95 protein-coding genes, 8 tRNA genes, 1 other RNA gene and 4 pseudogenes (1 of these 108 running past the window's edge) are annotated in these 113,934 nt (G+C 71.6%); 54 read left to right on the top strand and 54 right to left on the bottom strand.

Annotation, left to right across the window (positions count from 1 at the left end):
- The 3 genes from AB0G17_RS05060 to AB0G17_RS05050 form a co-directional block, all read right to left on the bottom strand.
- Window positions 1-282, bottom strand: partial view of an SCO family protein gene (locus tag AB0G17_RS05060; RefSeq protein ID WP_361375639.1) — the 5' end (the start) only. It extends 375 nt beyond the left edge of the window; only the first 282 of its 657 coding nucleotides appear in the window; its start codon is at window positions 280-282; the stop codon falls past the left edge of the window.
- Window positions 283-320: 38 nt separating this feature from the next.
- Window positions 321-1,055 (bottom strand): YcnI family protein, encoded by a 735-nt coding sequence (locus tag AB0G17_RS05055; RefSeq protein WP_361375636.1) that lies wholly within the window; start codon window positions 1,053-1,055, stop codon window positions 321-323.
- Between the two features lie 118 nt (window positions 1,056-1,173).
- Window positions 1,174-2,022 (bottom strand): hypothetical protein, encoded by an 849-nt coding sequence (locus AB0G17_RS05050; protein WP_361375633.1) that lies wholly within the window; start codon window positions 2,020-2,022, stop codon window positions 1,174-1,176.
- A 264-nt stretch (window positions 2,023-2,286) separates the two neighbouring features.
- Between AB0G17_RS05050 and AB0G17_RS05045 the strand changes: the two genes are divergently transcribed.
- Complete coding sequence (locus AB0G17_RS05045; protein WP_101389220.1) at window positions 2,287-2,751, top strand: ATP-binding protein; 465 nt, start codon at window positions 2,287-2,289, stop codon at window positions 2,749-2,751.
- A 111-nt stretch (window positions 2,752-2,862) separates the two neighbouring features.
- Here AB0G17_RS05045 and AB0G17_RS05040 read toward each other — a convergent pair whose 3' ends face one another.
- Both AB0G17_RS05040 and AB0G17_RS05035 read right to left on the bottom strand, forming a co-directional pair.
- Window positions 2,863-4,344 carry an aminopeptidase P family protein gene (locus AB0G17_RS05040; RefSeq protein WP_361375629.1) on the bottom strand — a complete coding sequence of 494 codons (1,482 nt, stop codon included), beginning with the start codon at window positions 4,342-4,344 and terminating at the stop codon, window positions 2,863-2,865.
- 101 nt (window positions 4,345-4,445) lie between these two features.
- Window positions 4,446-5,951: a PP2C family protein-serine/threonine phosphatase gene (locus tag AB0G17_RS05035; RefSeq protein ID WP_361376275.1), complete on the bottom strand. Its 1,506-nt coding sequence runs from the start codon at window positions 5,949-5,951 to the stop codon at window positions 4,446-4,448.
- A gap of 415 nt (window positions 5,952-6,366) precedes the next feature.
- Here AB0G17_RS05035 and AB0G17_RS05030 point away from each other — a divergent pair, with 415 nt between their 5' ends.
- Both AB0G17_RS05030 and AB0G17_RS05025 read left to right on the top strand, forming a co-directional pair.
- Window positions 6,367-7,050 (top strand): bifunctional DNA primase/polymerase, encoded by a 684-nt coding sequence (locus AB0G17_RS05030; RefSeq protein WP_361375626.1) that lies wholly within the window; start codon window positions 6,367-6,369, stop codon window positions 7,048-7,050.
- 233 nt (window positions 7,051-7,283) lie between these two features.
- Window positions 7,284-7,964 carry a hypothetical protein gene (locus tag AB0G17_RS05025; protein ID WP_361375623.1) on the top strand — a complete coding sequence of 227 codons (681 nt, stop codon included), beginning with the start codon at window positions 7,284-7,286 and terminating at the stop codon, window positions 7,962-7,964.
- Window positions 7,965-8,182: 218 nt separating this feature from the next.
- Here the strand turns inward: AB0G17_RS05025 and AB0G17_RS05020 are convergent, their stop codons facing one another.
- From AB0G17_RS05020 to AB0G17_RS05010, 3 genes are all read right to left on the bottom strand, one after another.
- Entirely contained in the window at window positions 8,183-9,148 is a 966-nt protein-coding gene (locus AB0G17_RS05020) for a DUF5926 family protein (protein WP_361375620.1), read from the bottom strand.
- A gap of 276 nt (window positions 9,149-9,424) precedes the next feature.
- The gene (locus tag AB0G17_RS05015; RefSeq protein WP_361375617.1) at window positions 9,425-10,060 is read right to left on the bottom strand and encodes an ATP-binding protein; all 636 of its coding nucleotides are present in this window, start codon (window positions 10,058-10,060) and stop codon (window positions 9,425-9,427) included.
- Between the two features lie 152 nt (window positions 10,061-10,212).
- Window positions 10,213-11,040 carry a glycerophosphodiester phosphodiesterase gene (locus tag AB0G17_RS05010; protein WP_361375614.1) on the bottom strand — a complete coding sequence of 276 codons (828 nt, stop codon included), beginning with the start codon at window positions 11,038-11,040 and terminating at the stop codon, window positions 10,213-10,215.
- A 421-nt stretch (window positions 11,041-11,461) separates the two neighbouring features.
- On the opposite strand from AB0G17_RS05010, the gene AB0G17_RS05005 reads away from it, so the two are divergent.
- Together AB0G17_RS05005 and AB0G17_RS05000 are read left to right on the top strand one after the other, a co-directional pair.
- On the top strand, window positions 11,462-13,042 hold the full coding sequence (locus tag AB0G17_RS05005; RefSeq protein WP_361375611.1) for a trypsin-like peptidase domain-containing protein: 1,581 nt from the start codon (window positions 11,462-11,464) through the stop codon (window positions 13,040-13,042).
- A gap of 149 nt (window positions 13,043-13,191) precedes the next feature.
- Window positions 13,192-13,276: transfer RNA gene (locus AB0G17_RS05000), tRNA-Ser, on the top strand.
- A gap of 124 nt (window positions 13,277-13,400) precedes the next feature.
- Here the strand turns inward: AB0G17_RS05000 and AB0G17_RS04995 are convergent.
- The 5 genes from AB0G17_RS04995 to AB0G17_RS04975 all read right to left on the bottom strand — a co-directional run bounded on the left by AB0G17_RS04995 (window position 13,401) and on the right by AB0G17_RS04975 (window position 20,065).
- Window positions 13,401-14,384 (bottom strand): hypothetical protein, encoded by a 984-nt coding sequence (locus AB0G17_RS04995; protein WP_361375608.1) that lies wholly within the window; start codon window positions 14,382-14,384, stop codon window positions 13,401-13,403.
- Window positions 14,384-16,714 (bottom strand): hypothetical protein, encoded by a 2,331-nt coding sequence (locus tag AB0G17_RS04990; RefSeq protein ID WP_361375605.1) that lies wholly within the window; start codon window positions 16,712-16,714, stop codon window positions 14,384-14,386. The genes AB0G17_RS04995 and AB0G17_RS04990 overlap by 1 nt, the downstream gene beginning before the upstream one ends.
- A 7-nt stretch (window positions 16,715-16,721) precedes the next feature.
- Window positions 16,722-17,132, bottom strand: coding sequence for a hypothetical protein (locus tag AB0G17_RS04985; RefSeq protein WP_361375602.1), 411 nt, complete (start codon window positions 17,130-17,132; stop codon window positions 16,722-16,724).
- 248 nt (window positions 17,133-17,380) lie between these two features.
- Complete coding sequence (locus AB0G17_RS04980; RefSeq protein ID WP_361375599.1) at window positions 17,381-18,511, bottom strand: hypothetical protein; 1,131 nt, start codon at window positions 18,509-18,511, stop codon at window positions 17,381-17,383.
- A gap of 438 nt (window positions 18,512-18,949) precedes the next feature.
- On the bottom strand, window positions 18,950-20,065 hold the full coding sequence (locus tag AB0G17_RS04975) for a bifunctional DNA primase/polymerase (protein WP_361375596.1): 1,116 nt from the start codon (window positions 20,063-20,065) through the stop codon (window positions 18,950-18,952).
- 621 nt (window positions 20,066-20,686) lie between these two features.
- Between AB0G17_RS04975 and AB0G17_RS04970 the strand changes: the two genes are divergently transcribed.
- The 9 genes from AB0G17_RS04970 to AB0G17_RS04930 all read left to right on the top strand — a co-directional run bounded on the left by AB0G17_RS04970 (window position 20,687) and on the right by AB0G17_RS04930 (window position 30,692).
- The gene (locus AB0G17_RS04970; protein WP_361375593.1) at window positions 20,687-20,992 is read left to right on the top strand and encodes a hypothetical protein; all 306 of its coding nucleotides are present in this window, start codon (window positions 20,687-20,689) and stop codon (window positions 20,990-20,992) included.
- A 420-nt stretch (window positions 20,993-21,412) separates the two neighbouring features.
- Window positions 21,413-22,702, top strand: coding sequence for an acyl-CoA dehydrogenase family protein (locus tag AB0G17_RS04965; protein WP_361375590.1), 1,290 nt, complete (start codon window positions 21,413-21,415; stop codon window positions 22,700-22,702).
- A 351-nt stretch (window positions 22,703-23,053) separates the two neighbouring features.
- On the top strand, window positions 23,054-24,049 hold the full coding sequence (locus AB0G17_RS04960; protein WP_361376272.1) for an OB-fold domain-containing protein: 996 nt from the start codon (window positions 23,054-23,056) through the stop codon (window positions 24,047-24,049).
- Complete coding sequence (locus tag AB0G17_RS04955) at window positions 24,049-25,245, top strand: acyl-CoA dehydrogenase family protein (protein ID WP_361375587.1); 1,197 nt, start codon at window positions 24,049-24,051, stop codon at window positions 25,243-25,245. Before AB0G17_RS04960 ends, AB0G17_RS04955 begins: the two co-directional genes overlap by 1 nt.
- Complete coding sequence (locus AB0G17_RS04950) at window positions 25,242-25,658, top strand: MaoC family dehydratase (protein WP_361375584.1); 417 nt, start codon at window positions 25,242-25,244, stop codon at window positions 25,656-25,658. The genes AB0G17_RS04955 and AB0G17_RS04950 overlap by 4 nt, the downstream gene beginning before the upstream one ends.
- Window positions 25,655-26,821 carry a lipid-transfer protein gene (locus AB0G17_RS04945; protein WP_361375581.1) on the top strand — a complete coding sequence of 389 codons (1,167 nt, stop codon included), beginning with the start codon at window positions 25,655-25,657 and terminating at the stop codon, window positions 26,819-26,821. Before AB0G17_RS04950 ends, AB0G17_RS04945 begins: the two co-directional genes overlap by 4 nt.
- 189 nt (window positions 26,822-27,010) lie before the next feature.
- The gene (locus AB0G17_RS04940; protein WP_361375578.1) at window positions 27,011-28,204 is read left to right on the top strand and encodes a DUF1906 domain-containing protein; all 1,194 of its coding nucleotides are present in this window, start codon (window positions 27,011-27,013) and stop codon (window positions 28,202-28,204) included.
- 124 nt (window positions 28,205-28,328) lie between these two features.
- Window positions 28,329-28,865 carry a SigE family RNA polymerase sigma factor gene (locus AB0G17_RS04935; RefSeq protein ID WP_101389237.1) on the top strand — a complete coding sequence of 179 codons (537 nt, stop codon included), beginning with the start codon at window positions 28,329-28,331 and terminating at the stop codon, window positions 28,863-28,865.
- Between the two features lie 171 nt (window positions 28,866-29,036).
- Window positions 29,037-30,692, top strand: coding sequence for a long-chain fatty acid--CoA ligase (locus AB0G17_RS04930; protein ID WP_361375574.1), 1,656 nt, complete (start codon window positions 29,037-29,039; stop codon window positions 30,690-30,692).
- A 171-nt stretch (window positions 30,693-30,863) separates the two neighbouring features.
- Here AB0G17_RS04930 and AB0G17_RS04925 read toward each other — a convergent pair whose 3' ends face one another.
- Together AB0G17_RS04925 and AB0G17_RS04920 are read right to left on the bottom strand one after the other, a co-directional pair.
- The gene (locus AB0G17_RS04925; protein ID WP_361375571.1) at window positions 30,864-34,940 is read right to left on the bottom strand and encodes a PAS domain S-box protein; all 4,077 of its coding nucleotides are present in this window, start codon (window positions 34,938-34,940) and stop codon (window positions 30,864-30,866) included.
- 254 nt (window positions 34,941-35,194) lie between these two features.
- Window positions 35,195-35,650 (bottom strand): SSI family serine proteinase inhibitor, encoded by a 456-nt coding sequence (locus AB0G17_RS04920; RefSeq protein WP_361375568.1) that lies wholly within the window; start codon window positions 35,648-35,650, stop codon window positions 35,195-35,197.
- 329 nt (window positions 35,651-35,979) lie between these two features.
- Between AB0G17_RS04920 and AB0G17_RS04915 the strand changes: the two genes are divergently transcribed.
- The 11 genes from AB0G17_RS04915 (at window position 35,980) to AB0G17_RS04865 (ending at window position 47,818) form a co-directional block, all read left to right on the top strand.
- Window positions 35,980-36,073 (top strand) — tRNA-Ser (locus tag AB0G17_RS04915).
- Window positions 36,074-36,371: 298 nt separating this feature from the next.
- Window positions 36,372-36,444, top strand: a tRNA-Arg gene (locus tag AB0G17_RS04910).
- Window positions 36,445-36,567: 123 nt separating this feature from the next.
- Entirely contained in the window at window positions 36,568-37,443 is an 876-nt protein-coding gene (locus tag AB0G17_RS04905) for a DUF2797 domain-containing protein (RefSeq protein ID WP_361375565.1), read from the top strand.
- A gap of 232 nt (window positions 37,444-37,675) precedes the next feature.
- On the top strand, window positions 37,676-38,059 hold the full coding sequence (locus AB0G17_RS04900; RefSeq protein ID WP_361375562.1) for an antibiotic biosynthesis monooxygenase: 384 nt from the start codon (window positions 37,676-37,678) through the stop codon (window positions 38,057-38,059).
- Window positions 38,046-39,011, top strand: a complete 966-nt coding sequence (locus tag AB0G17_RS04895) for an amidohydrolase family protein (protein ID WP_361375559.1) — start codon at window positions 38,046-38,048, stop codon at window positions 39,009-39,011. Before AB0G17_RS04900 ends, AB0G17_RS04895 begins: the two co-directional genes overlap by 14 nt.
- A gap of 117 nt (window positions 39,012-39,128) precedes the next feature.
- Window positions 39,129-39,866: a response regulator transcription factor gene (locus AB0G17_RS04890; RefSeq protein ID WP_361375556.1), complete on the top strand. Its 738-nt coding sequence runs from the start codon at window positions 39,129-39,131 to the stop codon at window positions 39,864-39,866.
- A gap of 121 nt (window positions 39,867-39,987) precedes the next feature.
- Window positions 39,988-41,616 (top strand): HAMP domain-containing sensor histidine kinase, encoded by a 1,629-nt coding sequence (locus AB0G17_RS04885; protein WP_361376269.1) that lies wholly within the window; start codon window positions 39,988-39,990, stop codon window positions 41,614-41,616.
- 26 nt (window positions 41,617-41,642) lie between these two features.
- The gene (locus AB0G17_RS04880; RefSeq protein WP_361375553.1) at window positions 41,643-42,917 is read left to right on the top strand and encodes a bifunctional glycosyltransferase family 2/GtrA family protein; all 1,275 of its coding nucleotides are present in this window, start codon (window positions 41,643-41,645) and stop codon (window positions 42,915-42,917) included.
- Window positions 42,914-45,154: a glycosyltransferase family 39 protein gene (locus AB0G17_RS04875; protein ID WP_361375550.1), complete on the top strand. Its 2,241-nt coding sequence runs from the start codon at window positions 42,914-42,916 to the stop codon at window positions 45,152-45,154. Before AB0G17_RS04880 ends, AB0G17_RS04875 begins: the two co-directional genes overlap by 4 nt.
- Before the next feature lie 200 nt (window positions 45,155-45,354).
- Complete coding sequence (locus AB0G17_RS04870) at window positions 45,355-46,872, top strand: MFS transporter (protein WP_361375547.1); 1,518 nt, start codon at window positions 45,355-45,357, stop codon at window positions 46,870-46,872.
- Window positions 46,873-47,032: 160 nt separating this feature from the next.
- The gene (locus AB0G17_RS04865; RefSeq protein WP_361375544.1) at window positions 47,033-47,818 is read left to right on the top strand and encodes a TetR/AcrR family transcriptional regulator; all 786 of its coding nucleotides are present in this window, start codon (window positions 47,033-47,035) and stop codon (window positions 47,816-47,818) included.
- Window positions 47,819-48,225: 407 nt separating this feature from the next.
- On the opposite strand, the gene AB0G17_RS04860 is transcribed toward AB0G17_RS04865, so the two are convergent.
- From AB0G17_RS04860 to AB0G17_RS04850, 3 genes are all read right to left on the bottom strand, one after another.
- A complete protein-coding gene (locus AB0G17_RS04860) occupies window positions 48,226-49,320 on the bottom strand; it encodes a DUF1152 domain-containing protein (protein ID WP_361375541.1) in 1,095 nt (364 codons plus the stop codon).
- A gap of 104 nt (window positions 49,321-49,424) precedes the next feature.
- Window positions 49,425-51,026, bottom strand: coding sequence for an MDR family MFS transporter (locus AB0G17_RS04855; protein WP_361375538.1), 1,602 nt, complete (start codon window positions 51,024-51,026; stop codon window positions 49,425-49,427).
- Window positions 51,027-51,041: 15 nt separating this feature from the next.
- A complete protein-coding gene (locus AB0G17_RS04850) occupies window positions 51,042-51,554 on the bottom strand; it encodes a MarR family transcriptional regulator (protein ID WP_361375535.1) in 513 nt (170 codons plus the stop codon).
- A gap of 265 nt (window positions 51,555-51,819) precedes the next feature.
- Between AB0G17_RS04850 and AB0G17_RS04845 the strand changes: the two genes are divergently transcribed.
- A complete protein-coding gene (locus AB0G17_RS04845; protein ID WP_101389259.1) occupies window positions 51,820-52,029 on the top strand; it encodes a hypothetical protein in 210 nt (69 codons plus the stop codon).
- A gap of 129 nt (window positions 52,030-52,158) precedes the next feature.
- On the opposite strand, the gene AB0G17_RS04840 is transcribed toward AB0G17_RS04845, so the two are convergent.
- The 9 genes from AB0G17_RS04840 to AB0G17_RS04800 all read right to left on the bottom strand — a co-directional run bounded on the left by AB0G17_RS04840 (window position 52,159) and on the right by AB0G17_RS04800 (window position 57,902).
- Window positions 52,159-53,013 (bottom strand): hypothetical protein, encoded by an 855-nt coding sequence (locus tag AB0G17_RS04840; protein ID WP_361375530.1) that lies wholly within the window; start codon window positions 53,011-53,013, stop codon window positions 52,159-52,161.
- A gap of 131 nt (window positions 53,014-53,144) precedes the next feature.
- Window positions 53,145-54,185, bottom strand: coding sequence for an RNA polymerase sigma factor SigF (locus AB0G17_RS04835; protein WP_361375527.1), 1,041 nt, complete (start codon window positions 54,183-54,185; stop codon window positions 53,145-53,147).
- Between the two features lie 234 nt (window positions 54,186-54,419).
- Window positions 54,420-55,271, bottom strand: a complete 852-nt coding sequence (locus AB0G17_RS04830; RefSeq protein WP_361375524.1) for an RNA polymerase sigma factor SigF — start codon at window positions 55,269-55,271, stop codon at window positions 54,420-54,422.
- A gap of 272 nt (window positions 55,272-55,543) precedes the next feature.
- Entirely contained in the window at window positions 55,544-55,837 is a 294-nt protein-coding gene (locus AB0G17_RS04825; protein ID WP_361375522.1) for a Dabb family protein, read from the bottom strand.
- 64 nt (window positions 55,838-55,901) lie between these two features.
- Window positions 55,902-56,063 carry a hypothetical protein gene (locus AB0G17_RS04820; protein ID WP_180357221.1) on the bottom strand — a complete coding sequence of 54 codons (162 nt, stop codon included), beginning with the start codon at window positions 56,061-56,063 and terminating at the stop codon, window positions 55,902-55,904.
- 160 nt (window positions 56,064-56,223) lie between these two features.
- A tRNA-Ser gene (locus tag AB0G17_RS04815) sits at window positions 56,224-56,308 on the bottom strand.
- Window positions 56,309-56,467: 159 nt separating this feature from the next.
- The gene (gene tadA, locus AB0G17_RS04810; protein ID WP_361376266.1) at window positions 56,468-56,896 is read right to left on the bottom strand and encodes a tRNA adenosine(34) deaminase TadA; all 429 of its coding nucleotides are present in this window, start codon (window positions 56,894-56,896) and stop codon (window positions 56,468-56,470) included.
- A 44-nt stretch (window positions 56,897-56,940) separates the two neighbouring features.
- Window positions 56,941-57,510, bottom strand: coding sequence for a hypothetical protein (locus AB0G17_RS04805; RefSeq protein WP_361375520.1), 570 nt, complete (start codon window positions 57,508-57,510; stop codon window positions 56,941-56,943).
- 146 nt (window positions 57,511-57,656) lie between these two features.
- Window positions 57,657-57,902 carry a hypothetical protein gene (locus tag AB0G17_RS04800; protein ID WP_361375518.1) on the bottom strand — a complete coding sequence of 82 codons (246 nt, stop codon included), beginning with the start codon at window positions 57,900-57,902 and terminating at the stop codon, window positions 57,657-57,659.
- Window positions 57,903-58,025: 123 nt separating this feature from the next.
- Here AB0G17_RS04800 and upp point away from each other — a divergent pair, with 123 nt between their 5' ends.
- A complete protein-coding gene (upp, locus tag AB0G17_RS04795; RefSeq protein ID WP_361375516.1) occupies window positions 58,026-58,661 on the top strand; it encodes a uracil phosphoribosyltransferase in 636 nt (211 codons plus the stop codon).
- Window positions 58,662-58,995: 334 nt separating this feature from the next.
- Here upp and AB0G17_RS04790 read toward each other — a convergent pair whose 3' ends face one another.
- Complete coding sequence (locus AB0G17_RS04790) at window positions 58,996-59,634, bottom strand: LytR C-terminal domain-containing protein (protein WP_361375514.1); 639 nt, start codon at window positions 59,632-59,634, stop codon at window positions 58,996-58,998.
- Window positions 59,635-59,803: 169 nt separating this feature from the next.
- A complete protein-coding gene (locus AB0G17_RS04785; RefSeq protein ID WP_053725882.1) occupies window positions 59,804-60,100 on the bottom strand; it encodes a type II toxin-antitoxin system VapB family antitoxin in 297 nt (98 codons plus the stop codon).
- Between the two features lie 96 nt (window positions 60,101-60,196).
- Here AB0G17_RS04785 and AB0G17_RS04780 point away from each other — a divergent pair, with 96 nt between their 5' ends.
- Window positions 60,197-61,933 (top strand): helicase HerA-like domain-containing protein, encoded by a 1,737-nt coding sequence (locus tag AB0G17_RS04780; protein ID WP_361375511.1) that lies wholly within the window; start codon window positions 60,197-60,199, stop codon window positions 61,931-61,933.
- A 508-nt stretch (window positions 61,934-62,441) separates the two neighbouring features.
- Here AB0G17_RS04780 and AB0G17_RS04775 read toward each other — a convergent pair.
- Entirely contained in the window at window positions 62,442-63,035 is a 594-nt protein-coding gene (locus AB0G17_RS04775; RefSeq protein ID WP_361375509.1) for an HhH-GPD-type base excision DNA repair protein, read from the bottom strand.
- A gap of 93 nt (window positions 63,036-63,128) precedes the next feature.
- On the opposite strand from AB0G17_RS04775, the pseudogene AB0G17_RS04770 reads away from it, so the two are divergent.
- The 4 genes and pseudogenes from AB0G17_RS04770 to sigJ all read left to right on the top strand — a co-directional run.
- Window positions 63,129-64,148, top strand: a pseudogene (locus AB0G17_RS04770) (hypothetical protein); the annotation flags it as partial.
- Between the two features lie 12 nt (window positions 64,149-64,160).
- Complete coding sequence (locus AB0G17_RS04765; RefSeq protein ID WP_361375507.1) at window positions 64,161-65,084, top strand: cation diffusion facilitator family transporter; 924 nt, start codon at window positions 64,161-64,163, stop codon at window positions 65,082-65,084.
- Window positions 65,085-65,424: 340 nt separating this feature from the next.
- A complete protein-coding gene (locus tag AB0G17_RS04760; protein WP_361375505.1) occupies window positions 65,425-66,201 on the top strand; it encodes an NAD(P)H-binding protein in 777 nt (258 codons plus the stop codon).
- Between the two features lie 23 nt (window positions 66,202-66,224).
- Window positions 66,225-67,112 (top strand): RNA polymerase sigma factor SigJ, encoded by an 888-nt coding sequence (sigJ, locus tag AB0G17_RS04755; RefSeq protein WP_361376263.1) that lies wholly within the window; start codon window positions 66,225-66,227, stop codon window positions 67,110-67,112.
- 75 nt (window positions 67,113-67,187) lie between these two features.
- Here the strand turns inward: sigJ and AB0G17_RS04750 are convergent, their stop codons facing one another.
- The 8 genes from AB0G17_RS04750 to AB0G17_RS04715 form a co-directional block, all read right to left on the bottom strand.
- Window positions 67,188-68,051 (bottom strand): LysR family transcriptional regulator, encoded by an 864-nt coding sequence (locus tag AB0G17_RS04750; RefSeq protein WP_361375503.1) that lies wholly within the window; start codon window positions 68,049-68,051, stop codon window positions 67,188-67,190.
- Window positions 68,052-68,210: 159 nt separating this feature from the next.
- The gene (locus tag AB0G17_RS04745; RefSeq protein ID WP_361375501.1) at window positions 68,211-68,585 is read right to left on the bottom strand and encodes a cupin domain-containing protein; all 375 of its coding nucleotides are present in this window, start codon (window positions 68,583-68,585) and stop codon (window positions 68,211-68,213) included.
- Window positions 68,586-68,660: 75 nt separating this feature from the next.
- Entirely contained in the window at window positions 68,661-70,028 is a 1,368-nt protein-coding gene (locus AB0G17_RS04740; RefSeq protein ID WP_361375499.1) for an MFS transporter, read from the bottom strand.
- Between the two features lie 182 nt (window positions 70,029-70,210).
- Complete coding sequence (locus AB0G17_RS04735; protein WP_361375497.1) at window positions 70,211-70,624, bottom strand: VOC family protein; 414 nt, start codon at window positions 70,622-70,624, stop codon at window positions 70,211-70,213.
- Between the two features lie 24 nt (window positions 70,625-70,648).
- Complete coding sequence (locus tag AB0G17_RS04730) at window positions 70,649-71,116, bottom strand: cupin domain-containing protein (protein WP_361375495.1); 468 nt, start codon at window positions 71,114-71,116, stop codon at window positions 70,649-70,651.
- Window positions 71,070-72,953 carry an FAD/NAD(P)-binding protein gene (locus AB0G17_RS04725; RefSeq protein WP_361375493.1) on the bottom strand — a complete coding sequence of 628 codons (1,884 nt, stop codon included), beginning with the start codon at window positions 72,951-72,953 and terminating at the stop codon, window positions 71,070-71,072. The genes AB0G17_RS04730 and AB0G17_RS04725 overlap by 47 nt, the downstream gene beginning before the upstream one ends.
- Window positions 72,950-73,801: an N-acyl homoserine lactonase family protein gene (locus tag AB0G17_RS04720; RefSeq protein ID WP_361375491.1), complete on the bottom strand. Its 852-nt coding sequence runs from the start codon at window positions 73,799-73,801 to the stop codon at window positions 72,950-72,952. Before AB0G17_RS04720 ends, AB0G17_RS04725 begins: the two co-directional genes overlap by 4 nt.
- Window positions 73,802-73,806: 5 nt before the next feature.
- Window positions 73,807-75,168 (bottom strand): lysine 2,3-aminomutase, encoded by a 1,362-nt coding sequence (locus AB0G17_RS04715; protein ID WP_361375489.1) that lies wholly within the window; start codon window positions 75,166-75,168, stop codon window positions 73,807-73,809.
- A gap of 508 nt (window positions 75,169-75,676) precedes the next feature.
- Here AB0G17_RS04715 and AB0G17_RS04710 point away from each other — a divergent pair.
- Window positions 75,677-77,599: an FAD/NAD(P)-binding protein gene (locus AB0G17_RS04710; protein ID WP_361375487.1), complete on the top strand. Its 1,923-nt coding sequence runs from the start codon at window positions 75,677-75,679 to the stop codon at window positions 77,597-77,599.
- On the top strand, window positions 77,596-78,804 hold the full coding sequence (locus tag AB0G17_RS04705; protein WP_361375485.1) for an MFS transporter: 1,209 nt from the start codon (window positions 77,596-77,598) through the stop codon (window positions 78,802-78,804). The genes AB0G17_RS04710 and AB0G17_RS04705 overlap by 4 nt, the downstream gene beginning before the upstream one ends.
- A gap of 104 nt (window positions 78,805-78,908) precedes the next feature.
- Here the strand turns inward: AB0G17_RS04705 and AB0G17_RS04700 are convergent, their stop codons facing one another.
- Complete coding sequence (locus AB0G17_RS04700; protein ID WP_361375483.1) at window positions 78,909-79,475, bottom strand: TetR/AcrR family transcriptional regulator; 567 nt, start codon at window positions 79,473-79,475, stop codon at window positions 78,909-78,911.
- A gap of 287 nt (window positions 79,476-79,762) precedes the next feature.
- On the opposite strand from AB0G17_RS04700, the gene AB0G17_RS04695 reads away from it, so the two are divergent.
- Window positions 79,763-80,674, top strand: coding sequence for an oxidoreductase (locus AB0G17_RS04695; protein WP_361375481.1), 912 nt, complete (start codon window positions 79,763-79,765; stop codon window positions 80,672-80,674).
- 175 nt (window positions 80,675-80,849) lie between these two features.
- On the opposite strand, the gene AB0G17_RS04690 is transcribed toward AB0G17_RS04695, so the two are convergent.
- Complete coding sequence (locus tag AB0G17_RS04690) at window positions 80,850-81,284, bottom strand: PIN domain-containing protein (RefSeq protein WP_361375479.1); 435 nt, start codon at window positions 81,282-81,284, stop codon at window positions 80,850-80,852.
- Window positions 81,281-81,559 carry a CopG family transcriptional regulator gene (locus AB0G17_RS04685; protein ID WP_361375477.1) on the bottom strand — a complete coding sequence of 93 codons (279 nt, stop codon included), beginning with the start codon at window positions 81,557-81,559 and terminating at the stop codon, window positions 81,281-81,283. The genes AB0G17_RS04690 and AB0G17_RS04685 overlap by 4 nt, the downstream gene beginning before the upstream one ends.
- 364 nt (window positions 81,560-81,923) lie before the next feature.
- Here AB0G17_RS04685 and AB0G17_RS04680 point away from each other — a divergent pair.
- The 4 genes and pseudogenes from AB0G17_RS04680 to AB0G17_RS04665 all read left to right on the top strand — a co-directional run bounded on the left by AB0G17_RS04680 (window position 81,924) and on the right by AB0G17_RS04665 (window position 85,635).
- Window positions 81,924-82,254, top strand: a pseudogene (locus AB0G17_RS04680) (hypothetical protein).
- 1,576 nt (window positions 82,255-83,830) lie between these two features.
- Window positions 83,831-84,151: pseudogene (locus tag AB0G17_RS04675) on the top strand (replication initiator); the annotation flags it as partial.
- The gene (locus AB0G17_RS04670) at window positions 84,144-84,377 is read left to right on the top strand and encodes an excisionase family DNA-binding protein (RefSeq protein WP_361375475.1); all 234 of its coding nucleotides are present in this window, start codon (window positions 84,144-84,146) and stop codon (window positions 84,375-84,377) included. The pseudogene AB0G17_RS04675 and the gene AB0G17_RS04670, both read left to right, overlap by 8 nt.
- 11 nt (window positions 84,378-84,388) lie before the next feature.
- Window positions 84,389-85,635, top strand: a pseudogene (locus AB0G17_RS04665) (tyrosine-type recombinase/integrase).
- Window positions 85,636-85,715: 80 nt separating this feature from the next.
- On the opposite strand, the gene AB0G17_RS04660 reads toward AB0G17_RS04665, so the two are convergent.
- Window positions 85,716-85,803 (bottom strand) — tRNA-Ser (locus tag AB0G17_RS04660).
- A gap of 71 nt (window positions 85,804-85,874) precedes the next feature.
- Here AB0G17_RS04660 and ffs point away from each other — a divergent pair.
- The 6 genes from ffs to AB0G17_RS04630 all read left to right on the top strand — a co-directional run bounded on the left by ffs (window position 85,875) and on the right by AB0G17_RS04630 (window position 94,800).
- Window positions 85,875-85,973, top strand: an RNA gene (ffs, locus tag AB0G17_RS04655) — signal recognition particle sRNA small type.
- Window positions 85,974-86,171: 198 nt separating this feature from the next.
- The gene (locus tag AB0G17_RS04650) at window positions 86,172-88,556 is read left to right on the top strand and encodes a DNA polymerase III subunit gamma and tau (RefSeq protein WP_361375473.1); all 2,385 of its coding nucleotides are present in this window, start codon (window positions 86,172-86,174) and stop codon (window positions 88,554-88,556) included.
- 61 nt (window positions 88,557-88,617) lie between these two features.
- Window positions 88,618-89,874 (top strand): phosphoribosylamine--glycine ligase, encoded by a 1,257-nt coding sequence (purD, locus tag AB0G17_RS04645; RefSeq protein ID WP_361375471.1) that lies wholly within the window; start codon window positions 88,618-88,620, stop codon window positions 89,872-89,874.
- Between the two features lie 332 nt (window positions 89,875-90,206).
- Window positions 90,207-91,862: a hypothetical protein gene (locus AB0G17_RS04640; protein ID WP_361375469.1), complete on the top strand. Its 1,656-nt coding sequence runs from the start codon at window positions 90,207-90,209 to the stop codon at window positions 91,860-91,862.
- Window positions 91,863-92,291: 429 nt separating this feature from the next.
- Window positions 92,292-93,746 (top strand): N,N-dimethylformamidase beta subunit family domain-containing protein, encoded by a 1,455-nt coding sequence (locus AB0G17_RS04635; protein WP_361375467.1) that lies wholly within the window; start codon window positions 92,292-92,294, stop codon window positions 93,744-93,746.
- A gap of 142 nt (window positions 93,747-93,888) precedes the next feature.
- The gene (locus AB0G17_RS04630) at window positions 93,889-94,800 is read left to right on the top strand and encodes a phosphoribosylaminoimidazolesuccinocarboxamide synthase (protein ID WP_361375465.1); all 912 of its coding nucleotides are present in this window, start codon (window positions 93,889-93,891) and stop codon (window positions 94,798-94,800) included.
- Between the two features lie 47 nt (window positions 94,801-94,847).
- Here the strand turns inward: AB0G17_RS04630 and AB0G17_RS04625 are convergent.
- The 8 genes from AB0G17_RS04625 to AB0G17_RS04590 all read right to left on the bottom strand — a co-directional run bounded on the left by AB0G17_RS04625 (window position 94,848) and on the right by AB0G17_RS04590 (window position 99,601).
- Window positions 94,848-94,920 (bottom strand) — tRNA-Gly (locus AB0G17_RS04625).
- A gap of 22 nt (window positions 94,921-94,942) precedes the next feature.
- Window positions 94,943-95,578, bottom strand: a complete 636-nt coding sequence (locus AB0G17_RS04620; protein ID WP_361375463.1) for a response regulator transcription factor — start codon at window positions 95,576-95,578, stop codon at window positions 94,943-94,945.
- Complete coding sequence (locus AB0G17_RS04615; protein ID WP_361375461.1) at window positions 95,575-96,948, bottom strand: histidine kinase; 1,374 nt, start codon at window positions 96,946-96,948, stop codon at window positions 95,575-95,577. Before AB0G17_RS04615 ends, AB0G17_RS04620 begins: the two co-directional genes overlap by 4 nt.
- A gap of 86 nt (window positions 96,949-97,034) precedes the next feature.
- Window positions 97,035-97,841 (bottom strand): ABC transporter permease, encoded by an 807-nt coding sequence (locus tag AB0G17_RS04610; RefSeq protein ID WP_361375459.1) that lies wholly within the window; start codon window positions 97,839-97,841, stop codon window positions 97,035-97,037.
- Complete coding sequence (locus tag AB0G17_RS04605) at window positions 97,838-98,770, bottom strand: ABC transporter ATP-binding protein (protein ID WP_361375457.1); 933 nt, start codon at window positions 98,768-98,770, stop codon at window positions 97,838-97,840. The genes AB0G17_RS04610 and AB0G17_RS04605 overlap by 4 nt, the downstream gene beginning before the upstream one ends.
- Before the next feature lie 154 nt (window positions 98,771-98,924).
- A tRNA-Gly gene (locus tag AB0G17_RS04600) sits at window positions 98,925-98,997 on the bottom strand.
- Between the two features lie 78 nt (window positions 98,998-99,075).
- Window positions 99,076-99,147: transfer RNA gene (locus tag AB0G17_RS04595), tRNA-Gly, on the bottom strand.
- Between the two features lie 136 nt (window positions 99,148-99,283).
- Window positions 99,284-99,601 (bottom strand): Lsr2 family protein, encoded by a 318-nt coding sequence (locus tag AB0G17_RS04590; protein WP_361375455.1) that lies wholly within the window; start codon window positions 99,599-99,601, stop codon window positions 99,284-99,286.
- A 331-nt stretch (window positions 99,602-99,932) separates the two neighbouring features.
- On the opposite strand from AB0G17_RS04590, the gene purS reads away from it, so the two are divergent.
- From purS to purL, 3 genes are read left to right on the top strand one after another with little or no spacing between them, the layout of a single operon-like run.
- A complete protein-coding gene (purS, locus tag AB0G17_RS04585) occupies window positions 99,933-100,184 on the top strand; it encodes a phosphoribosylformylglycinamidine synthase subunit PurS (protein ID WP_067162360.1) in 252 nt (83 codons plus the stop codon).
- Window positions 100,181-100,861 (top strand): phosphoribosylformylglycinamidine synthase subunit PurQ, encoded by a 681-nt coding sequence (purQ, locus tag AB0G17_RS04580; protein ID WP_361375453.1) that lies wholly within the window; start codon window positions 100,181-100,183, stop codon window positions 100,859-100,861. The genes purS and purQ overlap by 4 nt, the downstream gene beginning before the upstream one ends.
- Complete coding sequence (purL, locus tag AB0G17_RS04575) at window positions 100,861-103,110, top strand: phosphoribosylformylglycinamidine synthase subunit PurL (RefSeq protein WP_361375451.1); 2,250 nt, start codon at window positions 100,861-100,863, stop codon at window positions 103,108-103,110. The genes purQ and purL overlap by 1 nt, the downstream gene beginning before the upstream one ends.
- A gap of 228 nt (window positions 103,111-103,338) precedes the next feature.
- Here purL and AB0G17_RS04570 read toward each other — a convergent pair whose 3' ends face one another.
- Window positions 103,339-104,787: an MFS transporter gene (locus tag AB0G17_RS04570; RefSeq protein WP_361376260.1), complete on the bottom strand. Its 1,449-nt coding sequence runs from the start codon at window positions 104,785-104,787 to the stop codon at window positions 103,339-103,341.
- Between the two features lie 222 nt (window positions 104,788-105,009).
- Here AB0G17_RS04570 and AB0G17_RS04565 point away from each other — a divergent pair, with 222 nt between their 5' ends.
- From AB0G17_RS04565 to purM, 4 genes are all read left to right on the top strand, one after another.
- On the top strand, window positions 105,010-105,663 hold the full coding sequence (locus tag AB0G17_RS04565) for a helix-turn-helix domain-containing protein (RefSeq protein WP_361375449.1): 654 nt from the start codon (window positions 105,010-105,012) through the stop codon (window positions 105,661-105,663).
- A gap of 34 nt (window positions 105,664-105,697) precedes the next feature.
- Window positions 105,698-106,501: a sterol carrier family protein gene (locus AB0G17_RS04560; protein ID WP_361375447.1), complete on the top strand. Its 804-nt coding sequence runs from the start codon at window positions 105,698-105,700 to the stop codon at window positions 106,499-106,501.
- 253 nt (window positions 106,502-106,754) lie between these two features.
- A complete protein-coding gene (purF, locus tag AB0G17_RS04555; protein WP_361375445.1) occupies window positions 106,755-108,281 on the top strand; it encodes an amidophosphoribosyltransferase in 1,527 nt (508 codons plus the stop codon).
- Between the two features lie 45 nt (window positions 108,282-108,326).
- Window positions 108,327-109,394, top strand: coding sequence for a phosphoribosylformylglycinamidine cyclo-ligase (purM, locus tag AB0G17_RS04550; RefSeq protein ID WP_361375443.1), 1,068 nt, complete (start codon window positions 108,327-108,329; stop codon window positions 109,392-109,394).
- A 117-nt stretch (window positions 109,395-109,511) separates the two neighbouring features.
- On the opposite strand, the gene AB0G17_RS04545 is transcribed toward purM, so the two are convergent.
- Together AB0G17_RS04545 and AB0G17_RS04540 are read right to left on the bottom strand one after the other, a co-directional pair.
- Window positions 109,512-109,775 carry a DUF3073 domain-containing protein gene (locus AB0G17_RS04545; protein WP_358836007.1) on the bottom strand — a complete coding sequence of 88 codons (264 nt, stop codon included), beginning with the start codon at window positions 109,773-109,775 and terminating at the stop codon, window positions 109,512-109,514.
- A gap of 281 nt (window positions 109,776-110,056) precedes the next feature.
- Window positions 110,057-111,160, bottom strand: a complete 1,104-nt coding sequence (locus AB0G17_RS04540; RefSeq protein WP_361375441.1) for a Glu/Leu/Phe/Val dehydrogenase dimerization domain-containing protein — start codon at window positions 111,158-111,160, stop codon at window positions 110,057-110,059.
- A 176-nt stretch (window positions 111,161-111,336) separates the two neighbouring features.
- Here AB0G17_RS04540 and AB0G17_RS04535 point away from each other — a divergent pair, with 176 nt between their 5' ends.
- Complete coding sequence (locus AB0G17_RS04535) at window positions 111,337-112,179, top strand: hypothetical protein (protein WP_361375439.1); 843 nt, start codon at window positions 111,337-111,339, stop codon at window positions 112,177-112,179.
- 541 nt (window positions 112,180-112,720) lie between these two features.
- Complete coding sequence (gene bldC, locus AB0G17_RS04530; protein WP_003949541.1) at window positions 112,721-112,927, top strand: developmental transcriptional regulator BldC; 207 nt, start codon at window positions 112,721-112,723, stop codon at window positions 112,925-112,927.
- Between the two features lie 406 nt (window positions 112,928-113,333).
- Here bldC and AB0G17_RS04525 read toward each other — a convergent pair whose 3' ends face one another.
- Window positions 113,334-113,522: a DUF6274 family protein gene (locus AB0G17_RS04525; protein ID WP_361375437.1), complete on the bottom strand. Its 189-nt coding sequence runs from the start codon at window positions 113,520-113,522 to the stop codon at window positions 113,334-113,336.
- Window positions 113,523-113,934: the final 412 nt, after the last annotated feature.

Raw genomic sequence — 113,934 nt, 5'->3', positions numbered from 1 at the left:
CAGCGGGCACACGTCGGGGCAGTGGGTGTAGCCGAAGTAGATGAGGGTCGGCTTGCCCTTGGTCCGCTCACGGAAGTCGAACTTCTTGCCCTGGGTGTCGGTCAGGACGAAGTCCGGCTTGGTGAACGGCCGGTCGAGGACGGTACCGGCCTTGTTGCTGGTGTCGGCGGAGACATCGGTGACAGGGCTCTTGGCCTTGTCGTCGCTGCCACCGCACGCGGTCAGGGTGAGCGCCGCCGCCACCGCGAAAGCGATGGCAGCAGGCACGTACTTGGTGCGCATGGGGAAAGTTTCCGGTCGTGGTGAGGAGCCTGGCGGGATTACGCGGCCCGGCGGCGCCCGGCGAGGACGCCGAAGGCCACACCGGCGACGCCGACGACGATGCCCACGACGCCCAGGACGCGCGCCGTGTTGTCGGTGTCCTTGGAGTCCGAGGCGGCCTCGGTCTTCTTGTCGTCGTGCCCCGCCATGTCGTCCTTCTTGTCGTCGGACGCGGGCGCGGCACCGCCGTGGTGGTTGGCGGAGGCGGCGGACAGCGTGAGCACCGGCGCCGGGTTCGCGGGCTCCTCGGCGCCCTGCTTCTGCTCCTCGATCCAGCGGACGGTCTCACCGTTGCTGTACGTCTGGACGGCCTTGAAGACGAGCTTGTCGGTGTCGGTGGGCAGCGCGCCGATCGAGAGCGGGAACTTCTGGAAGTAGCCGGCCTTGATCTCGCCGCCGCTCCAGGTCACCTTGGTGACGGCCTCGTTGATCTGCTTGCCGTGCATCGTCAGCGGCTTGTCGAGCTTGGACTTGGTGACCTCGATGGTCCAGCCGGCCAGCGCCTGGGGCTGCACGGACGCCAGCGGGTGGTCGGCCGGGAAGTTGACCTCCAGCTTCACGGTCTGGGCGTCGTCGCGCTCGTTGGGCACCTTGAAGTTGACGACGGCGTAGCCGCCCTTCGCGGCCGCGCCCTCGGGCTGCACGCTGACGTGCGCGAGGGCCGGGCCGGCCAGCATCAGGACGGACGAGGCGGCGACGGCACCGGCGATGGCGATACGACGGGAAACGTTCATGGTGAAGACACTCCGGTCAGCAGGAAGGTGGGCGGGGACGGTCCGGCGCAGCCGCGCGCGGACTCCACGGACCACTCCTGGGACGGGTGTCGTCGGGTGCGTTACGGAGTGGGCCGCGTCAGGCTGCGAGGGTGTATACGGCGGGCGGCCCGCGCCTGATCACCGAATGCTGAAGTGCTTCCCCGGCCGGCGGCACCGGGGTGTCGAGCCCGGCGAGCGGAGCGCGCGGGCCGTGCCCGGGCGCCCCCGGCAGACCGGCGAGCAGAGCTCGTACGAGCGAGAGAGCGGCGCGCAGCGAACGTGCGCACGCCCCTTCGACGGCAGCGGTGGCGGCCTGGGCGGAGAGCCGCACCAGACGGAAGAGCGCGGCCTCGCCCCGCCGCAGCAGCCAGCCCGTCAGCAGCGCGGCCAGCAGATGGCCAAGGAGCATGGGGAGCGACGGGAGCAGTCCGGCCACGGCGGTGTGCGTCGAGGCGGAACCGGTCATCCCGGGCATTCCCGGCATGCTCGTCATCGGGTCGTGTGCGGCGGAGGCGGCGCCGGAGGGCGGGCGCAGGCCCGCGTCGGTGATGATCCGTCGCGCGTCCGAGGCCGTCAGCTGGGCGGACGCGGCCGGGCCGCAGACCAGCTTGGCAGCGAGCCGCAGCAGCGAGGCGTTGCCAGGTGCCCCCTCGCCGGAGGCGGCGGCGGTGTGCTGGCCGATGCCGAACAGGGCGTGCAGCCCGAGCTGCCCGACGGCCAGCGCGCCCGCGATGGACGGCAGCGCGCGCTCCCGTCCGGCGAGCGGCGCGGCGACTGCGAACACCCCGAGGAAGCCGGCGAGCAGCGTCCACCACGGGACCGTCGCACAGGAGGCCAGGACGTGCCCGAGCGCGGACAGCACGACGCAGACCGCGGCGAAGACCGCGGCCCTCAGCAGCCGGAGACCGGCGCCTGCGTGGGTGTGTCGGGCGTGTCGGGCAGACATGGCGGGGCCATCATCGCACCAGCCTTACCCGCCCCACACGGCAGGTCCACAAGGTGCCGTATTCCTGTGATGATCACATCCGTCCCCAGCTGTCCGGAACCGATTGTCCGGAACCGGACGGGTGATCGGTCACCCCGTCCATACACCGGCGCAGGGAGCGCACACATCCGCCGAATGAGCGCTATCACGTCAAGTCCGTGCTTACGAACCATGGGTTGCGGCAATACGTAGGGGTATGTCGAGCCGCAGCCAGGAGGCCGGAGCATGAGCATCTGGTGGTCACTCCATTTGCGGCGCGAGGCCGCGAGCGTTCCGCTCGCACGTCGTCTACTGCTCGGCACCATGGAGACCGCGGGCGTCGATCCGGACATCTCCTACGACCTGTCGGTCGCACTCGGCGAAGCCTGTGCGAACGCGGTCGAGCACGGTGGGGACGAAGGTTCCGGCACCTCGGCGGCGTATCGGGTGACCGCGTATCTGGATGGCGAGAAATGCCGTATCGAGGTCGCCGACTCGGGGCCGGGCTTTCCCGTACGACGAGGCCGTCGCACCGCAGCAAGGATGAACAGCACACTGGGTTCCGCCATGGCGGAGCAGGGCAGAGGGCTCTGTCTGATCGAACAGCTCGCCGACCACGTCCACTTCGGCAACCGGCCGGGAAGAGGCGCCGTGGTGAGCTTCGACAAGATACTGAAATGGCGGGAAGGCGCCCTCCTCAACGTCTCGTGAAACGTGTCGCGGGACGCCGGGAGGCTGCGGACACGGCGGAGGCGCGGGCCGGGGTACGAGAAGAGCCCGGCCGCCCCGAGGGGCAACCGGGCTCCGGCACTCGCGGCGGCGTCAGCCCTGCTTGACCCGCGCCATCCACGCCTCGACCTCGTCGGACCGGCGCGGCAGCGAGGCCGACAGGTTCTCGTTGCCGTCCTCGGTCACGAGGATGTCGTCCTCGATCCGGACGCCGATGCCCCGGTACTCCTCGGGCACGGTCAGGTCGTCGGCCTGGAAGTACAGACCCGGCTCCACGGTCAGGCACATGCCCGGCTCCAGGTCGCCCGCGACGTACGTCTCGGTGCGCGCGGCCGCGCAGTCGTGGACGTCCATGCCGAGCATGTGGCCGGTGCCGTGCAGGGTCCAGCGGCGCTGGAGGCCGAGCTCCAGGACCTTCTCCACGTCCAGGTCGCCGCACAGGCCCCACTCGACGAGCTTCTCGGCGAGGACGCGCTGGGCGGCGTCGTGGAAGGCGCGGTACGGGGCGCCCGGCTTCACCGCGGCGATACCGGCCTCCTGGGCCTCGTACACCGCGTCGTAGATCTTCCGCTGGAGCGGCGAGAACGTGCCGTTGATCGGCAGCGTGCGCGTGACGTCCGCGGTGTACAGCTCGTTGGTCTCGACGCCGGCGTCGAGCAGGAGCAGCTCGCCCGAGCGAACGGCGCCGTCGTTGCGCACCCAGTGCAGGGTGGTGGCGTGCGGGCCGGCCGCGCAGATCGAGCCGTAGCCGATGTCGTTGCCCTCGACGCGGGCGCGCAGGAAGAACGTTCCTTCGATGTAGCGCTCGCTGGTCGCCTCCGCCTTGTCGAGCACCTTGACGACGTCCTCGAAGCCGCGCGCGGTGGCGTCGCAGGCCTTGCGCAGCTCGGAGACCTCGAAGGCGTCCTTCACCAGGCGCGCCTCGGACAGGTACTCGCGCAGCTCCTCGTCGCGCTCGGCGGTGACCTTGTCGGTCAGCGCCGCCTCGATGCCGGCGTCGTGGCCGCGCACGGCGCGGACCGGGCCGGTGGCCTCCTTGAGCGCGGCGGCCAGCTCGCGGACGTCCTTGGCGGGGATGCCGAGGAGCTGCTCGGCCTCGCCCAGCGAGTGACGCCGGCCGACCCACAGCTCGCCCTGGCCGTCCAGCCAGAACTCGCCGTTCTCCCGGTCGGAGCGCGGCAGCAGGTAGACCGTCGCCTCGTGGGAGTGGGTCCCGTCCGGGAGCGTCCTGGGCTCCAGGACGAGCACGCCGTCCTGGGTCTGGTCGCCGGTGAGGTACGCGTACTCGGTGGAGGCGCGGAAGCTGTACTCGGTGTCGTTCGAGCGGGTCTTCAGGTTGCCCGCGGGGATCACCAGGCGCTCGCCGGGGAAGCGCCGGGAGAGCGCGGCGCGGCGGTCGGCGGTGTGCGCGGCCTGGGCGATCGGCTCCAGTCCGTGCAGCTCGGTGTCGGCCCAGCCGGACTTCATGTTCTCGGCCAGCTCGTCGGACACGCCCGGGTACAGGCCGTTCTTGCGCTGCTTGATCGGCTGCTCTTCCGACTCTTCCGGGGTCTCCGGGGTGAGCTGCTCGGCCACGGTCTGCCTCCACTTAGTACGACATTGGACCTCCGTCCATCGTACGGGCGCGTGGGAAAGGGTCCAGGGCCCTAAGACCTGTTACACCGCGTAGGCCTCCGCTACGCGAAGCGGGCCGCGAGCAGCACCACGTCCTCGCCTTCGCCCGACGCGTCGAGCCCGTCCGGCAGCACGGTCCGCAGGACGTGGTCGGCGATCGCGCCCGGGTCGTCGCGGGCCGCCCGGGGGACGCTCGCGGCCGCCGCGTGGAGGCGGGCGAAGGCCCGGTCCATCGGGTCGCCGGTGCGGTGGAGCAGCCCGTCGGTGTACAGCAGCACCGTTTCTCCAGCCGCGGGCTGGATCTCCACGCTGGGCGCCTCCCAGCACGCGAGCATCCCCAGCGGCGCGGAGAGCGTGGTCTCCACGTACTCGGTGCGGCGCTCGCCGACGATCAGCGGCGGCGCGTGCCCGGCCCCGGCCAGCACGATCTTGCCGCGCGCGGGCTCGCAGTACGCGAAGAGCGTGGTCGCCGAGCGGGCCGGCTCGGTCAGCCGCAGCAGCAGTTCGAGGTCGGAGAGGACGGCGACCGGGTCCTCGCCCTCCATCACCGCGTACGCCCGCAGGCTGGCCCGCAGCCGGCCCATCGCGGCGACGGCGCTCGGCCCGGAGCCGGTGACGGACCCGACCGCGAGGCCGAGCGCGCCCTCGGGCAGCGGCAGCGCGTCGTACCAGTCGCCGCCGCCGTGCGGCCCGGTGCGGTGGCGGGCGGCGAGCTGCACCCGGGCCACCCGGGGCAGCCTGCTGGGCAGCAGCTCGTCGGTGATGGTGGCCAGCCGGGTGCGTGCGCGGTCCAGCTCGACCAGACGGGCCACGTGCTCGGCGGCCTGGCGCAGATAGAGGCCGACGAGGTGGCGGCGGCGCTCGGTCGGCTCGGCGGGCTCGTCGTAGAGCCAGACCGCCGCGCCGAGACGGCCCTCGTCGGCGGTGAGGGGCAGTGCGTAGCTGGCGGCGTAGCCGAGCCGGGCGGCGACCTCGCTGTGGCGCGGGTCGGGGCCCGGACCGAGGCCGGAGCCCACCTCGCCGACCAGGTCCGAGCCGCCGTCGGCGTCGGGGAGTCCGTCGAGGATCCTGCCGTACGGGGTGGCGCTGCGCGGGACCGTCTCGATGTGGCCGAGGTCGGCGTGGGCGAGGCCGAGGCCGGTGGTGACGGCCGGGCCCAGACCGTCGGCGGGCTCCAGGACGACCAGGCCGCGCCGGGCGCCGACCAGCGCGGCACCGGCCCGCAGCAGCTCGTCGAGGGCGTCGTCGAGTACGGAGGTGCGGGAGAGGCGCTCGGTGAGTTCGTGCAGCGTGGTGAGGTCGGAGACCCAACCGGCGAGCCGGTCCTGGATCACCGCTCCGGGGGCTGCGGGAGAGTCGGGTCTGGATGCGGGCAGAGGCGCAGAAGTGTGCGCGGGAGGCGGCACGGCTGGATCGATTCCAGCCACTTTCGGCAAGTGTGGGGCGCTCATGGCAGTCGGCTTTCCGGCCGGTCGATTCCGCTCAATAGCATCGCAAACCCCCATGTCAATCTGCGCCGCCATCAATGCATCCAGATGTACACGCACAAGTAAGGGGATGTCCAGCATTGTCATAGCGGGATTGTTGGTGTCCAGCGAGTGTTCAACTTGGCGGAAAAATGCCCCCTATGGCCCATCGCTGGGGTCGACTGAGGGCGTTCAAGAGCGCGTCATATCGAGCGGGTTGGGTACGTACTCGGTGATGGCCAGGGGCAGTTGACGGTGTCCCGGAACCCGGCGGCAGGCCAGGGCGTCTTAACAGCCGACGGCCGCGCCCCATCCCCGAGTGGCGGGGTTTTTTTGCACAAGGGACGGCAAGCGCCACGCGCACGCCACCCCTCGCCATGCGTTTAATGGTCACAGCCCACGCTCGGTCCTGACGGGTTACCCGTACCGCAGGCTCGCAGAGCATGTACGCGCAGTGAAGTGATGCACACATGGTGTGATGTGGACCTCGGCGTTCAACGGAAAGGAACGAGCGCTCATGCGCGAGATCCTCGGAAGGCGACGCAGGCTCCGGTTCCGGCGCAGTGAAACGGCTGCTCAGCTCGGCGCCGCGCTGACCTGCGCGACCGAGTGGAAATGGCCCGTACTCCCAGGTGTGGGACTCAAGGCGGCCGGCGGTCGCGGTGACCGGGGCCGCGGCTGTGCCTGTCCCGACCCCGAGTGCGCCGTCCCGGGGGCGCACCCCTTCGACCCGGGGCTGCTCGCGGCCTCGACCGACGAACGCCTGGTGCGCTGGTGGTGGACCAACCGCCCGGCCGCCCCCGTGCTCCTCGCGACGGGCGGCACGGCGCCGTGCGCGGTGAGCCTCCCGGCCGTCGCCGGGGCGCGGGCGCTCGTGGTCCTCGACGAGATGGGCATCCGGCTCGGCCCGGTGGTGGCCACACCCACTCGGTGGTCGCTGCTGGTGGCTCCGTACTCGATGGAACGTCTGGGTGACCTCCTCTACTCCAAGGACTGGGTGCCGAGTTCGCTCCGCTTCCACGGAGAGGGCGGATATCTGGTGCTGCCCCCGTCCGAGACGGGCAAGGGGCAGGTGCGCTGGGAGCGGGCCCCGCTGCCGGGGTCGGCCAGGCCCTGGCTGCCGGACGTGGAGGCGGTGGTGGACGCGCTGGTCGCGGCGTCGACCAGCGCACCGGACGGCGGATCCCGGCTCGCTTACTGACGGGCCGGGGCGGGGTGGCCCGGTCCGTGTGCTGACGGTCCGGGGGTGACCCGGGCCGTGTACTGACTCAGCGAACAGGAGGGGCGCCGGGTTCCCGCCGGAGCCCGGTGTCACTCGTTCGGGTGTGAGAGCACCCCACTTGTACGGGAAACGGGCGCGCGGATCACCGGGCGCCCGGTTTCCGTCGCTATCTTCGGCCCACCGCAGGAATTCCATGGGATGGGTGGGCCGCCGTGAACCTCCGCATGATCGGTATCGGGGCCGTGGTGGTGTTCACGGTGCTGCTGCCGCTGGCGGCTTCGGCCGGACCGGCCGAAGAGCCGGAGCCGACGGGGGCCGGGTCGGCGGGCGGCGATCCCGCCGGGGCCGACCCAGCCGGGGCCCATCCAGTCGGGGCGGAGCCGGTCGGGGCCGATTCCGCAGGGGGCGAGCGCGCCCTGGCTGGGGCGGCCGACTCCGCGGGGCCGGATTCCGGTGGCGCCGGGGCCGTACCGGACGACGCGAAGCGCGCCCCCCACGCGCGCGTGGGCGGTGCCTCCGCCGAGCCGGCCGCCCACTGCGGGCCCGAGCTCGTCTCGCCCGACGGCGTCGAGGCCCAGACCTGTGTGCTGACCGGGGGCCATGACGCCTGGGCGCGCACCTATTACCGCAATGCGACGGGCGGACGGTTGCGCTCGGTGCTCACCCTGATGGGGCCGGGCGGCCACACCGTACAGACGAACTGTGCCGTCGGTGCGGGGGATCAGCCGGGAGTGTGCGAGACCCCGAGAGAGCCCGCGAGGGGAAAACCTGGCGCGTACTCGGCGGTCGCGGAGTTCGCCGGAACGGGCGAGGACGCGCCTTTGCTGCTGCGCTCCGGGTCCAATGCGCCCGACGGGGCGGCGGTCAACTCGGCGGTGGACACCGCTCGTTGAGCGGGAAGCGGCCACGTGGGCGCGTACGGCGCACCGGCCGAGGAAATGGAAGGGCCCGATCGCTGGCGACGGGGGATGCACCAGCGACCGGGCTCTTAGAACGGTAACAAGAGATCTGTCATTCGCAAATTCGATCTCGGTTATTCGGACACCGATTTATCTGCGACTACCGGGAGTTGTGACGCGGGTCACCTGTCCCGTGACAGAAATGGTCACGCTCAGCTCAAGGTCACCTGGCGGTTGGTGAGGCCACCGCGCGCCCGGCGCTCCTCCGGCGTGAGCGGCGACTCGTCCGCCAGCGCCGCGGTCAGCCGCTCCGCGAACGCGGCGGCCGGCTTCTCGCACTCCTCGGCCGTCATCGCGCTCGGCAGGTCCCAGACCGGCACGGTCAGACCGTGCGCCCGGAAGGAGCCGACGAGCCGGGTGCCCTCGCCGAGCGAGGAGGTGCCGGCCGCGTGCAGCCGGGCGAGCGCGTCCAGAAGCCGCTCCTCGGGGTGCGGCATGACCCACCGGAGGTGGTTCTTGTCGGGCGTCTCGCACCAGTAGGAGGAGTCGACCGACTTGAGCCGTACGGTCGGGATCGCGGCCGCGTTGGCGCGCTCCAGGGAGGCCGACACCTCGGGGGTGGCGTTCTCCGAGTCCGGCACCCAGAACTCGAACCCGCTGTGCACGGCGGGCTCGAACGCGGCGGCCGGGTTCAGCAGGTCCTGGAGGCGGGGGCCCTGCGGGTCGACGCGCTGGGCGGCGACCGGCGTACCCGGCTCCGCCGTCAACGCGCGCGTGAGCGTGTCCGCCAGGTCGCGGCTGAGGTCGCCGGACGGCGTGTCGTTCTGCAGCCCGAGCAGTACCGAGCCGTCGTCGCGGCGCAGCGCGGGCCACGCCATCGGCAGCACGGTCGCGAGCGTCACGGACGGCACGCCCTCGGGCAGGCCGTCCTTGAGGGTGAGTTCGACGGTCGCGGCGGGGACCAGCTCGCGCAGCGCGACCCAGTCGCACTCGCCCGCCAGGCCCTCGAACGGGCGCTGGACCAGCTCGGTCACGGCGTGCGAGGCGGCCCGGCCGTGGCAGGCCTTGTAGCGGCGGCCGGAGCCGCACGGGCAGGGCTCGCGGGCCCCGACGACCGGCACCTCCCCGTCCTTGAGCTGCGGCGCGGCGGCCTTCGTCTGGGGGCGCTTCTTGGCCATGGTGTGGCTCTCTCCCGACTGCGGTGGTGCGGTGTCGCTGTGTCGGGCGCGAGCCTAGTCGTACCGGTCGGCACACGGCGTACGCCTCGGGGCAAGTCGTACGGGGCGGGTCGGGTACGGGGGTGGGGGCGGGGCCGAGGGGTGGTTCTGGTGGCTCGGGTGGCTCGGGTGTGTCGACCCGGGGGTGTTCTGGGGCTTGGGCCTGGGCTTGGGCCAAGGCTTCGGCGGCCTCTTGGGCCTGGGCCCCGGTCCATGTCGGCGAGGACGGGCCCGGGCTCAGTCCAGGTCCTCGAAGGCGTCCGCGAATTCGAGGCCCGGCATCGCCACGCGCGCGACGAAGTCGTCCGGGGTGGGCCCGCGGCCGTTCTCGCGGCCCTGTGCGCGGTCGTACGCGGCGGTGATGATCACCCAGACGGTCACCTCACCGGAGGCGCTGTCCCGTACGCCCCAGTCATGGGCGAGCGCGCTGATGATGTTCAGACCGCGGCCACCGCGCGCGGTGACCGAAGGCGTGGCCGGAACCGGCCGGGTCGGGCCGCCGCCGTCGGTCACCTCGACCGTCAGCCGGCCCGCCTTGTCGATTCGCCAGGCGGCCCGGACGTCTCCGTCACCCACGTCCGCGCGCCCCAGCGGTCTGCCGTGTCGGCAGGCATTGCTGAGCAGTTCGGAAAGGACCAGTACGGCATCGTCCACGACCGGCTCGGACACCCCGTTGCCGAGCAGTTGCTCACGCATCCGGTGTCTTGCCTTGCCCACGCCCGCAGGGCCGTGGGGCACGGCCATGCTCGACGACGTGGGCACCTCCTGTGCCACCACCAACGCCACCCCCGAGACCTCCTTCACCCCACGCCACGGTGTGGATGCCCCAATGGACTGGACCGGAAACCGGCCAACCGGGCTCCGGTGACGCACTCGTAACGATCGAATACGGACCGAACGCGCCGGTGCACTCCCTGTCACCAGTATTACTGGTGACATGAGTGGGTAGGCCGACAACCGAAGGGGCGCTGTCGCGGCGCTTTTGTGGCGTCCGTGAGGGGCTTGGGTGCGGCGTGCGGCGTGCCTCAGAGGCGGCCCAGCTGGTGCAGGACCTGCTTCGGGCGGTTGGTGATGATGGCCTCGACCCCGAGGCGTACGCACAGTTCGACGTCCTCCGGCTCGTTCACCGTCCAGACGTGGACCTGGTGGCCCGCCGCGTGCAGCCGGTCGATGTAGCCGGGGTGATTGCGGACGATGCGCATACCGGGGCCGGCGATCCGCGCGCCTGCGGGCAGCCGCCCGTCGCGCAGCCGCGGCGACAGGAACTGCATCAGGTAGACGGTCGGGATGTCCGGCGCGGCCGCCGCGACGCGGTGCAGGGAGCGCGCGGAGAAGCTCATGATGCGTACGGGCGAGGTCTCGCCGTTGGCCGGCGCCTCGGACAGACCGAACCGCTTGAGCAGGTGCAGCAGCCGCTCCTCGACCTGCCCGGCCCAGCGGGTGGGGTGTTTGGTCTCGATGGCCAGCTCGATGCGGCGGCCCGCGTCGGCGACGAGCTCCAGGAGCCGTTCGAGGGTGAGGACTGAGGTGAAGGACGGGTCGCCCCAGTCCGGGCTCTCCTCGCTGTCCTTCCAGGAGCCGAAGTCGAGCGCGGAGAGCGCGGAGAGCTCCAGGGTGGATACGGCGCCGCGGCCGTTGGAGGTCCGGTTGACGCGGCGGTCGTGGACGCAGACGAGATGGCCGTCGGCGGTGAGCCGGACGTCGCACTCGAGGGCGTCCGCGCCGTCCTCGATGGCCTTCACGTACGCGGCGAGGGTGTGCTCGGGCGCGTCCTCGGAGGCACCGCGGTGGGCGACCACCTGGATGGAGGCCCGGTGGGGCGTATGACTGTCGTGCTGCCGTGCTTGGGTCACCGCGTCATCGTGCCACTGCGGCGGGGTGGAGGGGCGGCTTGCGGGCGGGAGCCTTGGGGGTGGGGGCCGCGTGGGGCGTGGGGTCGGTGGCCTGCGGCCTGCGGCCTGTGGACGACGCCCTGGGGGCCGGTGCCCCTGCGGCCGGTGGCCGGTGGCTTGCGACCGGTGCCCCGTCGTCGGCGTCCTGTCGTCGGCGTTCTGTGGGCGACGTCCTGTGGATGGGAGCACGAATACACAGCTCCTGCTTACAGTGGCCTGACAGCTTGTGGGAAAAGCTGAGCGCTGACATGTGCACACGTCCGCGCCGTGCGATACGCGATTGTCAGACCCCTGACGCACCATGGTCGGTGTCGCGTCCCCAAGCCGAAACATGCCGGCACATACCGACCCCGAGACTGAGTGGAACCGAGGAGAGAGAGCTGTGAGCACCGAGAACGAGGGCACCGCGGCCCCGGCCGTCCCGCCTGCCCCGTCGTCAGCACCGCCCGCGCCTCCCACCCCTCCCGTGACGTCCGAGGAGGCCGCGGCGTCGTCCCCGGCGACCGAGCACGCCGCTGCGCAGACCGAACCGGAGTCCGCAAGCGGGCAGGGACCGACGTCCGTACAGAAACCGGCTCCCGTGCAGGAACCGGCCCCCGTACGGGAACCGGCCGCCGCCCAGGAGTCCGCGCACGAGCCGGTCACCGCGCAGCTGCCCGGCCCGGTGCCGGCCGAGCCGTACGGCGGGGCGGAGGCCACGCACGCGCAGGCGCCCGCTCCGCACCCGCACCCCCACCCGCAGACGGCCGCTGACGGCTGGCCGTCGCCCCCGCCCGCGCTGCCGGCGTACGGCGGCGGAGGCGGCGGCCCGGTCTGGGGCGCGCCCGTGCCCGAGCCGCAGCGCCCGCGCAGGCGTGGCGGCCTGGTCGCGGCCGTGCTGGTGGCCGCGCTGGTCGCGGGCGGCGTCGGCGGTGCCATCGGCTACTGGGCGGCGGACCGAGAGGACGGCTCCGGCGGCTCGACCACGGTCTCGGCGTCCGACACCCCGAAGGACTTCAAGCGCGACCCGGGCACGGTCGCGGCGGTCGCCGCGAAGGCGCTGCCGAGCGTCGTGACGATCCAGGCGGAGGGCAGCGACGGCGAGGGCGGCACAGGCACCGGCTTCGTCTACGACCGGGAGGGCCACATCGTCACCAACAACCACGTGGTGGCCTCCGCCGCCAACAGCGGCAAGCTGACGGCGACGTTCTCCAACGGCAAGAAGTACGACGCCGAGGTGGTCGGCCGGGCGCAGGGCTACGACGTGGCCGTCATCAAGCTCAAGAACGCCCCGTCCAACCTGGTCCCGCTCGCCCTCGGCAACTCGGACCAGGTCGCCGTCGGCGACTCGACCATCGCGATCGGCGCGCCCTTCGGCCTCTCCAACACGGTCACCACGGGCATCATCAGCGCCAAGAACCGCCCGGTGTCGTCCAGCGACGGTGCCAACTCCAAGGCGTCGTACATGAGCGCCCTCCAGACCGACGCCTCCATCAACCCGGGCAACTCGGGTGGCCCGCTGCTCGATTCGCGCGGCGCGGTCATCGGTATCAACTCGGCCATCCAGTCGGCCGGCAGCGGCGGCTTCGGCCAGTCGCAGGCGGGCTCGATCGGCCTGGGCTTCGCGATCCCGGTCAACCAGGCGAAGAACGTGGCGGAGCAGCTCATCAAGACCGGCAAGCCGGTCTACCCGGTGATCGGTGCGACCGTCGCCATGGACGAGAAGGGCCAGGGCGCCAAGATCTCCCCGCAGGCGTCCGGCGGCAGCGCGGCCGTGGTGACCGGCGGCCCGGCGGACAAGGCGGGCCTCAAGCCCGGCGACGTCATCACCAAGTTCGGCGACACGGTGATCGACAGCGGCCCGACCCTGATCAGCGAGATCTGGACGCACAAGCCGGGCGACCAGGTCCAGCTCACGTACAAGCGCGGCGGCAAGGAGTCGACGGTCACGGTCACCCTGGGCGAGCGCACGGGCGACAGCTGACCACCACCGACGCGCCGACCCCGCCCGACTACATGGACGCCGCCCGCGGCAGCCCGGCCAACCCCTGGCCAACCCCCGGCCGGGCCTCCGCACCAGGACGGCCCCTCCGCTAGGCTGTAGCAGCTCCGTTGCCGGTCGGCCCGGGGCAGGGTGGGTTGCCCGAGCGGCCTAAGGGAACGGTCTTGAAAACCGTCGTGGCGCGAGTCACCGTGGGTTCAAATCCCACACCCACCGCGTGTGCTGGGCGTATGGCCTGGTGAGAGAGGTGCCCGGGATTCTCGGGCACCTCTTCGCTTTTGAAGCGTCTCGAACTGTCCGCCCGTGCCTTCAGGGGCCCACCGGCGGTCGTTCCGCGGCGCTACGGCTTGTCGGCCCCGATGGGCTTTCCGCAACCGTGGCGCTGGGCCGAGTCGGCGGCGAAGCCTTGGAGGATGTGGCGCTCGAGGTCGGTGCTGGGCGATGAGGGCGTCAGCGGTTCGATCGTGTACAGCGCCTCGCCGGCCGGGCAGGAGGCGGTGGTCCATGCCTTGCCGCCCCTGTTGCCGGAGGCCCCGACGTAGTCGTACGGGCTGCGATGGGGATCGTGGCGTGGCGCCTTCGCGTACGGGCCGTAGTACGCAGTGATCTTGAATTCCCGCCCGCCGTCTGGTTCGGCCGGCACGCACTGCTCAATGGGTGCTCCGCTGTCCGCCACTGCCTCATAGGAGCGCAGACCCGTACCCCGGCAGGTGCCGGTCGCCTCCCCGGGCGCCTTCATCCCGTCGAAGCCGGGCGCCACATCCTTCACGTCTTTGGTGTCGGGCAGCGCACATCCCTGCTTCCCTGCCGCGTTCTTGAGGGCCCGGGTCATCAACCGGGCCAGCGCACCGCGCCGATCGGCGTCGGTGCCGGTGGAGGACCGGACCGCCCGAAGGCTCACCACAACGGCGTCGTCCGCGCTCTTGCCGCAGGGGACAGAACCAGTGGCGTATGCCTTGGCACCCCCGCCCGCAGACACCACCGCAGGCCAGCCACCCCTCACCGGGAGCAGTTGGAGGGCGGGGTCGCGGATCTCGTCCAGCGGCAGCTCGTCGAGCTCCCTGCCGCGGTGCACCGAGACCTCCAGGGAGCCCTTGTCGCTGTCGGGGTCGAAGGCCCGACAGCCGTCCCCCAGGCGCTTGCCGCTGACCCGGTGCACTCCGAGTGCCCGCTGCGTCTCGGCCGCGTCCACAAGCCCGCCGCACGCGGACTTCAACTGCCGGCCGTCGCGCCAGCCGTCGTACGTCCCCGTGACGTACACCACACCGACGCCCGCCACGAGGACAGCCGACACCGCCACCGTCGCGATCACGGGCTTCTTCATCAGGAAAGCCCCCTGTGCAGATCAGCGAGGGCCTGGTTCCGGGCGGTGCTGTAGTGCAGATTCATGTAGTCCTGCAAGTAGTTCACGACCGGGTCCTTGCCGTAGTCCATTCCACGGCCTGCGGCCCACTGATTGATCAGGTCGTGGGAACCCTGCGCCTTGACGCTCATCTCCTTGGCCACGCCGACATTGGCCACCTGATCCGCCTCGGCCTTCACGTCCTTGGACCACTCGTAGGTGGCGGCGTCCACCGTCCGCTGCGCCACATCACCTACCCCCGGGATGATCGTCAGAGGAGCGCCGACCCCGTGGTAGGCGTATCTGGCCACGTCGTCGATCCAGCCCTTGCGTGTGTCCCGCGTGTCGAGGACGACGTCGACGCCTATCGCATTGAAGACGCCGCTGCCCATACCGACGTCCGCGACCCGGTTCTCCCAGTCCTTGTTGTTGCTGTACGTCTTGTCCGCACCGACGAGCGCCTGGGCCGCCTGGGCACGTTCGGCGTCATAGAGGTTGGCGAAGTTCTGCGGGTTGTCCGAGACGCCCCGCAGCACCCGAGTCAGCGAGTCCTGGGAGACGTTCAGGTGGCCGCCGTCGCCGTCCTGGAACACCGAGCCGCCCTGCGTGTAGCCGTAGCGCGGATCGTGGGTGAGGGTGTTGTGGGTGTCGGGGGCGTAGTCCACGAGCGCGCGGGCGAGCGGGTCGCGCAGGTTCGCCTCGATGCTGTCGCCCCTGGTGCCCTGATCGAGCAGGCTGACGGTCTGCTGCATGATGCGTGCTTCGGCCGGACTGTGCTTCCCGTCGCTGGGGTGCGACGTTTCCCCCGCCGGGTGTCCTGTGGCTCCGGCCTCGATCGCTGCGCCGAGGCCCACCCTGTTGTCTCCGTCCGCCGTGTCACTGCCGACTGTCTCGATGTTGCCCCGCCAGTTCGTGGTGTTGGTGACGTCCCAGTCCCGCTCCTTGAGCAGGTACGAGAGGCGGTCGTTGGTCCCGTCGCCGGAGTCAGGGTCGAGGTAGCCGGTGGCGGCCTCCGGGTCGCGGCCCATGATGCCGAGCGCTCCGTCGACGGGGTCGTTGGCGAACCATCCGTCACCGGCCTTGGAATTGAACTGGCCGTAGAGGTCCCAGACGTTCTTGTCCTTCTTCTCCGCCGCGATCATGTCGTCGGTGATGTCCGCCATGAACTGCGGCGAGTACCTGTCACTGCCGCTCTGGAGAAGCGTGACCAGGCTCTGATAGCCGCGTACTTGCTGGTCGTGGCCCTTGGCGACGGTGTTGACCTTGTCACCGGCCGCGTCCAGCTCGTACTGCTCCACACCGGCCTTCCGCAAGCCGTCCCGCCAGTCGTTGTAGAACGTGGCGTCGCCGGTCTTCGACCATGCTGAAAAGGCGTCCTGGTGCGCCTTGGAGCCGTACACGAGCTTCTTGCCGTCAGGCCCCTTGAAGTCCGGTACGCGGGTGGCCCCGGCCACCGTGTTCGCCAGGCCCCGCTCCAGGCCCAGGTAATCCGACTTGTTCTTGGTGTCGTCGCCGTACGCAAGGTCGTTGAGGCGGTTGGTCAGCTTCAGCGTGTCCTCGGGGCCCAGCGAGGCAAGGAGGGTCTGACTGAACACCGTGTCGTGGGCGTTGTCCCGGAAGTCCCGCTCCATTTCGGCCCGCTCCTCGGGCGTGAGCTTGTCGCCCTTGAGGAGCCGGTCCGCGTACTGCTTGGCCTCCCGGGCCTCGTACACCTCGATGTCCCCGACCGCCGACCCGTTGAAGTCGTGCGTATCGAACGGGTTGAGCGCCCGTTCGAAGAAGCCCTTCACCCCGGCCGCTTTGTGCAGTGCCAGCAGTACGCCCTGATCGGCGTCGTCCACGGCCTTCACCGCAGCCGTGATCTGCTTGTTCCAGTCATCGACGACGGTACGCTGCTTGCGCGCCCACTCCTGGTAGTCGGGGTCGTGGCGAGAAGCGTTGTCCACCTTCGAGAAGTCGTACGACACCTTGCCCTGAGCGTCGACGGACAGGTCGTTCTTCTTCGCCTCGTCGACGAGGTCCCGCACCGCCTTCACCAGCGTGACGAACTGGTCGTGCGCATCACGCAGCAGCGAGGCGATCGCCTTCGCCTCCGTCTGGGCGGCACTCAACTGCCGCCGCGTGGCCTTGAACTGGCCCTGCGAAGCGGTCGCGCTGACACCGGTCCACTCACCGTCCAGCGAAACGCTCTGCACGGTTCCGCCGTACAACTCCTCCACCTCATGGAACCCGGCGGCCATGTTGTCCCAGTCGCCGGCTGCCTTGGTGAGGGGGGCCAGGTCGATCGTCATGACGTTCTGGAAGGTGAGCACGCGCGATCTACTGTCCTTCGGTCCGGCGCAGCAGGTCGGCGATCTGACCCATCTCGCCCTTGACTTGATGGTCGGTGTACTGGAAGTGCCCCTTTGTCTCGCGCAGCGCTTCCTTGTCCTGGGTGAGACGCCCTTGCAGGCTCTTGACCTGCATCTCCCACTCGGCGTGCGCGTCTTTCAGACCCGCCGCGGTCTGCCAGTCGGCGAACGCGATGACAGCGGCCGTCGTGGACTCGTCGGCCGCCACCCCGGCCTTCTGGACCCCCGGCTGAACTTTCGTCTCCAGCGCATTGACGGCAGCGGTCTTGCCCGAGTTGTTGGTCTTCACATCGGGTATGCCGCCGTTGCCTGGCCCCACCCCGTTGAGCCGCGTCTGCGCGGTCTGCTTCAGCCCAACCCATTCCTGCTCGAACGACATCGATCCCCCTAGGTTCGCTGTCAGGATGCTAGCTACGGACGCACTCATCACGCGTGTTTGTGATCAAGAACGTTCGGGATCCTGACATGTTCGACCGAAAAGAGGTGCCCCGGAAGTCCGGGGCACCTCTTCTTTGATTCGGGGTCGATCCCGGTTTGATCCGGGCTGTGATCTCGGGGCGACTCGTTGCGTCGAGTTCGTTGCGTTGAGTCCGTACGTGGGAGGTGCGGCGCCCGGCCCGTGCTGGGTCAGATGCGGGTGGCGGCGCGGCGGCGGCGCAGGAGGGTGATGCCGGCGGCAACGAGGGCCGCGGCGCCCGTGCCGCCCGCGTACAGCGCGGTCTTGTCGGTGCCCTGCTCCTTGAGCTCGGCACCGGCGGCGACGCCGCCCTTGGGGACGGTCTGGCTGCCCGCCGTCTGGACGGAGGGAGCCGGGGCGGGCGTGGTGGCCGTCTTGGCCGGGGTGGTCGCCGTCGTGCAGCCCTTGGGCAGGGTCGGGAACTCAGTCATCTTGTAGGGGGTGTTGACGCCGCCCTGGGTGCGCTGGCCCAGCTTCGGCGTGGCGGTGTTCGCGCCGAAGATCTTGAGGCCGCTGCCGTCGACCGGGTGGGCGCGGTCGACGCCGGCGAGCACCTTGAGGGTGCCGTCACGCAGCTGCGCCGTCGGGCCGGCCGGGCTGTTGGTGAGCTTCACCGACAGCCCGAAGCCGAACACGCTGGGGACGGTCTCGGTCACCTTGCAGCCGGAGCGGGTGCGGACGAACTCCGAGGAGAGCTTGCCGGTGGAGCTGTCGAGGACCACGTACATCCCGTGGACGTACCCGGCCTCCGCCTCGGCCCCCCGGGTCTCCAGGATCTTGACGACGTGGCCATCGGTGAGGAACTCGGCGCGGTAGTGCCCGCGGGAGAACTTGTGGACGGTGACCGTCTCACCGTTGACCAGCTTGTACGAGGTGTCGCCGCCCAGGTCCTTGCCGCAGTCGGCGGGCATCTTGGGGAACGCGGTGTTCTTCGCCGCGTGCTCGCCACCCTTCAGCCACTGCGAGAACGTCGGCACCGCCACGCCCGTCCCGGTGATCTCGATCCCGGCCTGCATGTCCTTGTTGTGGGCCTTGTCGACGGTCGCGACGATCTGGCCCTTGCCGTCCTTGAGCTCCGCCTTCGGGCCCAGCTTGGCGCGGTTGGTCAGCGTGACGGACATGCCCGCGCGGACCGACGGGATCGTGGCGACGGCCGTGCACTTGTCGGTCGCGGTGGCCGCACCGGGCGTGGCGCCCGGCGTGGCGGCCAGTGCGGCGGACGGGGTGAGGAGGGCCCCGGCGAGCGCGGCGGTGGCGATCGCGGCGTGGACGGTGGCGCGGCGGGAGGTGTAGGTCGACATGAACGACTCCATGAAGCTGGGCGGCCATCTGGGCCGGAGTGAGTGAGGAGGTGGAGAGTCGCAATGCCGCCCCCTCTGTCGGGTGGGGCCGTTGAGGCTGGGCGGTGGCTGCAGAAGAAAATCTATGCAGCGGGTGTGCGGGAACCGTGCGTGCCATGTCACGGACATGTGACAGGGGATCAGACCTGCTGAGCAGCGGAGTCTCGGAGCACCTGGAGTCTCGGAGCTCGGGAGTCCCGGAGCCTCTGGCCTCGGAGCCGCTGCTGATCCCTGCTGAGCCGCATGGAGATCCGGCGACTCCGCTGGTGCCGTAAGCCGACAGCTGGACGCTGGCGGCTGGAAGCTGGACGTGTAAGGGGCCACGCTCCATGGGTTACGCCCCTTACACGCGCCCGTACTTGTGCGATGCCCGTACGCGACTGCGCGACTGCCTCTTGCTCAGTACGCCGTCGTCAGTCGCGCCGCCGACGCGATCGTCGCGCGCGCCTCCCGCTCGGTGAGGCCGGTGCGTACCGCGGCGGCGGTGAGGCGGTCGGCCAGGGCGTCGCCGATGCCGTTCTCGTAGGCGCGGCAGGCGGCCCAGAAGAGGCGGGTGTTGCGCTGGCCCTCGTGAGCGGCGAGGACGAACTGGACCAGCCCGTGGCCCCGGTCCGTGCCGTACGCCCGGGGGTGGTGGGCGCGCGCCGGAGGCGTGAGCAGATCGAGGAGCGCGTCGGGGCAGGGGGCGGGTGCCAGATGGGCCGTGCCCGGGGCGAGCCGGTAGACGCCGTTGCTGGTCAGCGAGCCGGGGCCGACCAGATAGCCGCCCGCACCCCGGACGTCGATACCGGGCGCGAGCCGGCTCGCGGAGTTGGGGACGACCCGGTCGGGCGGGCCCGTCAGCCAGATGTGCCGCCCGCCGCTCGGCGTGATCACGACGACGGTCTCCGGGATCGTGAACAGGTGCCGCAGCGCCAGGTGTTGCAGGGCTGCCACGGACTCGGGCGGCGGGTTGGCGGCGAGCGGCATGAAGGGCGACAACGGCGAGGGTGTCGAGGACGGGGAGGACGGGGAGGACGGGGAGGACGGGGAGGACGGGGAGGACGGGGAGGACGGGGAGGACGGGGAGGACGGGGAAGGCGGCGAGGGTGGCGACTGCCGCATCGCGTCCGGCTCTCGCTGGGGTGGGACCGACGACCGTTCCGTCGCGCCCGCCCCTGCCCCCACCGGCGCCTCGGTCGGCTCGTGCTCCGCCTGGACCGGCTTCATCGTGTCGAGATCGATCCCGATGAGGTGGTGCGGCGGCCGCCCGCAGGCGATGCCGTACCCGGTGGCCCAGGGCGCGGCCGCGAACAGCGCGCGCACGGCCGCCGGGTCGGTCGTCGCGTCGTGCACCCCGTGTCCCGGCAGCCCGCACTCGCCCCGGCAGAGCGCGGGCTGCGGCTCGTGGTGGTGCGGCGAGCGCAGCGCGGGGAGCTTCGAACGGGACAGCGGGATGACGGGGAGCCCGCGCTCGGCGACGGAGAGAGCGTGGGCGAGGGCCAGGGTGGAGGCATGCCGGTCGATGGTGGCCATGCCTTCCATGTTCGTACGAGTGTTCGAAAAAGGGAAGCGGGAAACGGTTCGGCTTCGAGCGGAGGGCCCGCGGGGGCGTCGAAGCCGGTCGGGACTGGGCGGGACTGGACAGGATCGGACCCGGATTGGACCCGGACCGGACTCGGACTGGCCGCGGACCGGACGGACTGGCCGCGGACCGGACTCGGACTGGCCCCGGACCGGACTCGGACTGGGCGGGTGAGGGAGCGGGCCAGGCGGGATATGGGGGCTTCGGTCGCGCGAATGCGGGCCCGGACGGGGCGGGAGGTGGTGTGTGACGGGCGGGGTGCGGGCGCCCGTCGCTCCGGTGGCAACGAAGTGGCGCGGAAGATTGGCCGAAAATGTGCCGAAACGCTTCTTCTCCCCCAGGGGCCGGTGTGCGGCGCGGTGCGCCTGGGTCGGCAGAGGGGTTCTGGGGTTTTGGAAGTGTCTTGGGGGTTTATCGACATGTCATCACGCTTGCGGGCGAAACGTGCCGACTGGGCTGGTTCGTCGGGGATTCGGTGGGCAACTCTGATCTCGCGACGTCGCAACAGAGTCCGGGGCGGTCGGCCAACTTCCCTGGGGCAAGCCGTACTTCTGGTTCCTGGAGGAATAGACATGGCAAGCATCCGTACCGCCCGCGTCATCGCCGCCGTTGCCGCTCTGCCTCTCGCCGTGGGGCTCTTCACGGGGGTGGCCACCGCGGACAACGGCTCCTTCGCGGACCACGGATCGAACGCGGCCGTGGCGACCGTCAACGGGAGCGGCGTCGGGCACGACAACAGCGGCAACTCGTCCACCACGCAGCAGCAGGCGGTGGGGTCGCGAGCCTCGAATCAGAGCAACACCGCCCAGGTGAACGGCTCCGCCTTCACGGCGATCCGTCAGGACAACGTCTCCGTCAACTTCACGAACCTCTGGTGAGCCGGGGCCTCTCGGGGCCGGGGTCAGTGGGGTCAATGGGGTGAACGACTGCCCGGGTGGCGGCGCTGCGGCGCGGCCACCCGGGCGGTTGCGTGTTCGGGGGCCTCGGGCGTGGGGCCCCGGGCCTCGGGCGTGGGCGCGGGCGTGGCTGGGCGGGCAGGGGCATTGACAGCGGAGCCATACCTGACGGACAGTCAGAAATCTGATCCCGACCCCGACCCCGACCCCGACCCCGTCCTCGGCCCCGTCCTCGGCCCCGACCCTGGCTCCGAGTCGAGCCGAGCCGAGCCGAGCCGAGCCGAGCCGACCCCGAGCCGACCCGACATCGCCCCGACCCCGCACCTTCCCCCGGCCCCGCACCCTCCCCCGAACCCCCACCCGATTCCGTCGCCGTACGTCCGGACTCCGGAGGCCGCCGCCGTGCACCTCGCCCCGACCGAACGCCAGCAGCGCCTGCGTGCGGAACTTCGCGCGTACTTCCGTGCGTTGATCCCGCGAGGCGCGGGCGCCTCGCTTGACGGCGATCCGCCCGACCTCGACCCGCAGGGCGGCGATTCGGAGAGCGGGGGTCCCGGGAGCACGGGTCCCGGGAGCACGGGCCCCGAGCGCGGGGGCTCGGAGGTCGGTGACCCGGAACGCAGCGATCCGGCAGCGCAACGCGCCTTGCTCCGGCGCATCGGCGCCGACGGGATGCTGGGGCTCGGTTGGCCCGTCGAGTACGGCGGCCAGGGACGCGGCCCCGACGAGCAGTTCGTCTTCTTCGACGAGGCGTACCGCGCGGGCGCCCCCGTCTCGATGGTCACGCTGAACACGGTCGGGCCGACCCTGATGCGGTACGGGACCGAGGAGCAGAAGGCGTACTTCCTGCCCCGGATCCTCGCCGGCGACCTCGTCTTCGCCATCGGCTACAGCGAGCCGGAGGCCGGAACCGATCTCGCCTCGCTGCGGACCCGGGCCGTACGGGACGGTGGGGACTGGCTGATCGACGGCCAGAAGATCTTCACCTCCAACGCCCAGAACGCCGACTGGATCTGGCTCGCCTGCCGTACGGACCCGGCGGCGCCCCAGCACCGGGGCATCTCGATCATCCTGGTCCCGACCGGGGCGCCGGGCTTCTCGTGGACGCCGATCCGCACCGTGGGCGGTCTGACCACGACGGCCACGTACTACGACGGGATCCGCGTCCCGGCCGGGAACCTGGTCGGCGAGGAGAACGGCGGATGGGGGCTGATCACCAACCAGCTCAACCACGAGCGGGTCGCGCTCGCCGCGATCGGCATGCAGGCCGAGGAGTTCTACGAGTCGGCGCTCGCCCGTGCCCGTATCCCCGATCCGGTGACCGGGCGGCGCAGGGTTGACGAGTCCTGGGTGCGTTCCAGGATCGCCGAGACGCATGCCCGGCTGGCCGCGAATCGCCTGCTCAACTGGCGTTTGGTGGGGGATGTGGGGGCGGGTTCGCCGGCCCCCGGCGACGCGAGCGGCGTGAAGTTCATGGGAACTGAATCGGCCGTCGAGGCGTATCGCATGTGCCAGGAGATCGCGGGGGAAGCGGCGCTGGTGCGGCGGGGGTCGCCGGGTGCCGTGGGGGACGGGGAGCTGGAGCGGATGAACAGGGCGGCACAGATCAACACGTTCGGGGGCGGGGTGAGCGAGGTGCAGCGGGAGATCGTCGCGACGATGCGGCTCGGGATGAAGAGGGGGCGGAGGTAGGTGAGCGAGAACGTGTCCGGGGAGGGGCTGTCCGCACGCCCGGAGGCCCAGCCCGTGCTCCCGGAGGGGCCGCCCGCGCGCCGGGGGATTCCGTCCTCCGCGCGCTCGGAGGGACGGTCTGCGAGCTTGGAGGGGCAGTCCACGGGCCGGGGGATTCCGTCCTCGCGCCCGGCGGGGCGGTCTGCGGGCTCGGAGGGGCAGTCCGCGGGCCGGGAGGGGCACTCCACGCGCCCGGAGGGGCGGCCCACAGGCCGGGAGGGGCGGCACACGGGCCGGGAGGGGCGGCCCACAAGCCGGGAGGGGCCGTCCACACGTGTCGAGGATCCGTCCGCGCGCCCGGACCCGGGCGGGCTGTACGGGCGCCTGAAGGCGTACGAGGGGAGGTCGGCGGCGAGTGAGGGCGTCGGCAAGGACCTGGTCAACGAGGCGATGATCAGGCACTGGTGCGAGGCCATGGGCGACACCAACCCGGCCTATCAGGGGCCGGACGCGATCGCACCGCCGACCATGCTCCAGGCCTGGACGATGGGCGGCCTCTCGGGGCACGCGGACCGCTCCGGCGCCCACGACGAACTGTTCGCGCTGCTCGACGGAGCCGGTTTCACGTCGGTGGTCGCGACCGACTGCGAGCAGGAGTACGTACGGGAGCTGCGTCCGGGCGATCGGATCACCTATGACGCCGTGATCGAGACGGTCTCGGAGCGGAAGACCACCAAGCTGGGCACGGGCCACTTCATCACCACGCGGATGGACGTGCGGGCGAACGGCGAGCTCGCGGGCACGCACCGCTTCCGGATCCTCAAGTACGCCCCGGCGCGCCGTAAACCGCGGGGTCGACGGCCGAGACCGGTCGTCAACCGGGACAACGCCGGATTCTGGGACGGCGTCGCCGCGCACAAGCTGCTGATCCAGCGCTGTACCGGCTGCGGTGAGCTGCGCTTCCCGTGGCTGCCGGGGTGCAACGGTTGCGGGGCGGCCGAGTGGGACACGGTGGAGGCGAGCGGCGCCGGGACGGTGTTCTCGTACGTCGTGATGCATCACCCCCGGTTCCCGGGGTTCGCCATGCCCGACACCACCGATGCGGGTGGGGGCACCGGCCCCAGCCCCGTCACCGGCCCCAGCCCCGGCACCGTCACCGGCCCCGCCCCCGGCGCCGACCCCGACGGCGACGGGGCCGGGCCGTACGCGGTGGGGCTGATCGAGCTGGCCGAAGGCGTGCGCATGATCAGCAACGTGGTGGGGGTCCCGTACGACAAGGTGCGGATCGGGATGCCCGTGCGGCTTGAATTCCTGCGGGTGGACGAGGAGTTGGAGCTGCCGGTGTTCCGAGGGGGTGAAGGTGGCTGATGGACTTCACCCCCACCGAGGAACAGTCGGCCGTCCGCGAGCTGGCCGGGGAGATCTTCGGCGACCTGTCCACCCATGAGCGTCTCACCGCCGCCGGGACGGGGACGGACACCGAGCTGTGGAAGGCCCTGTGTGGCGCGGGGCTGCCCGCGGCCGTCGAGGAGACGGGCCTGCTCGGGCTGGTCCTTGCCCTGGAGGAGCAGGGCCGGACCACCGCCCAGGTGCCGTTCGCGGCGAGCTGCGTCTACGGAGTCCTGGCGCTGACGTCCCACGGCTCCGGGGAACAACGCGCCCGGCTGCTCCCGGCCCTGCGGGACGGCACCGCTGTGGCGACCGGCGCGTTCCCCGCGCGCGGCGGCGTACGGGTCTCGACGGACGGCGGCGTACGGGTCTCGACGGACGGCGGCGTACGGGCCTCGACGGACGGCGGGCCGGCCGGGGAGCCGATGGGGGAGCTGACCGGAGTGGTGCCGGTGGTCCCCTGGCTGCGGGACGCCACGCACGTTCTGGTGCCGGACGAGGACCGGGCGCTGTGGTGGATACGGACGGGAGCGCCCGGGGCCAGGGCGGAGCCGGTCGAGACCACCGCGCCCTGGTCGGCCGGTCGGCTCACGCTCTCGGGGGCGCGGGCCGAGCGGGTCGGCGGACCCGGGCCGGGTGCGTACGAGGACGTGCTGGCGACCGCCCGCACCGCCTTCGCCGGACTGCAGACGGGAGTGTGCGCGGGGTCGCTGGCCCGGGCCGTGGAGCACACCAACACCCGGGAGCAGTTCGGGCGGCCGCTCTCGACCAACCAGGCGGTCCTGCTGAGGGCGGCCGACGCGTACATGGAGACCGAGGCGATACGGGTGACCTCGTACGAGGCGGCATGGCGGCGAGACCAGGCGCTGCCGTACCGCACGCACGCGCTGACGGCGGCCTGGTGGGCGTCCGAGGCGGGCAGAAGGGTCGTCCACACGGGCCAGCACCTGCACGGCGGGCTCGGCGCCGACCTGGAGCACCCGGTGCACCGGCACTTCCTCTGGGGACGGCAGATCGACGCCTACCTGGGGTGCGGCGCCGAACTGCTGGAGGAGCTGGGCGGGTTGATCGTCGATGGAGAGGGCGCGACGGGAGTTGCGAGCGAAGAGGCAGGTGTCGCGAGCCAAGAGGCAGGTGTCGTGAACGGACGGCACGGAGAGGAGGGCGCGGCATGAAGGCGGGCGACGAGCTGCCCCCGCTGGAGATCCCGGTCACCCGGACGCTGATCGTCGCCGGGGCCGTGGCCTCCCGCGACTACCAGGACGTGCACCACGACGCGGTGCTCGCCCAGGAGAAGGGGTCCCCCGACATCTTCATGAACATCCTGACCACCAACGGCCTTGTCGGGCGATACATCACCGACCACTTCGGCCCCGAGGCACGGCTGCGCGCGGTGCGGATACGGCTGGGGGCACCCAACCACCCCGGCGACACGATGACGCTGACGGGCACGGTCACCAGGGTCGAGGCGGGCACGGCCGAGGTGCGGGTGGTGGGGGCGAACTCGCTGGGCCACCACGTCACCGGGACCGTGACGGTCGCGCTCCCCCGGGCCGGGGCGAGTGGTGCCGGGGAGGTGGCGGTATGAGCGTCCGGCGGGCCGACTCGCTCGGCGGTAAGGCGGCGATCGTCGGGATAGGGGCCACCGAGTTCTCCAAGGACTCGGGCCGCAGTGAGCTGAAGCTCGCCGTGGAGGCGGTGCGCGCCGCGCTCGACGACGCCGGGCTCAGCCCCGACGACGTCGACGGCATGGTCACGTTCACCATGGACACCAGTCCCGAGATCACGGTGGCGCAGGCGGCCGGCATCGGCGAGCTGTCGTTCTTCTCGCGGATCCACTACGGCGGCGGAGCAGCGTGCGCGACCGTCCAGCAGGCCGCGCTGGCGGTGGCCTCGGGCGTGGCCGAAGTGGTCGTCTGCTACCGGGCGTTCAACGAGCGCTCGGGGCGGCGGTTCGGGTCCGGGGTGCAGCAGCGGGAGCCGTCCGCCGAGGGGGCCGCGCTCGGCTGGTCCCTGCCGTTCGGGCTGCTCACCCCGGCCTCCTGGGTCGCCATGGCCGCCCAGCGCTATCTGCACGCGTACGGGCTGATGCCCGAGGCGTTCGGGCACGTGGCGGTCGTCGACCGGCGCCATGCGGCGACCAACCCGGCGGCGTACTTCTACGGCAGGCCGATCACGCTCGCCGATCACGCCGCCTCGCGGCGGATCGTGGAGCCGCTGCGGCTCCTGGACTGCTGCCAGGAGACGGACGGCGGCCAGGCGATCGTCGTCACGACGGCCGAGCGGGCCCGGGACCTGCGCCGCCCGCCCGCAGTGATCACCGCGGCCGCGCAGGGGGCGGGCCGCAGACAGGAGGGGATGACGAGTTTCTACCGGGACGGTCTGACAGGACTGCCCGAGATGGGGGTGGTCGCACGCCAGCTCTGGCAGACGTCCGGGCTCACACCGGCCGAGATCGATGTGGCGATCCTGTACGACCACTTCACTCCGTTCGTGCTGATGCAGCTGGAGGAGTTCGGGTTCTGCGGGCCGGGGGAGGCGGCGGATTTTGTGGCGGCGGACGCGTTGCCGCTGAACACCCATGGCGGGCAGCTGGGGGAGGCGTATCTGCACGGGATGAACGGGATAGCGGAGGCGGTCCGGCAGGTCAGGGGCCTGTCGGTCAATCAGATACCGGGCGCTGGACGGGTGCTGGTGACGGCAGGCACGGGCGTTCCGACATCGGGGCTCGTGCTGAGCGCGGAGGGCTGAACACGGATTGGGGAGGGCGGGCTGAGCATGGCGGGCGGGACGGGCGGGACGGGCGGGACGGGCGGGACGGAGGGGTGCGGCACGCGGACGGCTGAACCTCCGTACACGGAAGGATGATCCTGTCCACGGACGGCTGAGGCGGGCGGGTGTGCGGTGGCCCACGGCACCTGACGGCCTTTCACTCACCGTATGCGCAGCCTTACATCGATCCGGCCCTGGTACCTGGGCATCGTCACGCCACCGCTGGCCGTGGCCACCACGCTCGCCGCTCTGCTCACGCTGAGCCCGCCCGCGTCGGCCACACCCACGCCCGACGGCCCGGCCGCCACCGCCTCGCCGGAGCCCACCTCGGATGCCGACGCCAACGCCAACGCCAACGCCGACCCCAACGCCAACGTCAGCGCCGACGCCGACGCCAGCGCCAGCGCCAGCGCCAATGCCAATGCCAACGTCAGCGCCGACGCCCACGCCGACGCCCACGCCGACGCCAACGCCAGCGCCAACGTCAGCGCGAGCGACAACGCTGAGGCCGCTATCACTGTCGCTCCAGAGGTCGCCGCTCCGGACGTCGCCGCTCCGGATGCCGTCACTCCGGACGTCGCCGCCCCGGACGCCGTCGTCGCTCCGGCGGACACGGTGGACAGTCCGGCGGTGCTGGCGCGGGCCGTGCACTTCAAGGGGGCGGCGTTCGACACCTGCGAGGCGCCACCGCTGGCGACGATGAAGGCTTGGAAGTCCTCGTCGTACCGAGGTGTCGGCGTCTACTTCGCGGGGCGCGGGCGCGGCTGCCCGGACCAGCAGCACCTCAGCCGGAGCTGGCTGGCGAGTGTGGACGAGATGGGCTGGCGAGTGCTGCCGATCTTCGTCGGCTCGCAGTCGCCGTGCGTACGGTCGGAGGCGAAGCGGAAGGTGCGGATGGGCAGCAAGTCGGCGACCCAGGGCCGGACCGAAGGGAGGCAGGCGGCCGAGGCGGCCGAGAAGCTGGGCATTCAGCAGGGCAGCGCGCTCTACCTGGACATGGAGGCGTACGACGCGAACAACGCGGGGTGCGCCCGGACGACGCTGGCGTTCGTCCGGGCCTGGAACCGCGAGGTGCGCGGCCGGGGCTTTCTGCCCGGGTTCTACAGCAGCGCCGCGTCGGGCGTGTGGCACATGGAGCAGGCCAGACGGGCCGGGCAGGCCGACCTGCCGTCGGTGATGTGGTTCGCGCGCTGGGGCTCGGGGCCGACGCTGTACGGGGAACCGACCCTGCACGCGGACGCCTGGCGGCCGCACCGGCGTATCCACCAGTACGCGGGGAACGTGGCCGAGACGCACGGCGGGCGTCGGCTCGTGGTGGACCGGAACACGGTGGACGCGCCGGTCGCGCGGTTCGAACCCTGAGGAGCCCCGGTGCGTCCTCCACCTTCAGGAGGTGCAGCCACCCCTACCCGTACAACCTGAGAGGGACCCCGCTTCGCGACCTGGGGCCGATCCGTGGCGTAGCGGGCGCTCCTAGCGTGGAGGTATGACCACGCCTGTCTGCAACAGCGCCTCCCGGGCGGCGACGCCGTACCCGTCGTTCGCCTCGTACATGAGGGCCCGAGGCCCCGTGCTGCTGCGCACCGCACGCTCGCTGACCGCGAACCCGAGCGACGCCGAGGACCTGCTGCAGACGGCCCTCACCAAGACGTACGTCGCCTGGGACCGCATAGAGGACCACCGCGCCCTCGACGGCTATGTGCGCCGTGCGCTCCTCAACACCCGGACCTCGCAGTGGCGCAAGCGCAAGGTGGACGAGTTCGCCTGCGACGAGCTGCCCGAGCCGGAGACCGTGCCCGAGCCGGATCCGGCCGACCAGCAGGTCCTGCACGACGCGATGTGGCGCGCCGTGATGAAGCTGCCGGACCGCCAGCGGGCGATGGTGGTGCTGCGGTACTACGAGGACCTCAGCGAGGCGCAGACCGCCGAGGTGCTGGGGGTCTCCGTCGGCACGGTGAAGAGCGCGGTCTCCCGGGCGCTCGGCAAACTCCGCGAGGACCCGGAGCTCGCCCCCGTCCGCTGACCGGAGCGCGGTCGGCCGATAGCGGGCGCAGGGGGCGGCCGCACACCGCGTGACCTTGGTCTCGTGGGTGAATCATTACCTCCGGGTAGTGACATACCGCGCGGTACGTGAGCAGAATCGGCACACCCCTATCGCCATGTGGCGCACCGTAGCGCCCACCGGGAGGCCGCCGTGCTGAGCACCATGCAGGACGTACCGCTGCTGATCTCGCGGATCCTGACCCACGGGTCCACGATCCACGGCAAGTCGCAGGTCACGACCTGGACCGGCGAGGCGGAGCCACGGCGCCGCAGCTTCGCCGAGATCGGCGGCCGGGCCGCGCAGCTGGCCCACGCCCTGCGCGAACTGGGGGTCGAGGACGGGCAGGCGACCGCCACCCTGATGTGGAACAACGCCGAGCACGTCGAGGCGTATCTGGCGATCCCGTCCATGGGCGCGGTGCTGCACACGCTGAACCTGCGGCTCCCGGCCGAGCAGCTGATCTGGATCGTCAACCACGCGGCCGACCGGGTGATCATCGTCAACGGTTCGCTGCTGCCGCTGCTCGCCCCGCTGCTGCCGCATCTGCCGACCGTCGAGCACATCGTGGTCTCCGGGCCCGGGGACCGTTCGCTGCTGGACGACATCGACGGCGCGGGGCCGCAGGTGTACGAGTACGAGGAGCTGCTGGCGGGCCGCCCGACCTCGTACGACTGGCCGCAGCTGGACGAGCGCACGGCCGCCGCCATGTGCTACACCTCCGGCACGACGGGCGACCCCAAGGGCGTCGTCTACTCGCACCGTTCGGTCTATCTGCACTCGATGCAGGTCAACATGGCCGAGTCGATGGGGCTCACCGCCAGGGACACGACCCTGGTCGTGGTGCCGCAGTTCCATGTGAACGCCTGGGGGCTGCCGCACGCGACCTTCATGACCGGCATCAACATGCTGATGCCGGACCGCTTCCTGCAGCCCGCGCCGCTCGCCGAGATGATCGAGCGCGAGAGGCCCACGCACGCCGCCGCCGTGCCGACCATCTGGCAGGGGCTGCTCGCCGAGGTCACCGCGCGCCCCCGCGACATCTCCTCGATGGAGACGGTCACCATCGGCGGCGCGGCCTGTCCGCCCTCGCTGATGGAGGCCTACGACAAGCTGGGCGTCCGGCTCTGCCACGCGTGGGGCATGACGGAGACGTCGCCGCTGGGCACCATGGCCAACCCTCCGGCCGGTCTGTCGGCCGAGGAGGAGTGGCCGTACCGGATCACCCAGGGCCGCTTCCCGGCGGGCGTCGAGGCGCGGCTGACCGGCCCCGGCGGGGAACTCCTGCCCTGGGACAACGAGTCGGCGGGCGAGCTGGAGGTCCGGGGCACCTGGATCGCGGGCGCGTACTACGGCGGTGCGGGCGGCGAGGACTTCCGCCCGGCCGACAAGTTCAGCGAGGACGGCTGGCTGAAGACGGGTGACGTCGGTGTGATCAGCCCCGACGGCTACCTGACGCTCACCGACCGTGCCAAGGACGTCATCAAGTCGGGCGGGGAGTGGATCTCCTCGGTCGACCTGGAGAACGCGCTGATGGCCCACCCCGAGGTCGCCGAGGCCGCGGTCGTCGCGGTCCCCGACGAGAAGTGGGGCGAGCGCCCGCTCGCCACGGTCGTACTGAAGCCGGGCGCCACCGCCGACTACGCGGCCCTGAAGGACTTCCTCGCCCGGTCGGTCGCGAAGTGGCAGCTGCCGGAGCGGTGGACGATCGTCGAGTCGGTGCCGAAGACGAGCGTGGGGAAGTTCGACAAGAAGGTGATCCGCAAGCAGTACGCGGACGGGGAGCTGGACATCACCGAGCTGCGCTGACGGGCTTGCGGCGCGCGGCAAGTGTGTGAACGAGGGCCGGGGCATGTTTCACGTGAAACGTGCCCCGGTTTCACGTGAAACGTGCCCCGGCCCTCGTGGAACGTGAACGTGCTCCTGTTTCACGTGAAACGTGGCTGGGGGTGTTTCACGTGAAACACCCCCGGGCCCTTCCTAGTTCGTGCCGATCTTCGCGAGCAGGTCGACGATCCGGCCCTGGACCTCGGTGCTCGTCGAGCGTTCGGCCAGGAACAGCACCGTCTCCCCCGCCGACAGCTTGGGGAGCTCCGGCTGGTTGAGGCCCGCTGAGGTGTAGACGACGAGCGGGGTGTGGTTCAACTGCCCGTTCGCGCGCAGCCAGTCCACGATCCCGGCGCGGCGGCGGCGTACCTGCATCAGATCCATCACGACGAGGTTCGGCCGCATCTGGCCCGCCAGCGTCACGGCCTCGGTGTCGGTGGCGGCGCGGGCGACCTGCATGCCGCGCCGCTCCAGGGTGGCCGTCAGGGCGAGGGCGATCTCCTCGTGCTCCTCGATCAGCAGGACCCGGGGCGGATGCTGCTCGCTGTCGCGGGGGGCGAGGGCCTTGAGGAGTACGGCGGGGTCGGCGCCGTACGCCGCCTCGCGGGTCGCCTGGCCGAGTCCGGCCGTCACCAGCACCGGGACCTCGGCGGCGACGGCCGCCTGGCGCAGTGACTGGAGCGCGGTACGGGTGATCGGCCCGGTCAGCGGGTCGACGAAGAGCGCGGCGGGGAACGCCGCGATCTGGGCGTCCACCTCCTCGCGGGAGTGCACCACCACGGGTCGGTAGCCGCGGTCGCTCAGCGCCTGCTGGGTGGAGACGTCGGGCGCGGGCCACACCAGCAGCCGGCGCGGGTTGTCGAGCGGCTCGGGCGGCAGCTCGTCGTCCACGGGCTGCGGGTGCGGCCGGTTGGCGACCTCGACGGCGCCCCCGGGCCCGTCCAGCGGCTCGGGGCCCTCGGCGCCCGCGTCCGGCGCCCCTATGGCGTACGCGCGTCCCTGACCCTCCGAGGGGGGCGAGAGCAGCGACGTGGGGGACGGGCCGGGGCGCTCGGCCTCGGCGGTCCCGGCCGGGCGGTCGCCCTCGGAGGGCGTACCGAGCTTGCGGCGCCGCCCCGAACCGGAGGTGGTGCCGGAGGTCTGCTGGGCGAAGGGCACGCCCTGGCCGAGCGTGCGCACGCTGATGGAACGGCCCTGGGAGGCGTCGTCGGGCATGGGGGCGGCCTCGGCGGGCAGCGGCTGGCGGGCGGGCTGCGGTACGGCGCCGGGGCCGCCCGCCGTCTCCGGCCCGGTCGGCCCGTTCGCCGGAACCGCACCGCCGACCGCCCACGCGGGCGGCTGCTCGACGGGATGCGGCTGCGGCGGCGTGTGCTCGTCGGCGGCCTCGTTGCTTACGGCGGCGTGCCCGCGGCGGGTGGCCGGGCGGGGCTGACCGGGCTGGGCCGTCTGCGCGGGCCCGTTCGCCAGCGGGCGGTGGGCCGGGGCCGGACCGGCGGAGGGAAGGCCGTGCGCCGGAGTGGAGGGACCGCCACTCTGGCCGGGGCCGTTCGCCAAGGGGCGGTGGGCCGGGGCCGAGGGGGCCGGGAGGGGCTGGTGGGGGTCGGGGACGCCCGGGCGGTTCGGGTCCGCCGGGATTCCCGTGCCCTGGCCGGGCGCGGCGCCCGGGACCCCGAGGGGCCTGCCGGGACCGGTCGCCGAGGGCTGCTCGAAGGGAGCGGGGCCGGAAGCCGGGCCGGTGGCGGGGTAACCCTCGGGCCTGGACGGGCGGTCGGCGTCGGCGGGCGGGAGCGCGAACGCCGTGCGCACGGCCCCCTCCTCGGCTTCAGGGGCGGCCGCGAGAGCCCTGCGGGCACGTCGGCCGCCGGGCTCCGCGTCGGCGGTGCGCGCGTCACCGGCAGGCGCGTCACCCGTGCGCGCCTCGCCGGGGGTGCCGGGCAGGGCGCGGCGGGCCCTGCGGCCCGAGGGGGCGGCCGGGTCGGCCGCCATGCCCTGGGGCGGAACGGTCTCGCTCAGCGCGGCCGGCCGGCCCGCGCCGGGCTGGCGGGCGCTCTCGGCGGCGGTGACGACCGCGCCCTCGGAGGGCGAGGCAGCGTCCTCGGCGGGGCTCGGACGACCGCGCCGCCGACCCGTTCCCGAGGAGCCGCCGGTGTCGCCGGAGGGCCCGACGCCCGGGCCGCCCGAAGTCCCGTCGCCGGGGCCGCCGATGGGGCCTGCGGGTCCGGCGCCGGGGGCGTAGGGGTGCGCGCCGCCCGGCATGGCCTCGGGGCCCGGCACGCCGGCGGCCGGGCCGTTCGGAGTTCCGCCGGACGGGCCGCCGGGGCCGAAGGGGTGACCGCCGGCGGAGCCCCCGGCCGCACCGGCACCGGGCGCACCGCCAGGTCTTGGCGCACCGCCGGAGTTCCCAGCGGCACCGGAGCCCGCAGCGGATCCCGTCCCGCCGCCCTCGCCCGTCTGCTGCGCGGGGATGCGTTCAAGAGCCGCCGGGGACGCGGCGGACGGGTCGGTCGGCGCGTCCTCCTGGACGTGTGCGCGGCGGCGGCCCGTCGGGGATTTCTCCTCCTCGACGGGGCTCTCCAGGAACGCGTCCGTGGAGGCCCGCCGGGCGCGGCGGCGGCCCGAGCCGGTCGTCTGGTTCGGCTGCTGAGGGGCGGTGACCACGGCGACCTCGGCCGCGGCGGGCTCGGGCACCGAGCCCGCGCCCTCCCCCAGCGGCACCTCCAGGACGTACGCGCTGCCGCTCATGCCCGGCACCTCGACCGTCTGGAGCACGCCGCCGTGGGCACGCACGATGCCCCGGACGATGGGCTCGTGGACGGGGTCGCCCCCGGCGTACGGCCCGCGCACCTCGATGCGTACGACCTCGCCGCGCACCGCGGCCGCGACGACGACCGTGGAGTCCATGTAGCCGCCCGCCGCGACCGGCGCGTTGCCCGTGGCGTCGACGCCCGCGACGTCCGCCACCAGGTGCGCCAGCGCCGTGGAGAGCCGTACGGGGTCGATCTCGGCCTCGATCGGGGGCGCGTGGACGGCGAATTGGGCCCGGCCGGGCCCGATCAGCTCGACGGCGCCCTCGACGCCCGCCGCGACCACGGCCCCGACCAGCACCTTCGCCTTCTTCAGCTCCTCCGTACCGGAGTCGAGCCGCTGGAAGGCCAGCACGTTGTCGACGAGGGTGGTCATCCGGGCGTAGCCGGCGGCCAGATGGTGCAGGACCTGGTTGGCCTCGGGCCACAGCTGGCCCGCGTCGTCCGCCGCCAGCGTGGACAGCTCGCGCCGCAGCTCGTCCAGCGGCCCGCGCAGCGAACCGCCTAGCACGGACAGCAGCTGCTGGTGGCGCGCGGCCAGCGCGTCGTAGCGGGAGGTCTCGCGCTCCAGGACCTCCGCGTGCTTCTTCGCCTGGTCCTCGTACGGGCGGCGGTCGGTGAACGTCATCACCGCGCCGACCAGCAGGTCCCCGTCCCGCACGGGCGCGGTCGTCAGGTCGACGGGCACGGCGGCGCCGCTCTTGGCCCACAGCACCTGGTTGCGCACCCGGTGCTTTCGGCCGGACTTCAGGGTGTCGGCGAGCGGGCTCCCCTCGTACGGGAACGGCTCGCCGTCGGCGCGCGAGTGCAGCACCAGCGGGTGCAGCTCCTGGCCGCCGAGGTCGCTGGCGCGGTAGCCGAGGATCTGCGCGGCGGCCGGGTTGACCAGGACGACGCGGCCCTCGGTGTCGGTGCCGACGACGCCCTCCGCCGCCGCGCGCAGGATCATCTCCGTCTGCCGCTGCGAACGGGCCAGCTCGGCCTCGGTGTCGACGGTGCCGGAGAGGTCACGGACGACGATCATCAGGAGCTCGTCGCCGGAGTAGTGCGCGCCGCCGCCCCCGTACGTGGAGGAGGGCGAGGCGTACGCGTCGCGTCCGTCCTCCAGGTTGGCGCTGGTCACCTCGACGGGGAACTCGCTGCCGTCGGTGCGCCGGGCCACCATCCGGGTGGGCTTGGTGCGGCCCTGCTCGTCCTCGGTGTCGGGGCGGCGCATCGAGCCCGGGATGAGCTTGGAGTCGAAGGAGGGCAGCAGGTCGAGCACGCCCCGCCCCACGAGCCCGGTCCCCGGAGACTCGAACATCTCCAGGGCGATGGTGTTCGCGTTGACGACCGTGCCGTTGCAGTTGACGAGGACGAGCCCGTCCGGAAGGGCGTCAAGTATGGCTGCGAGGCGAGCAGCGCCTCGGGATGGCCTGCTGCTCACGACGACGCTTCCTCCCTGAACCACTGCACCTTGCGGCCTGTCACTGGGAGGGAGTCTAAAGGCAGGGGATGTCCGCGCGACGGCGGATGAGGGGGAGCTCTCACCAATGTTCTGTGACCACGGCGTATGCCGGGAGATTGCCCCGGCGGAGTGGGGCGCATCCGGCCCCGCTGCCGGGGCCGCGTGCTTCGGGCGCCCCCTCGGCGTGCTCACCGCCCGGCCGTCCGAGCCCTCACCGAACCTTCACGGGGTGCTCACCGGGCTCCGGGGAGGAGCGGCACGAACGTGTCCCAGCGCGCCATCTCGCATCCGTTGCGCCGGCTGAAGGTGGTGTCCACGGGGCGCCCGGCCCAGGTGCCGGTGACCCGGGCGGTCGCGCCGCCGCCGTAGATCATCGTGCACCTGGCGTCCGGCGGTACGGGCGCGAACAGGTCGGCGCGCCTGGTGGTGAGCCGGTCGAGCCGGTCGCACGCCTGCAGGATCTGCGGGTGGTTGCCCCCGGCCGGGTGGCACTCCAGCTCGTATGTGCCGTCGGTCTCCGCGTTGTGCGTGACGGTGACCGTGAGGTGATCGGGGCTGCTGCTGGTGCCGCCGTCGAGGAGGGGGAGCGGGGGCAGCGGCAGGGGGGAGGCAGCCAAGGCCGTGGGCGAGGCGGCGAGGGCGGCCGTGGCGGTGGTGGCGAGCGCGGTGACGACGAGACGACGCAGCATGCGGGGCTCCACGGGGTGGACGGGGTGGGTCCGGCCGGGGTGAACGGATTCGCCGTGCCTAACGCGCCGGGGGGCCGGGCGTTGCGCATGGGCTCGGAGCCGGCCCCTGAGCCGGCCCCGGACCCGGCCCCTGAGCCGACCCCGGACCCGGCCCCGGACCTCGCGTGTGGAGCCCTCTCCCGAGGCGGTCCGCGAGGCCGGAAATCACGGGCCCCCTAACGCTTTGCTCTGGTGGCCGACTGCCTAGTACCGTGGGGTGCGATTGGTGACGCGGAGCAAGGCTGTGTCATCATCTGCACGCACCACTCGCGCACGCGGGAGGTTGTGCTGGAGGCGTCGCCTAGTCCGGTCTATGGCGCCGCACTGCTAATGCGGTTTGGGTCTTAAAGCCCATCGAGGGTTCAAATCCCTCCGCCTCCGCCAGCTGAACCCGAAGCCCCGGCCCCACGGCCGGGGCTTCGGCCGTTCCCGGACACGCTTCGGCCGTTCCCGGACACATGAGCCGCCCGGAGGGGCACATCCTTGGGTGACCCCGGTCACATTTCCCCACTTAGGGGCACATCGCCGCCACTCGGCCGCTTCCCCCGCTCTCGCTCACATAGAGACGTTTTCGCAGGTCAGAGGGTGTGTGGGCAATGGATTTCGCGTGACGGCGCAGGTCATGTAATGTTGTTCCCGCAACGCCGACCGGGAAGAAAAAAACCGGGAAGCAACGCAACAAGCACTCGTAGCTTAACGGATAGAGCATCTGACTACGGATCAGAAGGTTGCAGGTTCGAATCCTGCCGAGTGCACAGCCGAAAGGCCCCCCGGAGAGATCCGGGGGGCCTTTCTCGTATGCCCGCGTCCACCCCGCGTACGGCCCCCCCGCCCCGCGCCGAGCCCCGTTGTCAGTGGTGGCCGCTACCGTCGAAGACATGGCTGGGGTGTGGCGCAGTGGTGGGTTGCGGTGGGGGGAGAGTGCGGCCGAGCTCGTCTGGGTGGGGGCGGGCGGGGAGCGGCGGGTCAGCCGGATCGCGTTCGGGGGTGAGGTCGGGTTCCGCGTGGTCGGGGAGCGGACGTGTGTGGGGGCCCGGGGGAATCCCTGTCCCGGGAGCGTGGCCGTGGCGCGGGGGAGCTCGCAGGCGCGGTGCGGCGAGTGTGCGTGGCTCGACCGGGTGCATTCCGTCGCCGCCGACGGGGTGCCCGACGACCCCCGGGCCTACCGGGTCTATCTGGCGTGGTTCGGGCCCGGGCTCGTCAAGGTCGGGATCACCGCCGAGGAGCGCGAGGGGGCGCGGCTGAGGGAGCAGGGGGCCGTCTGCTTCTCCTGGCTGGGGCGCGGGCCGCTGATGGCCGCCCGGCGGTGCGAGGAGCTGCTGCGGGCCGCGCTGGGGGTGCCCGATCGTGTCTCGTACGAACAGAAGCGTCTCGTACGGGCGTCGCTTCCCGGTCCCGGTGAGCGAGGTGAGGAGGTACGGGGGCTGCACGCGCGGGCCGTCGGGCTCGGGGGGTGGCCCGAGGCACTGGAGGCCTTGCCGTGCCAGGTCGTCGACCACGGGGCGCTGTTCGGGCTCGGTGCGTTCGGGCCCGCCCAGGGCGTCGTGAGGGAACTGGCTCCCGACGGGGTCGTCGGCGGGCGCGTGCTGGCCGCCGCCGGACCGGATCTCCACCTGGAGGTGGCGGAGCGGCATGTCGTCCTGGACACGCGGCTCATGAGCGGGTGGGGGCTCGGCGCCGCGCCCCCTGGCGGGGGGATCACCGCGCCCGTTCGGCCACTGCGCCCTCCTGACGTGCAGGACCAGCTCTTTTGACCCCGGAGAGGCGCCACGTCGGTTTCTTGGGCCTCTAGCCCTCTAGCCCTCTGGCCCTTGGCTCTCGGCCCTCGGCCCTCGGCCCTTGGCTCTCGGCCCTCGGCCCTCGGCCCTTGGCTCTCGGCCCTCGGCCCTTGGTCCTTGGTCCTTTGGTCAAGGCTTGGATCCCCTTTGGATCCCTTCGAGTAAGGGGTATGGACACGTTGACCGATGACACCGGAAGGTGGGGCGCATGAGCGATCACCTTGTGGCCGGTATCGAACCGCCTTATTACGCCGTCGTGTTCACCTCCCTGCGTACCGAAGGCGACCAGGGGTACGGCGAGACGGCCGACCTCATGACGAAGCTCGTCGAGGAGATACCGGGCTACCTCGGGTACGAGAGCGCCCGCACCCCGGGCGGCCTCGGCATCACCGTCGGGTACTTCCGCGACGAGGACGCCATCGCCACCTGGCGCTCCCGTCTGGAGCACCAGAGCGCGCAGAGACGGGGGCGCGCCGAGTGGTACGAGAGCTACAGCGTCCACGTCGCCAAGGTCGAGCGGAGCTACAGCTTCCAGAAGAACAGCGACAGCGATAGTGACAGCGGCAGCGGCAGTGACCGTGTCGACCGCTGAGGCCGGAGCCGAGGCTGGAGCCGAGACCGGAGCTCAGGCCGCAGCTGAGGCCGGGGCCGGAGCCGCGGCCGAAGCCGCTCTCGTCCGCGCCTTCTCCGCCCGTCTCGGCCTCCCCGGCCTCGTCGACGTGCACACGCACTTCATGCCCGACCGCGTCCTGAAGAAGGTCTGGGCCTACTTCGACGCGGCCGGGCCGCTCACCGGGGTGGAGTGGCCCATCGCGTACCGCGAGGAGGAGGCGCGGCGCATCGAGCTGCTCGCCGAGTTCGGCGTGCGCGCCTTCACCTCGATGCTGTACCCGCACAAGGCGGACATGGCGCGGTGGCTCAACGCGTGGGCCGTCGACTTCGCGCGCCGGACGCCCGGCTGTCTGCACACCGCCACGTTCTTCCCGGAGGACGGAGCGGGCGCGTACGTCCAGGAGGCGCTCGACGCCGGGGCGCGGGTCTTCAAGGCGCACGTCCAGGTGGGGGGTTACGACCCCAACGACCCCCTCCTCGACGCCGTGTGGGGCGCGCTCGCCGAGGCCGCGGTGCCCGTCGTCGTCCACTGCGGCTCCGGGCCCGCGCCCGGCAAGCACACCGGACCCGAGCCCATCGGCCGACTGCTCGCCCGCCACCCCCGGCTGCGGCTGGTCGTGGCGCACATGGGGATGCCGGAGTACGCCGAATTCATGGTGCTCGCCGACGCGTACGAGGGGGTCATGCTCGACACGACCATGGCGTTCACGGACTTCAGCGAGCGGCTCGCGCCCTTCCCGGCGGACGCGCTGCCCCGGCTGCGCGACCTGGGCGACCGGGTGCTGCTCGGGTCGGACTTCCCCAACATCCCGTACGGCTATCTCCACCAGCTCGAAGCGCTGGAACGGCTGGGGCTGGGGGACGGGTGGCTGCGGGGCGTCTGTTACGGGAACGGCGCCCGGCTCTTCGGCCTCCCGGACCCCGGCCGATAACCGATAGCCCCGGCCGCTGACCGATAGGCGGACCACCGGGCGCCGCCCGCCTCTTTCTCAGGAAATTCACAGGAACGCGCAAGGACGTTCTCAGGGGGCGCTCACAGGGTGGTGAGCATGACCACCACCTCCCCGCAGGGGCGCACCGAATTGCTGAGGCCGGACGGGACCGCCGTCAGGGTGCTCGTCGTGGACGACGAGGCGGCGCTCAGCGAACTGCTGTCGATGGCGCTGCGTTACGAGGGGTGGCAGGTGCGCAGCGCCGGGGACGGGGCCGGCGCGGTGCGGGCCGCCCGGGAGTTCCGGCCCGACGCGGTCATCCTCGACATCATGCTGCCCGACATGGACGGGCTGGCCGTGCTCGGACGGCTGCGGCGCGAACTCCCGGACGTGCCCGTGCTGTTCCTCACCGCCAAGGACGCAGTCGAGGACCGGATCGCGGGGCTCACCGCCGGCGGCGACGACTACGTCACCAAGCCGTTCTCGCTGGAAGAGGTCGTGGCCCGGCTGCGCGGGCTCATCCGCCGCTCCGGCAGCGCGACCGTACGGAGCGAGTCGCTGCTCGTCGTCGGGGACCTCACGCTCGACGAGGACAGCCACGACGTCACCCGGGGCGGGGTGAACATCCACCTCACCGCGACCGAGTTCGAGCTGCTGCGCTATCTGATGCGCAACCCGCGCCGGGTGCTCAGCAAGGCGCAGATCCTCGACCGGGTCTGGTCGTACGACTTCGGCGGCCAGGCGAACGTGGTGGAGCTGTACATCTCGTATCTGCGGCGGAAGATCGACGCGGGGCGGTCGCCGATGATCCACACCCGGCGTGGGGCCGGGTACCTCATCAAGCCCGGTGAGTGAAAGCCGTCCCTGGGCACCCGGGCGCCGCCCCTGGACACCTGGGCGCCGCCCCTCGGCACTCGCACGCCGCCCCCGGGCACTCGGACGCCGCCCCTCGGCACCCGGGCGGCGTCCCTGGACGCTGCGGACGCGGCTCGTCGTCTCCGCCGTCGCGCTGATCGCCGTCGTCGCCGCCGTGATCGGTACGGTCACGGTCATCGGGATGCGCTCCAACCTCCAGCGGCAGCTGGACGACTCGCTGCGCCCCGCCGTGGAGCACGCGCAGCGCAGCCCCGGGCCGTCCTCCCTCGCGACCGGAGCTCCGGTGTTCGTGGCCGGGCCGGGGCAGCCGCTCGGCACGGTCGGGGCGCGCACCGAGCCCGACGGGCAGCTGGTCAGCGGCGCCCGGAGCATCCGGGGCGAGCCGGGCGAGCCCCGCTCAAGCGTCACCACGCTCACCGCCGAGCAGGTGCGCGCGCTCGGCTCGGTGCCCAAGGACGTGCGGGTGCACACCCTCTCGGTGCCGGGCCTGGGCTCGTACCGGGCGGTCTGGTCGATGGACGGGACCGTCGTGCTCGGGTTCCCGCTCAAGGACGTCGAGTCGACGGTGAACAACCTGGTCGTCGTCATCGTGTGGGTGACCGCCGCCGGTCTGGTGGCCGCCGGGATCGCGGGCGCCGCGATCGTCGGCGTCGCGCTGCGCCCGCTGCGCCGGGTCGCCGCGACCGCCACCCGGGTCTCCGAACTGCCGCTCCACAGCGGCGAGGTGGCCCTGCACGAACGCGTCCCGGACGCCGAGGCCGACCCCCGTACCGAGGTCGGGCAGGTCGGGGCGGCACTCAACCGGATGCTGGGGCACGTCGGCTCCGCGCTGGCCGCGCGGCAGGAGAGCGAGACGCGCGTACGGCAGTTCGTCGCCGACGCCAGCCATGAGCTGCGCACCCCGCTCGCGTCCATTCGCGGGTACGCGGAGCTCACCCGGCGCGGTACGGAGGAGGTCGGGCCCGCGACCCGCCACGCGCTCGGGCGCGTCGAGGCGGAGGCCCAGCGGATGACCGGGCTTGTGGAGGATCTGCTGCTGCTCGCCCGGCTGGATGCCGGACGCCCGCTCTCGTATGAGAGCACTGATCTCTCACCGTTGGTCGTGGACGCGGTGAGCGACGCGTGGGCGGCCGGGCAGGGGCACGTCTGGCGCCTCGACCTGCCCGACGACCTGCCCGACGACCTGTCCGGCGAAGCGTCCGACGGCCTGTCCGACGGCCTGTCCGACGGCCTGCCTCGCGACCTGCCGGACGATCTGTCCGAGGGCCTGCCCCACGAACTGCCCCTCGACCTGCCCGACGACCTGCCCGACGGCCTGCCCGGTGACCCCGTCACCGTCCTCGGCGACGCGCCCCGCCTCCACCAGGTCCTCGTCAATCTGCTCGGCAACGCCCGGACCCACACGCCCCCCGGCACCACCGTCACCGCGCGCGTGGCGCGCCAGGGCGCGTGGGCCGTGCTCGAAGTGGAGGACGACGGTCCGGGCATCCCGCCCGCACTCCTGCCGCACGTCTTCGAGCGGTTCGCTCGCGGCGACGCCTCCCGGTCCCGGGCGCACGGCTCGACCGGGCTCGGGCTCGCCATCGTGCAGGCGGTGGTGGCCGCGCACGGCGGCCGCGTCTCGGTGCGCTCGGCCCCCGGCAGCACGGTCTTCAGCGTCCACCTGCCCCGTACGGCCGGCCACCGCACCCACTCACAGCCTGCCCACAGTCGCACCACACAGGTGTGACAGCGGCCCTCGCGAGGGTCGGTGGCATGCGAACCGACATCTCCGTGGGCACCCTGCCGGCACGGGAGCACCTGCCCGTCGGTGCGGCGGGCGGGCCCGTACTCGACGTGGTGATCCCCGTCTACAACGAGGAGCGGGACCTGGAACCGTGCGTGCGCCGGCTCCGGAAGCACCTCGCGCGCACCTTCCCGTACGCGTTCCGGATCACCGTCGCCGACAACGCCTCCACCGACCGTACGCCCGAGGTCGCGGCGCGCCTCGTCCGCGAGATCGAGGGCGTACGCCACGTCCGGCTCGAACAGAAGGGGCGCGGGCGGGCGTTGCGGACCGTGTGGTCGGCCTCGGACGCGCCGGTGCTGGCCTATATGGACGTGGACCTGTCCACCGACCTGAACGCGCTGCTCCCGCTGGTCGCCCCGCTGATCTCGGGCCACTCCGACCTCGCGATCGGCTCCCGCCTCAGCCGGGCCTCGCGGGTGGTGCGCGGGCCCAAGCGGGAGTTCATCTCGCGCGCGTACAACCTGATCCTCAAGTCGTCGCTCGCGGCGCGCTTCTCGGACGCGCAGTGCGGGTTCAAGGCGATACGGCGGGACGTGGCCGAGCGGCTGCTGCCGATGGTCGAGGACACCGGCTGGTTCTTCGACACCGAGCTCCTGGTGCTCGCCGAGCGGGCCGGGCTGCGTATCCACGAGGTGCCGGTGGACTGGGTCGACGATCCGGACTCGACCGTCCACATCGTGCGGACGGCGACCGACGACCTCAAGGGCGTGTGGCGGGTCGGGCGCGCCCTCGCCGTCGGCGCGCTCCCCCTGGACCGGCTCGCGCGCCCGTTCGGAGACGACCCGCGCGACCGCGCGATCAGCGGCGTACCGGGTGGGCTCGCCCGCCAGCTCGTCGGCTTCTGCGTGATCGGCGCGCTCTCCACGCTCTTCTACCTCGGCCTCTACTCGCTCTTCCGGTCCGGCACGGGTCCCCAAGTGGCCAATGCCGCCGCCCTGTTGGTGTCTGCCGTCGCCAACACCGCCGCCAACCGGAGGCTCACCTTCGGCGTACGGGGACGGGACCGCGCGATGCGCCACCAGGCACAGGGGCTCGTCGTCTTCGCGATCGGGCTCGCCCTCACCAGCGGCTCGCTCGCGGCCCTGGGCGCCGCGAACGGCGACCCCTCGCACTCCACCGAGGTGACGGTCCTGGTGGCGGCGAACCTGGCGGCCACCGTGCTGCGCTTCCTGCTCTTCCGCGCCTGGGTCTTCCCGGACCGCGCCCCCTCCCCGACTTACCCGAAGGACGCCACCCGATGACCACGACCTCGTATCCGGCCGGCCCGCACGAAGGCGGCGCGCATGACGGCGGTGCTCACCAGGGCGGTGCTGACCAGGGCGGCGCGCACCAGGGCGGCGCTCACGGCCGGGCCGCCGCGGCCCGGAGCAAGGCCGTGGCGGGCCGGCTGTGGCGCGGCCGCACCGACGACCCGGCCTGGGTGCGCCCCGCCTTCCTCGGTCTCCTCCTGCTCACCCTCCTCGCCTACCTCTGGAACCTCAGCGCCTCCGGCTACGCCAACTCCTTCTACTCGGCGGCCGTCCAGGCGGGCGGCGAGAGCTGGAAGGCGATGTTCTTCGGCTCGCTGGACTCCGCGAACGCCATCACCGTCGACAAGCCCCCGGCGGCGCTCTGGCCGATGGCGCTCTCCGTACGGCTCTTCGGCCTAGGCTCCTGGCAGATCCTGCTGCCCGAGGTGCTGATGGGGGTGGGCACGGTGGCGGTGCTGTACGCGGCCGTACGGCGCCGGTTCAGCCCGGCGGCGGGCCTGATCGCGGGCGCGGTGCTGGCGCTCACCCCGGTCGCCGCGCTGATGTTCCGCTTCAACAACCCGGACGCGCTGCTCGCCCTGCTGATGACGGTGATCGTCTACTGCGTGCTGCGCGCGCTGGAGGGCGCGCGGACGAAGTGGCTGGTGTGGGCGGGTGTGGCCGTCGGCTTCGCGTTCCTGACGAAGACCCTTCAGGCGTTCCTGATCCTGCCGCCCCTCGCCGTGCTGTACGCGGTGTGCGCGCCCACGACCGTACGCAAACGCCTCGGCCAGCTCGCCCTCTCCGGGCTGGCGACGGTGGTGTCCGGCGGCTGGTGGGTGGCGGTCGTGGAGCTGTGGCCCGCGTCCTCGCGCCCGTACATCGGCGGCTCGCAGAACAACTCCTTCCTGGAGCTGACCTTCGGCTACAACGGCCTCGGCCGGATCAACGGCGACGAGACCGGCAGCGTGGGCGGCGGCGGTGGAGGCGGTGGAGGCGGCGGCCGGGGAGGCGGTGGCTGGGGCACGACCGGCCTCGACCGGATGTTCGGCTCCGAGGTGGGGAGCCAGATCTCCTGGCTGCTGCCGGCCGCGCTGCTGCTGCTCGTCGCGGGCCTGGTGATCACCTGGCGGGGCAGGCGCACCGACACGGCTCGGGCGGCGTTCCTGGCCTGGGGCGGGGCGCTGCTGATGACCGCGGGGATCTTCAGCTTCATGGCGGGGATCTTCCACCAGTACTACACGGTCGCCCTCGCGCCCTATGTCGCCGCTCTGGTCGGCATGGGCGTGACGGTCCTGTGGGAGGAGCGGACCAGGATCGCGGTGGCGGCGACGCTGGGCGCGTCGGTGGCGCTGACGGCCTGGTGGTCGTACGTGCTGCTCGGCCGCACGCCCGACTATCTGCCGTGGCTGCGGTGGGCGGTGCTGGTGGGCGGCCTCGCCGCCGGCGCCGGGCTCGCCCTGGTGGGACGGCTGGACCGCAGGCTGGCGCTCGGCGCGGCCGGGGTGGGGCTGGTGGCGTCGCTGGCCGGGCCGTTCGCGTACTCGATGAGCACGTTGCAGACAGGCCACACGGGCTCGATCGTCACGGCGGGGCCGGCGGGGGCGTCCATGGGGGGCGGGCCCCGGGGGCTTGGCGGCGGGCGGTTCGGCGGTCCGGGGGGCGCGGGCAGGCAACTCGGCCAGGGCCAGGGCCAGGCTCAGGGTCAGGGTCAGGGCCAGGGCTCGCAGGGCGGTGGCGGGATGGTTCCGCCCGGCGGCGCCCCGCAGGGCGGCCGGAACGGCGCACCGCCCCAGCTTCCCGGTGGCCAGTTCCCCGGCGGCGGGCAGTTCCCGTTCCCCGGCGGCACCGGTGAACGCGGCGGACCCGGCGGCATGGGCGGCCTGCTCAACGGCGCCCAGGTCAGCGCCAAGGCGAAGGCGATGCTCAAGACGGACGCGGGCAGCTACACCTGGGTCGCGGCGGCGGTCGGCTCACAGAACGCGGCCAGCTACCAACTCGCCACCGAGAAGCCGGTCATGGCGATCGGCGGCTTCAACGGCAGCGACCCGTCGCCCACGCTCGCGCAGTTCAAGAAGTACGTGGCCGAGGGGAAGATCCACTACTTCATCGGCGGAGGCGGCGGCATGATGGGCGGCCCCGGTGGCGCGAGCGGTGGCAGCTCCATCACCAGCTGGGTGACGGCGACCTTCACCAAGGTGACGGTCGGCAGCGCCACGTTCTACGACCTGACGGCGCCCGCGAAGTAGCGGCGCGGAGGGCTGAGCAAGGCCGGTGGGCCGGGACATCGATCCCGGCCCACCGGCCTTTTCGCGTAAGGGAATCGCACACCGCACCGCGCCCTCCCACGCCACCACCCGGGAAAAGAGCTTTACACCGTACAAGACCCTCCTCTACGGTGTACGACAACATCCCCATACGCTGTACAACAACTCCTCAAGGAGCCCGTATGACGGCCACGGCCGCCGCCGACACATCGGCCGCCCCCACGGGGCACCCGCAGCGCTGGCTGATCCTGGGTGTCATCTGCCTGGCTCAGCTCACCGTGCTGCTCGACAACACCGTTCTGAACGTCGCGATCCCCTCCCTGACCACGTCGGTCGGGGCCTCGACAGCCGACATCCAGTGGATGATCAACGCGTACTCGCTCGTCCAGTCCGGACTGCTGCTCACCGCGGGCAGCGCGTCCGACCGCTACGGCCGCAAGAAGATGCTGGCGGCCGGGCTCGCGCTCTTCGGCATCGGCTCGCTGGCGGCCGGACTCTCCCAGAGCGCCGGGCAGTTGATCGCCGCCCGCGCCGGTATGGGCGTCGGCGGCGCGCTCCTGATGACCACCACGCTCGCCGTCGTCGTGCAGATCTTCGACAACGAGGAGCGGGTGAAGGCCATCGGCCTGTGGGCCACGGTCAACTCGCTCGGCTTCGCCGCCGGGCCGCTGATCGGCGGTCTCATGCTCGACCACTTCTGGTGGGGCGCGATCTTCCTGGTCAACATCCCGGTCGCGGCGATCGGCCTGGTGGCCGTGCTCGTCCTGGTCCCGGAGTCGAAGAACCCGCTGGGCGACCGGCCGGACCTGCTCGGCGCGCTGCTCTCGACGATCGGCATGACCGGAGTGGTGTACGCGATCATCTCGGGCCCGGGCCACGGCTGGACGTCGGCGCACGTACTGGCCTCGGCCGGGGTGGGCCTGGTGTTCCTGGCCGCGTTCGCCCGCTGGGAGCTGTCGATCCCGTACCCGATGCTGGACATGCACTTCTTCCGGAACCAGAAGTTCACCGGCGCGGTCGCGGGCTCGATCCTGGTCGCGTTCGGCATGGGCGGCTCGCTGTTCCTGCTGACCCAGCACCTCCAGTTCGTGCTCGGGTACGGGCCGTTGGAGGCGGGTCTGCGTACGGCGCCGCTGGCGCTGAGCGTGGTCGCGCTGAACGTGGCGGGGGTGGGCGCGCGGCTGCTGCCCAAGCTGGGTACGCCGAAGACGATCGCGGTCGGCATGGCGGCGAACGCGGCCGGGCTCGCGACGATAGCGCTGCTGGGCCGCGAGCACTACAGCGGCATGCTGCTCGGCCTCGTGGTGATGGGCGCGGGCATCGCCGTCTCGATGCCGGCCATGGCCAACACGCTGATGAGCGCGATCCCGCCGGAGAAGGCGGGCGTGGGCGCGGGCGTCAACGGCACGCTGGCGGAGTTCGGCAACGGGCTCGGCGTGGCCGTGCTCGGCGCGGTCCTCAACTCGCGCTTCGCGGCGCTGGTCCCGTCGGTGGTGGGCGCGGCCTCGCTCCCGGCGGCGCTGGCGGCGGCGGACGGCGGGGCCGAACGCGCCCGGATCTCGGACGCGTTCGCCTCCGGCCTGCAGACCAGCCAGCTGGTCGGGGCGGCGGCGGTGCTGGCGGGAGGTCTGCTGGCGGCGGCGCTGCTCGCCAGGGCGGAGCGCGCTGACGCGCCGGTGGAGCCTGTGCCCGCGGCATAGCATCTACGGAACGTCCATGGGGCGGACGGCAGCATTCCGCTGTGCTGTGCCTGCCGTACCGCCCCACTCGACCACCGCCGCAGGAAACGCCGTACGACTGTCATACGTATACGTATACGTATTCGTACAGACAGTCCGACGACCCCGAGGAGGGCACGCCATGGTGTCGGCAGCCGACCGCGCGAAGAATCCGACGCGTACCAGCGTGTGGCTGGAGGGCGGCAAACCGGCGGCCCGCGTCCGCCGGAGCGACCAGCCGGCGACCGCGTCCTCCCTCGACCGGGACAGGATCATCGAGGAGTCGGTGCGCCTGCTGGACGCGGAGGGCCCGGCGAAGTTCTCCATGCGCCGGCTCGCGGGCGAGCTCGGGGTCACCGCGATGTCCCTGTACTGGTACGTGGACACCAAGGACGACCTGCTGGAACTCGCCCTGGACTCGGTGTTCGGGGAGTTGCGGGTGCCGGACGTGGAGGGGGCGGGGGCGGACGCGGACTGGCGGGACCAGCTGCGCGAACTCGCCGTGAGCTACCGCTCGGTCATGGTCCGCCACCCCTGGGTGTCGCCGCTGGTCGGCCGCTACCTCAACATCGGGCCGAACTCGATGGAGTTCGCGAACGCCGCGCAGAAGATCCTCAGCCGCTCGGGGCTGCCCGCCCACGGCATCACCGGGGGCCTCTCCGCCGTCTTCCAGTTCGTGTACGGCTTCGGCACGATCGAGGGCCACTTCGTCGCGCGCTGCGCGGAGGCCAGGGTCACCCAGGACGAGTACTTCGCCCAGGCGATGGGCGCACTGCGCGAACGCCCCGACTTCCACGAGGCGATGGAGCTCTCGCAGGAGCTGATGGAGGCGCGGGGCGGGGACACGGTGGAGGAGATGCGGGAACGGGACTTCGTGTTCGCGCTGGATATTCTGATCGCGGGGATCGAGGCGAAGCGGGCGCGGTAGCCGGGGTGGGGGGAGCCCCCACCCCGCCCCTTCCCTAAACCCTCCGGGGGTGGGGGAGGGTGGAGGTGGCTCTCCCGGGGGCTGAGCCCCCGGACCCCGTTTGCGGGGCCTGCGGCCCCTGCACCCCGCTCCGGGGCTCCGCCCTGGACCCCGCTCCTCAAACGCCGGAGGGGCTGGGTTTTGCGGTCCCGCTTCTTGCCCGCAGGAGGGGGCTGGGTGTGCGGCCCCGCCTCATGTCCGCTGGAGGGGCTGGGGTTGCCGTCGCCCTTCAGGGGTGCGGGGAACTGCGCGACCAGCCCCCACCGGCCCGTAGACGAACCGGGGACCCGGGGGCGCAGCCCAGACCCACCACCCGCCGCCCGTCCAGGCGAGGAGGCACCTGGATCGCAGGCGGAGGAAGTTCAGGCTCAGCCCTCGACTGTGATGCGCCACAGAGGCGCCGCGTACTGGTCGGGGCTGCGGCTGATCAGGAGTTGCCGTAGCTCGTCGCGGTGGGTGGCGTTGAGGTGCAGGGCCTCCGTGATGTGGCGGAACGTCGTGTGGGTGGCTCCGCGGGACCGGGCCTCGGCCTCGAACTCGGCGGCTTGGGCCAGCACGGTCTGCGGGTCGAGCTTCGTGAGGGTGGGGCGGCCCAGACGGGCCGCCTTCTCGCGTTCGTAGTCGATCTCCGAGTGGCCGCAGATTTCGCGGCAGTGCCGTTCCGCCTCGGTCAGGCTGGTCGTCGCCATGGTGGCGCGGGCCAGTTGGTTGCGGTTGAGGGCTTCGTCCAGGTCGACCTCGTGAACGGTGGGGCCCTCGTCCGTCAGGGGGACGGCGAGCCCCGCGTCTCGTACCTCGCAGACTCCCCGTACGCCTCGGGCGGTCGCCGCCAGCATCGCCGTCGCCTCGGACGGGTGCCACTCGAGGACCGGGCTGATCCGTTCGACGTCCCGGGACGTGAAGGTATGGACGAGCGTGCCGAACAGGGGGCGTAGATCGCCGACGGGGAGCTCGCCGTCCAGGCCCGGGCCCGCCACCAGAAGCCGGATGGGGGCGTTCACCTGGCAGCACGCGGCGAGCGTGAGAGCGTCGGCCAGCGGGCTCTTCAGCGTCGGCTCGTCGCCTCGGGCCAGGACGTCGCCGCCCACGTCCAGGAGATCGATCGAGGTGGGTGACAGGTGGCGGACCAGGTCTTCGAGCTGACGCGTGATGCCTTCGGCACCGTCGTGCGGGTCGATGAGCGCGAAGGTGTGCGGCAGTTCCGCCGCCAGTCGGGGGAGGGTTGAGCCTGCGGGTGCGATCGGGCGGGCTGTCGCCGGCACGGTCCGTACAGCCGGTGTGAGCTGGACGAGACCGGTGAAGTTCTCCGCTGCCCGGGGGCCCGGGACCGGATCGATCAGGAGGCGGTCCCACGCGTACGTGAGGATCACCGCCCGGTCCTCGTCGCCGTAGACAGCGGCGTCGAGCATCGCGGCGGCAACCGCGTCGCCCCCGCCTCCCGCCGCGACGATCAACCTCGTCATGTGCTCAAGCCTACGGGCGCAAGGGGCACAAAAAGCGGGGCGGCAGGCCGTCCCCTGCCTGCCGCCCCTGTCGGGTGCCTCCGCTCAGGGGCACCCGAGTCCGGTTACTTCCCCGCCGACGGCGCCTGCTCCGACCGCGAGGACTTCAGCGCGACCTCCTTGATGAAGAGCGTCACGAAGAAGGCGAGGAGGGCGCACGGCGCGGCGTAGAGGAAGACGTCGGCCACGCCGTGGCCGTACGCGCTCTCCATCACCGTGCGCAGCGGCGCGGGCAGCTTGTCGAGGTCGGGGATGCCCCCGCCGCCGCCCTGGGCCATGCCCGCCGCCTTGGGGCCGAGGTCGGTCAGGCCGTCCTTGACGTAGTGGGTGACCCGGTTCGCCATCACGGCGCCCAGGGCGGAGACGCCGACCGCGCCGCCCAGCGACCGGAAGAACGTCACCACGGACGAGGCCGAGCCGAGGTCGGCCGCGGAGACCTGGTTCTGCGTGCACAGCACCAGGTTCTGCATCATCATGCCGATGCCGAGGCCCATCAGCGCCATGTAGATCGCGATGTGCCAGTACGCCGTGTCGTACCGCATCGTGCCCAGCAGCGCGAGACCCGCCGTGACCAGGACACCGCCGCTCACCAGCCACGCCTTCCAGCGGCCGGTCTTCGTGATGACCTGGCCGGAGACCGTGGAGGAGATGAACAGGCCGCCGATCATGGGGATGGTCAGCACGCCCGACATCGTCGGGGACTCGCCGCGCGCCAGCTGGAAGTACTGGCTGAAGAACACCGTTCCGGAGAACATCGCCACGCCGACGAAGAGCGAGGCGAGCGAGGCGAGCGTGATCGTCCGGTTGCGGAACAGCCGCAGCGGGATGATCGGCTCGGCCGCCTTCGACTCCACGTACACGAAGACCGCACCGAGCAGCACCGAGCCGCCGACCATCGCCGCCGTCTGCCAGGACACCCAGTCGTACTTGTCGCCCGCGAACGTCACCCACACCAGCAGCAGCGAGACCGCCGCGCTGATGAAGAACGCGCCCGCCCAGTCGACCTTCACCTCGCGCTTCACGACCGGCAGCTTCAGGGTCTTCTGCAACACGATCAGCGCGATCACCGCGAACGGGACGCCTACGTAGAAGCACCAGCGCCAGCCCAGCCAGTCGGTGTCCGTGATCACGCCGCCGAGCAGCGGACCGCCGACCGTCGCGACCGCGAACGTGGCACCGAGGTAGCCGCTGTACCGGCCGCGCTCACGCGGCGCGATCATCGCGGCCATGATGATCTGGGCGAGCGCGGAGAGACCGCCGACGCCGATGCCCTGGACGACGCGGCAGGCGATCAGCATGCCCGCGTTCTGGGAGAGCCCGGCCACCACCGAGCCGCTGACGTAGATCACCAGGGCTATCTGGACCAGCAGCTTCTTGCTGAACAGGTCGGAGAGCTTGCCCCACAGCGGCGTGGTCGCGGTCATCGCCAGCAGCGAGGCCGTGACCACCCAGGTGTACGCGGACTGGCCGCCGCCCAGATCGCCGATGATCTGCGGAAGGGCGTTGGAGACGATGGTCGAGGACAGGATGGCGACGAACATGCCGAGCAGCAGCCCGGACAGCGCCTCCATGATCTGCCGGTGAGTCATCGGCGCGCCACCTTCGGAGGGGTGTCCTCCGTGGGCGGTGCGGCCGTCCCGCACACCGGCCGGTGTGGATGTAGCCATGAACTTCCTTCTCTTCTAGGCCTGCTGGACCTGCTGGACCTGCTGGACCTGCTTGTCCTGTTGGGCCTGTGGGGTGGCGGGTGTACGGGCGAGGGGGGCCTCGCGGCAGTCGAAGCTCTCTCTGAGCCGGGCGAGCATGCCGTTCAGCTGTCCGACCTCGTCGTCGGACCAGTCCCGCAGCGTGCGGGCGAACATGTCCGCGGTGCGCCGCCCGAGCTCGTCGAGCATGTCCCGACCGGCGGGGGTGAGCCGCAGGATCCGGGAGCGCTTGTCCAGCGGGTCCGGGTCGCGCTCGATCCAGCCGCGCACGGCGACGTGCGTGACGTGACGACTGGTCACCGACATGTCCACGTCGAGGAGTTCGGCGAGTCTGCTGATCCGCATCTCGCCGTGGCGGCCGAGGAGCGTGAGCACGGCGGCGGACCCGGCCGGGCACTCGGCCGGCAGGATCCGGCCGAGCCCGCGCTTGACGGCCCCGATGGCGCTGAGCTGCCGGGCCAGCTCCTCATAGTGGCTCTGCGCGGCCATCGGGCTCCTCTGGTCCTGTCGACCTCGATCATTCGTTGCTTAGGGCAACCATACGGGTGATTGGTTGCTGCAGGCAAGCTAATGGGGGGAGGGGCCGGGCAAAGTGCGCGTAAAGGATTCACATATGGGAAGTCAATGCGCAGGTGGGAGGGGTCGGGCGGCCCTCGCGCCCCCTGTGCGTACGCCGTGAGCGTGTGGTGTGCGTGCCCGGGGCTCACGGGGGCGGGGGTTGGGCGGAACCCGGGACTTCGCTAGGGTCCCGTGCATGGCACACAACACCCCGGGCCCCGAGGGCAACTACGACCCCGCGGGCAGCACGCAGATGTTCCGCGCCTTCGTCGACGAGGGCGCGCCGCAGGGCCGCCAGGCGGCGACCCCGGCTGCGGCGCCGGCCGGTCCGCGCGTCGGCCTGATCGTCGGCATCGTCGTCGTACTCGCCGTCCTCGCCGGCGTCGCCTGGCTCGCGCTGGGCTGACGCCTTCTCCGTACGGTCTGCATGGCCCGTACGACCTGTAGGCCCGTATGGCCTGTACGGCGTACGGCCCTGTACGGCGCCGGCCCTGCAACTCCGTACTCCCGTACGACCCCATCGAGGCCCGTTCCGTCACCGCCAGTCGGCTGTGACGGAGCGGGTCTCGATGTGCATGCCGAGCGGTACGCGCCAGGAGTCGACGCAGACGGTGTACGTACGTGCCGTCGCGGTGCGCGCCGCTACGGGCGCGAGGGGCTGGGTCGAGGTGATCGTCGCCCAGTCGACGCCGAGCAGGCCGATGATGTGGGTGGCGAAGGTGAGCGTGCCCGGCTTGGTGGGGGTGCCGCCGGTGTTGTGGAGCGGGAGGGTGACGTTTTCGCACCAGCGGGTGGGGGTGGGAGTGGGGGTTCGGGCCGGGGTGCCGAGGGTCAGGGCGGCGGGGGTGGGGCTGGGGGTGGTGGTGCCGCCACCTGTGCCGCCGTCTGTGCCGGTTCCGCCTCCGGATGGGCTTCCGCCTGTGGTGCTTCCGCCTGTGGCGCTTCCACCGCCGGGCGTGCCGGTGCCGCCGCCTGTGGTGGCTCCGCCTCCGGGTGTGTCGCCGGTGCTTCCGGGTGTGCCGGTGCCGCCTTGGGCGGTGCCGCTTGCCGTTGGGCCGCCTCCACCCGCGGCTGAACCTGCGCCGTTTGCGGCGGTGCCGCCGCTGGCTCCGCCCGTACCACCGTTGCTGTGGGCCTTCGTGCCGCTCGGGGATGGGGATCGGACTTTCCCGTCCCGCCCGGCAGCGTTACTCCCGTCCCCCGCCGTGGCTCCCGCCCCGTCCAGCGGGACCAGCTCCACCTTGCCGTGGGGCGGTACCGCCTTGCTCGACGGGGCCTCCGTGCCCACGGCCACGTACGGCTTGCCGCCCTCCCCGCCGCAGGCGGCCAGCGTGCCGCCCAGCGCGAGCGTGGCGGCCGCCGATATGCCGATCAACGCAGCACGTCGCATCGCGCCAGTGTTGCTGACGGAGCGTCAATTGTGAACCCCGGGACGGGCCGGGGCGTGCGCGAGCGTGCTGGCCCGCGCACGCGAGGTTCCGCAGCCGGGGGGAGGAGGGGTCGACGGTCGGGCCGCGGTGGCTAGTCCGCGATCAAGCCCTCCCGTAGCTGTGCCAGCGTCCGGGTCAGCAGGCGGGAGACGTGCATCTGGGAGATGCCCACCTCCTCGCCGATCTGGGACTGCGTCATGTTCGCGAAGAAGCGGAGCATGATGATCTGGCGTTCCCGCGGGGGGAGTTTGGCCAGGAGCGGCTTGAGAGACTCGCGGTACTCGACGCCCTCCAGGGCCGCGTCCTCGTAGCCGAGGCGGTCCGCGAGGGAGCCCTCGCCGCCGTCGTCCTCGGGGGAGGGGGAGTCGAGGGAGGAGGCCGTGTACGCGTTGCCGACCGCCAGGCCGTCCACCACGTCCTCTTCCGAGACGCCCAGGACCGCCGCCAGCTCCGGGACCGTGGGCGAGCGGTCGAGCTTCTGGGCCAGCTCGTCGCTCGCCTTGGTCAGGGCCAGGCGCAGTTCCTGGAGGCGGCGCGGCACCCGCACCGACCAGCTCGTGTCGCGGAAGAAACGCTTGATCTCACCGACCACCGTCGGCATCGCGAACGTCGGGAACTCCACGCCCCGTTCGCAGTCGAACCGGTCGATCGCCTTGATCAGGCCGATCGTGCCGACCTGGACGATGTCCTCCATCGGCTCGTTGCGGGAGCGGAACCGCGCCGCCGCGTACCGCACCAGCGGCAGGTTGAGCTGGATCAGGGTGTCGCGTACGTACGTACGCTCCGGGCTCTCCGCGCTGCCCAGCGCGGCCAGCCGCAGGAACAGGGAGCGGGAGAGCGTGCGGGTGTCCAGCGGTTCGTGGGACCCCGTCGTGCTCGTCGACTCGCGCCGGGGGGCGGTGACGATGACGGGGGCCGGCGGGGCGGCGGTGTCGAGCGTGCCCAGCGCGTCGAGCGTGTCGAGCGCGCCAGGCGCGTCGAGCGTGCCAGGCGTGCCGAGCGCGAGCGCCTCGGGGGGACCGGGCACGGCGCCGGTGTCGATGGCTTCCGAACTCTCGCGCACATCGGGCGCGGGCACGCTCTTCATGAGCGTGAGCACCTGCACCTTCGAGCTGCCCTGTTCTGCGGACATGCCACCCCCTTGAGGTCGCGGACGGTCGCGGTGGCCACGACCATCGGAGGAACGCAGCCTCCACCTGAATACCGGAGGCGGAGCTGCGGCAAACGCGGTTCCAGCAGAATGTCACATGTCGGCAACACGCTGTAGTGACATGTCGACAAGTCCAGGGTGGATACGCGCAGTTAGCAGGGGGTGTGCCGATTTCACCGCCGGATTGTTCACCCAAAGGTGGATCACCCGATCCGGTTACGCCTCGATTCGATTTGCGGATCGCAATCGGGCGAAGCTCCTGGCCAGCAGCCGGGACACATGCATCTGGGACACGCCCAGCTCCTGGCTGATCTGGGACTGCGTCAGGTTGCTGTAGTAGCGGAGCATCAGGATCCGCTGCTCGCGTTCGGGCAGTTGTACGAGGAGGTGGCGGACCAGGTCGCGGTGTTCGACCCCGGCCAGTGCCGGGTCCTCGTAGCCGAGGCGGTCGAGCAGGCCCGGCAGGCCGTCGCCCTCCTGGGCCGCCTCCAGGGAGGTCGCGTGGTACGAGCGGCCCGCCTCGATGCAGGCGAGCACCTCGTCCTCGCCGATCTTCAGCCGGTCGGCGATCTCGGCGGTCGTGGGCGAGCGGCCATGAAGGGTCGTCAGGTCCTCGGTGGCCCCGTTGACCTGGACCCAGAGCTCGTGGAGGCGGCGCGGGACGTGGACGGTGCGCACGTTGTCGCGGAAGTACCGTTTGATCTCGCCGACCACCGTCGGCATGGCGAAGGTCGGGAACTGCACCCCGCGCTCCGGGTCGAACCGGTCGATCGCGTTGATCAGGCCGATCGTGCCGACCTGGACCACGTCCTCCATCGGCTCGTTGCGGGAGCGGAACCGCGCCGCCGCGTACCGCACCAGCGGCAGGTTCGCCTCGATCAGCGCCCCGCGCACCCGGTGGTGCTCCGGCGTGCCCGGCACCAGGCCCTTGAGCTGCCCGAAGAGGACCTGGGTGAGCGCCCGGGTGTCCGCGCCCCTGCTGCTGGTCCGTACGGGGGCCCGGTGGCCCTCGGGGGGCTCCTGGGGCTCGTTCTGGGGCGGCACTTGAGGTGCGGTACTGGCCGGCACGGTCAACGCCACCCCTTTGAGTTCACTGCCCGGTCAACGTCGTGGTCAACGTCGCGGTCAACGTCATGGTCAATGTCGCGGTCAACTTCGGTCGAACCATCGTCGACTCATCCGTCAAAAGCGGTCATAGCATCACAAGACATGTCCACTGTGTGCAAGCACCGTATAACCACGTGTTGAGGGCAAGTTGGGCACCGGGCCCGTGCGGCGCCCGCTCCCGGGCACGCGAAAGGCCCCGCACCGGGTGGTGCGGGGCCTTTCGGCGTACCGGCTCAGAACGGGTAGTCGGCGATCACCCAGGTGGCGAACTCGCGCCACTGCGCGGCCGCCGCCTGGTGGGCCGGGTGTTCGAGGTAACGCTTCAGCGCGTCCGCGTCCTCGACCGCCGAGTTGATGGCGAAGTCGTACGCGATGGGCCGGTCGGTGATGTTCCAGGCGCACTCCCAGAACCTCAGCTCGGGGACGACCCCGTCCAGTTCCTCGAACGCCTTCACGCCGGCGGCGACGCGCGCCTCGTCGCGCTCCACGCCTTCGTTGAGCTTGAAGAGGACCAGATGGCGGATCATGTGTGCTCCTTGCCGTACGTACGTGTCAGCGCCCCCGCCGATCGTACGAGCAGGGCTTGGCGGCTCAGCGGACCAGCTCGGTCATGAACTGGCCTATCCCCTTCGCGGCGGAGGAGATCCCCTCGAACCCCGTCTGGACCATCCCGGCGGCCTCCACGGGCGAGGTGATGATCGTGTACAGCACGAAGACGACAGCGCAATAGAGCAGGACCTTCTTCACGTCCACGTGCGTGCACCCTCCCCGGCTCCCCTGTGCGCTCGCGAGAGTCTAACCAACATCACTTCCGCCGTCCCCACCCAGTCTTCAAGGGCCAAGAGCCAAGGGCGTGCGGACCGGGGCCGGGCGCGCAAGAAGGGCCCCGACGCTGTCGGGGCCCTTCTGAGAGCGGTAGCGGAGGGATTTGAACCCTCGGTGACTTGCGCCACACTCGCTTTCGAGGCGAGCTCCTTCGGCCGCTCGGACACGCTACCGAGAGAGAGCTTAGCCCAAGGTGGCCCGTGGTTTGAAATCCGTATGCGGCGACGGGGGTGAGACGTGGGTCACCACCGGGGCGGCATGGGGTCGGCGGCCCGTCAGCCGCCCGTCGGCGGTTTCGGAAGAAGGCGGTCGGCGGTTTCGGAAGAAGGCGGTCAGCGGTCCCGGAAGAAGGCCGTCAGCTGGCGGGAGCACTCCTCCTCCAGGACGCCCTGGATCACCTCGGGGCGGTGGTTGAGCCGACGGTCGCGCACCAGGTCCCAGAGGGACCCGGCCGCGCCCGCCTTCTCGTCGCGCGCCCCGTACACGACCCGTTCGACCCGGGACTGCACCAACGCGCCCGCGCACATGACGCACGGCTCCAGGGTCACCACGAGCGTGCAGCCGGTCAGCCGCCACTCGCCGGTCTCCCGCGCCGCCCGGCGCAGCGCGAGGATCTCCGCGTGCCCCGTGGGGTCGCCGGTGATCTCGCGCTCGTTGTGGGCGGTGGCGAGCACCGTGCCGGCCGCGGACAGCACGACGGCGCCGACCGGCACGTCACCGGCCAGCGCGGCCCGCCCGGCCTCCCCGAGGGCGGTGCGCATCGGCTCCGCCCAGGGGTCGCGTACGGGATCGTGCGCCGTGCTCACTAGCGCACGGCCTCCAGCACCTCGGCCGCGCCCAGCGCGTCGGCGATCTCCACCAGCGCGTCCGAGTCGAGCGTGAGCAGCTGGCCCTCGCTCACGCCGAGGTCCGCGAGGATCGCGGTGTCCCCGAGCGGGCCCGCGGGCACCGGGTCGAGGGCGTCCACGGCTTCGTCGTCCGGGTCCTCCTGTTCGTCGAGGTCGCCGTCCTCCGTGCCGTCGAGGTCCAGCGCGTCCAGGTCGACGGCGCTGTCCTCGGAGGCCGGATCGCGGCCGAGCAGTTCGTCGGTGAGGAGGATCTCCCCGTACGAGGAACGGGCGGCGGCTGCGGCGTTGGAGACGTAGATGCGCGGGTCCTCCTCGCCGTCAACGCGGACGACGCCGAACCAGACATCCTCCTGCTCGATGAAGACGAGCACCGTGTCGTCGGCCCCGTCGGCAGTGGCCTCCCGGGCCAGGTCGGCGAGGTCGGCGAGCGTCTCCACATCGTCGAGCTCCGTGTCGCTCGCTTCCCACCCGTCTTCGGTGCGCGCGAGCAGTGCGGCGAAGTACACCGTGACTCTCCCACTGGTCATAGGCGTGCCGGTTGGGGGTCCCCCCGGCCGTGGCTTCACTGGAATCGTTGCAGAAACAACGCCGTTGCGAGAGTTCTTCCGCGGTTGCGTTTCTCCGGTCGTCGCATCGGACGCGCTCCGCGTGTCCGTTCCTGTCGCTTCTCAGGTCACCAGCGGAAGGTTCGCATGCGCATGGCCTGGCGCATACGGGCCGCGCGGGCGCGGCGGGGCTGGACGCGGTCGCGCAGGGCCTTCGCCTCGTGCAGCTCGCGCAGGAACTGGGCGCGTCGGCGCCGCCGCTCGGCCGCCGTCTCGGGCCGCTCGTCGTCCGTACGGTCCAGTTGGGCCGGCTGTTTGCTGTCCCGCGTGCCGTCGCGCGTGCTGTCCTGCTTGTCCGCCTGCTTGTCCGCCATCAGTGGGCACCGCCCCGGGGGTGTGTCAGTCCCTCGTCAGTCCCTCCCACCTTCCCTCGGGTGGGTGGTTTGATGCCAGCGCGGACGGCGCGGGCTGCCCGTTCGCCCGGTTACTGTGGGGTTATGCGTCTCCACGTCGTCGACCACCCCCTGGTCGCCCACAAGCTCACCACCCTGCGCGACAAGCGCACCGACTCGCCGACCTTCCGGCGCCTCGCCGACGAGCTGGTCACCCTGCTCGCGTACGAGGCCACGCGCGACGTGCGCACCGAGCAGGTCGACATCGAGACCCCGGTGACCCCGACGACGGGCGTGAAGCTCTCGCACCCGCGTCCGCTGGTGGTCCCGATCCTGCGGGCCGGTCTCGGCATGCTGGACGGCATGGTCCGCCTGCTGCCGACCGCCGAGGTGGGCTTCCTGGGCATGATCCGCAACGAGGAGACCCTGGCGGCCTCCACGTACGCGACGCGCATGCCGGAGGACCTCTCGGGGCGCCAGGTGTACGTCCTGGACCCGATGCTGGCCACGGGTGGCACGCTGGTCGCGGCGATCAAGGAGCTCATCAAGCGCGGTGCGGACGATGTGACGGCGGTCGTCCTGCTCGCCGCGCCCGAGGGCGTCGAGGTCATGGAGCGCGATCTCGCGGGCACGCCGGTCACGGTCGTGACGGCGTCGGTGGACGAGCGGCTCAATGAGTACGGGTACATCGTGCCGGGGCTGGGGGATGCGGGCGACCGCATGTACGGCTCGGCGGAGTAACCAGGCCTTTCCCGGGGGCGCGGCCCCCGGGCCCCGTCGCGGGGCTCCGCCCCCCAGACCCCTTCACGGGGATTCGCCCCGGGCCCCTGTTCGTCTGCGGGTCGTCTTGGGCTGGTCGCGCAGTTCCCCGCGCCCCTGAAGGCCTGGTCGTTGTTTGTCCGCGGGTCGGTGGGGGCTTGTCGCGCCCGCGCGGCGGAGCCGCACATGTCACAGCCCCGCGCCCCTCAAATGCCGCTGCGCGGCATCCTTGGGGCGCCCCGAAGGGGCGTCTCTGGGGGCGCGGGGACCTGCGCGATCAGTCGCAGGCGGCCCGCCGACGGACGCGGAGTCGTGGTCAGCACTTGCCGGACGGTTGGGGTGCCGGGTTGCCCAGGGCTGCCAGGGCCGCTGTGGCCTGTTGGGCCGGGTCCAGGGTCTGGAAGGTCGTGCCCAGGATGAGGTCGACGTCCGGGGTCGTGCGGGCGTCCGTCTTCTGGGCCGCGCCCTTCAGCTGCGTACCCAGTACGGAGAACGCGCCCCGCGTCGCCCCGGGCGCGCCCAGCAGTATCCCGTTCCCGGTGACCTTCTTGTCGTACTCCTCCGGCGCGTTCCCCACCTTGCCGATGGCGAAGCCGCGCTTCTTGAGTTCGTCGGCCGTCTCCTTGGCGAGTCCGCCCCGCGGAGTCGCGTTGTAGACGTTCACCGTGATCTGGGCGGGTTTCGGAAGCGCGGCGGCCGCCGCGGCCGCGGTGGACGGCGACGGGCTCGGCGGGCAGTCGTGCTTGGCGGCCGCGGTCTTCTTCTTCGCGTCGTCCGACCCGCCGAAGACGTCGATGAGCTGGATCGTTCCCCAGCCGATCAGACCGAGGGCCACGACGGCGGCGACTGCCGCGAGCAGGAGCCGGCCGCGTCGGCGGGGGCGGCGCATCCTCGGGTACTTGTCACCCGTGATGCGGTACTTTCCGCCCATGCCGGGGGGAGTGAGCATGCTCATGTGCGCAGCGTAGTGCGGCCTGGTGGCGATGCCTACTAAATGATCAATGGATCGCGTCCGTATGAGCGGGAAAGAGCCCGAAAGGATCAGTCGCGACCGTTCCGGACGGGCGTCGACGGACGTCGACGGGGCGTCGACGAGTTGTCGGCGGGGCCGCCGGCGGGTTTGCTCAGTCCATTTCCAGCACGCGCGCGTGCAGCACCTGGCGCTGCTGGAGCGCCGCGCGCACCGCGCGGTGCAGCCCGTCCTCCAGGTAGAGGTCGCCCTGCCACTTCACGACGTGGGCGAAGAGGTCGCCGTAGAACGTGGAGTCCTCCGCGAGGAGGGTCTCCAAGTCGAGCTGGCCCTTCGTGGTGACGAGCTGATCGAGCCGGACCGGGCGCGGCGCGACGTCCGCCCACTGCCGGGTGCTTTCCCGGCCGTGGTCGGGGTACGGCCGCCCGCTTCCGATGCGCTTGAAGATCACACGGAAAGCCTACCGGGCAAGCGGCTCCGGGCGCAGCCATGGTGCGCGAGTGCGATCCTGGGCGGAGTGCCGCAAACCCGACATTGGGGGCTCGCCATGACCGACAGCGACGACACGCCGGGCGCGGCGGGGGGTGCGGCGGCGGGCGGAACGCCGGGTGCGGAGTCGGGTGTGGCGCCTGGTGCGGCGCCTGGTGCGGCCGGGGCCGCCGACGCCCCGCCGCCTCCTCCCGTACCGCCCGCCACGCCGTCCGCCACGACCCCCGCCGCTCCCCCGGCCGTCGCGACCTCCTCCGTCTCCCTCCCCGCCCCCGTCGCCGCCATCGCCACCGGGTACTCCTTCACCGGCCCCGCCCTGGAGCTCGGGGCCGTGCTCTGGGACGGGCGGTGTCACGCCGACGCGCCCGTACGCATCCCGCTCGCCATGCTCAACCGGCACGGTCTGGTCGCCGGGGCCACCGGGACCGGCAAGACCAAGACCCTCCAGCTCATCGCCGAGCAGCTGTCCGCGAACGGCGTGCCGGTCTTCCTCGCGGACGTGAAGGGTGATCTCTCCGGGATCTCCGCGCCGGGGCAGGACAACGCGAAGGTGCGGGAGCGGGCCGGGCAGGTCGGGCAGGCGTGGGAGGCGGCGGCCTTCCCGTGCGAGTTCTACGCGCTCGGCGGCATCGGCACCGGTGTCCCGCTGCGCGCCACGGTCACCGGCTTCGGGCCCGTACTCCTGTCGAAGGTGCTCCAGCTCAACCAGACACAGGAGCAGTCGCTCGGGCTGATCTTCCACTACGCCGACTCCAAGGGTCTGGAGCTGTACGACCTGAAGGACCTCAAGGCGGTCACCGGCTTCCTCGTCTCCGACGTCGGCAAGCCTGAGCTGAAGGGGATCGGCGGGCTGTCGTCGGCGACGGCCGGGGTGATCCTGCGGGCGATCACGACGTTCGAGCAGCAGGGGGCGGCCGAGTTCTTCGGTGAGCCGGAGTTCGACGTCACGGAGCTGCTGCGGGCGGCGCCGGACGGGCGCGGGCTGGTGTCCGTACTGGAGCTGCCCGCCGTCCAGGACAAGCCGCAGCTCTACTCCACATTCCTGATGTGGCTGCTCGCGGAGCTGTTCAACAGGCTGCCGGAGGTCGGGGACGTGGACCGGCCGAAGCTCGTCTTCTTCTTCGACGAGGCGCATCTGCTGTTCAGCGGGGCGTCGAAGGCGTTCCTGGAGTCGATCACGCAGACGGTACGGCTGATTCGCTCGAAGGGGGTCGGCGTCTTCTTCGTCACGCAGACGCCGAAGGACGTGCCGGGGGATGTGCTGGCGCAGCTGGGCAACCGGGTGCAGCACGCGCTGCGGGCGTTCACGCCGGACGACGCGAAGGCGCTGAAGGCGACGGTACGGACGTTTCCGAAGTCGCCGTACGACCTGGAGTCGACGCTCACCGGGCTCGGTACGGGTGAGGCGGTGGTCACGGTCCTGAGTGAGGGGGGCGCGCCGACGCCGGTGGCGGTGACGCGGTTGCGGGCGCCGGGGTCGTTGATGGGGCCGGTGCCTTCGGAGGACCTCGACCGGGTGGTCAAGTCCTCGCTCCTGTACGGGCGTTACGCGGAGGCGGTGGACCGGGAGTCGGCGTTCGAGAAGCTTTCGGTGGAGGAGAGGGAGAGGGAGGCGGAGGTGGTGGGGGCGGTGCTGGAGACGCCCAAGGCGCCTTCGGCGCCGAAGGGGAGGGCTGACAAGTCCCTGGCCGAGCAGGTGGTGGGCAGCGGGATCTTCCGCTCGCTGGCGAGGTCGGTGGGTACGCAACTGGGCCGCGAGATCTCCCGCTCCCTGTTCGGCACGCGCCGCAGATAACCCACCTGGCGCCTTCCCCGGGGCTGCGCCCCCGGCCCCTTCCCCGGGGCTGCGCCCTGGGCGGGGCTGCGCCCCGGGCCCCTGTTTGTCTGCGGGCCGGTGGGGGCTGGTCGCGCAGTTCCCCGCGCCCCTTCAGCGCGCCCCTGCGGGGCGATCCTTCACCCGCGGGGCGTGCGATCGCCCCGGAGGGGCGCCTATAGGGGCGCGGGGAACTGCGCGCTCAGCCCAAGCGGACCCGCACTCGACCACCGGCCGGGCTTTTAGGGGCGCGGGGAACTGCGCGACAAGCCCAAGCGGACCCGCACTCGACCACCGGCCGGGTCTTTAGGGGCGCGGGGAACTGCGCGCTCAGCCCCCACCGGCTCGCAGGCGAACCCTGGGCCCAAAAGGGGCGCGGGGAACTGCGCGGCGGCCCCCACCGGCCCGCAGGCGAACCCCGGGCCCAAAGGGGGCGCGGGGAACTGCGCGTTCAGCCCCCACCGGCCCGCAGGCGAACCCCGGCCAAGACTTACTTCCGCGGCTTCGCCGCACCCCGCGCAGCCGCCTTGGCTTCCTGTTTGTACGCGCGGACCTTCGCCAGCGTCTCCGGGCCCGTGATGTCCGCGACCGAGCGGTGGCAGTCGGGCTCGCCGTAGGGGCCCGCCGCCTCGCGCCAGCCCGGGGGGCGTACGGCGAGCTGCTTGCCCAGGAGGGCCAGGAAGATGCGGGCCTTCTGGTCGCCGAAGCCGGGGAGCGCCTTGAGGCGGGTCAGCAGGTCCGCGCCGGTCGGGGCGTCGCGCCACACCGCCTCCGCCTCGCCCCCGTACTCCTCCACCAGGTAGCGGCAGAGCTGCTGGATCCGCTGGGCCATGGACCCGGGGTACCGGTGCACCGCCGGTTTCTGCTTCAGGAGCTCCGCGAAGGCGTCCGGGTCGTACGACGCGATCGCCGCCGCGTCCAGATCCTCCGCGCCCATCCGCGTCGCGATCGTGTACGGGCCCGCGAAGGCCCACTCCATGGGGATCTGCTGGTCGAGCAGCATGCCGACGAGCGCGGCCAGCGGGCTGCGGCCGAGCAGCGCGTCGGCCTCGGGCTGCTGGGCCAGGTGCAGGTTGGGTGCCATACGCCGATGATCACCGCACCGGTCGCGTACCGCATGTGCGGCACACGGAGGCTCGCTCCTTTCGCGGGCGGAGCGACCGGTCGACAGACAGGAGGGGAGCTGAGCAACGGGATTCTCGTGCTGGAGACCTTTCTCGGGTGTTCCACCCAGGAAGCCGCCGAGACCGTCAACGATCTCCTCACCTCCCGGCTTCAGCAGTTCGAGAACACCGCGCTGACTGAAGTTCCGGCGCTGTGTCTGGAGAAGGGGCTCAGTCCGGAGGAGTGCGCGCGGATCGCCGCCTACGTCAAGGGCCTCCAGGACTGGCAGTCCGGCGGCCACGAGTGGCACATGCGCTCCAGCCGGTACATGAACAAGGAGGCCGAGGCGCGCGGTTCGATGTTCGGGGGCGTTCTCGGGACCTCCGCCCTCGACATCAAGAACCTGTTCGGGCGGCCGGCGGCGGCACGGCTGCGCAGCCACACCCATGTGCCGTTCACCCGCGTCGGCCCCTCCCTGCTGCCCGACTTCGACGTCCCCTTCGAGCTGGGGCTCAGCCCGCACCACGCCGGGGCCCGGGACCGCTCGGTCGCCTGGGCGGGCCGGATGGGCCTGCTCAACGACATCTGGGACGAGCAGAAGCTGATCGGCTACGACTTCGCGCTCTGCTCGGCCGGGCTCGACCCGGACGCCACCCCGGAGGAGGAGGTCGAGTTCGAGGGCGAGGTGCACAACCTGCTCCTGGTGGTGCAGCGCCTCTTCGACTGCGACTACCCGGCCTCGGTGCGGATCGCCGACGACCTGGTGCGCTCGCGGATGCAGCAGTTCCTCCACATCAAGAAGACGGAGATCCCGCTGCTGTACGAGGAGTTCGGGCTCGACGGGGAGGGCCGGGCGGCGCTCGACGCGTATGTGAAGGAGTTCGAGGACTGGATCGCGGGGATCCTCAACTGGCACCGGAGCGTGCGCCGCTACAGCGAGGAGTCGCTGCGGGGCGGGTCGCTGCCGAACGTGGTGCCCTCGGTGCTCGCCTCCGACGGGCCCGGCACGGCCGCGCTGCGGCTCGCCCAGCTGGTGGCGCAGTCGACCGGCGGCCCGGTGAACAGCCGGGTAGCGAGGCTCTCCGGGGCGTGATCGACTTGCCGCATGGGCCATGACCACGGACCGGTGCCTTCGGCCGCGGGCACCCTGAGCGGCGCTTTCCGCGGCCGGCTGCTGTGGACCATCGGCATCAGCGCGTCGATCACCCTCATCCAGGTGGTCGGCGCGCTGCTCTCCGGCTCGCTCGCGCTGCTCGCGGACGCCGCGCACAGCCTCACCGACGCGGTCGGCGTCGCGCTGGCGCTCGGCGCGATCTCCCTGGCCCAGCGCGCGCCCACCCCCCGGCGGACCTTCGGCTTCTACCGGGTGGAGATCTTCTCGGCCGTCCTGAACGCCCTGCTGCTCGTGGTGATCCTCATCTGGGTGCTGTGGTCGGCGGTCGGCCGGTTCAGCGAGCCGGTCCAGGTCAAGGGCGGGCTGATGTTCGCGGTCGCGGTGGGGGGGCTCGCGGCGAACCTGGTCGGGCTGTGGCTGCTGCGGGACGCCAAGGACCAGAGCCTCAATCTGCGCGGCGCCTATCTGGAGGTGCTCGGTGACGCGCTCGGCTCGGTCGCGGTGATCGTCGGCGGTCTCGTCATCCTCCTGACGGGCTGGCAGGCGGCCGACCCGATCGCCTCCATCGTGATCGGCCTGCTGATCGTGCCGAGGGCGTACGGACTGCTGCGCGACGCCCTGCACGTCCTGATGGAGGCCACGCCGCAGGACATGGACCTCGCGGAGGTGCGCCGGCATCTGCTGGAGGAGCCCGGGGTGCTTGCGGTGCACGATCTGCACGGCTGGACCGTCACCTCCGGGATGCCGGTCCTCACCGCCCATGTGGTGGTGGCCGACGACGCGCTCGCCGACGGGTACGGGGACCTGCTGTGCCGCCTCCAGCGCTGCGTCGGCGACCACTTCGACGTGGCCCACTCCACCATCCAGCTGGAGCCCGAGGGACACCCCGAGACGCCCGGCGCACTGCACAGCTAGGGCCTGTCCGGTGGGTCCGGTCGGCTTCGGCGCGGGGTGCGATTTCGGTGCTGGTGAGCGGGGGTCTGGTGCGTCCAGCTGCAAGGCGGAGGATTGAGTCGACGCGATGGGGGTCCCCCCTGCTCGAGCGAAGCCGAGAGCTTGGGGGAGTCGGCGATTGACGACAACGCGGCTGGGGCCCCCTGGCCCTTAAGGCCTTGGGGGAGGGCGTGCCAGACCCCCGCGTGCCGACCGGACCCACCGGACAGGCCCTGGGACAGGCCCTGGTGCGGCGCCCGCTTTCCCGTCCGCGAGCGGTGCGCCCTTGTCACATCCGGGCCCGGCGCGTCGTCCTAGGGACATGGACATCGCCATTGCGGGAGGGACGGGGACGCTGGGAAGCCGCGTCGCCGAGGAGCTGCGCACGCGGGGGCACCACGTGCGGGTGCTGAGCCGCAGGTCGCCGGAGTACCGGGTCGACCTGACCACGGGGGAGGGGCTGATCGACGCCCTTGCGGGGTGCGACGTCGTGGTGGATGCGGCGAACAGCCACGGGACCGCCAAGGGGGCGTCCCGCACGCTCGTGGACGGGACGCGGCGACTGCTCGCCGCCGCGCGCGCCGTGGGCGTACAGCACCACGTATGCGTCTCGATCGTGGGCTGCGACATGGTGCCGATGGGATATTTGCAGGTCAAGGCCGAACAGGAGTGGGTCGTACGGGAGGGCAGGGTGCCCTGGACGATCGTGCGGGCCACACAATTCCACGAACTGCTCGCCTCGGCGCTGGCGTCGGCCGCCAAGTGGGGCGTGGTGCCGGTGCCCCGGGCGCGGGTGCGCTCGGTCGCCTGTATGGAGGTCGCCTGGGTGGTCGCCGACGTGGCGGAGGGGGTGCCGCACCGGGGGCGGATCGAGATCTGCGGGCCCGAGGACACCGATGTGCGGGAGATGGCCCGGGTGTGGCGCTCGGTCACCCGGCGCAGGGCCGTCCTGATGCCGGTGCCGCTGCCCGGCCGGATGGGCCAGGCGCTGCGGGCGGGCGCGCTCACCGTGGAGCGGCCGGACGTGCGCGGCACCATGTCGTTCGGGGAGTGGCTGCGGACCGAACAGGTCTGGGCGAGCGTCGCGGGGCTGCGGTGAGCGCGCCCGGCGGGCGCGGGCCGCTGTCCGGCGAGGACGGGCTGGCGCGGGCCTTCGAACGGGAGCGGCCCCGGCTGCTGCGGGTCGCCTATACGACGACGGGGTGCCTGGCGGAGGCGGAGGACTGCGTCCAGGAGGCGTGGCTGCGGCTGCGCGGCCTCGAGGACCCGGGCGCCGTGCGCGATCTGCGCGCCTGGCTGACCACGACCGTGGGCCGGCTCGCCCTGGACGCGCTGGGCAGCGCGCGGGTGCGGCGCGAGCGGTACGTCGGCACCTGGCTGCCCGAGCCGCTGGTGGAGCACGCGCCGGACGAACAGGACCCCGCCGACCGGGTCACGCTGGACGAGTCGGTGTCGATGGCCCTGATGATCGTGCTGGACGAGCTGTCGCCCGCCCAGCGCACCGCGTTCCTGCTGCACGACGTGTTCGGGCTGCCCTTCGAGGAGGTCGCGGGCGTGGTGGGCCGCACCCCGGCGGCCGTACGCCAGTTGGCCTCGCGGGCCCGCCGCCACGTCGACGCCAGCCGCCCGCACCACCCCGCCGGTTACGCCCGCCAGCGCGAGCTGGTCAGCGCCTTCGGCCAGGCCTGCCAGGAGGGGGATCTGGAGCGGCTGGTCTCGCTGCTCGACCCCGAGGTGGTGTGGCGCGGCGACGGCGGCGGAAAGGTGACCGCCCTGCACGGCATCGTGCGCGGCGCCGACAGCGTGGCGCGCGGCATCGTCGCCCTGACCCGGGTGCACGTCCCGCCGGACGGGCTGCGGATCGCGCACGTCAACGGGGCGCCCGGCCTGGTCCTGTGCCACTGGGACGGCGCCCGCACGATCGTGGCGATCACCGTGGACGGCGGCCGGATCACCTCCGTGGACGCCATCCGCAATCCGGACAAGCTGACCCACGTACCGGACGCGTAGGCGCTCCGCCGGGAGGGCGGTCCATTCGACTGCGGGCCGTCTGTGGCCGGGCTGGGACTCCGCGGGCGTCCGACGTCACGCGTCCTCCGCCGCCGTCCCGACCGCCGCCCGTGCCATGGCCACGAAGCGGCGTATCAGGGGATGGCCGCCCTGCTGCGGATAGACCAGGTTGAGGGGGACGCGCGGGGCGTCCGGGATCGCGAGGAACGAGACGAACGGGTGGATGTGCTGGCGGCCGACGAACTCCGGGACCACACCCACGCCCTTGTTGGACGCGACCGCCTCCAGCCACTCGTCGAAGTTGCGGCAGACCACGGAGACGCTGGGCTGGTGGTCCGAGGGCCAGTCGGCCAAGTCGGTCGTACCGCTCACCTCGTTGAGGACGAGCCGGTGGTCGGCGATCTCGTGCCAGCGGATCTCCTCCCGCCCGGCGAGTTCCGAGCGCGTCGACACCGCCAGGATCCGTCGTTCGTGCAGCAGGGTGACGGACCGCATGTTGGCGGCCTGGGTGCGGCCCCGCAGGATCGCCAGGTCGGCCTCGCCGCGGTCCACCCCCGCGAGCTTCGCGTCATGGCGGTGTACGCGTACGGACATGCCGGTCTCCGCTTCGAAGGAAGCGATGACCTCCTGGGTCCAGCCCGTGGGGAATCCCCAGGCGAACCCCACGCGGAAGGCCTCCTCGTGGGACTCGGGCCGCAGTGCCGCCTCCAACCGGGGGATGATGACGCGCAGTTGGTCGTAGAGCGCCTCACCGGCCGGGGTGAGGGCCACCTGACGCGTCGTCCGTTCCAGCAGACGCCGGCCGACCAGCTCCTCCAGACGGCGGATGTTGCGACTGAGCGTCGGCTGGGACACGTTCATCCGCTTCGCAGCCCGGGTGAAGTGTTTCTCGTCCGCCAAGGCCAGAAACCCACGCAGGTGATGCAGCTCGATACTCATGCACAGCAGCATACGTAAGGCCGCGAAGGGACCCTTTGCCTCACCGGACGGCCCTCGGTTCAGGGCGGTCACCGTATCTGCGCCATTTCTTTTCAGCGGTGTGTCGGTGTGTCGGTGCAGGGGACAAGTACCTGCGCCGACACCCCACTTGTCCCGGTCTCAGTCCCGGTACTCCTGCTCCGTCACGTGCTCCTTCCATTCCGTCGGCCCGTCCGTGACGGCGATGTGCGTCATGAACGTGTTCGGACCCGCGCCGTGCCAGTGCTCCTCACCGGGGTGGCAGACGACCGTGTCGCCCGCCCTGATCTCCTGGCGCTCGCCGCCCCGGTGGCCCACGACTCCCACGCCTTCGGTGACGTGCAGGACCTGCCCGGCGGGGTGCCGGTGCCAGGCGCTGCGGGAACCGGGCGTGAACAGCACATTGCGTACTTCGACGTTGGCGGTCGCGCCGATACGCGGCCACAGCCACACATCGCCGAAGAAGCGGTCTTCGGGGCCCTTGGTCGCGTCTCCGGGGTGACGGATGACATCCATGGTGTGAACTCCTTTTGACTTTCTGGTTTTTGATGTATTGCGCGTATGTGGAGATATGTATGGTGCGGCGCGCTTTCAGCGATCCGCGATCCCGTTCATGTCCTTTCCCGCCCCGTCCTTGCCCGCTTCGGCCTTGCCCGCCAGTGCGATCAGCGCGGCGGCGGTGAGCGATACGAGCGCCAGAATCGCGTTGGTCATGCCGAAGGCGTCGCCCGGGTCGCCGCTGCGCTCGACGAGCCCCAGATAGACCGTGCCGAAGACCGCCACGCCCATGGTTCCGCCGACCTGGAGCGTCGTGTTGAACAGGCCGCTCACGTCCGGCGCGTACCGTGCCTCGACGGACTCCGTCAGACGGGCGAGCGTCCCGCTGAACGCGGCGCCGTAGCCGACGCCTCCGATGCCGAGCAGCACGATCAGCCAGCCGGTGCCCTGCGCGCCGGCCGCCACACCGGCGAAGGCGACCGCCATCAGCAGACCCCCGACCGGGGCCGCGAGCTTCGTCATGCGCGCCCCCGTCCGGCCGAGCACCGGCCCGACCAGGGCGAACGTCGCCACCCACGCGATGGGGACCAGACCCGCGTAGACCGCGCTCTTGCCCAGGCCCTGCTGCAGATAGAGCGCGAGGACGAACAGCAGCGCGAAGTACCCGGCCCGGGTGGCCCCTTGGGAGAGCAGCGCCAGGGCCACCTGCTTGCGGGCGAGCAGCGCCACGTTCATCAACGGGTCGCCCCCGCGCCCCGCGATGCCCCGCTCCACCCTGACGAACAGGGCGAAGACCGGCAGCGACGCGATGAGGCAGAGCCATGTCCAGGGCGCCCAGCCCGCGTCCTGCCCCAGCACCAGCGGTGTCACCAGCAGGAACAGCGCGAGCGACAGCAGCCCGACGCCCCGCAGGTCCAGCTTCTTCTGCCCCCGGCTCTCGTCGGCGGGCAGGAAGGTGTACGAGGTGATGAACAGGGCGATGCCGATCGGCACGTTGATCAGGAAGATCGGACGCCAGCCCATGCCCAGGACGTCGGCCGACACCAGGACGCCGCCGAGCGCCTGGCCGACGACGGAACTCACGCCCAGGACACCGGTGTAGGTGCCCAGGGCCCGGCGCCGCGCGGAGCCCTCGAAGTTGACCTGGATGCCCGTCAGGACCTGCGACACCATCAGCGCGGCGCCGAGCCCCTGCACGACGCGGGCGCCCACCAGCGTGGTGCTGTCGGGGGCCAGGCCGCAGGCGAGCGAGGACAGCGTGAAGACGGCGAGCCCGAACAGATAGGTCCAGCGTCGCCCGCGCACCTCGCCCAGCCGTGCGCCGGTGATCAGCAGCATGGCGTACGCGAGCGTGTAGCCCGAGACGATGAGTTCCAGTTCACCGCCGGAGGCGTGCAGCCGGTCACGGATCGAGGGGATCGCGACGTTGACCACGGCGATGTCCACGTTGCCGAGGAACATGCCGCCGAGCAGCGAGATCAGCAGCCAGGTGGACCGGCGCCCGTCCGCTCTGGATGCGCCTTGCTCTGTCCCGGCTCGCGATGGGTCATGTGCAGGAGACGTCTTCAAGGAATCCACATCCAGGACTGTAGCTACTAGTATGTACAGTCCGCAACGCGAGGCGCCGCGGACCGCTCACGGGCCTACTGGACGGCGTCCCGCTGGACCAGCTGGAACTGGATCCCCTTCGAAGTCCCGGGCTCCGTCCACGCGTTGAGGTTCGGGCCGACCGGGACGGGCTCGCCGGTGGTGAGCTCGATGCCGAGGCCCTGGACGGCCCGCATCATCTGGGACACGTCGTCGACCTCGACGCCGATGTGCTCCAGCCGGGCCTGGTTGCCGTCGCCCAGCCTGCGCTGCCGGGCCTCCGGCGTGGTGGGCTCGATGAGCTCGATCCGGCCGTCCCCGCAGTGGTAGAACGCGATCTTCACGTTCCGGGCCGGTACCTCCTCCGCCCGTTCCAGCCGCATTCCCAGACTTTCCAGGAGCGCCCTCGCTTCGGTGATGTCGTCGACGACCACTCCGATGTGGTCGATGCGCTTGAACATGTCCGCCATGTCCGCCTCCTGATGCGTGTGTTGTTATGCGTTTTCTTTGGAGAACTTGTTGTGCAGACCGGCCATCTGGGGCAGGTTCGACATGTTGAGCAGCAGCAGATCCGTGTCCGCCCCGTGGTTCTCGAAGTGATGGACGTGCCACGCCGGGATCAGGATGATGTCGCCGTCGCCGAGGGCGACCTTCTCGGCGGTCTCGTCGAATACGAGGACGCCCGATCCGGACCGTACGAAATAGAGATGCCACCAGGAATGCGTGTGCGGCGTGGTGCTGTCACCGGGCCGTACGGACTGGAAGGTCATCGACGTTCCCGGAATGACCTCGTGGTCGCCTCCGGGTGCGGCCAGCGTGACCGTGCCGTATTCCGTGTGCTCGGCCGATTCGATTTCCCCGGCCAGGGTCTCCCACTGCCAGACGACCGGTTCGGGCCGCTCCTGCACATGGCGTTCACGGAATTCCGGGTAGGGAAGCTGACTTCCGCTGCGCACGGGCATGCTCGTTCTCCTGATCCTGGCTGGTGTCGTATCGGTGGTGGATGTGCGCGACCATGCCGCGTACGGAGGCGTCGGCGTCGAGGGTGAACTGCGAGGCCATTCCCTGGCGCGGCAGCGCGTGCGTGTAGAAGCGCGGCCCTTCGACGAGATAGCCGACCGCCCACGCGGTGCGCAGCGGCTCGCCCGCAGCGGTGATCGGCCGGCCCTGTGCGTCGATGTCGAGACCGCCCGGCTCGAACGGGCCGTTCGCGTACGGGCGGACGAGCCCGCGCTCCAGCAGCCTGCCGACCAGCGGCGACCTGTCTCGCCCGGGGTGGAACGCGTCGAGGCGGGCCACGACCAGAGCGTCGGCATGGCGGATCTCGGGGCCGTCCGGATAGTCGGTGCGGACCGCGAACCGCGCCGCCTCCCGGTCGAGCACCAGCCGCCCCCCGGGCCCGCCGGCCAGATCCAGGACCCCGGCCCGCAGCAGGGCGAGCAGCTGGTAGTTGCGGTGGCGGGGCGGGCCGAACGACACCCGGTTCATGACCGGCACGTACGTGGTGTTGAACGTCCGGTGGGACTCGGGCGTCAGACCGGAGAACTCGACGGCCTCCCGCAGGCTCGCCCGGGTGTCGCGGATGACGTCGGTGGCGGCCTTCAGGGGGCTCGTGGTGTTGCCGAGCTCCGCCTGCTCCAGGTCGCCGGCCACGTAGTCGACGAAGAACTTCGTGAACGCCTCCTGGTTGGCGAAGTCCAGCCCGCGCAGCGGGTCGAGGATCTCCTCCACCACACGGCGGTCGGCCGGGGTGAGCTCGTACTCCTCAGGAGGAAGGAAGCGCTGCTCCTGCGCCGAGCGATAGGCGTACCCCATCTCGCGCAGCAGGAGCGGAAGGACCTCCTCGGTGAAGTCGAGCCGGGAGTCGGCGCGGCGCAGCGCCGCCCGCTCCCGCGCCTGCCGTACCGCGTCCTTGGTGAAGAACCGTGGCCGGTGGGCTCCGGTGACCCCCTTCTGGTTCACCCCGCGCGCGCTGAAGGGCAGGCACTGGCGGGAGAAGAGGAGGATCTCGGGCTCGCGGCCCGAGGGGCGGTACTCCAGGGTGTGGCCGGAGCCGTGGAAGGTGCCGCCACGGCCGACGGTGAGCTCGGAGACGACGTCGTGGGCGGTCAGCCCGAACCCCTGGACCGCGACGGTCGAGCCCGGGGCGATCGCCTGGAGCCGGTCCACCGGGTACGGAGTGGAGCAGTACGCGAGCGCGGGGTTGCGGTCCGCGTTCTCCCGGGCGAACTCCTCGTAAGCGACGTCCTCTTCGGTGGGGATCCGCTCGCAGTGGCCGGTGGTGAGGAAGACGTAGTCGCTGGTGAGGGCGTAGCCCTTCGCCAGGTGGACGACGAAGCGGTCACCCTCCGTCGGCTCGATGTCCACGGCCCGGTCGCGGTGGTGCACGACGCGCACCTGGGGCGGCAGGGACTCGACTGTCCGGTCGAACACCCAGCTGAGGTAGGCGCCGAGCATCTGCCTCGGCAGATAGGCGTGCTCCCCCAGCGGCTCGCCGAAGGCGTCCCCGGTCGGGTGGAACGCGCCGTCGAACCCCCGGTATCCGGCCGCCTCCGCCCACTCGGTGAACGAGGGGCCCAGATCGTCGGCGAACATCGTCACCTGGCTGGCGACGGTGTTGGTGAGCAGGTGGGAGGGCTGACGTGCGGAGTGCGTGCCCTGGCCGGGGTCGCCCGGGTCGATCAGGTGCACGTCCAGCGTGCATCCTCGAGGCAGCTGCTCCGCCAGGCCCGAGATCCGCTGCACCACGCTCAGGCCGCGCGGGCCCATGCCGACGACGGCCACCCGGAGCGCTGTCATCGCACCGCTCCGGCGGTCACGGCGGCGGCTTCGAGGCCGTCGAGTGCGGGTTCGTGCAGGCGGACCCAGTCGGGCGCCCCCACGAGCGGCGGGAACCGCAGCGCCACCTGGGGGTCGTGGCCGGGGATGACGTGGTCGTCGCCGTCCGCCAGGGCCTCGATCCTGTCGTACCCCTCCAGCATCGGCGTGAGGTGGTCGAGGATCGGGAACGGGCTGCGCAGCCGGATGTTCGCCCACAGGTGCGTGGCGTCACTGGCCAGCACGACCCAGCCGCGCGCGGTCGGGACCCGGACCACCTGGGTGCCCGGCGTGTGTCCCGGCACCGGGTGCACCGTCACTCCGGGGATGATCTCGGCTTCCCCTCGGTGGAGGACGAGCTGGTCCTCGAAGAGCCCCTGGACGGCCGTCTTGACGTTGACCGGCTCGAAGGGCTTGCGTACGACGTGGTGGCGCATGGCGGGCCCGGTGCAGAAGGCGAGCTCGTCCTCCTGGAGGTGGATCCGCGCGTGCGGGAAGCGGTCGAGGTTGCCCGCGTGGTCGTAGTGCATGTGCGTGATCACCACGTCCGACACGTCCTCGGCCGCCACACCGAGATCGGCCAGCGCGTCGACCGGGCAGCGGAACAGGGTGCGGCCCCGGCGCCGTGCCATCTCCTCGTTGAACCCGGTGTCCACCAGCAGGAAGTGCCGGTCGTCGCGGATCACCCAGAGGTAGAAGTCCATGGGCATGTCACTGCCCGGGGTGAACTGGCCCTCGTCGACCAGGAAGTTGTCCCGCGCGGGCCGGTCGGCGTGCGTACCGAACCGGAGCGCCAGGACCTCGTACAGGGGGCGCGTGTCCTCGGCCATGCCGCTCACGCCCCCACGAGGTCGAGCGGTTTGCCGAGCACGGAGGCACCGGAGGCACCGGAGGCGGGCCCGTCCTCCTCGAAGAGGAACCTGCGCTCCCCGAACGCGGGCTCCAGCTGGTCGAACCACGTCGCGGCGGGGTCGAACTTCGCGTAGAAGGGCTGGCGGACGAGGCCGCCGCGACGCGCCTGCAGCAGTTGCAGCGCGAAGACCTTCTCGCCCCGGATCGTCGGCACGCCGTCGATGAGGACCTTGCCGGGGAACGCGCTCATCGACGGCCCGCGCACGGTGCGCGACAGACCGGAGACGCTCGCGTACGCCGTGCGGAAGATGTCGTACGCCTCGACCAGCGGCAGCTCGAAGTAGGAGCGCGCGCCGGTGTCCCGCTCGACGAACATGTAGTACGGGACGGCCCCGAGCTTCACGCCCGTGGTCCACAGCTCGTGCCAGGCGGCCGGGTCGTCGTTGATGTGCCGCAGAACGGGGGACTGCATGCGCACGACGGCACCGGTCGCGGTGATGCGCCGCAGCGCGTCCTGCGCGATGGCGGGCCGCAGCTCGGCCGGGTGGTTGTAGTGGCCCATCAGCGCGAGGTGCTTGCCCGCGCCCACGACGCGCTCGAAGAGGCGCAGCAGGTCGTCGGCGTCGACGTCGCTGACGAAGCGCTGCGGCCAGTAACCCACGGCCTTCGTGCCGATCCTGATGTTCTGCACGTGCGCCAGCTCCGGCGACAGGAGCGGTTCGAGGTAGCGCTCCAGATTGGCCGTGCGCATGATCAGCGGGTCGCCACCGGTGATCAGGACGTCGGTGACCTCGGGGTGCTGCTTGAGGTAGGCGGCGAGCCCCGCCGCGTCCCGGGCGGCGAAGTGCAGGTCCTCCTCCCCGACGAACTGCGGCCAGCGGAAGCAGAAGGTGCAGTAGGCGTGGCAGGTCTGGCCGGCGCTCGGGAAGAACAGCACCGTCTGGTCGTACTTGTGCTGGATCCCGGGGACGGCCTCGCCGTCGAGCTCGGGCACGTTGTGCGTCAGCTGGCCGGCCGGGTGCGGGTTCATCCGCGAGCGGACCACGTGGATCTGCTTGGCCAGCTGCTGTTTGTCACCGGACCTCAGCAGATCGCGCAGGGTGGCGAAGTCGTCCGGCTCCAGCATGCTCTGGTGCGGGAAATTGAGCCGGTAGATCGGGTCGTCGGGAATGCGGTCCCAGTCGATGAGTTCGTCGAGTACGTACTGGTTGGTCCGGAACGGCAGCACGTGGGAAACGACGTCGACCGCTTCGCGCAGGTCGTCGGGTATGCGCTCCCATTGCGGTGCCCGCTTGATCGATGACCGGTTGTAGGGCTTGTACTTGGGAGGGGTGGAAACACCCATGGGAATTCTCCGTCCGTAAGGCGGAAGTGGGGGTCGGCGACTCGGTTCCGGCGGGAACAGCCGCGTGATCGGCGGGAACGGCCGCTCGGTCGGCGGGTGTCGCGCGAGCGGCGGCGGGTATTGCGTGAGCATCGGCGGGTATGGCGCGAGCGTGGAGGCTCCCGCGCATTTCTGCTTCTCCACGCTCGCGCGGCCAGGTGGAACCCGACCCTGCGGGCAGCCCTCGCTCGCCGGTTCAAAAAGCTATCCGGAGGAATCGCGGGGTGGGAAATAGGCTGTCAGACCCATTCATTCACCAGGCACATGGATGGCTTCTATGTGTCCCATGAATCAATCGCTCGCGGGATGCATTGATGGCTTTGCGGCTGACCTAGGATCGGCAACCGCCGGACCGGAGACCGGTGACCGGAGACCGGCGACAACCGGAAACACGCGGTCAGTAAACGCCCGGTCAGGAATCACGCGGTCACGGTCGCGCGATCGGGAAACAGGGGAAGTGGGGCTTTCGGTGGACGGTCGACTCAGCGTCGCCATCGTGGGGATGGGGCCGCGCGGGCTCACCGTCCTGGAGCGGCTGTGCGCCAACGCGGCGGTGGATCCCGCTGCCCGTCCGGTGACCGTGCACGCCATCGACCCGGCTCCGGCCGGGGCGGGCCGGGTCTGGCGCACGGACCAGTCCGCGCACCTGCTGATGAACACGGTCGCGGAGCAGATCACGGTGTTCACCGACCCGAGCGTCTCCTGCGCCGGCCCGGTGGTGCCGGGGCCCAACCTGTACGAGTGGGCGACCCTGCTCGCCCTGATGGGCGCGGCCGAGGGGTACCCGGACGACGTCGTCGCCCAGGCGCGGGCGCTGGGCCCGAACGCGTACCCCACGCGCGCGCTGTACGGCCGGTACCTCCAGTGGGCCCTGCGGCGGACGGTGGAGACGGCGCCGCGCCATGTGACGGTACGGATCCACCAGGACACGGCGGTCGAGCTGGGCGAGCGGGGCGCGCGGCAGGTGCTGCGGCTCGCGGGCGGCGACCGTCTGCTGCTCGACGCCGTGGTCCTGGCCCAGGGGCACCTGCCGGCCGAGCCCCCGCCCCGCCCGGCGCCCCGCACCGGCACACGCCACATCGCCCCGGGCAACCCCGCCGAGGTGGACCTCGACGCGATCGCTCCCGGGGAGCCGGTGGCCCTGCGCGGCCTCGGGCTCACCTTCTTCGACTACTTGGCGCTGTTCACCCGGGGCCGTGGCGGCGTGTTCGAGGAGCGTGCGGACGGCCGCCTCGACTACCGCGCCTCGGGCCGGGAGCCGCGCCTGTACGCGGGCTCCCGCCGGGGCGTCCCGTACCAGGCACGCGGTGACAACCAGAAGGGCCTGGGCGAACGCCACCGGCCGGTGCTGCTGACGGCGCGGACGATCGCCGCGCTGCGAGAACGTGCCGCGTCGGACGGCGATGTCCGCTTCCGCAGGGACATATGGCCCCTGATAGCCCGGGAGGTGGAACTCGTCTACTACCGCCAGTTCCTCCGCCTGCGCGGTGAACGGGACGCCTCCATCCAGGCCTTCGCACGCGGTTATCTGCTCTGCCGCCCCGGCAGCCCGCTGGAGAAGCAGCTGTTGCGGCGCCAGGGAATCGAGGAGCGCGACCACTGGAGCTGGCGGGCTTTCGAGACCCCGTACGACGAGCAAGCCCTGCGCGGCCCCCGGGAGTTCACGCGGTGGCTCGTGGCGCACCTCGAACGCGACGTCGCGCGCGCACGGGGCGGAAACGTCGGGGACCCGGTCAAAGCCGCCCTGGACGCCCTGCGCGACCTGCGCAACGAGATTCGCCAGATCGTCGACCACGGCGGCATCACCGGCGACTCCTACCGCGACGAACTGACCGGCTGGTACTCGCCGTTCAACGCCGCTCTCTCCATCGGCCCGCCCAAGCGCCGCATCGCGGAGATGGCCGCACTGATACGCGCGGGAGTCCTGGAGCCGGTGGGACCGGGAATGCGCGCGAAACCGGCGGTGGAATCCGGCGGCTTTCTCGTCTCCTCGTCACTGGTGCCGACAGAGCCGGTCCACGTCACCACCGTCATCGAGGCGCGCATCCAGGACCCCGACGTCCGCAGGACCGCCGATCCCCTGCTGCGCCGCCTGCTCGACACGGGCCGGGCCACGCCGTACCGCCTGCCCAACCCGGACGGCAGCCACTACGAGACCGGGGCGCTCGCGGTGACCGAGCGGCCGAGCCGCCTCGTGGACGCGTACGGGCGGGCCCACCCGCGCCGGTTCGCGCTCGGCATCCCCACGGAGGGCGTGCACTGGGCGACGGCCGCCGGCGTCCGGCCGGGAGTCGACTCGGTGTCGCTGGGCGACGCGGACGCGGTCGCCCGCGAGCTGCTCGGTCTCGGGACGGTACGGTCCACCGACCGCGTCGAGGTGAACGCCTCGTGACCACGTTGGTCCGTACCGACCGACGCGAACCAACCGGCGGGGCGAGCCGTGAACCGGCGGGCTTGTCCACCACGTCGGGCGTCGCGGCGGTCACCGTCCTCACCTCGCTGCCGGTGTTCCTGCCCGGGGCCGCGAACGGCCTCATCTCCGCCGAGTTCGGCTGGAGTTCGGTACGGATGGGAGCCATCCTGGCGGTGTACTGGCTGGCATCCCTGGCGGGCGCCTTCGTCAGCAAGCGGGCCGCGCTGCCCGCGGCGGTGGAACGGACGTTGGCCGTCGCGCTGTTCGCCACGTGCCTCGGGCTGCTGGCCGCGGCGGCGGCCCCGGCCGTGGGCCTGTGGGTCAGCTCGGCGGTCGGCGGCTACGCCTACGGCTACACCCAGCCGCACACCAACGCGCTGCTCATGCGGCGCTGCGCACCCCGGCTGCGCGCCTTCGCCTTCGGCCTGAAGCAGGCCGCGGTGCCGGCCGCCACCCTGCTCGCCAGCGTGGCGATGCCGGTGCTGGCCGGACCGGTGGGCTGGCGACCGGTGTTCGCGGGGACGGCTGTGCTGTGCGGCGTCGGGGGCGCCCTCTCGGTGCGGCACGGCCCCGGGGCCGGGCGGCACCCGACGGGGGCGCCCCGGGGGCGCGGCGACCCGCCGGGCAGAGACCCCTTCCTCATGGCCCTGGCCGGCGCGGGCTTCTTCGGCGCTATGGTGGGAAACGGCCTGGGCGGTTTCCTGGTGCTGGCGCTGACGACGAGGGGCATGGCGCTCGCGACCGCCGCGGCGGTGGCGACCGCGGGCGCCGCGCTGAACATCGCCGTCCGCCTGACCATGGGCTGGCTGGTGGGCAGACTGCCGCAGCTCGCCTGGGCGGCGTTGCTGGGACTGTTCGTGACGGGCGCGGCGGGCACGGCGCTCCTGACACGGCCGGACGGCGCGTCGGCCACGGTGGGCGCGCTGCTCGCGTACGGCGGCGGCTGGGGCTGGGCGGGCCTGCTCCACTACGTGATCGGCCTCCCGTACGCCGGCCAGGAGCAACGGGCGACCGCGTACAGCCAGATGGGAGTCTCCCTGGGGGCGGCCACCGGCCCGCTGGTGTGCGGCCTGCTGTTCACGGTGGCCCCGGCGGCGGCATGGTGGGCGCTGACGGCGGCGGGGCTGGGGGCGGGGGTGTGTGTCGCGGTCGCGCGCGGACGGGCGGAGCGGGTCCGAGTGTGAGGCCTGAGGCCCGAGGCCCGAGGCCCGAGGGTTGAGGCTTGGGGCCCGATGGTTGGGGCCCGAGGGTTGGTTGGGTCCCGAGGCCTGGGGCCGGAGGCCGTGCCTCAGTCGGCCACAAGGTTCGCCATGACCTGCTTGGCCCCCTTGATGGCCTGCCCGAACGCCGCCGGGTCCTGATGGGCGCGGGCCAGGGTGTACCCGCCCTGCACGGTCGCGATGATCAGCGACGCCATCACGTCCGGGTCGGTACCCGGCCGCAGCTCACCCGTACGCACACCCTCCGCGAGCACCTTGGACAGCCGCCCGCCGACCCAGGTGAAGAACTCCGCCGTCGGCGCGCGCAGAGCGCTGTCGGTGACGACCTCGTGGTCCTGCGTGAGCCGCCCGATGCGGCAGCCGGCGAGCGGGTCGCGCTCCAGATCGAGAAAGGCGTTGACCCGCGCGACGGCCGACTCCCCACCGGCCAGCGCCCCCTCTATACGGGAGCGGAGCTGGTCGCCCATGTGCACCATGGCGGCGATCGCGAGCTCGGCCTTCCCGGAGAAGTGGTGGTACATGCTGCCCTGCCCCGCCTGCGCCCGCTCCAGGATCATGGCCGGACTCGTACCGGTGTAGCCCCGCTCCCAGAGCAGATCGGCCGTGGCCCGGGTGAGGGCCTCCTTCTTACTCATGGAGGGAGTGTACCTACCACTCCGTACGCCGCGCGGTGATCAGCGAACTGCGGTGCGGGCGGGCGCGGAGCCGGGCTTCTGAGCGGCGGCGGGCGGTGGGGCCCTTCGGAAGCGGGCCCGGTGAGACCGCGGTTGCGAGGGCTCCGGGCCGCTCGCGGCGAAGGTAGCCCTGGCGGACCTACGTTGGCCAGAGGGCTGGGTACTTCGACTACGGCGGCGAAACATTGAGGTCAGCGCCGGGAACGACCGGTGCGGACCCCCTCGACCCCACCAGGAGAGGCACCCTCATGAGCAGCCTTCCCGCCACCTCGCCCGCTGCCGCCGACACGGGCACCGCCCGTGCCGGCTCCGACGTCTGGTTCGTCACCGGTGCCTCTCGCGGCTTCGGTCTGGAGATCGCCCGCGAGGCGCTGGCCCGCGGCCACAAGGTGGTCGCCACCGCCCGCCGCTCCGGCACCATCCCCGGCCTGCTGCCCCGGGCGGACGGGCGCCTGCTCGCCCTGGATGTCGACGTGACCGACGAAGCGCAGGTCCAACGGGCCGTCGACGCGGCCACCGAGCGCTTCGGCCGCATCGACGTCGTCGTCAACAACGCCGGCCGCGGCCTGCTCGGCGCGGTCGAGGAAGCCTCCGACCGGGCGGCGCGCGCCGCCTTCGACGTCAACGTGTTCGGCGCGCTCAACGTCCAGCGCGCCGTCCTGCCGCAGCTGCGCGAGCAGCGCTCCGGGCACATCGTCAACATCAGCTCCGTCGCCGGCGTGGTCGGACTGCCGGGCTGGGGCCTGTACAACGCGACCAAGTTCGCGATGGAGGGCTTCAGCGAGGCGATGTCCCACGAACTCGCCCCGCTCGGCATCAAGGTGAGCCTCATCGAGCCCGGCTACTTCCGTACCGACTTCCTCGACGCCTCCAGCCTGGACACCGAGGCCAACGTCATCGACGACTACGCCGCCACCGCCGGCGCCACCCGTGCCCACGCCCAGCACGTGAACCACGCGCAGCCGGGCGACCCGGTCAAGGGCGCCAAAGCGATCGTGGACCTCACCGAGCTCGCCGACCCGCCGCTGCGGCTGATCCTCGGCTCCGACGCCTACGGCTTCACCCAGGCCAAGCTCGACACCCAGGTCGCCGAACTGCACACCTGGCGCAAGATCTCCGAGTCCACCGACCACGATGCCCAGGCACCCGAGGGCCGATAGCCGAACGGACTTGGACGTGGGTGAACGAGACCGGGCACGGGACCGGGGCCGGGACCGTGACCGGGACTGGGGCCGGGGCCGGGACCGTGACCGTGACCGGGACTGGGACCGGGGCCGGGGCCGGGGCCGGGACCGTGACCGTGACCGGGACTGGGGTCGGGACCGGGGCGCCGGGTCACACCTTCTTGAGGACGATCGTGTCCGGGACCAGCTTCTCCAGGTCGTCCACGTCCGAAGTGAAGACGGTGACCTGCCCCTTCTGCTGCCGCGCGATGACGGCGAGCACAGCGTCGATCGCGTACTTGTGACCGTGCAGCCCGGCGTCGGCCAGGAGGCGGCGGGCCTGGCGCGCCTCGTCCTTCCCGATGTCGGCGACTTCGAGCCGGGACAGCACCCAGTCCCAGCGCTGTTCGGTGGTCCTGCCGTCGTACGCCTCGATCAGGGTCATCGGCGACGTCACCACCTCGGCTTCGCCCCGGGCTGCGAGGTCGAGCCAGGCGATCATCTTCCGGTCGCCGCGCACCGCCAGGGACAGGGCCTCGCAGTCGAGTACGAAGACACGCAGGGGCCGCTGCCTGTGCTGCCCGTGTTCACCGGCGTGCTTCTTCACGCGGCCTCTCCGGCGTCCGGCTTCCCGGCGGCGCGGCGGCGCTGGTGCTCGGCGTCGAGATCCTCCAGCTCCTCGAATGCCGCGGCGCGCTCGTCTTCGGTCACCGGGCCATGTTCCTCTTGCAGCCAGTCGACCAGCTCGCACAGCCGGTCACGCTCGCGCTTGAAGCGCAGCGCCTCGGCGACGTACGCCGACAGGCCCCGCTCGGCCGCCTCCGCGCGGATCTCGTCAAGGAGATCCTCGGGGATCGTCACCGTCACCTTCTTTGTTGCCATACAAGGGACCATACTCCGGGTGCTGATCCCCTTACCAGATGTCATGGGGGCAGCCGTGGAACGAAGAAACGAAGAAGGGCCCCACTGCGAACAGTGGGGCCCTTCGACATCGTGCCCGGTGAGGCACTGGCGGAGGATACGAGATTCGAACTCGTGAGGGGTTGCCCCAACACGCTTTCCAACTGTGTTGGTAGTCCGGGTGCTTCGGGCGGGGCCGTTCACGTGCGTTCATGGGCGGCTGGTCGTCGGGGCGGCTACTGCCTCCGGTCCTCTCTGAACGGCCATGAACGGCGCTGAATGAGACGGAAACTGAGACGAACGGCGGACCGGGTTCGCTAGCATCGTGCCTGTTGGAGGGGGCGTCATGGCGCTGGCCCGCAAGGGATCACGACAGACCATTGTCGATGGCACGGCCTACCGCTGGCGTCTGCGCGGTAGACCAACGTACCCCCCAGGGCCTGGCCTGGTCGCCTTGTTCATTCGCGGTTGAGCACGCGGACACGCCGGGCACGACGCTCGTGATCACCACCGGCCAGCTGCATCCGAGCAACTGGATCGGTCGCGAGGCTGAGCCTGTACTCCCTTCTGGCGTGGCTGCGGCTGTTCGACTTGCCCTGCGCGAGGGGTGGACTCCGACGGCTATGGGCCCTGCGTTCCACCTCGACCAGTCCGCCGGCTTCACCCCCTCGTACTGAACAGAGCGGGCGAAGTGAAGGCCAAACGTTGGAACCGGTGAACCGGAGGTGCTTGCATGGATTGGGGGACACTCTGGGGGGCCGGACTAGGTGCAGTTGTCGGCTCGGTTCCACCCTGCTTGCTGATCGCATTCGCTGGAAGCGCGATGAGTCGACCAGGGGGTTCGATCTTAGACGACAGTTGTACGGAGACTACCTGTCGTCGATTACTCGAACGCGGAATGAACTCAAACACATCGGCAGCTCAATCGACCTAGCTGCTGACGAGCGTGCTCGCCGGGCCGGCGCTGTGTATCGAGAGGGTGGAGTACCTGAACTTCGCTACCAGATAGCCATTCTTGGGCCTCAACGCGTTGTGGGACCTGCAGAAGAAGCGCATAGGGGGCTTCGAGCCGTGCGTAATGCCATTCAAAATGGCGTGACGGGCGATTGCCTCGAACCTCATTACGGCAACTTGATTCGTAGGGTTAAGTCTCTTAAGGAATCAATGCGTTCTGACCTTGACGCAGATCACGGTTAATCCACGCACGCATGAGCACCGCTTTAGGAGTTCGATCCAAGCGCGTTCCAGCGGTGTTGGCGGGGGGCCGGGTCGAACGTGCCGGGCCGTGCATGGGTGCCCGCGTTCGGTGCCGTTGATGTCACCTGTGGATGTTGTCAGCCGGAGCTAGCGCTTCTTGCGGATCTTGCGCTTCTTCTCCTTGGCCTCCTTCTCCTTGCGCTGGGCCACACCGTACGCGGACCACGGTCTCTGATGCGTGGGGCACCGAGAGGTGCCCGTAACCACCTGCCGCTGACACCGTCCCCCTGCCTTCGTTGGTGCGCCACACTTCGCCACGCTGCTTCCCTTCTTCAGTCCCGTCGCGCGGTACGTGGAGCTCTAGGCACCGTGCCCCGGCTCCTACTGAGAGGGAAGGCGTGCGGGGAGTGTGGCTGGTGCACGCGGACGCACCCCGACGCCATCCGATTGGGATGCCTACGTGTTGGGCGGCTGGTGACAGGACTTGATCAGGTGCTCTGAGGGAAGGGCGACAGACTGTGCTCGTTGCAATAGCGCTGCAACTTCGTGTGGGCTGACGCCATGCTGGAGCTGTCAGCTGCGGCAAGGTACTGTGACGTCGCCTGCCCAAGGTCCGACCAGTTTGTGTCCGAGCCGCTGATTCGGTCCGCAGTGTCTTGGAGCTCGTGGAACTTCTTCTGAAACTCCTCCGGACTGACTGTCACGTCCGGTGAGACCACTGTCATCATGCTGGCGCCGAGGTTGGCGCAGAAGGCCATGGTGTCGTCGCTTGGTTCAGTCTGGCCGGCACCCGCGCACGAGCTAAGAGTCAACGCGGCCACGGTGGAGGCAGCCGCAATCGCCCATGTTCGTATGCGTCTTACCGGTCGCTCCGTGCCTGACTGCTTGCTCCGTGCCCGGCCGCGCTCCCCGGCATGCAGCAGTTGTTCGCATTCACCTTCTACGTGGCCGTATCCAGGCATCGCCGCCCCCCTCTGAGCTATATGGCTTGGCGAGCGGAACGTACTGTGCTGGCCCGGTGCTCACAATCCCTCGAAAGGCGTATGGGATGCGCTCCGCGTGATCCGCACCGCTTGGACCCTCGGCGCCCGCAAGGACCTCGAACACCTCCGGCTACGCGCCTGGGCCCACATGCTCGGCTTCCGCGGCCACTTCTCCACCAAGTCCCGCCACTACTCCACCACCCTCGGTGCACTCCGAGACGCCCGCGCCGAATGGCGCCGAGAACAGGCGGCAACGAGCGGCCCCGAGCCGGAGACGACGTACGTCCTCACCCACTGGGCCTTCGCCGGAACAGGTCTGTCCTCCGCTGAGGCCTGGCTGGCCGCATCCCTCGAACCCGCCCCCGGAACGGAAGGAGAACCGACCCGTGGCTGAGCTGAAAGAGAGTCCGGCCGTTCTGCACACCGCCGATCCTTCGCTCGTCCTGCTGACTGTCGAGGAGGCGGCTCGGCGGCTCCGCATCGGCCGTACGACTTGCTTCAAGCTCGTGTTGGCGGGCGAGATCGAGTCGGTCACGGTCGGTCGACTTCGGCGGGTTCCGCCCGAGGCTCTGCCGGTCTACGTGTCCAAGCTCCGTCGTCGTCCCGCTGAAGCGGCGTGAGGGGGGCGGACATGGCAGAGCAGAAACGCACCCGTCAGCCCAACGGCGCCTCTTCGATCTACCTCGGCAAGGACGGGAAGCGGCACGGCCGAGTGACCGTGGGCGTCAGAGATGACGGCAAGCCCGATCGTCGTCACATCGAGCGCAAGACCAAGGCCGAGGTGACCAAGGCCGTACGCGAGATGGAGCGGGCCCGCGACGACAAGAAGCTTCGGAAGCCGGGGAAGGGCTGGACCGTCCAGAGCTGGCTTGAGCACTGGGTCGAGAACATCGCCAAGCCGTACGTCTCCGAGAACACGTACGACGGGTACGAGGTGGACGTCCGCGTGCATCTGGTCCGGGCCTTGGCGCCCACCAGCTCGACCGCCTGGAGCCCGAGCACCTGGAACGCTTCTACCAAAAGATGCAGAGCACCGGCAGCGCGGCCGGCACTGCTCACACGTGCACCGCACGGTCCGTACGGCTCTCAGTGAGGCGGTGCGGCGCGGGCACCTGTCCACCAATGCGGCGGAGATTGCCAAGGCGCCGCGACTCGAAGAGGAGGACGTCGAGCCGTTCACGATCGAGGAGGTGCAGAGCGTGCTCGTCGAGGCGGCCAAGCCGCAACAGCGCGCGCTGGGTGGTCGCCCTGGCGCTCGGGCTTCGGCAAGGGGAAGCGCTCGGGCTCCACTGGGAGGACATCGACCTCGACGCGGGATACGTCCGCATCCGGAAGAACCGGCTTCGGCCCAGGTACGCGCACGGCTGTGGTGACAACCCGTGTGGTCGGAAGGCGGGCTACTGCCCGAAGCGGGAGCAGACCCGGCGCGAGCACAAGTCCACGAAATCGCGGGCGGGGCGTCGCACGATCGGTCTGCCCGATCCACTGATCAAGATTCTTCGGCACCACCAGGAGGTGCAGGAGAGGGAACGGATCGCGGCCGGGGCTGACTGGGAGGGCAAGGGGTACGTCTTCGCCTCGCCGATCGGTGGACCGCTGAGCCCGAACACGGACTTCCACGTCTGGAAGAAGCTTCTTCGGGACGCGGGCGTTCGAGACGGACGGCTTCATGACGCTCGTCACACGGCGGCGACCGTGCTCCTGATCCTCGGCGTCCCGGACGTCGTGATCGACGCGATCATGGGGTGGGAGCCCGGGGGAGCGGCCCGGATGCGCGCTCGGTACATGCACATCACGGGGCCGATGCTCCGGAAGGTCGCGCAGCAGGTCGGAGAAGCCCTCTGGGAGCCGCCCGGGGCCGGGGAAGAAACCAACTGAGACGGAAACTGAGACGGACAACGTCGAAGGGCCCCACCGCAAGCGGTGGGGCCCTTCGACGTTAGTGCCCGGTGAGGCACTGGCGGAGGATACGAGATTCGAACTCGTGAGGGGTTGCCCCCAACACGCTTTCCAAGCGTGCGCCCTAGGCCACTAGGCGAATCCTCCGCCGCAAACAATACAAGACGCTGAGGGGTGCTCGCGAACTCGTTCCCCGGGCGGGGATCGGGTACCCTGTGCGGAGCCCCTCACGTGGCGCTATCTGACTGAACTCCCCCAGGGCCGGAAGGCAGCAAGGGTAGGTCGGCTCTGGCGGGTGCGTGGGGGGCGCTTGCGTTTGCGAGGGCCCGTACTGCCCGGGGGAGTGGGGACGGGGGTCCGGCGCCCAGGTGGCTCAATCGGGGCGGGCCGGTGCGTGGGCCGGGTGCGGACAGGTGCGCGGGGCGGTGTGTGGGGCGGTCGCGGGGCGGTGTGTGGGGCGGTCGCGGGGGGCGACGCGGGCTCGGTTGTCAGTCCGCCCCGATAACCTCGTAGGTGTGTCGTCCCTTGCGCTCTACCGCCGCTACCGCCCGGAGTCCTTCGCCGAGGTCATCGGGCAGGAGCATGTCACCGACCCGCTGCAGCAGGCGCTGCGGAACAACCGGGTCAATCACGCGTACCTGTTCAGCGGGCCGCGCGGATGTGGAAAGACGACCAGCGCCCGGATCCTGGCCCGGTGCCTGAACTGTGAGCAGGGTCCGACGCCGACCCCGTGCGGCGAGTGCCAGTCGTGCCAGGACCTCGCCCGCAACGGGCCGGGGTCCATCGACGTCATCGAGATCGACGCCGCGTCGCACGGTGGCGTGGACGACGCCCGTGAGCTGCGCGAGAAGGCCTTCTTCGGCCCCGCCAGCAGCCGGTACAAGATCTACATCATCGATGAGGCCCACATGGTCACCTCGGCGGGCTTCAACGCCCTGCTGAAGGTCGTCGAGGAGCCGCCGGAGCATCTGAAGTTCATCTTCGCCACGACCGAGCCCGAGAAGGTCATCGGCACCATCCGGTCGCGGACCCATCACTACCCCTTCCGGCTCGTTCCGCCCGGCACCCTGCGGGAGTACCTCGGTGAGGTCTGCGGAAGGGAAGGCATTCCCGTCGAGGACGGCGTGCTGCCCCTCGTCGTGCGCGCCGGGGCCGGGTCCGTGCGTGACTCGATGTCCGTCATGGACCAGCTCCTCGCCGGCGCCGCCGACGACGGTGTGACGTACGCCATGGCCACCTCCCTCCTCGGCTACACGGACGGGTCGCTGCTCGACTCCGTGGTGGACGCGTTCGCCTCCGGTGACGGCGCCGCCGCCTTCGAGGTCGTGGACCGCGTGATCGAGGGCGGCAACGATCCGCGCCGGTTCGTCGCCGATCTGCTGGAGCGGCTGCGGGATCTCGTGATCCTCGCCGCCGTTCCGGACGCGGGCGAGAAGGGGCTCATCGACGCCCCCGCCGACGTCGTCGAGCGCATGCAGGCCCAGGCCTCCGTGTTCGGCGCCGCCGAGCTCAGCCGGGCCGCCGATCTCGTCAACACCGGGTTGACCGAGATGCGGGGCGCCACCTCGCCCCGGCTCCAGCTGGAGCTGATCTGCGCGCGCGTGCTGCTGCCCGCCGCGTACGACGACGAGCGCTCGGTCCAGGCCCGGCTCGACCGGCTGGAGCGCGGCGCCCACTTCCAGGCGGGTGCGGGGACCGGGCCCGCGATGGGGTACGTGCCGGGGGCCGAGGCCCATCCGCCGATGCCTCCCACGACCGCTTCCCCCGGCCCCGGCATCCAGGGCGGTCCCGAGGCCGCCCGGGCCGCCGCGCGAGGTGCCGGAGCCCCGGCCGCGCCCGCCCCGGCCGTCCCCGCGACCCCGACCCCTGTCGCTCCGCCGGTCCAGCCCCAGGTCCAGCCTCCGGCCGAGCCCGCTCCCGAGCCCGTCGCGCAGGCCCCCGCCCCGGGCGCCTGGCCCGGTGCGGCCGCTCCCGGTGGTGCCGGAGGCGGTCAGGGCGGGGGTGCTCAGCGGCCCGGTGCGTGGCCGGGTGCCGGAGGTTCCGGGACCGGCTCCGGGGCGCCTTCCGGTTCTGGCTCCGGTGCCGCTTCCGGTTCTGGCTCCGCTTCCGCGAGCGCCGCACCCGCCGCTGCCCCCGCCACCTCCGGCGGTGCCGGAGCATGGCCTTCCGCCTCCATGCCCGGCCGGCCCGCCCCGGCAGCCCAGACCCCGGCCCCGGCCGCGACCCCTGCCGCCGCCCCCGCCCCGAACCCCGGCAGCGCCGTCCACGTACGGAACATGTGGCCGGACATCCTGGAGGCCGTGAAGAACAAGCGGCGCTTCACCTGGATCCTGCTGAGTCAGAACGCGCAGGTGGCCGGATTCGACGGCACCACCCTCCAGCTCGGGTTCATCAACGCAGGCGCCCGCGACAACTTCGCGAGCAGCGGCAGCGAGGAAGTCCTGCGCGGGGTGCTCGGCGAGCGCTTCGGTGTGCAGTGGAAGGTCGAGGCGATCATCGACCCGTCCGGCGGCTCCCAGCCCCCGGCCGCGGCGGGCAACTTCGGCGGCGGCTCCGGCACCCCCGGCGGCTACGGGGCCCAGGGCGGCAGCTCCGGCAACCCCGCCGGCTCCGGCAACCCCGCCGGCTTCGGAACCCCCGGTGCCACCTCCTCCCGCCCCCAGCCCCCCGCCCCGGCCGCCCCCGCGACCCCGGCCGCCCCCGCCCCCGTACAGCGGCCGCCGCAGGCCTCCGCCCCCGTGAGGCAGGAGTCCGCCGTGGCGCAGGAGCCGCCGGTGCGCCTGGAGGACGACGTTCCGGAGGACGACGACCCGGACCTCGTGGACAACGCGCTCTCCGGCCACGACCTCATCGTCCGCGAGCTCGGTGCGACGGTGGTGGAGGAATATACGAACGAGTAGCGGTACGGGGTTCGGTGACCCGTACGAGGGAGAATCCGCCACTCCGGCTAGGCTGGCTGCCGTGAAGGTCCTTGTCATCGGCGGCGGCGCCCGCGAGCACGCCCTGTGCCGTTCCCTGTCCCTCGACCCCGACGTGACGGCGCTGCACTGCGCCCCCGGCAACGCCGGGATCGCGGAGGTCGCCGAGCTCCACCCCGTGGACCAGCTGGACGGCGAGGCGGTCGCCCGCCTCGCGGCCGCGCTCCACAGCGACCTGGTCGTCGTCGGGCCCGAGGCGCCGCTGGTCGCCGGGGTCGCCGACGCCGTACGGGCCGCGGGCATCCCCTGCTTCGGCCCCTCGGGCGAGGCGGCGACGCTCGAAGGCTCCAAGGCCTTCGCCAAGGACGTGATGGCGGCGGCGAACGTGCCGACCGCCCGCTCCTACGTCTGCACCACCCCGGCCGAGATCGACGAGGCGCTGGACGCGTTCGGCGCCCCGTACGTCGTCAAGGACGACGGTCTCGCGGCGGGCAAGGGCGTCGTGGTGACGGACGACGTCGAGGCGGCCCGTGCGCACGCGCTGGCCTGCGACCGGGTCGTCATCGAGGAGTTCCTCGACGGCCCTGAGGTCTCGCTCTTCGCGATCACCGACGGCGTGACCGTGCTGCCGCTCCAGCCCGCGCAGGACTTCAAGCGCGCGCTCGACGGCGACGAGGGCCCCAACACCGGTGGCATGGGCGCGTATTCGCCGCTGCCGTGGGCCGACCCCAAGCTCGTCGACGAGGTCATGGCGAGCGTGCTCCAGCCGACGGTCGACGAGCTGCGGCGGCGCGGCACGCCGTTCTCCGGGCTGCTGTACGCGGGCCTCGCGATCACGTCGCGCGGCGTGCGCGTCATCGAGTTCAACGCGCGTTTCGGCGACCCCGAGACGCAGGTCGTCCTGGCCCGGCTGAAGACGCCGCTGGCGGGGGTGCTGCTGCACGCGGCCAACGGGACGCTGGACGCGCAGCCGCCGCTGGCCTGGCGCGACGACGCCGCGGTCACGGTCGTCGTGGCGTCGCACAACTACCCCGGTACGCCGCGGACCGGCGACCCGATCGAGGGCCTGGACGAGGTCGCGGACCTGGACGCGCCGCATGCGTACGTCCTGCACGCGGGGACGCGGCGGGACGGGGACGCGGTGGTCAGCGCGGGCGGACGGGTTCTTTCGGTCACCGCGACCGGGGCGGACTTGGCGCAGGCGCGGGAGCGGGCGTATACGGCGGTGGGGCGCATCCGGCTGGACGGCGGCCAGCACCGTACGGATATTGCCCGGGGGGCGGCCCAGGCGCAGGCCTGACGCGTCGCCCCAGATGCGTGATGTGCCCTGGTCCGGGGCGCGGCCCTTTCGGGGCTGTGCCCCGGACCCCTTTGTTTTCGTCTGCCTTGTTTTCGTCTGCGGGCCCGTGGTCCGTACAGCCCGGCCCCAACCCATCGGCCCCCGGAACCCCACCCCAAAGCCATTCCATCGAGTGACGGGTGGGCCATCCGGATGACGGGTGGCGGGGGCGCAACTAGGGTGCGGCGGGAGCGGTCCGGCACTTGGGTCACCGGCATTGCGATGTCAGTGGGGGGTGCCACAGTGGGGGAGTGAGCAAAGCCGACGCAGGGCAGAGGGGGTGACGTCCGGCCGTGTCCGGTTCCGGGATGGGTGGTGAGGCGGGCGCGCGGTCGGCGCGCTCGCGGGCGCTGGCGGTGCTGCGGGTGCGCAGCCGGGCGCTGGCCTTCGCTCTGCTTCCGGCGGCCGTGGCCGTCGTGCTGCTCGTCGCTGACGTGCAGGGCCGGATCGACGGCCGCGGCTGGGACACGGCCCGCTGGGCGGTGACGGGCGCGGCGGCCGTGGTGCTGCTGGCGGCCGCCGTGGTCACGGCCGTGATCGTACGGGCGAGACCCGCGCTCTCCCCCACGGTCGAACTGGCCGAGTCCTCGGCCCCGGATCTGTACCGGCTGGTGAAGGACCTGGCCGACCGGCTCGACGTGCCCGCGCCGTCGGCCATAGCGCTCACGCCGGACTGTGACAGCTGGCTGGAGGACCGCACCCACCCGGCCCACTCCGTACGGGGGCGGCTGGGCCAGGGGCCGCGCGGCATACCGGGCGTGCGGCGCCGCACCGACGCCGCGCCCGTCCTCGTCATCGGGTCGCCGTTCCTGTGGTGGATGCGGGTCGGTGAGCTGCGGGCCATCCTGGCGCCCGTGGTGGCCGGCACCGGGCCGTCCGCGCACCCCGACATAGCCTCGGCCCGCCGTTTCGTACGGGGGCTGGACGCGGCGGTCGCCGTGACCAGCGGCCCCGGCGCGGGCCGCGGGGCGCGGCTGGTGCTCGGCTTCGTCGGGCCGGTGGCGCGGCTGCTGCTGCGCGGCTGCCGGGCGCACGCCGCCGAGATGGAACGGGGCGTCGCGGCCGCGGCCTCCGAGCGGGCCCAGACCGTGGACTACGGGCTGCGGATCGTCGCCCAGGAGCAGGTCGGGCTCGCCTATGCGGGCTGGGACCGGCTGCTCACCCGGGTGGCGCTGCCCGCCTGGCGGATGGGGCGGTGGCCGTCCCGGCTCGACGCCGGGGTGGTCTCGGCGCTGACCGAGCTGTCGCGGCGCGACCGGCTGGCCGAGGGGTTCGCCTCCCGGCTCGGCGAGCGGCCCGCGTGCGATCTGCTGGAGGAGCCGGGGGTGGCCGACGAGGCGGCCTCGCTGCTCGCCGCCCGCCTCTTCCACGGCGGTCCGGCCGAGCCCGGGCCCGACTGGTCGCCGGTGGACTGGCAGCACTATCCGGAGGAAGTCGTCGACCGGAAGTGGCGTGCGGAGGCGGCCCGGCTGCACCGCGTGCTCGACGGGATGGGGACCCGGCCGGGCGTCGAGCCCGCCGCACCCGCCGCCCCGACGCTGGCGCGGGTGCTGGAGTACCTCGCCGGGCAGGGCGGGCGGGACGGGGAGGCGCTGGCCGCCGGGATCGAGGCGGAGGTGGCCGTCGAGGAGGCGGCCGGTCCGCCGCTGCCCTCGGCGGACGCGTGGGGCGACTCGGTCCCGCTCTTCCCGCTCCAGCCGCCGCGTACGGGGCGGGACCTGCTGGCCGACCACGTCACGGCGATGGTGTGCTGCGCGGCGGTCGACACCGCCGGGGCGGCCCCGGGCCTCGACTGGCTGGACGGGCCCGCGCTGCTGGTGGACGGGGAGCGGAAGGGGGACCTGGGCTCGCGGGTGCTGGCGTTGCTGGAGGAGGGGGACGTGGAGCCGCTGCGGCGGTGGCTGGTGGGGGTGGGGGTGCGGGCGGAGAAGCCGGTGCGGCTGGTCTGACGGGGTTTTGGCCCCTGCGCCCCGGCTCGCGTTCGTCTGCAGGCCGCCTGTGGCTGGTCGCGCAGTTCCCGTGCCCCTAAAAATGCCGCTGCGCGGCATCCCCTGGGCGCGCCGAAGGGGCGCATCCAGGGGCGCGGGGCTGTGACATGTGCGGCTCCGCCGCGATGGGGGTCCCCCTGTTCGAGCGAAGCCGAGAACTTGGGGGAGCGACCAGCCCCCCACTGGCCCGCAGGTAGACACCGGGCAAAAAAGGGCCGCGGGGAACTGCATGATCGGCCGCAGACGGGCCGCGCCCGCCCCCCCAAGCGGAGTCCACCCTTCCGTATCACGTCAATTCACGACGAACAGTGACGGAGTGCGTGCGTTATGTGATGTGCTGGAGACCGACCGCTGACCGGCGGCGTCGGGGGAGTGAAGGAGGGGCGCGGTATGGGGGCGGAGCAGATCCGGCGATGGGAGTCGGGGGCGCTCGCGCACGCCGTCTCCGATCCCTTCGGGCAGGGGCCGCTGCCCTGGCTGCGCGGCGGGGAGCACTACTTCGACGACACCGGCCACGTCGTGCCCTGGTACGTCGAGCCCGCCCGGCCCGGCGCCACCGGACCCCGTACCGCCGACGACGTACGGAAGCAGATCAAGGGGTTCGCCTCCACGGGGGCCGTCGCGCCCGGTGAGGCGATCGACTTCCACATCACCGTCGACCCGCCGCAGCAGTTCTCGGTCGACATCTATCGCATCGGGCACTACGGCGGGGACGGCGCCGCCCATGTCTCCACCAGCCCCCGGCTCGCCGGGATCGTGCAGCCCCCGCCGCTCACCGCCAACCGGACCGTCTCCTGCCACCACTGGTGGCTCTCGTGGCGGTACCAGGTCCCGTCGCACGCCTCGCTCGGCGCGTACGTGGCCGTGCTCACTACCGCCGACGGATACCGGTCGCACATCCCGTTCACCGTGCGCGACAGCCATCCGGCCGATCTGCTGCTCCTGCTTCCCGACATCACCTGGCAGGCCTACAACCTCTTCCCGGAGGACGGCCGCACCGGCGCCTCGCTCTACCACGCGTGGGACGAGGAGGGCCGCCTCCTCGGGGAGGAGGACGCGGCCATCACCGTCTCCTTCGACCGTCCCTACGCGGGGGCGGGGCTGCCGCTGCACGTCGGGCACGCGTACGACTTCATCCGCTGGGCCGAGCGGTACGGATACGACCTCGCGTACGCCGACACCCGCGATCTGCACGCCGGGCGCGTCGACCCGACCCGCTACCGGGGGCTGGTCTTCCCCGGCCACGACGAGTACTGGTCGGCCCCCATGCGCCGCACCGTCGAGCTCGCCCGGGAGCACGGCACCTCGCTGGTGTTCCTCTCCGCCAACACGCTCTACTGGCAGGTCGAGCTCGCGCCCTCGCCCTCCGGCGTCCCCGACCGGCTGCTGACCTGCCGCAAGCGGCGCGGGCCCGGACGGCCGGCGCTGTGGCGCGAAGTGGCCCGGGCCGAGCAGCAGTTGCTGGGGATCCAGTACGCGGGGCGGGTGCCCGAGCCGTCCCCGCTGGTCGTGCGGAACGCCAAGCACTGGCTCTGGGAGGCCACCGGCGCGGGCGAGGGGGACGAGATCGACGGGCTGGTGGCGGGCGAGGCCGACCGTTACTTCCCGCGCACCGCGCTCCCCGAGCACCAGGACCGCATCCTGCTCGCCCACTCCCCGTACCGCGACAGCGAGGGGGCCGTGCGGCACCAGGAGACGTCCCTCTACCGGGCCCCGTCCGGCGCGCTCGTCTTCGCCTCCGGCACCTTCGCCTGGTCCCCGGCGCTCGACCGCCCGGGGCACACCGACCCCCGCGTCCAGCGCGCCACGGCCAACCTCCTCGACCGCATCTGCAAGCGGGACTAGGGAAGCGGGACCAGGGAAGCGGGACCAGGGCCGCGGCCGGCCGCGGCCGGTCCGCGCCGCATGCGACGAGCCCCAGTCACCGGGTACTCGTCGCATGCGAGAGAATCGGAAGCGCTCCTGGATCAATCTACGCGGAGGAACCGTGTCCGGATTTGTAGAAAAGCCCGAGCCGATTCAGGTTCCGGGCCTCACCCACCTCCACACGGGCAAGGTCCGCGACCTCTACCAGAACGAGGCCGGCGACCTGGTGATGGTCGCCAGTGACCGGATGTCCGCGTACGACTGGGTGCTGCCGACCGAGATCCCCGACAAGGGCCGGGTGCTCACCCAGCTCTCGCTGTGGTGGTTCGACCGGCTGTCCGACCTCGTCCCCCACCACGTGCTCTCCACCGAGCTCCCCGAGGGCGCTCCCGCCGACTGGGCCGGGCGCACGCTGGTGTGCAAGTCGCTGCGGATGGTTCCGGTCGAGTGCGTGGCGCGCGGCTACCTCACCGGCTCCGGTCTCGTCGAGTACAACGAGTCCCGTACGGTCTGCGGGCTCGCCCTGCCCGAGGGGCTCAGCAACGGCTCCGAGCTGCCCGCGCCGATCTTCACGCCCGCCACCAAGGCCGCCGTCGGCGACCACGACGAGAACGTCAGTTACGAGGAGGTCGCCCGCCAGGTCGGCGCGGAGACCGCCGCGCTGCTGCGCCAGACGACCCTCGCCGTCTACGGCCGCGCCCGCGACATCGCCCGCGACCGGGGCATCGTCCTCGCGGACACCAAGTTCGAGTTCGGCTTCGAGACCGTCGACGGCGAGGACCGGCTGGTGCTCGCCGACGAGGTCCTCACGCCCGACTCCTCGCGCTTCTGGCCCGCCGAGACCTGGGAGCCCGGCCGCGCGCAGCCGTCGTACGACAAGCAGTACGTGCGCGACTGGCTGACCTCCGCCGCCTCGGGCTGGGACCGCAACGGCGAGCAGCCGCCGCCCCCGCTGCCGCAGGACGTCGTGGAGGCCACCCGGGCCAAGTACCTGGAGGCGTACGAGCAGCTGACCGGCACCAGCTGGAGCTGAGCGCACGAAGAAGCCCCCGGCCAGGAGGCCGGGGGCTTCTTTCACTGAGCGGACGACGAGATTCGAACTCGCGACCCTCACCTTGGCAAGGTGATGCTCTACCAACTGAGCCACGTCCGCATGCGCCGTAGCGCGGAGCCAACTATACCCAACCTCTGCGGCGTGCGAGACGCACCGCCGTATGACGGTTCTCGGCGCCGAGCTTCGAGGCGGCCGAGGAGAGGTAGTTGCGGACCGTTCCGGGGGAGAGTCCGGCGCGCTCCGCGATCTCCGCGACGGGCGCCCCGTCCGCCGCCAGCTCCAGGACCTCCGCCTCGCGGACGGTCAGCGGCGAGTCCCCGGCGGAGATGGCGTCGGCCGCCAACTCCGGGTCCACATAGCGGTTTCCCGCGTGGACGGACCGGATGATCTCGGCGAGCTTCCGCGCGCTCACGGTCTTCGGTACGAAGCCGCGCACCCCGGCGGCGAGCGCCCGCTTGAGGTGGCCGGGGCGCCCGTGGCTCGTCACGATCATGGTGCGGCAGCCGGGCAGTTCGGTCCGCAGGGATGTGGCGACACTCACACCGTCCGCCCCGGGCATCTCCAGGTCCAGGACGACCACGTCGGGCCGGTGCGCCCGCGCCATCGCCAGCGCCTCGGGCCCGGACGCGGCCTCCGCGACCACGGTCAGATCGTCTTCGAGGCCGAGCAGCGCGGCGAGCGCGCCCCGGATCAGATGCTCGTCGTCGGCGAGCAGGACGCGCAGGGGCGCCGCCGCTCCCTCCTCGGGCGCCGTCATACGGCCAGCTCCTCGCCCAGGGACTTCACCGGTGCCGAGCCCGGCTCCCCGCCCGGCTCCCCGCTTGGCTTCCCGCCCGGCTTCCCGCCCGGTTCTCCGCCCGGCTTCCCACCCACCTCCGGGACCGGTCCCGCGCCCGCGCCCAGTCCCGGTCCCGCCCCCGGTTCCGCCCCCGGTCCCGCGCCTGTTTCCGCCGCGTTGTGCAGCGGCACGGTCGCCGTCAGCACGAAGCGCTCGCCCGTGCGGGCCGCCTCCAGCGTGCCGCCCATCGGGGCGAGCCGCTCGCGCAGGCCGGCCAGGCCCGAGCCGGGGGCGGCGGGGGTGCGGTCGGGGACGCCGTCGTTCTCCACGACCAGGGTCACGGCCGGGGGCACGGCCGGGCCGCCGGCCGCGAGCCCGGCCGCCAGCCGGATCGCGCACCGGCGCGCGTTGCCGTGCCGCAGCACATTGGTGGTGGCCTCGCGCACCACCCAGCCGAGCGCCGACTGCACCCCGGCCGGGAGCCCGGCCGTCGTGCCGGTGACCGCGCAGTCGATCCCGGCGGCCTCCAACACGCCCCGGGCGCCGTCGAGTTCGACGCCCAGGTCCGCCTCGCGGTATCCGCGCACCACTTCCCGTACCTCTCGCTGTGACTCCCGCGCGATGCGCTGGACCTCGATCATCTGGGCCACCGCCTCGGGCCGTCCGCGCTCGGCCAGCTGCACCGCGAGCTCGCTCTTCAGGGCGATCACCGCGAGGTTGCGGCCCAGTACGTCGTGCATGTCCCGCCCGAAGCGCAGCCGCTCCTCCGCGACGGCGAGCCGCGCCTGGACGTCCCTGGCCTCCTCGGCCTGCCACATGTTGCGCAGCCCCCAGGCGCCGGGCCGGACCGTGATCAGCATCAGGGCGCCCGTGATCACCACCGTCGGCAGTGGCGCCACCAGCTCCATGCCCCGCACCCCGGCCGCCGCGAAGACGGCGACGACCACGGCCGCGTACCCCAGGCAGTGCAGCAGGAAGGTGCGGACCTGGACCAGCAGGGCGTACGGGATCATCAGCGCGATCGGCAGGTCGGTGATGAGCAGCGGGAACACGCCGCGCGCGTCCGTCGCGGTGAGCACCGAGATCAGCGCGGTGCCCACGCCCAGCAGCACGGCCGGGGTCACCAGCAGGCGGCGGGGGAAGGCGCCGTGGCCGAGGTAGTCGTCGTAGGCCGGGCCGATCCGGCGGGTGCCCACCACGCTCTGCGCCACGTTCACCACGAGCAGGGCCACGTCGAGGGCGCTGACCAGCGCGCCCCGTGGCCCGGCCGCGACCAGCGGCAGCACGCCCCAGGTGAGCAGGAAGAACCAGAGCATCGCCTTCATCGTGTTGCGCGTGTACAGGTCCATCTTCTGGATCCTGCTGCGCGCCTGCCAGCGCCGTCGCCAGCCACTGATCCGGCCTGTCGGACCGAACACCCCGTCATCCCCCCGTGTCAGCGCCGCGGTTCCCAGCGGAACCGCTTGCGTACAGCAAACACGCCGATCAGCGTCCAGGCCACCGCCGTGGCGACGTGGCCGAGCACCTCGCCCGCGTCGAGCGCCCCGGTCCAGCCGCCCCTGATCAGGGCGATCACCGGGGAGAGCGGCAGCAGTTCGCACACCGACGCCATCGCGTCGGGCATGACGTCCAGCGGTACGACCATGCCGGAGCCCGCCATCGACAGGAGCATCATCGGCATCACCGAGATCTGCGCGCCCTCCGCGGACCGGGTGAAGGCCGCGGTCGCCGCCGCGAGCACGCACATCAGCGCCGTGCCGAGCAGCAGCCCGGCCACCGCGAGCCACACCGCACGGGGCGCGGCGACGTCCAGGACCACCGAGCAGCCGGCCGCGAGCAGCACGCACTGCGCCAGTGCCAGCGTGACGGCCGGGAGCGAGGCCCCCGCGAGGATCTCCAGGTCCCGCAGCTCGCCGGTGCGCAGCCGCTTCAGGACGAGCTCCTCACGGCGTACGACGAAGACGCCGGTCAGCGCCGAGTAGACGGCGAAGAGCAGGACGTAGCCGAGCGAGCCGGGCAGCAGGACCGTGCCGACGGTCAGCCCGCTCTCCTTGAGGTCCATGCCGTCGACGGCCGAGTTCATCGAGAAGGTGAGCATCGCGGGCAGCACCAGCGCGGTGAACATCGCCGCCTTGTTGCGGCCGAGCAGGGTGAGTTCGGCGCGGGCGAGCGCCTTCATCCGGGAGGCGGGGGTGCCGGGCGACGGCGTCCCGGCACGTGTCTCCACGAGCGTGGCGCTCATCGGGTCGGCTCCTCTTCCCGGGCGGTCTGGGCGATGTGCAGGAAGGCCTCTTCGAGGGAGGCCGACCGGATGTCGAGGGCGCGCAGCTCGACGCGGCTGCCCCTGGCCCACAGCAGCAGCTCGGTGGCGGTGTGCTGGAGCGCTGTCGTCTTCAGCCGTACGGTCCGGCCCTCGGTCTCGTGGCTGGTGACGCCGAGCCGGGCGAGCGGTGGGAGGTCGCCCAGGTGGTAGCCGTCGGGCAGGTCGAAGGAGAGGTGCGAGGGCTGGGCGGCGACCACCTCGTCCAGGCGCCCGGCGGCGGCGATGCGCCCCTCGTGGAGGATCGCGAGCCGCTCGGCCAGCGCCTCGGCCTCCTCCAGATAGTGGGTGGTCAGCAGCACGGTGGTGCCCGCGTCCCGCAGTTCGCGGACCAGCTCCCAGGTGGTGTGGCGGCCCTCGGCGTCCAGGCCGGTGGTCGGCTCGTCGAGGAAGAGCACCTCGGGCCGGGCGAGCAGGGCGAGCGCGAGATCGAGCCGCCGCTTCTCGCCGCCGGAGAGCTGCTTGACGCGTACGCCGGCCCGCCGCTCCAGCCCGACCAGCTCCAGCGCCTCGCCGACGGGACGCGCCCCGGTGGTGCAGCCCGCCCACATCCGTACGGTTTCGGCCACCGTCAGCTCGGAGGGGAAGCCGCCTTCCTGGAGCATCACCCCGGTGCGGGGGCGCACGGCGGCGCGTTCGGTGTACGGGTCGTGGCCGAGCACCCGCACGGATCCGGCGCTCGGCGGGGTGAGGCCTTCGAGCAGCTCGACGGTGGACGTCTTGCCCGCGCCGTTGGTGCCGAGCAGCGCGAAGAGCTCGCCGCGCGCCACGGAGAAGGAGATTCCACGAACGGCCTCGAAGCCCCCGGCGTATGTGCGCCGCAGCTCCTCGACCTCGATCACATCTGGCATGCGTCCAGCGTTCCGGGGGAACGGGGCCCGGGGCAGTGCGCGGTGTCATGGCTCGGCATGACAAATGTCAGTCGGGGGCGCGGGAACCCGGGAACCCGGAGGCATCGGGACACGAAGAAGCCCCCGACCTGAAGGCCGGGGGCTTCTCTCACTGAGCGGACGACGAGATTCGAACTCGCGACCCTCACCTTGGCAAGGTGATGCTCTACCAACTGAGCCACGTCCGCATGCTGCCGACCGGCTTTCACCGGGCGGTGCGAACACCACTCTACCTGATCCACAAGAGTGGTCGGTAAGCGATGCAGAGCGGGTGACAGGAATTGCACACTGCGCCTTCCCCCTGGAAGGGGGATGTTCTGCTACTGAACTACACCCGCACGCTGCTGGGGACTCGGCCCTGCGGCCTCGCCCCTCGGCGTGCTCCAGACTCTAGCCGATCACCCGGGGTGCGATGCAACTCGGCTGCCGGGGCCGCCAGTCCGGAGCCCCGGCGCCGCTCCTCCTCGTATGCCCTCAGCCCGCCGCGCCGAACGCCTCGTAGACCTTCTTGGGGATGCGGCCGCGGGCGGGCACCTCCATCTTGTTCGACCGGGCCCAGGCGCGGACCGCCGCCGGGTCGGGGGCGACGGACGTGTGCCGGAACGTCTTCCCGGACTTCGACTGCTTGCGGCCCGCCTCCACGTACGGGGCGAGTGCCTTGCGCAGTTTCTTTGCATTGGCGGGATTGAGATCGATCTCGTAGGCCTTCCCGTCCAGGCCGAACGTGACCGTTTCCGCCGCTTCTCCGCCGTCCAGGTCGTCGGAGAGCGTGACCACTACGCGCTGAGCCACGGATATCGGTTCCTTCCTACGGTCCGCCGTTCCCACGTGTCTGACGTGCGGCGATCCCGGCCTTCCGGCAGTTTTGGAGCAATGCTGTTTCTCTCGGGTTTCGCCCGAGAAACCTTTGTACAGGGGCAGGCATTGCATTGTGAAGCCCAGCCAATTGCATCAGCGTGTCCGATCGCAATGTGCGTGGACCGTTTTTCCCGGGATTTTTCCCACGTGTTGTCACGGCCGAAACCGGAACGTGATCGGACACCTCCGATATCTACTCGCGTAGATTTTCCGGCCGGGTACTCTGAGGGAACCGCCTTCGCACCACACCACCACGGGAGTGCCAGTGGCACGCGTCGTAGTCGACGTCATGCTCAAGCCGGAGATCCTCGACCCGCAGGGACAGGCGGTGCAGCGCGCACTGCCCCGTCTCGGCTTCGAGGGGATCGCGGACGTCCGCCAGGGGAAGCGTTTCGAGCTCGATGTGGAGGGGCCCCTCGACGAGGCCGCCCTCGCCCGCATCCACGAGATGGCTGAAACGTTCCTCGCCAACACCGTCATCGAGGACTTCACCGTGAAGGTCGAGGAGTCCAAGTGACTGCTCGCATCGGTGTCGTCACCTTCCCCGGGACGCTCGACGACCGCGACAGCCTGCGGGCCGTGCGGATCGCGGGTGCCGAGCCGGTGTCGCTGTGGCACCGCGACAAGGACCTCAAGCAGGTCGACGCGGTCGTCCTGGCCGGCGGCTTCTCCTACGGCGACTATCTGCGGGCCGGAGCCATCTCCCGCTTCTCGCCGGTGATGGAGACGGTCATCGACCAGGCGAAGGCGGGGATGCCGATCCTCGGCATCTGCAACGGCTTCCAGGTCCTGACCGAGTCGCACCTGCTGCCGGGCGCCATGCTCCGCAACAACCACCTGCACTTCATCTGCCGCGAGCAGAAGCTGCGGGTGGAGAACGCGGAGACCGCCTGGACGGCGGACTACACCGCCGGGCAGGAGATCAGCGTCCCGCTCAAGAACATGGACGGCCGGTACGTGGCCGACGAGCGCGTGCTCGACGAGCTGGAGGCCGAGGGCCGCGTCGCCTTCCGCTACCTCGACATGAACCCCAACGGCTCGCTGCGCGACATCGCCGGCATCACCAACGCCGCCGGGAACGTCGTCGGCCTGATGCCGCACCCCGAGCACGCCGTGGAGCCGCTGGTCGGCACCGGCGGCACCGACGGCCTCGGTTTCTTCACCTCGATCCTCAAGAAGCTGGTCAACGCCTGATGAGCCTCGACACCGTCAAGCACGCCACCGGGACGCCCGACGTCGAGCAGCCCTGGAAGGAGCTCGGCCTCAAGGAGGACGAGTACGCCCGGATCCGCGAGATCCTGGGCCGCCGCCCCACCGGCGCCGAGCTCGCCATGTACTCCGTGATGTGGTCGGAGCACTGCTCGTACAAGAGCAGCAAGGTCCACCTGCGCCAGTTCGGCGAGAAGGTGCCCGAGAACGACGCCATGCTCGTCGGCATCGGCGAGAACGCGGGCGTCGTCGACGTCGGCCAGGGCTACGCGGTCACCTTCAAGGTGGAGTCGCACAACCACCCCTCCTACATCGAGCCCTACCAGGGCGCGGCCACCGGTGTCGGCGGCATCGTCCGCGACATCCTGGCGATGGGCGCCCGCCCGGTCGCGGTCGTCGACCCGCTGCGCTTCGGCGCGGCCGAGCACCCCGACACCAAGCGCGTCCTGCCGGGCGTGGTCGCGGGCATCGGCGGCTACGGCAACTGCCTCGGCCTGCCGAACATCGGCGGCGAGGTCGTCTTCGACGAGTGCTACCAGGGCAACCCGCTGGTCAACGCCGGGTGCATCGGCGTGATGAAGCACGAGGACATCCACCTCGCGAAGGCGTCCGGCCCCGGCAACAAGGTGATCCTTTACGGCGCCCGCACGGGCGGCGACGGCATCGGCGGTGTGTCGGTCCTGGCCTCGGAGACCTTCGAGTCGACCGGCCCGGCCAAGCGCCCCGCGGTCCAGGTGGGCGACCCCTTCCAGGAGAAGCTCCTCATCGAGTGCACCCTGGAGATCTTCAAGGAGAAGCTGGTCGCGGGCATCCAGGACCTGGGCGGCGCGGGCCTGTCCTGCGCCACCTCGGAGCTCGCTTCGGCGGGTTCGGGCGGCATGCGCGTCGACCTGGAAACGGTCCCGCTGCGCGACGCGACTCTGTCTCCCGAGGAAATCCTCATGAGCGAGTCGCAGGAGCGGATGTGCGCGGTCGTCGAGCCGCAGTACGTCGAGCGGTTCATGGAGATCTGCGAGAAGTGGGACGTCATCGCCACGGTCATCGGTGAGGTGACGGACGGCGAGCGGCTTGAGATCTTCTGGCACGGTGAGCAGATCGTGGACGTACCGCCGCGGACCGTGGCGCACGAGGGCCCGGTCTACGAGCGTCCGTACGCGCGTCCCTCCTGGCAGGACGCGCTCCAGGCCGACGACGCGGGCAAGCTGCCGCGGCCGCAGTCCGGCGAGGAGCTGCGCGCGCAGGTCCTGAAGCTGGTCGGCTCCCCCAACCAGGCCTCCAAGTCCTGGATCACGGACCAGTACGACCGGTTCGTGCAGGGCAACACGGTCCTGGCGCAGCCCGAGGACGCGGGCATGGTCCGCATCGACGAGGAGTCGAACCTCGGCGTCGCGATGGCGACGGACGGCAACGGCCGGTACGCGAAGCTCGACCCGTACGCGGGTGCGCAGCTGGCGCTGGCGGAGGCGTACCGCAACGTGGCGGCCTCCGGCGCGAAGCCGCTGGCGATCTCCGACTGCCTGAACTTCGGCTCCCCCGAGGACCCGGACGTGATGTGGCAGTTCGCGGAGGCCACGCGCGGCCTGGCGGACGGCTGCCTCCAGCTGGGCACGCCGGTGACCGGCGGCAACGTCTCGCTCTACAACCAGACCGGTGACACGGCGATCCACCCGACGCCGGTGGTCGCGGTCCTGGGTGTGATCGACGACGTCACGCGGCGTACGCCGATCGCGTTCGCGGAGGAGGGGCAGCTGCTGTACCTCCTGGGCGACACGCGCGAGGAGTTCGGCGGGTCGGCGTGGTCCCAGGTGATCCACGACCACCTCGGCGGTCTGCCGCCGCGGGTGGATCTGGACCGGGAGCGGCTGCTCGCCGAGATCCTGATCTCGGCGTCGCGCGACGGCATGATCGACGCGGCGCACGACCTGTCGGACGGTGGCCTGGTGCAGGCGGTCGTGGAGTCCTGCCTGCGCGGCGGGCACGGCGCGCGCCTCGTCGTCCCCGACGGGCTGTCGGCCTTCACGTTCCTGTTCAGCGAGTCGGCCGGGCGGGCGGTCGTCGCCGTCCCGCGCAGCGAGGAGCTCCGCTTCACGGACATGTGTGGGGCGCGGGGGCTGCCGGCGGCGCGGATCGGTGTGGTCGACGGGGAGTCGGTCGAGGTCCAGGGCGAGTTCAGCGTGCCGCTGGGTGAGCTGCGGGCCACGCACGAGGCGACGATTCCGTCCCTTCTGGCGTGAGCCCCTCCCCGCCCCTTCCCGCAGATGTCACAGCGGGAAGGGGCGGGGTCTTTCCCCGGGGGCAACGCCCCCGGCCCCCTCCGGCCTGCACTCGACCGACGGCGGGTCTTTTAGGGGCGCGGGGAACTGCGCGACCAGCCCCCACCGGCCCGCAGGCGAACAAAGGGGCTCGGGGCGCAGCCCCGGAACGGGGTCCGGGGGCGTAGCCCCCGGGAACGAGCCCCGGGTTCAATCCCGCGGCGCACCCCCCGGCAGGCGCGTCGCCAGCACCGCCGCCCCCGCCATCACTCCCGCCGCCACCACGAACACCACATCCATCCCGGACGTCAGCGCATGGACCCCGTCCCGGTGCGCGGCCCCCCGCAGCGCCCCCAGCGCGCTCGTCGACCCCCCGGGCCCGGACGACTCGTACACCCGGCTCAGCACCGTCCCGAACACCCCCGCCCCCACCGCGTTCCCCAGCGTCTGGAAGAAGCGTGCGCCCGTCGTCGCCACGCCGAGCTGGTGGCGCGGGGCCGCCGCCTGGACCAGCTGGACGAGCTGGCCGACCAGGAGGCCGAAGCCCGCGCCCATCAGGAGGAGTTCGGCCCGGATCAGCCACAGGCTCGTCGTGACGGACGTCGTGGCGAGCAGGCCGAGCGCCAGCGCCGCCGCCACCGTTCCCGCCAGCACGAACGTCTTCTGCGACCAGCCCCGCCGAGCCAGCCGCTCCGAGGCCAGGCCGACCGCCGTCATCCCGACCGCCATCGGGACGAGGAACAGGCCCGCCGACGTGGCCTCGATGCCCCGGACGACCTGGAGGTAGATCATCACGTACACCAGCGCGCCCATCATCGCCGCCCCGACCAGCCCCTGGATGGCGAAGCCGAGCCGGACCGCCGGGACCTTGAACATCGACAGCGGCAGGATCGGCTCGGCCGCGGTCGTCTGCCGGCGCAGGAACAGCGCGAGCGCCACCGCGCCGCCGCCCGCCAGCCCGAGGATCACCGGCGACGACCAGGCGTAGTCCTTGCCGCCCCACTCCGTCACCAGGAGCAGCGAGACCGAGAAGGCCGCCGCGAGCGCCGCGCCCAGGTAGTCGATCCGGTGGCGTACGGGAGCGACCGGCAGCCGCAGGACGACCACGGCCGCGGCGAGCACGGCGATCCCGACCGGCAGGTTCACGTAGAAGATCCAGCGCCAGCTCGCGCGGTCCGCGAGTGTGCCGCCGAGCCAGGGGCCGAGCGCCATCCCGGCACCGGCCACGAGGCCGCCGATGCTGCCGCCCTTGCTCCGGCCCGTACCGTCCCCGGGCCCCATGAGCTGCGCCAGCACCACCATCGTCACGCTCATCAGGCCGCCTCCGCCGACGCCCTGCACCGCGCGCGCCGCGATCAGCTGGCCCATGGACTGCGCCGCCCCGCACAGCGCCGAGCCGACCAGGAACGTGGCGACCGCGCCGACGAAGACCTTCTTCGCGCCGATCGTGTCGCAGAGCTTCCCGTACAGCGGCAGCACGGCCGCCGAGGCGAGGGCGAACGCGCTGATCAGCCAGGGGATCTTGTCGACTCCGTGGGCCGGGTCGAGGTCCTGGACGATCGGGACCGTCGCCGCCGACACGATGTTCACGTCGATCACGGCGAGCAGGATCGTGACCAGGCAGACGGCGAAGCCGATCCGGCGGTGGAGGGCCGACATCGCGCCCCTCTCGTCCGCTCCTCCGGCCGGTGTCGCCGTTTCCGGCATGGCTGTGCTCAAGGTCTTGGGCATGGCGAATTCCCCGTAACTCGTCGTAGTTCGTCGCTCGCGGCACGTCGTACGCGGCTCTTGGCCACCACCATGGACCCACATCCTGTACCGAGTCAACTTTTCATCTCGGATCAAAATTCATCCCGGTACACCCGCTGCTACAGTGGAGCCATGGCGAACGAGGTGGCACTGGCCGGTATGGGGCTGCGTGAGCGCAAGAAGTTCCAGACCCGGCGGCGGCTGATGGCCGTCGCGATGGAGCTCTTCGGCGAGCGCGGCTTCGACAAGGTCTCCGTCGCCGAGATCGCCGAGGCGGCCGAGGTCTCGAAGATGACCGTCTTCAACCACTTCGCCACCAAAGAGGACTTGGTGCTGCGGCCAGTCGAGGAGCACATCTTCGATGTCGCCGAAGTCGTACGGGAGCGGCCCCCCGGCGAGTCCGCCGTCGCCGCCGTACGCCGCCACTACCTGCGGGCCGTCGAGGAGCGCGACCCCTCCATCGGCCTCGACGACGAACCCCTGGTGGTCCAGCTGACCCGGCTGATCATGGAGACCCCGGTCCTGCTCACCCGCGCCCACGCCGCCCTCGTCCACAGCTCCGAGCTGGTGGCCGAGGTACTGGCCGAGGAGACCGGCGACCTGGTGATGGCCCAGGTCGCGGCGGCCCAGGTGATGGGTACGCGCGCCACGCTGGTCAGGGAGAACCACCGCCGGCTGCTGCGGGGCGACCCCGCCGAGGAGATCGCGCGGGACGCCGCTCAGCTGGCCGTACGCGCCTTTGACCTGGTCGAACACGGCCTGGGCGACTACGCGACGAAGGCGTAGCGGACGGCGTGGACGTACGTCGTAGGCTCGCCCCATGCCACCGGCCAAGAAGCGCACGCGCAGCTACGACCCGGCGAAGACGCGCGCCGCCGTGCTCGCCCAGTACGCGCACGTACGGGAAGCCGTCCGCACCCTCGCTCCCGAGCAGCTGGAGCTGCCGACGCGGCTCGGCGACTGGACGGTGCGCGAGCTCGTCGTCCACATCGCCCTGGCCGTGGAGACCGTCCCCCGCTACCTGGCCGCGCCCGAGCCCGCGGCGCCCGAGGTCGCCCTGCTGGAGTGGCCGTTCGCGACGGCGTCCCGGGCGGGGGAGATCGCGGACGGGACGAGTGAGTTCGCCGCCGCCGCCGGTCGGCAGGACCTGGACGCGCTGTACGCGGACGTCGGCGCCCGCGTCGAGGCGGCGCTGCCACAGGCGTCCGCCGCCCGCCTCGTCCCCACCCGGTTCGGCGCCATGGCGCTCGCCGACTTCCTGGTCACGCGCACGGTCGAGCTCTGCGTCCACACCGACGACCTCAACGCGGCCGTGCCCGGCCTCGACGTCCCGTACGACCGCCAGGCGCTCGCCGCCTGCACCCGCCTCCTCGCCGACGCGCTCGCCGTGAAGGCGCCGGGCGGCTCGGTCGAGGTGCGGATCCCGCCGTACGCGGTGGTGCAGTGCGTCGAGGGCCCCCGACACACCCGGGGCACCCCGCCCAACGTCGTGGAGACCGACCCGCTCACCTGGCTCCGGCTGGCGACGGGCCGTACGGGGTGGGCCGAGGCGCTCGACACGGCGAAGACCACGGCGAGCGGCGAGCGGGCGGACCTGGCGGTGCTGCTGCCCCTGATGTCGTAACCGCCGCCCGCCGCATGTGCGCGACCTGCCACATACGGCCCGCAGACAAACGGAAACCCACCGTCACCCCCACCCGCGCCGCCCACACGACCGCGTGGGGGATCCGTCACATTCCCCGGCCCGCCCCAACCCCCGCGCACACGGAAAACCCCCCGGTCGCAGCCCCCGGCAGATGACACAAACCGCCCACCGCCCCCACCTCGTCCGTATCCCCAATTCGGACCAGTGGTCGATCTCGCCTACACTCGGTGGCGTGCCACGTGGTGACGGTCGACTCAATCATGATCTGCTCCCCGGCGAGAAAGGCCCCCAGGACGCTTGCGGCGTCTTCGGCGTCTGGGCTCCGGGTGAAGAGGTCGCCAAGCTCACTTACTTCGGGCTTTACGCCCTCCAGCATCGGGGCCAGGAATCCGCGGGAATCGCGGTGAGCAACGGCTCCCAGATCCTTGTCTTCAAGGACATGGGGCTCGTTTCCCAGGTCTTCGACGAGACATCCCTCGGTTCCCTCCAGGGTCATATCGCGGTCGGTCACGCCCGCTACTCGACCACGGGTGCCTCCGTGTGGGAGAACGCGCAGCCGACGTTCCGGGCGACCGCCCACGGCTCGATCGCGCTCGGCCACAACGGCAACCTGGTGAACACCGCCCAGCTGGCGGAGATGGTCGCCGACCTGCCCAAGGAGAACGGTCGCGCGACCCAGGTCGCCGCCACCAACGACACCGACCTCGTCACCGCCCTGCTCGCGGGGCAGACCGACGACGACGGCAAGCCGCTCACCGTGGAGGAGGCGGCCGCCAAGGTCCTTCCCCAGGTGCAGGGCGCGTTCTCGCTGGTCTTCATGGACGAGCAGACGCTGTACTGCGCCCGTGACCCGCAGGGCATCCGCCCGCTGGTCATCGGCCGTCTGGAGCGCGGCTGGGTGGTCGCCTCCGAGACCGCCGCCCTCGACATCTGCGGCGCCAGCTTCGTCCGCGAGATCGAGCCGGGCGAGCTCGTCGCCATCGACGAGAACGGCCTGCGCACCTCGCGATTTGCGGAAGCGAAGCCCAAGGGCTGTGTCTTCGAGTACGTGTACCTGGCGCGCCCGGACACCGACATCGCCGGACGCAACGTCTACCTCTCGCGCGTCGAGATGGGGCGGAAACTCGCCAAGGAAGCGCCTGTCGAGGCCGACCTGGTGATAGCCACTCCCGAGTCCGGCACCCCCGCCGCCATCGGCTACGCGGAGGCCAGCGGCATTCCGTACGGCTCGGGCCTGGTCAAGAACGCCTACGTCGGGCGGACCTTCATCCAGCCCTCGCAGACCATCCGCCAGCTCGGCATCCGCCTCAAGCTGAACCCGCTCAAGGAAGTCATCCGGGGCAAGCGCCTGGTGGTCGTGGACGACTCGATCGTCCGCGGCAACACCCAGCGCGCGCTCGTGAAGATGCTCCGCGAGGCCGGGGCCGCCGAGGTCCACATCCGGATCTCGTCCCCGCCGGTCAAGTGGCCGTGCTTCTTCGGCATCGACTTCGCGACCCGCGCCGAGCTGATCGCCAACGGCATGACGATCGAGGAGATCGGCACCTCGCTGGGCGCCGACTCGCTCTCGTACATCTCGACGGACGCGATGATCGAGGCGACCACCATCCCCAAGGACAACCTCTGCCGCGCCTGCTTCGACGGGGTCTACCCGATGGAGCTCCCGGACCCCGAGCTGCTCGGCAAGCAGCTCCTGGAGACCGAGCTCGCGGCCGGTCCCGCCGCTACGGCCGCGGCCGACGCGCTGCGCCGCCCGTAGGCGCCCGCACGAACCCTGCAGTACGACACGAAAGTTCTCACTGTCATGTCTGAGACCACTGGTGCCAGCTACGCAGCCGCGGGCGTCGACATCGAGGCGGGCGACCGCGCCGTCGAGCTGATGAAGGAGTGGGTGAAGAAGACCAAGCGCCCCGAGGTGCTCGGTGGCCTCGGCGGTTTCGCCGGACTCTTCGACGCCTCCGCCCTCAAGCGCTACGAGCGCCCGCTGCTCGCCTCCGCGACCGACGGCGTCGGCACGAAGGTCGACCTCGCCCGTCGCATGGGCGTGTACGACACGATCGGCCACGACCTCGTCGGCATGGTCGTCGACGACCTCGTCGTGTGCGGTGCCGAGCCGCTGTTCATGACCGACTACATCTGCGTCGGCAAGGTGCACCCCGAGCGGGTCGCCGCCATCGTCAAGGGCATCGCCGAGGGCTGTGTCCTGGCGGGCTGCGCGCTGGTCGGCGGCGAGACGGCCGAGCACCCGGGCCTGCTGGGCCCGGACGACTTCGACGTGGCCGGCGCCGGCACCGGTGTGGTCGAGTACGACCAGCTGCTCGGCGCGGATCGCATCCGCACGGGTGACGTCGTCATCGCCATGGCGTCCTCCGGACTTCACTCGAACGGGTACTCACTCGTCCGGCACGTGCTCTTCGACCGGGCGAAGATGTCGCTGGAGCAGCAGGTCGAGGAGTTCGGGCGGACCCTGGGCGAGGAGCTCCTGGAGCCGACCAAGATCTACTCGCTGGACTGCCTGGCCCTCACCCGTACCACCGAGGTGCACGGTTTCAGCCATGTCACCGGCGGCGGTCTCGCCAACAACCTGGCCCGGGTCATCCCGGACCACCTGCACGCCACGGTCGACCGTTCGACCTGGGCGCCGGGCGCGGTCTTCGACCTGGTGGGCAAGGCCGGTCAGGTCGAGCGGCTGGAGCTGGAGAAGACGCTGAACATGGGCGTCGGCATGATCGCGATCGTCCCCGAGGGCTCGGTGGACGTGGCGCTGACGACCCTCGCGGACCGGGGCGTGGACGCCTGGGTCGCGGGCCGGATCACCGAGCGCGGCGCTCACGCGACGGGCGCCGAGCTCACCGGCGACTACGCCAAGTAGGGACCGCGGACAGCACAGAACCCGGTCCGGGGCCTGGGCCCCGGACCGGGTCGGTACTGCTGTGAGCAGCGAAAACGATTGCTGCGAAACCCGAAGGCTTATGAAGACGACCGCGCGTCAAGCACCGCGACGCTGCGACGACGGACCGGACTCCTCGTCCTCGTCGTCGTCCTCGTTGTACAACTCCGCATAGCGGGCGTACGGGTCGTCTTCCTCGTCGTCGTCCTCGAACGGCTCGCCATTCGGCGGCTGATTCGAGATCGGCTGCGAAGTCGATGCGCCCAGCTCGTTGGCCAGACGCGACAGGTCAGTCCCGCCGCTGCTGTACTTCAGCTGGCGGGCGACCTTGGTCTGCTTGGCCTTTGCCCGGCCGCGCCCCATGGCTCGACCCCCTCGGTGACGGGGCTCAACGGCCCCAGAGTCTTGACACGCGTTCATGAGTCGGAACGGGCTCTCCGTGGAGAGACCGTGTCCGTAGGGCTTCAACGGTACCTGCTTCCGCGGCCATACGGTACGCCGCCCGCATGACGTGCCACTTCGCAGAACCCGCAAGGAGCCCCTTCCTCGCTGGTCAACCGCGATTTTAACCTCTTCTTGGCGTCCGACCCGCCGACCGGCGTGAGTCTTCTCTCGCCGGTCGGCGGATCGGGTGCCAAAGGCGTCTAGCGCTTGCGCGCCTCGGCGATGCGCTGCTCGGCGATCCGGTCGGCCGCGGCGGCCGGCGGAATGCCGTCTTCCTTCGCACGTGCGAATATGGTCAGCGTGGTGTCGAAGATCTTCGAGGCCTTCGCCTTGCAGCGGTCGAAGTCGAAGCCGTGCAGCTCGTCGGCCACCTGGATCACACCGCCCGCGTTGACCACGTAGTCGGGCGCGTAGAGGATCGCGCGGTCCGCGAGGTCCTTCTCGACGCCCGGGTGGGCCAGCTGGTTGTTGGCCGCGCCGCACACGATCTTCGCGGTGAGGACCGGGACCGACTCGTCGTTGAGCGCGCCACCCAGGGCGCACGGGGCGTAGATGTCCAGCCCCTCCACCCGGATCAGCGCGTCGGTGTCGGCGACGGCGGTGACGCTGCCCGGGTGCTTGTCGAGGATGCGGCGGACCGCTTCCTCGCGCACATCGGTGATCACGACCTCGGCGCCGTCCGCCACCAGGTGCTCCACCAGGTAGTGGCCCACCTTGCCGACGCCCGCGACGCCGACCTTGCGGCCGCGCAGCGTCGGGTCGCCCCACAGGTGCTGGGCGCTGGCCCGCATGCCCTGGAAGACGCCGAAGGCGGTGAGTACGGAGGAGTCGCCGGCGCCGCCGTTCTCGGGGGAGCGGCCGGTCGTCCACCGGCACTCGCGCGCCACGACGTCCATGTCCGCCACATACGTGCCGACGTCGCACGCCGTCACGTAACGGCCGCCGAGCGAGGCCACCATGCGCCCGTAGGCCAGGAGCAGCTCGTCGGTCTTGACCGTCTCCGGGTCACCGATGATCACGGCCTTGCCGCCGCCGTGGTCGAGCCCGGCCATGGCGTTCTTGTAGGACATGCCGCGGGAGAGGTTGAGCGCGTCGGCGACGGCCTCCGCCTCGGTCGCGTAGGGGTAGAAGCGCGTACCGCCGAGGGCGGGGCCCAGGGCGGTGGAGTGGATGGCGATGACGGCTTTGAGGCCCGAGGCGCGGTCCTGGCACAGCACGACCTGTTCATGGCCGCCCTGGTCCGAACGGAACAGGGTGTGCAGAACGTCTGCTGAGCTGACAGCGTCGCCGGTCACATCGGTCACGGTGGTGACTCCCAAGTACGAAGCGGCGGTTATCGGCCCGCCTGAGGGTGGGGCGGGCCGTGTCGCGGCCCGCCCGGGGCCGCGCTGGGAGCAGAGTAAGTCCTACGCGTGCGTAGATCAGGCGCAGTGCCGAGGATCACCCTCCCGTCGTGCGTGCGCGTGGGACGATTCGACGCATGGCGGTGGTGTCCTCGGTGATCGTCCCGTACGCGTCCTATCTGCGGGTGTACGAGCCGCTGGCGGCCTTCCCCGAACCGGAGCGCGCCCACTGGGTGCGGTACGCCGAGAGCGGGCGTACCCCAGGTGCCCAGGACGAACTCCGGCGAGCCCTGGCGGATTTGGTGCCGACGCCGCCGGTCGCGGTGCCGGTCCACGAGAGCGCGGACGCGTTCGTGGCCGAGGTCGACGGCGTGGTGTGCGTCTGCCCGTGGCGGACCCGGCTGCGCGGCTGGCAGGCCCTGGAGGTGCTGGCGGACCAGTTCCCGGCGGCGGTGCTCGACGCGCTGCTGCCGCCGGTGGTGCGCCGGCAGGCCGCGGCGGACTACGAGCGGTGGCGGGAGGAGAACCCGGACGCCCGGCCGTGGATCCTCACCGCGGTCTGGCACGTCCCTGTGAGCTGGTTCACAGTCTTTTCGGACGAAGAGAGGGAGTATGTCCCGGCGGAGAGCGGCGCGGCGCCCGTGCTGCGCTACCGCACCCCGATGGTCCAGGCCCGCCGCCGCCTCGCGCGGGCGCTTCGGACGCTGCGCGACCACATCGACGAGGGACCCCTGACGGAGGGGCTGGTCGAGGTGGGGCGCTGGCTGGAGGAGTTCCATCCGCGCTCCCTGGTGGAGCTGGACTACGGCGGCCTGGTGCACGCCCTGTCGCGGGAGCGCCTGGAGGAGGACCGCTCGGCGGCCGACGTGGCCGAGGGGATCGCCGCGCTGCGGGCCGGGGACGGCGCGGGGGCGGCCAGGGCGTACGAGCGCTTCACGGAGCGCTGGCGGGTCGTCAGGGAGCGCCGGATGGCGAACTGAGGGACCGTCGGACTGAGGGAGCTTCGGTACGGGCCGCGCGCTGCCCCGTTCGGGTGAGTGTTTTCGTACGGCTGAGTGACTCTTCGGCCCTGTGGTCGGGACGTAGGTCCTGATCCGGGCCTTTCCCCCAAGCGTGACGGACCGCACTTACTGGGCTCTTGCGTCGATCCCCCACCCTCGTGCCAAAATAGGACAAGGAGTCCGGCGAGGGCTCCTTCCGTCCAACTAAGGGCGGATTGCTTGGTATTGCCTGCCATGGGGGGTCTGATGACTCCTGATCGCTCTGTGACTGATCGTCACTGTGGCGTGACTGTCCGCTATGGCATGGTCCATCGGCTTCCGTCGCTGATGAACACCTGGGAGGGCAATTCCATCGGTTTGGCCGACGCGGCTGGACGGATGGTGTAGTTGTAGTGCCGAGGACAAGCCGTTCGTCCTATAACCGACTCGGCTCGCGTCCGCCATTTCGGGCAACGCGGGTCAAGGTGCAGAATTTAGAGGAAAGAACCGAGAAGGTTCGGTTCTCCCGAGGAGGCCGCTCATGACCGCTCGCACCCCTGATGCCGAGCCGCTGCTGACCCCGGCTGAGGTTGCCACGATGTTCCGCGTGGACCCGAAGACGGTCACCCGCTGGGCGAAGGCGGGCAAGCTCACGTCCATCCGCACGCTGGGTGGACACCGCCGGTACCGCGAAGCAGAGGTCCGTGCGCTGCTTGCGGGTATTCCGCAGCAGCGTAGCGAGGCCTGAACAACACCCCGATAACGGGCATTCCGGGGCCCCCACCCCGGTCGCCCACCCCCTAGCTCCACTGACGCCAGGCCTGCCCCAACGGGCTCACCGTCATCGATCGCGCTGGACTCCGCCGGGTCCAGCGCGATCTTTTTTATGCCCCGGCCCAGACCCGTTCCGGGCCGGCCCGGGCCCCGGTTTATGCCCCGGTCCGGGTCGTTCGCGGGGGGTCTGCGGGGGATGTCGGGAGTCTCCCGGGTGGCCCTGGAGAGGTGGTGCAATTGCACATATTAAATTGGGGGGTTGTAGGCACGGTGTAAGTTCCCCGGTTCCCAAAACTGATTCGGTGACTCCCGTCACACCGCCGCGACCGCCCTCCGGACAGAGCCTGCCACCGCCACGGGAGCGGCCAACCCGCCATGGGTCACCGCTCGGCGGGACTTTCGTCCTCGGGCAGCCCGGCGAGGAGGTCGGGCTCGGAGGGATCCATGGCGAGCCGCAGGAGGCGCGAACAGATGGGGCAGTGCCGGGTGAGATGCCGGTAGCCGCTCGCGGCCGACAGATGGGCGCGCAGGAGCGCCCGCGTCTCGTGCCTCGCGGACGACGCCTTCATGCGCCACCTCCCGGGTGGGGCCCGCTGCCTTCTCCCTGGGTACCGGCGGCGGTTGGCCCCGTCAAGACGGCCGGGAAAGCCAAGTGGGCCCGGATCCAAGCGGATCCGGGCCCACGTGCTCCTGCGGTCGCCCCGGGCGGCCCCGGACAGCGGCGGAGCCCGCATCCGGGAAGGATGCGGGCTTCGGCTTCACTTGCGGTCCTGACGGGATTTGCTGTGTCCATTGCGCGGCTCCGCCGCGGGGCGCGGCCTCGCGGGCGGGCCCGGACAGCAGCGAAGCCCGCATCCGGGAAGGATGCGGGCTTCGGCTTCACTGCGGTCCTGACGGGATTTGCTGTGTCCATTGCGCGGCTCCGCCGCGGGGCGCGGCCTCGCGGGCGGGCCCGGACAGCAGCGAAGCCCGCATCCGGGA

The sequence above is a fragment of the Streptomyces sp. NPDC023838 genome (assembly GCF_040639555.1).
Lineage (GTDB): Bacteria > Actinomycetota > Actinomycetes > Streptomycetales > Streptomycetaceae > Streptomyces.
Note: the sequence above shows the minus strand (reverse complement) of the source record. Positions and strands in the feature narration are given on the sequence as shown.

Bases quoted from the DNA above. Each gene is read 5' to 3' on its own strand.
- AB0G17_RS04765 (WP_361375507.1), top strand. From the start codon at position 64,161: ATGGGCCATGACCACGGACCGGTGCCTTCGGCCGCGGGCACCCTGAGC.
- AB0G17_RS04800 (WP_361375518.1), bottom strand. From the start codon at position 57,902: ATGGCGGACAAGCAGGCGGACAAGCAGGACAGCACGCGCGACGGCACG.
- AB0G17_RS04935 (WP_101389237.1), top strand. From the start codon at position 28,329: ATGACCACGCCTGTCTGCAACAGCGCCTCCCGGGCGGCGACGCCGTAC.
- AB0G17_RS04605 (WP_361375457.1), bottom strand. From the start codon at position 98,770: ATGCCAGATGTGATCGAGGTCGAGGAGCTGCGGCGCACATACGCCGGG.
- AB0G17_RS05050 (WP_361375633.1), bottom strand. From the start codon at position 2,022: ATGTCTGCCCGACACGCCCGACACACCCACGCAGGCGCCGGTCTCCGG.
- AB0G17_RS05030 (WP_361375626.1), top strand. From the start codon at position 6,367: ATGCGCGAGATCCTCGGAAGGCGACGCAGGCTCCGGTTCCGGCGCAGT.
- AB0G17_RS04610 (WP_361375459.1), bottom strand. From the start codon at position 97,841: ATGAGCGCCACGCTCGTGGAGACACGTGCCGGGACGCCGTCGCCCGGC.
- AB0G17_RS04920 (WP_361375568.1), bottom strand. From the start codon at position 35,650: ATGCTGCGTCGTCTCGTCGTCACCGCGCTCGCCACCACCGCCACGGCC.
- AB0G17_RS04855 (WP_361375538.1), bottom strand. From the start codon at position 51,026: ATGGCTACATCCACACCGGCCGGTGTGCGGGACGGCCGCACCGCCCAC.
- AB0G17_RS04745 (WP_361375501.1), bottom strand. From the start codon at position 68,585: ATGGATGTCATCCGTCACCCCGGAGACGCGACCAAGGGCCCCGAAGAC.
- AB0G17_RS04850 (WP_361375535.1), bottom strand. From the start codon at position 51,554: ATGGCCGCGCAGAGCCACTATGAGGAGCTGGCCCGGCAGCTCAGCGCC.
- AB0G17_RS04620 (WP_361375463.1), bottom strand. From the start codon at position 95,578: ATGACGGCGCCCGAGGAGGGAGCGGCGGCGCCCCTGCGCGTCCTGCTC.
- purM (WP_361375443.1), top strand. From the start codon at position 108,327: ATGTCTGAGACCACTGGTGCCAGCTACGCAGCCGCGGGCGTCGACATC.
- AB0G17_RS04700 (WP_361375483.1), bottom strand. From the start codon at position 79,475: ATGAGTAAGAAGGAGGCCCTCACCCGGGCCACGGCCGATCTGCTCTGG.
- AB0G17_RS04875 (WP_361375550.1), top strand. From the start codon at position 42,914: ATGACCACGACCTCGTATCCGGCCGGCCCGCACGAAGGCGGCGCGCAT.
- AB0G17_RS05035 (WP_361376275.1), bottom strand. From the start codon at position 5,951: ATGCTGGACATCCCCTTACTTGTGCGTGTACATCTGGATGCATTGATG.
- AB0G17_RS04835 (WP_361375527.1), bottom strand. From the start codon at position 54,185: ATGTCCGCAGAACAGGGCAGCTCGAAGGTGCAGGTGCTCACGCTCATG.
- AB0G17_RS04955 (WP_361375587.1), top strand. From the start codon at position 24,049: ATGGACTTCACCCCCACCGAGGAACAGTCGGCCGTCCGCGAGCTGGCC.
- AB0G17_RS04865 (WP_361375544.1), top strand. From the start codon at position 47,033: ATGGTGTCGGCAGCCGACCGCGCGAAGAATCCGACGCGTACCAGCGTG.
- AB0G17_RS04525 (WP_361375437.1), bottom strand. From the start codon at position 113,522: ATGAAGGCGTCGTCCGCGAGGCACGAGACGCGGGCGCTCCTGCGCGCC.
- AB0G17_RS04725 (WP_361375493.1), bottom strand. From the start codon at position 72,953: ATGACAGCGCTCCGGGTGGCCGTCGTCGGCATGGGCCCGCGCGGCCTG.
- AB0G17_RS04950 (WP_361375584.1), top strand. From the start codon at position 25,242: ATGAAGGCGGGCGACGAGCTGCCCCCGCTGGAGATCCCGGTCACCCGG.
- AB0G17_RS04880 (WP_361375553.1), top strand. From the start codon at position 41,643: ATGCGAACCGACATCTCCGTGGGCACCCTGCCGGCACGGGAGCACCTG.
- AB0G17_RS04845 (WP_101389259.1), top strand. From the start codon at position 51,820: ATGGCACACAACACCCCGGGCCCCGAGGGCAACTACGACCCCGCGGGC.
- AB0G17_RS04615 (WP_361375461.1), bottom strand. From the start codon at position 96,948: ATGGACCTGTACACGCGCAACACGATGAAGGCGATGCTCTGGTTCTTC.
- AB0G17_RS04980 (WP_361375599.1), bottom strand. From the start codon at position 18,511: ATGTCGACCTACACCTCCCGCCGCGCCACCGTCCACGCCGCGATCGCC.
- AB0G17_RS05045 (WP_101389220.1), top strand. From the start codon at position 2,287: ATGAGCATCTGGTGGTCACTCCATTTGCGGCGCGAGGCCGCGAGCGTT.
- AB0G17_RS04715 (WP_361375489.1), bottom strand. From the start codon at position 75,168: ATGGGTGTTTCCACCCCTCCCAAGTACAAGCCCTACAACCGGTCATCG.
- AB0G17_RS04750 (WP_361375503.1), bottom strand. From the start codon at position 68,051: ATGAGTATCGAGCTGCATCACCTGCGTGGGTTTCTGGCCTTGGCGGAC.
- AB0G17_RS04840 (WP_361375530.1), bottom strand. From the start codon at position 53,013: ATGCGACGTGCTGCGTTGATCGGCATATCGGCGGCCGCCACGCTCGCG.
- AB0G17_RS04780 (WP_361375511.1), top strand. From the start codon at position 60,197: ATGACCGACAGCGACGACACGCCGGGCGCGGCGGGGGGTGCGGCGGCG.
- bldC (WP_003949541.1), top strand. From the start codon at position 112,721: ATGACCGCTCGCACCCCTGATGCCGAGCCGCTGCTGACCCCGGCTGAG.
- AB0G17_RS04535 (WP_361375439.1), top strand. From the start codon at position 111,337: ATGGCGGTGGTGTCCTCGGTGATCGTCCCGTACGCGTCCTATCTGCGG.
- AB0G17_RS04825 (WP_361375522.1), bottom strand. From the start codon at position 55,837: ATGATCCGCCATCTGGTCCTCTTCAAGCTCAACGAAGGCGTGGAGCGC.
- AB0G17_RS04635 (WP_361375467.1), top strand. From the start codon at position 92,292: ATGGGGGCGGAGCAGATCCGGCGATGGGAGTCGGGGGCGCTCGCGCAC.
- AB0G17_RS04890 (WP_361375556.1), top strand. From the start codon at position 39,129: ATGACCACCACCTCCCCGCAGGGGCGCACCGAATTGCTGAGGCCGGAC.
- upp (WP_361375516.1), top strand. From the start codon at position 58,026: ATGCGTCTCCACGTCGTCGACCACCCCCTGGTCGCCCACAAGCTCACC.
- AB0G17_RS04870 (WP_361375547.1), top strand. From the start codon at position 45,355: ATGACGGCCACGGCCGCCGCCGACACATCGGCCGCCCCCACGGGGCAC.
- AB0G17_RS04985 (WP_361375602.1), bottom strand. From the start codon at position 17,132: ATGTCGTTCGAGCAGGAATGGGTTGGGCTGAAGCAGACCGCGCAGACG.
- AB0G17_RS04740 (WP_361375499.1), bottom strand. From the start codon at position 70,028: ATGTTCCTCGGCAACGTGGACATCGCCGTGGTCAACGTCGCGATCCCC.
- AB0G17_RS04790 (WP_361375514.1), bottom strand. From the start codon at position 59,634: ATGAGCATGCTCACTCCCCCCGGCATGGGCGGAAAGTACCGCATCACG.
- AB0G17_RS04685 (WP_361375477.1), bottom strand. From the start codon at position 81,559: ATGGCAACAAAGAAGGTGACGGTGACGATCCCCGAGGATCTCCTTGAC.
- AB0G17_RS04570 (WP_361376260.1), bottom strand. From the start codon at position 104,787: ATGTCGGCCCTCCACCGCCGGATCGGCTTCGCCGTCTGCCTGGTCACG.
- AB0G17_RS05055 (WP_361375636.1), bottom strand. From the start codon at position 1,055: ATGAACGTTTCCCGTCGTATCGCCATCGCCGGTGCCGTCGCCGCCTCG.
- AB0G17_RS04730 (WP_361375495.1), bottom strand. From the start codon at position 71,116: ATGCCCGTGCGCAGCGGAAGTCAGCTTCCCTACCCGGAATTCCGTGAA.
- AB0G17_RS04735 (WP_361375497.1), bottom strand. From the start codon at position 70,624: ATGGCGGACATGTTCAAGCGCATCGACCACATCGGAGTGGTCGTCGAC.
- AB0G17_RS04805 (WP_361375520.1), bottom strand. From the start codon at position 57,510: ATGACCAGTGGGAGAGTCACGGTGTACTTCGCCGCACTGCTCGCGCGC.
- AB0G17_RS04565 (WP_361375449.1), top strand. From the start codon at position 105,010: ATGGCGAACGAGGTGGCACTGGCCGGTATGGGGCTGCGTGAGCGCAAG.
- tadA (WP_361376266.1), bottom strand. From the start codon at position 56,896: ATGCGCACCGCCCTCGGGGAGGCCGGGCGGGCCGCGCTGGCCGGTGAC.
- AB0G17_RS04545 (WP_358836007.1), bottom strand. From the start codon at position 109,775: ATGGGGCGCGGCCGGGCAAAGGCCAAGCAGACCAAGGTCGCCCGCCAG.
- AB0G17_RS04940 (WP_361375578.1), top strand. From the start codon at position 27,011: ATGCGCAGCCTTACATCGATCCGGCCCTGGTACCTGGGCATCGTCACG.
- purL (WP_361375451.1), top strand. From the start codon at position 100,861: ATGAGCCTCGACACCGTCAAGCACGCCACCGGGACGCCCGACGTCGAG.
- AB0G17_RS04970 (WP_361375593.1), top strand. From the start codon at position 20,687: ATGGCAAGCATCCGTACCGCCCGCGTCATCGCCGCCGTTGCCGCTCTG.
- AB0G17_RS04720 (WP_361375491.1), bottom strand. From the start codon at position 73,801: ATGGCCGAGGACACGCGCCCCCTGTACGAGGTCCTGGCGCTCCGGTTC.
- AB0G17_RS04900 (WP_361375562.1), top strand. From the start codon at position 37,676: ATGAGCGATCACCTTGTGGCCGGTATCGAACCGCCTTATTACGCCGTC.
- AB0G17_RS04560 (WP_361375447.1), top strand. From the start codon at position 105,698: ATGCCACCGGCCAAGAAGCGCACGCGCAGCTACGACCCGGCGAAGACG.
- AB0G17_RS04695 (WP_361375481.1), top strand. From the start codon at position 79,763: ATGAGCAGCCTTCCCGCCACCTCGCCCGCTGCCGCCGACACGGGCACC.
- AB0G17_RS05020 (WP_361375620.1), bottom strand. From the start codon at position 9,148: ATGGCCAAGAAGCGCCCCCAGACGAAGGCCGCCGCGCCGCAGCTCAAG.
- AB0G17_RS04905 (WP_361375565.1), top strand. From the start codon at position 36,568: ATGGCTGGGGTGTGGCGCAGTGGTGGGTTGCGGTGGGGGGAGAGTGCG.
- AB0G17_RS04775 (WP_361375509.1), bottom strand. From the start codon at position 63,035: ATGGCACCCAACCTGCACCTGGCCCAGCAGCCCGAGGCCGACGCGCTG.
- AB0G17_RS04760 (WP_361375505.1), top strand. From the start codon at position 65,425: ATGGACATCGCCATTGCGGGAGGGACGGGGACGCTGGGAAGCCGCGTC.
- AB0G17_RS04995 (WP_361375608.1), bottom strand. From the start codon at position 14,384: ATGAAGAAGCCCGTGATCGCGACGGTGGCGGTGTCGGCTGTCCTCGTG.
- AB0G17_RS04860 (WP_361375541.1), bottom strand. From the start codon at position 49,320: ATGACGAGGTTGATCGTCGCGGCGGGAGGCGGGGGCGACGCGGTTGCC.
- AB0G17_RS04945 (WP_361375581.1), top strand. From the start codon at position 25,655: ATGAGCGTCCGGCGGGCCGACTCGCTCGGCGGTAAGGCGGCGATCGTC.
- AB0G17_RS04975 (WP_361375596.1), bottom strand. From the start codon at position 20,065: ATGGCCACCATCGACCGGCATGCCTCCACCCTGGCCCTCGCCCACGCT.